Origin of the sequence: Paenibacillus sp. FSL W8-0439 (assembly GCF_038008995.1) — a bacterium.
Classification (GTDB): domain Bacteria; phylum Bacillota; class Bacilli; order Paenibacillales; family Paenibacillaceae; genus Paenibacillus; species Paenibacillus polymyxa.
Genome location: NZ_JBBPAK010000001.1, coordinates 995,343 through 1,110,685 on the forward strand (window position 1 = coordinate 995,343; position 115,343 = coordinate 1,110,685).

Consider the following 115,343-nt stretch of genomic DNA (forward strand, 5'->3'; position numbering starts at 1 on the left):
TTCGAAACTACGGTGTCGAGCTGCGTGGAGCAGGTACTGATGAGAGTCCGTTCGTCTACCGCAAACTGCGTGAGGTGCTGGACGCTCATTCCGAGACCGTGGAAGTTATACATGTGCTGAAGCCGATCGGGGTATGCATGGCTGGGGCCAATGAGTTTGACCCTTATAAGGATTAATGAAATGATTTAACAATAAAAAGGGACTATACCCGACAGGAATGATCATTCGTCGGGCGTAGTCCTTCTGAGTTATGTAGTGCCTCTCAATCTTACAGTTGATCAGCAAAAAGCTGTTCTTTAATATAAGCGACAGGCATTTCTTGTCCTGTCCATAATTCGAAGGCAAGTGCGCCCTGCCACAGCATCATGCCCAGACCGTTAATGGCGGTTGCACCTACAGACTCAGCTTGTTCAATCAGCTTGGATTTGGCTGGGCTGTATACAACATCGGTCACGATCAGGTCGGAACGAAGCATGGACACATCTTCAATGACACTTTTACCTTCCAGCGGTTTCATACCCACACCTGTACCGTTAGCGAAAATATGACTTGTAAGAATCTCTTCACGTAGCTTCTCTTGATTCTCTAATGCATAGATATTCGCTTTGACTTGGGTATGTTTCATCTCTTCATTAATAATACGAACATTCTCTTCCGCCCGGGCAAAGAACTGGTCATTACGAGCGAAAATTGAAATTTCAGCGAGACCAGCCCGAGCGGCTTCAATAGCAATCGGCGTTGCAGCACCGCCTGAACCGACGAGTGTCATTTTCTTACCTTTCAGATCAATGCCGTGCTCCTGTAAGTTGCGAACATAACCAGATCCATCTGTACTGTAGCCTTTCAGCTTACCATCCGTATTCACGACGGTATTGACGGCACCTGTAAATTTAGCGCTGTCGTCCAGCTCGTCAAGGTACTGTAAGATCGCTGTTTTGTTAGGCATGGACACGTTGTAGCCGCGTATGTTTAGAGCGCGCATTCCCCGTACTACTTCTTCGAGTTGTTCATTGCCTACTTCAAAGGCCATATATGCGTTGTTCAGCCCCAGTTTTTCAAACGCAAGATTATGCATAGCCGGGGACAAAGAATGTCCGATCGGTGTAGCAAGCAGTCCAATTAATTGTGTTCTTCCGTCAATACGTCCAGCATTTTTCATAATAAGCCTCCAAGTGATCTGTGTAGTTTAATGAAACACTTTTTTATATCGATAAGCAACAAACACGGCCAGCAAAATACTGACTACGGCAATCGCAATATCCAGAATGAATACCGAGGTAATTCCCAGACTTTTGGACATGCTCCCGGTAGCCAAAGGCATCAGGATGAACGATAGGCTGGCTGCTATGTTCACGAGAGAAGTCGTAGTTCCTTTGTTCTTGCGGAAAAATTCCGTCATAACCGTGAGGGCAATTTGGAATATGCCTGCGGTGGACAAGCCGATTAAGAATGAACTGATCAAAGTAGCGACAGGATTGTGCCATACAATTAAAGCCAGCAAAGAAAGCAGGGCAATAAGCGGGTACACAATCATGACGGTAATGGGCTTAATGAATCTACCAAGTACCACAGCCAACAAAATAACGGAAACTAGTGAACCTATACTATAGTAGCTAAGCAGCTTAATGGCGCTGGCTTTGTCCATGCCCAGAGCCTCTTGTCCAAAGGTAGGAAGCCATAGCTGCACGATCATGAACAATACAGTGGAAGTAAAACCGATAATAATCAGAGACAAACCTTCTTGCCAAAACTTGGGCTCGCTGTGGAACGAATCCGTTGATTGACCAGTCTCGGTTGGAGCCTTTTGTTCCTCTGCTTTGTGGTTGGGGAAACCGGTCATCGACAAGAAGATCCCGTTCAGCAGATAAATTCCTGCAGGAATAAAGAAGGAATATCCATAGAACATATCGTGGTTAATAAAAAATGCAATCATGAACGGAATAACAATGGCACCGATCGAGATGGATGCTTTGACCAGGACGGTTGCAGACCCGGCTTTTTTTCCGAACCCTTCAATGAGTGCTGGATAAGTCCCCGCATCCATCATAGAGTTGCAGAGCCCTGCGATAATGGCAAACACGAATGCCAACGTGTAGTTAGGTGCAAGCGGAATGCCGATCAGGAAGATTAAATAAGCAAATGATGCAATAACAATGAGTGGTTTCCTTCCGTATTTATCTGACATTTTTCCGGCTACTCCGAGAGCAAGCAGTTTACCGATTCCAATCGCTGACACCAGATAGCCGATGGCTGCTTTATCCGTGTTCAATTGCACGGTCAGAAAGCTCATATTCGACGAGAGAATAACATTAATCATACCCAGAAGAAAATAGTTGATATAAAGCCCTGTTGCCATTCTGATATAAGGATTTTTCATAAGTGTAACTCCCAACTTAAATTTTAGATCAATGGCCTAGATAGGCATCGTCCAGGTCTATTAAAGTGCGCCCACAAACAAGTGAAAATATTCACATAATGTCTATGTCTTAATTATATAAGGGGTGTTATTATAAATCCAATGCATATTTTTATCGTTTTTCATAGTTTGAATCTATAATTTAAAATATGAATTAAAGAGGGAGCGTACATCCTTATGAATCTGAAGCACTTACAATATTTTCGTGTACTTGCAGAGATGGAGCATTTTACCCAGGCAGCTGCGCGGCTATGTATCACTCAACCCAGTTTAAGTCATGCGATTTCAGAATTAGAAAAGGATTTGGGCGTTCATCTGTTTGAAAAGCAGGGGAGGAATATTCGGCTAAACAAATACGGGCGATTTTTTCTGAAGTATGTGGAGCACGCGATGGATGAATTGGAAAAGGGGGAGTATAACTTACGGGAATTAGTGAGTCCAAGCCATGGGAATATAGATTTGGCGTTCATTTACACGTTAGGTTCACACTTCATTCCAGCGATAATCCAAGCCTTTTCAGCTCTGGATGCCCGTAAAGACATTTCCTTTTCGTTTCACCAAGGGAATACGAACGATATTATTCAAGGCCTGAAGCAGGAACACTATGACGTGGCGTTCTGCTCTCACGTGGAAAATGAACCAGATGTAGAGTTTATTCCGCTGGCTCAGCAGGAATTGGTGGTCATTGTTTCTCCTGATCATCCGCTGGCTTCTCTGGACCAAATTGACCTCAAAGATACAGCGGATTACCCGGTGATCTTCTTCAACAAAAAGAGTGGGGTTCGGCCCATTATTGAAAATTTGTTCGCCAAGGCAGGCGTTACGCCACAGATTATTTGCGAGATTGAAGAAGATACGGCAATGGCTGGGCTGGTGTCTATTAATTACGGGATCGGAGTTATGCCCCGCATTTCATCGTTAGATTATTTTAATGTCAAAACATTGCCTATTGTAAATCCAGAATACGAACGTTTTATCTACCTAGCCAGCATTAAAAATAGATATTTATCCCCGGCAGTAGTAGAGTTTCGGAACTTTGCCCTAAGTTATGGCAAGGAGTTTTATCTGAAAACGCATCAGCGTGTCTAAGCTGGAGTCTCGCAATATTTAAACTTGATAAATTTTAAATTGTGTTCTATACTTCATCATCGACACAAGCAATGTGAAATGATTCACGTTTTGATACTACAAGACTTACTTACAAAAGCAGGTGATTTCATGATGAAACGTTCTTCTACTCCCGTGGCGACAGGTCTGTATGTGAACTATCTTTTGTTCGGCATGTTTAATATTATGCTGGCGTCGCACATGTCCTTTTTAACAGAGCATTTGCATACAGATCAGGCGGGCATTAGCCTTTTGGTTTCCGCGATGGGATTTGGCAGACTGTTTACGCTGTACATATCCGGCGTGCTCTCCGACCGCTATGGTCGCAAACCGTTCATTGTGGCCGCAGGGCTGCTGATGGCCGTATTTTTGGTCGGTATACCACTGAGTCCCACCTTTGAGATGGCGATGGTACTGGCTGTGCTGGCAGGTGTAGCGAATTCTTTTCTTGATTCAGGTACTTATCCGGCTCTGATCGAGGCTTTCCCCCAATCCTCTGGTTCGGCTACAGTGTTGGTGAGAGGTTTTATATCCATTGGGGCGGCATTTTTACCGCTAATGATTATCTTTTTTATGAATCACGATATTTTTTACGGGTTCTCTTTCTTTATACCAGCATTGATATTTGCATTAAATGCGGTCTACTTGTTCAGAATGAAGTTTCCAGACATGCGGGTACAGCCCACCAAGGAGCAAAGTGGCGGTACTACTGTATCTAGTGCCGAGCAGACAGGAAATTTAAAGGCAGATGATGCGAGTAAACCGCGGTTTTGGCAGGAAGGTGTATGTCTTATTCTGCTTGGATTTACGGGGCCTACTTTGCTGTATATTGTGCAGTTATGGCTGCCTACGTTTGGACAACAGTTTATCGGCATGACGGAATCAGAGTCTCTCAGACTATTAGTTTATTACAATATGGGTTCGCTGGTTTCCGTGTTTGTATTGGTCATTGTGTTGAGAAAATGGGTTAAACCTGTTCATATCATCCTTATTTATCCTTGTATTTCCTTGTTGGCTTTTGGAGCGCTTCTTCTTTTCAAATCAGGGGCTGCCGCCATTATCTGTGCGAGTGTCATCGGGTTTTCCATATCGGGTGTACTTCAGCTGACGTTAACCGTAATGAGTGAATTTTTTAGTCAACGAAAAGGACAGATTACCGGGTTTATTTATACCGCAACTTCGCTATCCTATACGCTCATCCCCGTGTTTACAGGCTTTCTTTTGAAGCATTCTCAGATTTCCAGTGTGTTTATGCTGGCTATTATCGTGAATGTGCTCGGGATCGGACTGGCGGTGTTTGTTAACTTTCGTTACAGTGTCGTTTTTCCTGCAAAACGAGAATTGTCTCCTCAAATTGTACTGGATACGAAATAACTAGCGACTGAACCTAATCATCTGCATGCTTATTCAGAATGCGTTATACTATGAATTATTGTGAATGTTCGACTTGAAACTGTAATTGGGGAGTGAGATAGATATGGCAAAAATCGTAAAGGTAAAAGATGTACGGATCGGTGAAGGAGCGCCTAAAATATGTGTCCCCATGGTGGGAGAAACGTTGGAGCAGTTGAAGGAAGAGGCTGCCCATTTACGTACACTCGACCTGGATATCGTAGAGTGGAGAGTCGATTTTTTCGAGCATGTGGAGGAGCTGGAAAAGGTAAAGGCTGCCTTACATGAGATTCGGTCTATTTTAGCCAATATTCCACTCGTATTTACGTTCCGTAGCGCCCGAGAAGGTGGAGAAAAGGAAATCAGTGCGGCAAGCTATGTAGAATTGAATCGTACAATAGCCGAAACGGGACAAGTAGATATGATTGATGTAGAGCTTTTTAATGAGGAAGCTGATGTGAAGATGCTGATAGAAGCGGCACATAAGCATAATGTGTATGTGATTATTTCTAACCACGATTTTCAAAAGACGCCGTCGAAGGAGGAAATTGTGTCCCGGTTGCGTAAGGCACAGGAATTGGGCGGCGATCTGCCTAAAATAGCGGTGATGCCAACCAATACGGCCGATGTCCTAACCTTGTTGGACGCCACACGCACCATGGCAGAAGAGTATGCGGATCGGCCGATTATCACGATGTCGATGGCGGGAAAAGGTGTCGTGAGCCGTCTGACCGGAGAGCTATTTGGTTCAGCGTTGACTTTTGGTGCTGCCAAGAAGGCTTCTGCACCGGGACAGATTCCTGTCACTGAACTGAGAGAAATATTGCAGGTGCTGCATAGCCACTCTTAAAAGATGCAATTACTACCCACTAGCGAGCAAGGAATTCATAGTGAACACAAAAGGAGGACCCCATGCGATAAGCATGCTGGGGTCCTCCTTTTTGTAATGCTTAATTCAATCCCCGAGTAGGTTCATACAATTCCCAACCCAGATTCAGTGTTTGAATAATATAGTCTGCGACTTCTTCCGCATCCAACTGATCGGTATCGATCTTGGAGTGATTCACCGCGTAAATGTCCTGTCTGGAACGGAAAAGATCTTCAATTTCCTCTAACGTCTTGTTTTGCAGATTAGGGCGGGTGTCAATCAGCATCTTGAGCCGATCTTTCCAGGAATCCCAATTTAAATCCAAGAAGAACACAATGGAGGAAGCCAAACAAGCCTGCTTCACCTCTTCCTGTAGAAACGCGCCACCGCCAACAGAAATGATTTTAAGACGCGTATTGCTGCACAACTTCAAAATATGCTCTTTTTCAATCTCACGGAAACGCTTCTCTCCGTAAGTTTTGAAAATTTCTGTTGTAGGCATGTTGTACTCTTGTTCAATCTCCTGATCAATATCCACGAAATCGCGATACAGCTTGCGCGCTAGATGGGAACCGATCGTTGTTTTGCCCACGCCCATAAAGCCGATGAGCACAATATTTTGTTCTTTTAATGGAATCTCACTATTGTTTTGCACATAACCACTCTTTTCTCACCAGTAATGTTGAGATGTAACGCTTCAAAGCACTAAATACATTATACGTTCATCAACCGTGTCATTCAATAGTATAGAGCACATCAGCAATGAGGTATACGATAAAAGAGACTCTGATTACCAATGGAGTGATAAACAGCATGTAAACGAGATGAGGTATTCAAATGTTATTTAATGCGTAAATGGAAGAAAAACAAACTTGTACAAGTATAAAAGAGGCAATATTGTGTACTTAATTGAAAAAAAGGACATATTTTGCCGAAAAACGTATTGAAATTATTGGAAGTAGGAATATAATAGAGTTATGCAAATTGTAAATGTAATCGCTCTATTTACAATTTGTGATTGATTTAATTTATAAAAAAGAAGCTACTTTGAACCAAAAACCAAGTATACATATGCAAATAGTTAAATATCACTTTACGGACATGTATCGGTCAATGGGTTCATTGTACGAAGGTGGTGATACGGTCTACGCGCTTGCGCTCTAGTCAACGAAGAATTGGAGATAAGAATAAAAAACGATCTAGGAGAGGGATGAATTGAAATGAAAACAAACACAGCTAAAGTATTGAAAAAGGGCATGAGTATCGCTTTATCCGGTATGTTAATCGCGTTATTTGTCGGCAATTACTCTGCCCATGCAGCTCCAGAGGTCGTTCACAAGACCATACTTGTTAAAGCTGGAGAAGTATACGATGGTAAAGGCAAGACCGTAGTGGCTGACCCCGATACCTTGGGAGATGGAAGCCAGAAAGAGGCTCAAAAGCCTATCTTTAAGCTAGAAAATAATGCAACGCTGAAAAATGTGATCATCGCTGCGCCTGCTGCGGATGGTGTGCATGTATATGGCAATGGCACCATTTCCAACGTAACGTGGGAGGATGTCGGTGAAGATGCATTGACGCTTAAAGAACCAGGCACGGTGAACATTACAGGTGGTGGAGCGTTCCATGCATATGATAAAGTATTCCAAATCAATGCCGAAGGCACGATTAACATTAAAAACTTTAGAGCCGATGATATCGGTAAGCTGGTTCGCCAACTTGGGGGCTCTACGTTTAGAGTGAATATGACTTTGGATAACTCGGATATTTCCAACGTCAAGGATTCGATCCTGAGATCGGACGGTCCTAACAGCAAAGCTAAAATTACGAATACTCGTTATCATAATGTAAAACAATTGTTCAAAGGTTTTAAATCTGGCAATACGAGCGAGTCCGGCAATACTAAATACTAATCGTTAGCGTAGGATAGGAGTACGGATAGGAAAGGGGCTGTCCAACAGGTCGTATGATCTGATAGGACATGCCCCTTTTTTGGTATGTTAAGTTAACCCTAAGATGATCTGGGCTTCGTTCAGAACGAGGACTATGTTATGATCGTGCTATTACATTTTATACAAAAAAGTTGGGTGGCTATGAATCTATTTCATCAATATGTGAATCATGACGGTACTTTAAATGATACGCTGGTGCACAGTCGTGAAATTTTATATACAGGTACGAATGGCCGACATGTGGAACGTTTTTACGTGTCCTCCTCTGAAAGTTATATATTTAAACCCCTGACCAATGATGATCAGAAGGGACGGGAGAGATGGGTGTATGAGCATGTGCTTCCAGCATTATCACCCATCTATCCCCAATTGCTAGCTTGTTCCGATACAGACGCAGATGGCGGAGGAGAATGGATGGTGTTTGAGGATCTTGGTCCGTTACATCATCTACATGCAGACGAAACCCTATTGCAAGCTGTTGGATTTGTCGCAAGGTGGCATGCTTTGCCGCCGGGTCGTTTTGCCGGGATGCCATTGCGTGGACCGAAGCCGCTCATCCAGGAGATGGTTTCCGAGCTGCACACACGCAAGCCAGATATGTTAGAGCTTTGCAGCTCACTCGGTTTTTCGAAGCAGCAGATGCAGCGTATTTATGCACAGCTGGAGCATCTATCTTTTTCACACCAGCTTGTACTGTCTCATGGTGATCTTCATCCGGGGAACTATGCGTTGAGTGGAGAGAGGCTAAGGGTGCTGGATTGGGAGCATGCTCATCTAAACACACCGCTGTGGGATGTATATCACCTAATCGACATGTCGCATCCGTTGTTCCCTCGACGAATGACGTCTGAATTGCGTATTCGTATGCTGGACACCTATCTGGAACAGCTGGAGCTGTTGGGGATAAAGGGTGATCGAACGGCATTTATACAGGAGTATGGTATGTTTGCTGTGGTATTTTCGCTCTGGATGTTATTGCTAATCACAAGTGATCTGCAAAGGATTGGAACGGAACTGCATAGAAATAGTGACAAATGGTCAAAAGAGCAATTAGAGTCCCAATTGGATGCAACGTTAGCTTGTTTAAACCAATGTACAGCGATGATGGATGGGGTACAAGTCCAACCATGCAAGTAGTGGCTTAAGGCACAGATTCTATATAGTCAGCCAAAGAAGGTAGGGAAATAAATCCATGAAAAAAGTCGGTTTGGTCATGAGAAAAATACAATTTGCTGAAGCGCAAGGGCCTCGTATTTTTGCAGAACGTCTGAAGCAGATCGGATTGGAACTGGGGGTAGATATCGTATTTGTATCGCCGGAGCGCCACGTAAGTAGCCATGACTGGCTTCCAGGCTATGAGCATGAAAAGAGTGACCTGGTCAATTATGACATCGTACTGGATCAACTGCATGAGCAGCAGATTGAGCACGTTATTTATACGGTATCTGGCTTTACTTATTTGAACATGTTTTTTAAAAACAGCGTACTCTTTCCACATAGTTTTCCAGATCCGGCACTGACAGGCTATGAGATGATGAAGCCTTTTTATCAGATTGTGGACAAGGCTATCGTACAGACTGCCTTTCTCAAGCAGGAGATGGCCTCGAAGTTTGGCGTAACCGATGTGACAGTCATCCCGATCGGATTTAATGAGCGGCTGGTGGAAAAGCATTTTGATCCCTCACAAGTGGTGGAGAACCGGGTGATGTGGATTGGTAGAGATGAAGAAAATCGGCGTCCGGATCTGGTGCTGGAGTATGCGCGGCATAATCCTGACAAGGATGTCTATATGGTGTTTGGTGGTGAACGCTACAAGGAGAGCATGAAGAAGTACGACATCCCGGACAATGTAAAACTTCAATTTGCATTGACGCAAGACGAGGTGTTTGCACTGATGAACACGGCGAAGGTGTATTGGAGCTGCTCCAAATTCGATACGTTCGCAATGCCGCTGACCGAAGCGCTCGCGATGGGGAAGATCGTGGTGAAACCCGAGCACCCTTGCTATGGGCACATCAGCTCTACGCATTCTTTTTCAGGAAATGAGAAAAACTGGTTCGAGCTGGTCAATATGGCTGCGGCTTCACCTCGCCGGGTTTCTGCGGAGAATCAGACATACGCCATGGAACAGTTTTCGAGTCAGGTGATGAAGCAGGGATACCGAGACTTTTTTGATGGTTGGTTAAGCTGAACGACGAGGCAGGATGCGTGGATGTAGACCATAAAAAAAGGACTTTCGCTCTAATGAACGAAAGTCCTTTTTCTTATGACTGTATCTCTGCTATCGCTTCAGTATGAGCCGTCTTGCGATCCATCATGTAGCTGACCAGCATCAGCAGCAGACCGCCGACAGTAATGAGTGATGCAACCCATGGAATGGCGGGTAGCCCCATTTGGTTAATCACGACTCCTCCGATAAAAGCACCGCCTGCGTTGCCCAGATTCAATGCGGAATGGCTGGAGGTAGAGGCTAGCAAAGGAGCCTCATAGGCCAGATTCATGATACGAACCTGAATCCCCGGCATGATGCCGAATGCGGCAATCCCCCAGATAAAGACAGTGATCACGGCCAGTACCTTGTTTTGAAGCGTAAACGTCAGAATGGCCAGAATAATGGCCAGTACAGCATAGTTTGCAACCAAGGACGGAAGCAGCTTCCAATCTGCGAGCTTCCCGCCAACGATGTTGCCAATCGTGACGCCTAGGCCGAACAGGACGAGAATCCAGGTAATGCTGTGCTCGGCAAAGCCGCTAATATCCGTAAGCATGGGCGTAATGTACGTAAAGACAGTGAACAAGCTACCACAGCCAACTGCACCTGTCAGCAGCATCAGCAGCACTTTTGAATTAAATAAGCTTTTGACTTCTTGTTTGAGACTGGAAGGCTTGTCCTGCTGAATCACCGGAATGTAACGAATAATACCGAAGAGAGAAATCAAGCCGATCACAACAATGGCTCCAAAGGAAGCGCGCCAGCCGAGCTGCTGTCCGATAAAGGTGCCGAAGGGCACGCCAATAATGTTCGCTACCGTCAATCCGGTTAGCACCATCGAGATGGCCCCTGCCCGCTTATCAGGACGGACCAGCCGGGCAGCGATCAGGGAACCGGCACCCAGGAAGGTTCCGTGCGATAACGCAGTAGCCATACGGGCCGCAATCAGAAGCTCGTAGTTAGGAGCAATGACGGAAAAAAGATTCCCTAGAATGAATATGGACATCAGCAGACACAGTAGCTTCTTTTGTGGAACCTTATGGGTTAATACAGTAAGCACAGGTGCACCAATGGCTACACCAAGCGCGTAACTGGTGATTAATTGCCCGGCTTGCGGAATCGTAACATGAAGATCATGGGCTACATTGGGCAGAAGTCCCATAATGACGAATTCGGTCATGCCGATGGCGAAGGCACCAAGGGTTAACCATAGCAAGGAGGGGGGAAAGCGATTAGCTGTCATATTTTCATGAGTACTCATAAGTTTCTTGTATCCTCCTGAAAAAATAGTAATGCGAGTATATCATTCCAGGCGACATCTGGCGACCCATTTTGCAAGAATTTTACATACTAAGTTGATAAGGTTTGTGTAATTTACAAAAGCGACAGGTTGGAAGGAGCCAATTATGTTATTTTGGTAGTATGATATGAAGATAGGGAATGACGTTGTAAGGAATAATCCGGGGAGGATATAACGATGACACTTAAAGTGGTACATAGTATTACGGACTTAATCGGGGATACGCCTTGTGTGCGGCTGCAACGGCTCACAGGACCGCAGGATGCGGAAGTATATGTGAAGCTGGAGTATTTTAATCCAAGTGGTAGTGTTAAAGATCGGGCCGCGGGCAACCTGATTGCCGAGGCGGAAAAGGCGGGGCATCTAAAGCCCGGAGGCACCATTATTGAACCGACCAGTGGCAACACGGGAATTGGTCTTGCGATGAATGCGGCAGCCCGAGGTTACCGCGCAATTTTGGTGATGCCTTCGAATATGACGAAGGAACGGATCAATATTTTAAAAGCCTACGGGGCTGAGGTCGTACTGACACCAGCGGAAGAACGGATGCCAGGAGCGATTCGCAAAGCTCTTGAACTGGGGACAGAAATTGAAGGAAGTTTTATCCCACATCAGTTTGAAAATGAGGCCAACCCCGATATCCACCGTACAACCACAGCACTTGAAATTTTAGAGCAGACGGAAGGAAAGTTGGATGTGTTCGTCGCTTCTTCGGGAACGGGTGGGACCATTACGGGAACAGGTGAAGTGCTGCGCCAGCATTTGCCGGATCTGCGGATTGTTGTGGTCGAGCCTAAGGGTTCGCCCGTACTGTCCGGGGGAAAGCCCGGTCCACATAAGCTGGTGGGAACGAGTCCGGGCTTTGTTCCTACCGTGCTGAATACGGAGGTGTATGACGAAATCATCCAGGTTTCCGATGAGGATGCGATTGCTGTGACACGAGCAATTGCTGCTCAGGAAGGGATTCTCGTCGGGCCCTCCAGCGGAGCTACAATATGGACGGCCATTCAGGAAGCTCGGCGTTTGGGAGCAGGCAAACGGGTACTCTGTATTGCCCCGGATACCGGAGAGCGTTATCTGAGCATGGGGATATTCGGATAAATAGACGCGAATCGGGGCCAAAGTGATACATGACCGTAAGTAAGTGGTAAAATAATTGTGTGATAGCGGTTTCAAGAGCTGTTTGAATATTGATAGCACGAAATATTTGAGGATTGAAGGAGGAGCAGCATGAAGATTATGCCTATACAGAAACGAGGGATCTCCAATAGTCGGCTGGTGCTCGGTTGCATGCCTTTTGGTGGAGAATGGAGCCATGCACCGTTTACACAGGAGCATGTTGTTGAAGCAGAGAGAGCTGTAGATGCTGCACAATCCATCGGAATTACGATGTTTGATCATGCGGATATCTATCGTATGGGAAAAGCGGAAGAAATTTTTGGTCGGATTTTAAAGGGACAGCCAGGCTTGCGTGAACAAATCGTCATTCAATCCAAATGCGGAATTTTTCTGCCGGATGGTACGCTCCCGGGTCGTTTTGATTTCTCATATGATCATATTATGGAGTCCGTGGACGGTATCCTGAAGCGTCTGAGTACTGAATATTTGGATATCCTGCTGCTGCACCGCCCCGATCCGCTGGTAGAGCCGGAAGAAGTAGCAAAGGCGTTCAGCGAGCTTAAGACATCCGGCAAAGTACGGCATTTTGGCGTTTCCAATATGAATGTAAGCCAAATTCGTTTTCTGGAGCGCAGCCTAACGGAGCCGCTGATTGCTAATCAGCTGGAGATGAGCCTGGCACATCTGCATTTTATAGATCAGACCGTACACGTGAACCAGCAGGCGGGGACGAATGTACATTTTGGCGAAGGTTTGCTGGAATATTGCCAAACTGAGGATATTCAGCTCCAGGCTTGGGGACCGCTGGCGCAGGGGCGTTTTAGCGGAGGTTCTCTGGAAGGAAAACCTGAGCATATCCGTAAGACGGCAGAACTGGTGCAGAAGCTGGCCTCTGAAAAGGGGACGACACGCGAAGCGATCGTCCTGGGCTGGCTTATGAAGCATCCGGCACGGATTCAGCCTGTCATTGGCAGCGCCAATCCTGAACGAATCCAAGCATGTCAGGATGCAGAACGCCAGAGCGAACTGATGACCCGTGAAGAGTGGTATCAATTGTATGTAAGTGCGCGCGGGCAAGCCTTGCCGTAACTGGTACTGCGGACTAGCTTGTTACAGCAGACGTGTGCGGATGTAAGTGTATGACCTCGTTTCGTTTATACGTACTGTAGTTTAATAGGCCCTCCTTTCGTCTCATTAACAGACGGAGGGAGGGCCTTTACATGGATAGATCCTAATTTCTGCAGCAGCTATTCCTCTTCGTACCGTGCGAGGGCTTTGGCTGTTGTTTCTTTCATTCGTGAGATTAGCCGTGAGCCTTGGACGACCTTGACACGTTTGCCAAGGAAACGGATTTTGGATAGCACATATTCACATTCGTCTGCCTGGAAGGTGAGCGTAATACGATAGGTATCAGCTTCCTGTACATATTCGACCTCTTTTTCAAAACAGGAAAAAGCATATAAAATACGAGACATTTCACCGTTGTATACAGGAATAATTTCAATGATGCCCTGTTCTTTGCGCGACTCCAGTATACCGAGTATTCGTTGGGTAAACTTCTCGGCTTCTTCAGGAAGAATCTCATCCTCCGTAACGGTTACGATGTTGGATAGTTTAGTAGACATGAATGCGCGATGTCGGCGATTATACCATAGCAGACTCCATTCTTTTTTGACCATGGAAAACTCCAGCTTATAGGGAAATCCGGACATTCGCTCATGCAGGCGACCGTTGCGCAGTTTGTAAGTCATACAGATGCCTGAACGGGATCGCAGAATGGAACGCAATTTACGCAGGAGCGGATGATAAACCGAAGCAGCAGGAACTCCTGCCTTTTCGCGTAGGCTGCCATCGGCCTCCAATGGCTCGTCGTCTGCAAGTAATTGCCGAAGCTTATCAAGTGTAGACGGGGTAAAAGCCTCTGTCGCTGCCGAGTCTGCAAGCATGGACTTAAGCCAGACTCTTTCCTGCGAGGTGGTAGCAAAAGCGCCCGATTCATCCAACCGTGAGACAATCTGATAGTTAAATATTTTCTCGAACAGGCTCATAATAGGCTTGCAGCTCCTTCCATTCCTGTCTGAATTCCTTACGCAGCCGCTGGGGCTCCAATACCTCACAGCTTGATCCGAAGCTGCGAATCCACGGTTTAATCTCAGTGATTCCATTCACTGTGATTTCATAGATAAAGGATTCACTTTCTTCCTCCGTAATCGTACCCCACTGTCCCTGTGACAGCACACGTTCCCGAATAAAGTTGCGTTTTGCCCCTTCGGGATTAAAAAAACGTACCCTTACCTTCACGGGACGACCCGTATCAACAAGCCAGCTGTATCGCATTTTTTCCTCCAACACGGCTAACAGATCGGCATAAAGCTGTTCTGGGACAGGCTTGCCCTCCACCAATTGGGTCATGCCCTCCATACGAAACTTCATGATTCCTTTGCCGCCCACATGACCAAGTACGTACCAACGTCCATATTGATGATCATAAATGACTTGCAAGGGCAGAATGGTATGTTCACGGCCTTCAGTCTCTTTTTCAAATCGTGGGTTGGTGTTCTGTGACCCGTACATGCTTCGTTTGGATGCCGAAAAATATAAAAAGGTTACGCAGCGGCGTTGCCGAATGGCATGCAGAAGCGGATGAATATGGGCTTCGTCCAGAATGCGTGAATAATAATGGTATTTATATAAAAAAGGCTCTGCCATCTCCCGATCTCCGAGCTGACGGCGCATGGCCTTTTTAAGATGATCTCGCAACAGATATCCCTGCACAGAGGGGAGCTGAGTGTTGGCCATAACGTCCACAAAATCATATAAGTCCAGTAATTCCTCGTCCGTCAGTTCTGTCACCAGATCGTTACGGACAGCATAGCGATAGGGTCTGCCGCCAGGCTCCTTACGAACTACGCCGACTTCGACCAGATATTTCAGATCAGAACGGATTGTTTTTTCATCTGGCAGTGCACTGTCGGAAGGCAGCCCATTGCAGCAAGCGTCCAACAGTTCCATGGTGGTCATAGACTGTGATTGCAGCGCTGTCAGCAGAAGGGATAAGCGGATGCTTTCCGATTCCTTGAGCGATTTGGCCCGAAACAGGAATAACAATAACGGATCAGCGGATTCGTAATAATTAAAGCGCAGCATCTCATTAAAATCATGTCCCTGTTCCGCAGGAAGCTGCTGTTGTACGGATTGGACGATTTCCTTGAGGCGCCGGATCGTCTTATCAAAGGTGTGCACCGAAATGCCAAGTCTGTCTGCAAATTGCTGCCGATTATAAGCGCCACTGGTTAGTGTGAGCATGCGCAGGAATTGAATTTCTTTATCAAAACTCTCTCTCGCCATGATGCATTCCCCGTTTCTGTAGCCGTTCTCCGAAAACAAGTATCCCTTTATTCTAACAGGGAAGGGATGCAGGAAAAAGGTAATTTATTCATCTTTGTAATACTTTCACCATGTTCATGACTTCCAAAATAAAGGATTATAGGGATATAAGGTAGCACGATAAGTAAGAAGCAATACATAACAGAAGGGTGATGCAACATGTTTGGACGATTCAAAAATGAAGTGTTATATCCATGGGTAGGTAAGCTTTCGATTTATGAAACAATTAAGCAGGGACTGGACCCTCAGGGCAGGCTTACGGATGATCATTTGCCGGATGATGAGGAATACTGGGCAGGTCATACGATGCGTTGGGTGGCAGGAGGGCTAGATGGAGCGTTTGGGCATCATGGCGCTGGCGGAGATGGAGAGACTGACAAAATTAAGGAGCTAGCACACTTGTTGTCCAGACAATGCCGCAAGCCAGGGATGAAAACAAGACGTGAGACGTATGTACGCTTGATGGAGGAAAATGCGCTCAGCCTGATTGATCCGCTGCTAGATGCGGTGCGCGAGCATCCAGCAATTCAGCCGGATCGATTGTATGAGGAAGCGCGTTGGCTGGCCGAACACGGAGCACATCGCAATGTGGTGAAGGTCGGTATTGCGCTGCTCGGATTGCTGGAGACAGAGCAGCACCACGAGCTTATTTTAACGCTAGCCAAGCATGATGAATTCACGCTATATGCGGCTGTAGCTATCCGTAATATTTCGGATCAGGCCAATGAGCAGTTGTATAATTTAGCCTTACAGGTACATGGTTGGGGACGTATTCATGTCGTGGAACGACTAGAGCCGGCGCGGCAGGAAATACGTGATTGGTTATTACGGGAAGGATTCCGCAATAATGTCATGTATGAGTATCTTGCTTATGAATGCGCTCATAAAGGCGAGCTGCATACAGCCATCGCTGTACCGCATATTGATCGGGAGTTGTTTGACGGAGCAGGCGATATACTGTCGGCTTTGCTGGCAGCAGGCGGACCTGCGGAAAGTATAGACGATTATGAGCATGCCGCTATGGTCATAGGCAACTACCTTCGTCATGCTAAGACTATGTGTACGACTGTGAAGCATCTTACGATCATCATGGATATTGCGGACTTCCTCGATGAAGAAGACGATTCATGGGAGGCACGTTATGAGCATGAATGGACGCCGGAATTACGTAAACGTTACGCGTCGGTATGCCAGCAGATGATGGACGATCAGCAGTGGGTGAAGCTGGTAGAGCAGGAACTACATCATGCAGATTCACCGCATCTTCACTGTGCCATTCGCGCAGCTCGAATGCTAGCACTAGATGTATGGCCCGTGCTATTTGATCAATTAAGCAAACACCCAGTCAAGCCTAATCTGTACTTTGAACTTAGCAAGACAGAGGATGAACAGCGGGCATGTAAGCTGGTGGCTTTTGCAGAAAAGCACTTGCCTCTGGGAGAGATAGCTTCCGGTCCTGCTGATGTGCCGGGCTTTGGACCGGAGTATGAAGCGCATCAATGTCTGGGGATGCTGCTGCAACTATTGTCTTCTTACGAAGGAATGGGACAAGAGCTAGTTGCTACCGGACTTTGGAGTCCGGTGACCTCCAATCGCCGTGCAGCGCTTCATGTACTCAAGGAATGGTCTTCTGAGATGTGGGGAGAGGCAACGATAGAGCGCCTTCGCTGCTTATTGGAAGCTGAAACGGAGGAGTCGATCAGAGAACAGATTCGGGAAATACTTTAAGGATAAGGGAGGGAACAACATGACAGATATGAAGCATGGGCAGGGTTTCATTCAACCGGAAATGCGCGAAACGATTTTGCGTGAGCTGCGCGCGTTGGAGCAGGAAGAGCAGGTGCGCATTGTGTACGCCTGTGAATCAGGCAGTCGGGCATGGGGGTTTCCTTCACAGGACAGTGACTATGATGTACGATTTATTTATGTAAGACCCATAGAATGGTATTTATCTATTTTTGATAAGCGGAATGTGATTGAGCGGCCAATCAGCAATATGCTGGATATAAACGGTTGGGATTTGAAAAAGGCGTTCCATTTATTTCGAAAATCCAATCCGCCTTTGCTGGAATGGCTGCAATCTCCGATTCCCTATCTGGAGCAATATTCAGTGGCCGATCAGATCCGTGCAATCTCGCCGTTAACCTTCTCTCCGAAGTCCTGTATGTATCACTATCTGAATATGGCACGGGGAAACTATCGGGACTATTTGCAAGGTGAACAGGTGAAAATTAAAAAATATTTTTACGTGCTGCGTCCGCTGCTGGCCTGTGGCTGGATTGAACGTTACAACAGTATGCCTCCTATCAAATTCGTAGACTTGCTAGCGGAATTCATTCCGGCAGATACCGAACTTTATCAGGTGATCGAACATTTGCTGGAGCGTAAAAAAGCGGGCGAGGAGCTGGATATGGAGCCGCAGCTTTCAGTGGTGAATGATTTTATTGAGCAGCAAATTGCTTATTTTGAGCAGAAGGCGCCTTTGCTTCAGCATATGGAGGGCGGACGGGATCAGCAATTGGACGAGATGTTCCGCGCTGCGGTGAATGAAGTTTGGAAAACATAAGCTGGGAAGGAGAAGTGGAGTATGCACATCACGCTAAAAGCAACCGGAAACAATGCCGGGATGATTTCGCATTTGCTCGCCAAGAACCCTTACAATACGTATGATCGCACGGAAAAGGGTGCTCGTGTACGCATGGTGTACACCGTTTTTACGGAGGAAGAGGCAGAAATCGTCATTCAGGCCTCGCCAGATTCGATAGATTTGGTCAAAAATAGTCCGGATAGCTATGACATTACACAATATATTAATGATCGGGAGTTTGTAACCAGCAGCTTGTTTTGCACCTATATTCGCGGCGCGCTTGGCACGGCCTTGAACGGCAAACCCAAGGAAGACTATGCAGCATGGGTGACGCATCCTTTTGCGCTGGAGTTATCGTTTGGGCCTGTTGCGTCAGATTTGCCGGATGCTGTGGTGGAGGGACTATTTGCGCCGCTGGGCTATCAAGTGACCATCGAACGAGGGAAAGCGGATTATTCTTTTCAGCTGAAAAATCGAAGCACCGTCAGATATGTCACGCTAAGTGGCCATCAGACGGTGCAATATGCGCTGCGTCAGTTATTGCTGTTAATTCCAGTGTTGGATAATTATAAGCACTACTATATTAGCGAAGAAGAGTTTGAGAAGCTGAAACGTTACGGTGAAGGCTGGCTGCAAGAGCATCCGATGCGCGAGCTCATCATTCGACGCACGCTTCATTTTACCAATCTGATTGAGCAATTTGAGCAATCTGATTCTGCTGCTACACAGACTGAAAAACATGCGGTCCAAGAACAAAACCATAATCACGAACAGGATCAGCAGCAAGATCAGTCACTGGAGGAAGGAAAGCAACAGCCTGTAATGCGGCTAAATGAGCTGCGGTATCAAGCCATTATGGATGTGATTCGCAAGCTGCCCCGAAGACAGAAAATCGTAGATTTTGGATCAGGGGAAGGGAAGCTTTCGGCTCGAATGGCTCGAATCAAGGGCATTGAAGAGATTTGGGCTGTGGAGCCGTCTGCATATGCACAGGTGAGGGCTGTGGAGCGTTTTGCCAAGCTGGAAAGGCATGCCGATGCAATCCGCCCTACACCTATGATGGGCTCTCTCTTTTATTATGATGAACAACTGCGGGGAAAAGATGTGATGATCCTGTGTGAAGTCATTGAGCATGTGGATAAGCATCGTCTGAATCGGGTGATGGATACGATTGTGACAGAATATCAGCCGGGTGTGCTGATCGTGACGACTCCCAATCGCGAATATAATGAGGTGTATCGTATGGATCAGCAAGAGCTGCGGCATGGCGATCATCGTTTTGAATGGAGCAGAAGCGAGTTTCGTGAACGATGCGAGCATTGGATTGAGGAAGCTCCTTATTCATTAGCGCTGGAAGGGATCGGAGAAGAGGTCGAAGGCTTTGGACAACCGACCCAAATGGCTGTATTTACGCGCAGAAAGGAGCCGAAGAATTCATGAGCATTTCATCCGAACGAACGATTAATCTACCGCATGCTGGACTGGTTGTGTTGGTAGGGGCCTCGAATAGTGGCAAAACCACTTTACTGGACAGGTTAGTGAGCGAAGGGATTCTATTGAAAACGGAAGTGGTATCCTCAGATCATTTTCGCCAGCTGGTCGGAGATACGGAATTTATAGACTGGAGCGGACTTCCAAGGCTGGAATCGGACGTGCTGTTTTATGAGTACCAGCAGATGTCAGCCAAGGCGTTTGAAGCGATGGATACCATTCTGGCTATGCGCTGTCGTCTGAATAAGCTGACGGTTGTGGATGCCACCCATCTGTATGCTGAGGATCGCCAGAAATATGTACAGCTGGCAGCCAAGGCGCATGTACCTGTGATGGCTCTGGTGCTGGATGTACCCGAATCTGTGCTGCTGGAACGTGATGCAGGCAGGGCGCATCCGCGTGGTCGCCAACGGGTCAAGCAGCAGGCACAGCTGTTAAAGCGGAACCTGCGTGGTATCCGGGAAGAAGGTTTTAACGCTTGTTATGTCCTCAAGGATGTAGAAAAGCTTAACTTCGCCCGCCGTGCTCAGCCGCTGTTTCATGATATAGGTGCAGGCATTGATATCATTGGTGACATCCACGGGTGCTACCGGGAGATGCTGGAAGTGCTAGAGCGGCTCGGATATATGGAAGATACGGAAGGACTATATCATCATCCAGAAGGCAGAAGACTGGTATCCGTCGGAGATGTGATGAGCCGTGGTCCAGAATCGTTATTAGCGGTGCAGTTCTGGAAAAAGCACGTGGATGCTGGACTCGCCTACATGATTGACAGCAATCATGGCTGGAAAATCGGTCGTTACCTTGATGGAAGAAAAGTAACTCTCAATCATGGAGATGAACGATTTGCAGAGGAACTGGTTCAATATGAACAACAAGCGGGTAAGGCAGCAGCGGAACAGCTTAGAGGCGAGCTGAGGGATTTTCTGCTACATGCGCCCTCTCATCTTATTTTCGGCAGAAATGGGTTGCGACACCTGGTTGTGACTCATGCGGGGATTAAGGATCATTTTATTGGCAAACAGTCGGCACGTATTTCTGATTACTGTCGTTATGGAGATACGGATGGTCAGGATGCAGACGGAAAACCAATCCGCAAAGATTGGTTCGTAGACCATGAATCGGGAGAAATAGTAGTATGGGGACATGACCCGAGACCGCAGCCTACGATTGTGAACCAGACGGTGAATATTGATCAGGGTGTGGTATTTGGCGGCATGCTGACCGCTTATCGTTATCCGGAAAAGGAATTTGTCAGCGTTCCGGCTCATGAGAATTATGCGAATGACCCCGATAGCCCACTTGTCCGGTGGCAGAAAAAACGGTTTTCCCCGCCGAATTTACGTAAGCTCATCGCTGGTTACAGTGTACTGACGGAATCGTATGGCGAAGTGCGCGTACAAGGAGAATGGGTCAAATCCGCTATAGATACCGTGTCACATGTGACAGTACCGATGGAGGAACTGGTGTACATTCCACCAACTATGAGTCCTGCTCCCACGGTTTCCGCAGAAGAAGGATATCTGGAGCATCCGCGTGAGGCGCTGGCTTATTATCGTGGTCAAGGCGTACAAACGATGGTAGCGGAGAAAAAGCATATGGGTAGCCGGGCGATTTTGCTATTATTCAAAAACGAACAGGCTGCTGTCGAATATGTAGGATACCCGACATTAGGCACGATCTACAGCCGCAGCGGCCGCCCTTTCTTTGGACCAGGCCTTGCGAAGCAGGTCTTGGAAAAGCTGAATGCCGATCTACAGACTGCCGGGTATTTTGAGCGGAATCAGACGGATTTCGTGTTGCTGGATGCAGAAATAGTACCGTGGAATCTCAAGGCTCGGGAACTGATTGCCGCACAGTATGCGCATGTGGGTGAAGCAGCTCTGCTGGATCGCAGTAAGCTGGTAGACAAGCTGAAGCAAGCGAAGGCTGCAGGCCGGGAGGTTGGAGACTGGCTGGAGGAAATGGAACGGAAATATGGCAATGCCGTAACGTTCCAAGAAGCTTTTCAAAAATATTGCTGGGATGTAGACGGGCTGGATGAAATTCGTATTGCACCGTTTCATACACTGGCCCACAGCGGCCGGACGTTTTTTGACCAATCTCATCTTTGGCATATGGAGCACAACCGGGAGCTAGCAGGACTGTCCTCGCTGTTTATGGAGACAGAGTATCGGGTCATCACGGACGAATCAAGCGAGGAAGAGGTTATCCGCTGGTGGAACGAGATGACAGAGGATGGTCATGAGGGCATTGTGATCAAGCCGGAACGCTTTTTGATGAAAAATCGGGACAAGATGATTCAGCCTGCAATCAAGGTGAGAGGCCGGAAGTATTTGCATATCATTTACGGTATGGATTATCTTGCCCCTGAGAATTTAAAGCGTCTGAAGCAGCGCCGAACGAACAAAAAGGAGCGTCATGCCCTGATGGAAGGAGCGCTTGGTATGGAGGGCGTAGAACGTTTTGTCCGCAAGGATACGGTGGATCGTATTCATGAATGCGTCCTTGCCGCGCTATCTCTGGAATCGGAGCCGATTGATCCGAGATTGTAGTTTGCGAAGGAGGGATTGAGATGGATAGGAGTACACCGTTAATTGATATTGGTGTGAACTTGATGCACCGTTCGTTTCATGCAGATCGGGAACAGGTGGTAGAGAGAGCAGCGGCTGCAGGAATTACACCGTTAATTATTACCGGAACCAGTGTCCGGAGCAGTCGGGAGGCTGCTCAGTATGCGGCTCGTTATCCGGGTAAACTGTACACGACGGCTGGCGTGCATCCCCATGATGCCAAAGGTTGCAGCACAGATACGATTCAGCAGCTCCGCCAACTTGCGGCTCAGCCGCAGGTCGTATCCATAGGGGAATGCGGGTTGGATTATAACCGTGATTTTTCTCCGCGTGATGTACAGCGCCGATGGTTCGGAGAGCAGATTCAACTGGCGGGGGAGCTGCATATGCCTTTATTCCTGCATGAACGAGATGCGCATGAGGACTTTGTCGCTATGTTGCGAGAGCATCAGGGGCTTGTTGATAAAGCGGTGGTGCATTGTTTTACCGGTACTGCACAGGAATTGCATACGTATGTGGAGATGGGACTGTATATCGGTATTACGGGCTGGATCTGTGATGAACGGCGCGGCAAGCATCTAAGGGAACTGGTCAGGGATATTCCATTGGACCGGTTGATGATTGAAACGGACGCTCCATTTTTGACCCCGCGTAATTTGCCCGTGAAGCCCAAAGAAGGGCGTAATGAGCCGGTGTATCTCGCTCACATCGCCGCTACGATTGCCGAGTGCACAGGCCGCAGCATGATGGAGATCGAAATTGCGACGACGGAAACGGCCAAACGTTTCTTCGGATTATAGGATTGTCAAAGCCATGGATGTGGTATATATTATAGTGAATTAAAAAGCATTGTCGGGAGCTTGAGATAGTCAGGCTGAGAGGGTGGCCCTTGCCGCCGACCGTGAAATCTGATCTGGGTAATGCCAGCGTAGAGAAACCTAGAACACCTTACAAGAAACAGGAATACCGCCGATTAGCGGCGGCTAGTCGATGGATACGTTTCATATCCTATATCAAGTTAATGAGCTACAGTCTGTAAAAAGTTGCAGACGGACAAGCGTGTCTTGTTCTGTACCTGACTTTGGCTTGGTTTCAGTGCAGTAGACTGCTGTGCTATATGAGATATATCGACAACTGATAATGTATGGTGATCATTTTATGACTGCGCATAAAGCTTGCCTGGAGATTCAGCTCCGGACAGGCTTTTTTTTATGGCCAAATGGCCTATTTTAAAGAAAAAGGGGAGCGTATCAACAATGAATACGAATGTAAGAGCGTCCAAAGGGCTGAAGCTGACTGATATTTTGGTCACGATTGTAATCTCCGTGGTATTCGGGCTGGTCTACAAAATATGGGGACCTGCCTATGATTTGATGAAACCATTCGGTCTGCACGCCGAGCAACTGATGTATGGCATGTGGTTTATGGCTGGCACGTTCGCTTATCTTATCATTCGCAAACCGGGTGTTGCGATTTTGGCAGAGGTGGCCGCGGCAACCGTCAGTGCCTTTTTGGGAAGTGAATGGGGCATGTCCACCTTGTACTACGGTTTGCTGCAAGGCTTGGGAGCGGAGCTGTTCTTTGCGATTTTTCTGTATCGGAACGCCAACCTGTGGGTTGCTTCACTAGCTGCGGCAGGAGCGGCTGTCACTTCTCTGATTTTAGACTTCAGCTATGGGTATATTGATCAGCTATCGACCTGGAACTATGTTTTGTATATTGGATTTCGGATGATTGGCAGTATTGTGATTGCTGGAATATTCGCTTTCTATCTGGCTAAGGCATTGGAAGTAACCGGCGTTACGCGAAGTTTGAGACCGGCAACGGAACAAGATTATAAGGGGCTGGATTGATGAGCCCGGCCAACGAAGATGTGGTGGCTTCGATCACCCGTCTTCGGTTGAAATTCCCCGGTGAGCAAGAGCTGCTTTTTCACAATATGTCCTTATCTGTTCGCAAAGGGGAAAAGCTGCTGCTACTGGGGCCGAGCGGATGCGGCAAATCAACGCTGCTTCAGGTGCTGAGCGGTCTGATTCCACGCACGATAGAAGTGCCTATGAAATACGATGCTGCCGTGATCCCGAGTCTCTCTGGTATTGTATTTCAAGATCCCGACACACAGTTTTGTATGTCATATGCAGACGAGGAACTGGCTTTTGTATTGGAAAATAAGCAGGTTCCAAGGGAGCAGATGCCATCCCGTATTCGCGAGCTGCTAATGCAGGTTGGTCTTCCAACGGATGATATACATCTGCCCATTGCCAGCATGTCACAAGGAATGAAACAGCGGCTGGCGATTGCATCGGTGCTGGCTATGGAGCCGGAAGTGCTTTTTCTGGATGAGCCGACAGCCTTGCTGGACGAGGAAGGTACTACACAGGTGTGGGATACCATTCGCAACATTTCGGCAGACCAGACGCTGGTGATTGTAGAGCATAAAATTAATGAAATTGTCCAGGATGTGGATCGGATTGTGGTGCTTTCTGCTCAAGGGGAGATTATTGCGGACGGAAGGGCGGAAGAAGTATTTCATATACACCGACAAGCATTATCCGAGTATGGCGTGTGGTATCCGGGAGTATGGGATGAATCGTCTTCACCACGTTGGAATGATTCTATGACGCAGCAGAATGATGCGTTGCTTGCGGATAGTCCGTCCACTTCAGCATGTACAACAAATTTGCTGGAGTTGGAACATTTTAGCGGACTTCGGGGAGGGAGCTCAGTCATTTATGTGGAGCAAGCGCAGGTGAAGCCTGGCGACTGGATTGGTGTGGTCGGTGAAAACGGGGCTGGCAAAAGCTCGCTTCTGCTCTCTATGATGCGCTTACTTCACACGCAGGGGCGTTATCGCGTGTGCGGAGCTGAGGCAGGCAATACGGAGCAACTGGCTGAGCGCATTGGGTTCGCGTTTCAAAATCCAGAGCTGCAATTTGTAGCGAACACCGTGCGAAGTGAACTGGAGTATTCGTTACCCGAGAGCTTGTTTACCGCTGAACAGTGCAGGGAACGAGTGGATCGAATGCTTATGCAGTTCGGATTGGAGCGACTGGATGAACGCCATCCGTATCAGCTCTCGCTGGGCCAAAAAAGGCGGTTGAGTATTGCTACGGCTATGATCCGTGAGCCGAAAGTGCTGCTGCTGGACGAACCGACTTTTGGGCAGGATGCGCGTAATACCTTTGTCATGCTGGATATGTTGGAACAGCTGAGAGCGGCAGGCACGGCCATTGTGATGGTTACGCATGACCCGGAAATTGTCCGTCGATATTGTACCGATATATGGCGGATTCAGAAAGGAGAGCTACGGTATGAGCCTGTCCTTTCCTCATCATGAAACATGGCTGCATCGTGTGAATCCGGGCCTAAAGCTAGTGATGTTTTCCCTGCTGTTTGTGATCGTTATAGTCATCCATGATCCGAACGTTATGTTTAATGTTACATGTACTATGCTGCTGTTGCTTGTCTGGTCAGGCCATCCATGGAAGCGGCTGCTGCTGTACGGATCTCCCTTTATATTGGTGTTTATTTCAACCTCAACAGGCATGATGATGTTTGGCAAGGGAGTGACGACCTGGTGGACATGGGGCCTGATCCATATTACGCAGGAAAGCTTTTTCCGAGGGATGCATCTGGGTTTTCGTGCACTGAGTATGGCCGCAGCAGGGTTGCTGTTTGGTTTAACGACTCGTCCGGTGAGCCTTTTTTATTCACTGATGCAGCAATGGAAGCTCCCTCCCAAGTATGCGTACAGCTTTTTGGCAGCTATGCGGTTGATGCCGATGATGCTGGAGGAATTTCAGGCTTTGAGACATGCCCACCGTATTCGAGGTTTGCACCAGCATGTGTCCAAATGGAATATGTATGCCACGCTGCGCAGGTACGCAATTCCGCTGCTCGCTCAAAGTATCCGGCGTGCGCAGCGCATTGCTATAGCCATGGAAGCCAAGGGCTTTGCTAATGAAACCAAGCGTACGTATTATTATGCGATCGGCTATTCGGCTGTAGATATTATATTTATTTTGTATTTTGTGGTGCTGCTGATGCTAGCTTGGGGACTTGGTACCTGCTTTCCTTATGTGGGGGTATGGGATGTACGTTAATTGTTGTCAAAAGGCTTTGCCCGATTTCTGCTCTGTGGTATATTAATGCAATGGGAATTGACGGCTCGTACAGACCCGCCTGGGCTGGCGGGCTTATTACATTTTCCCGCAGTAATGGATCATCAGGAGGCCAAGTTTCATGATTACGCTGCATCAGGTAAACAAGCATTATACCACCTCAAGCGGCCCATTTCATGCGGTTCAATCCGTGTCTCTTCAAGTGGAGGAAGGGGAAATTCACGGTATCATAGGTGCCAGCGGTGCCGGCAAGTCTACGTTGCTCCGGTTGATGAATGTATTGGAAAGGCCGGATGAGGGAAACGTGGTTGTGAACGGGGAAGATCTGACTCGCATGCCGGAAAAACGTCTCCGTGAAGCGCGGCGATCCATAGGGATGATTTTTCAGCATTATCATCTTGTTCATAATCGGACGGTAAGTGGAAATGTAGCAATGCCGTTGGAGCTGGCAGGTGTCGCGAAAAAAGAGAGAGCGGAACGCGTGCGCGAATGCCTGCAATTCGTTGGTTTAGCGGATAAGGCAGAACAGTATCCGGCACAACTGAGCGGAGGCCAAAAGCAACGTGTGGCGATTGCCAGAGCACTGGCGAATCGTCCTGCGGTGCTGCTTTGTGATGAGCCGACCTCAGCCCTTGACCCGCAGACGACCGCTGATATTCTGGGCGTGTTAAGGGAGATCAACCGTGAACTGGGAGTTACCATTGTAATCGTCACACACGATATGGACGTGGTACGCAATATTTGTACCCGTGTATCCGAAATGCGGGACGGGCATTTACTTTCAACGAAACATGTAGCTGACCCTATGGTAGATTCAACCTTGGAAGCAGGTGAAGCTGATGAATGACATGTTGAACATCATTGCACAGTATCAGTCAGAGATATGGAAAGCCATCGGGGAGACGTTTATCATGGTGGGGATTTCTATCGCAGCAGCTGTACTGTTAGGGCTTCCGGCAGGAACGATTTTATATTTGTGTGGTAAAGGGCAAAAATATGAAAATCGACTGCTCTTCACCATACTGAACAGTCTGGTCAATGTCATCCGCTCGTTTCCGTTTTTGCTGCTCGTGGTGTTTATGATTCCATTTACACGTTTGGTGGTAGGCACGGCGCTGGGCACGATGGCAGCTACGGTTCCCTTGTCAGTGGTAGCCATCGCCTATTATTCGAGACTGGTGGAACAATCGTTGCTTGAGGTGCCCAAGGGTGTGATTGAAGCCGCTACGTCTATGGGAGCATCCACGCTCCAGCTTATTTTTAAATTTCTATACGTGGAAGCCCGTTCTGGACTTGTACTGGGTTTGACCACGTCCACCATTAGCTTCATCTCCTACTCCACGGTGATGGGCATTGTGGGCGGCGGCGGGGTAGGCGATTTTGCCATTCGCTATGGTTACCAGCGGTTTGAAACAGGCTTGATGGCGTTCACCATCGTCGTTATGATTATTTTCGTACAAACGATCCAGTTCACCGGAAGCACCATATCCCGCCGGATCGACAAGCGGTAAGAGGTTTATGAATCTCTTTATTAACACTTGCACAACTCACTATGGGAAATAAAAATGACTTTACAGTGCCTCAAAAGCGGAGCGGGCAGAATTGTTCTGGAGAAGCGTTAGCGTTCGCCTTTGAAATGGGATTCTAACCTATCATCACTTTAAATGAGAGAATCCCATTTCAACAGCGATCGGAAGAACAATCTGCACGCGAAGCGGCTGAATCTCCCACTGTAACTCATATTTTATCTTCCCAATCACAACTAATTTGGAGGTTCATCATCGAATGAGTCGGAAAAACAACATGAAAACGAACTTGAAATTACTTACACTATTTGCAGTGTTTATGTTGCTGGTTGCCGGATGCGGTGGTCAGAAGCAGGCTACACAAGAAACAACAACTAAAGAAGCAACATCCCAAAAAGAAGTGACCTTGAAAGTAGCCACGCTGATCCCACCGATGACAGATGTGCTGGATATCGTGAAGCCACTGCTTAAACAGGACGGAGTCAATCTGGAAATTGTTGTGCTGTCAGACAATATCCAACCGAACAACGCATTGGCAAGCCGTGAAGTGGATGCTAACTTCTTTCAGCATGCTCCGTTTATGCAACAATATAATGAAAGCAACAAATCTGATTTGGTAGCGGTAAAACCGATTTACAACGCCATTTATGGCGCGTACTCCAAAAAATACAAGAACATTAAAGACCTGCCCGAAGGTGCGACGATTGCCATTGCCAATGATCCGGCCAATACCGGACGTTCTTTGGTAATGATGGAGCAAAACGGTCTAATCAAGCTTAAAGAAGGTGTAGGCTATAATGCTACACAGGCTGATATTATTGAGAATAAGAAAAAGTTTGTGTTTAAAGAAGTGGATTTGTTGATGCTGGCGCGGTCGCTGGATGATGTGGACATGGCTGCCATGTATCCCGCATATGCCAAGCCGCTCGGTCTGACACCGAAGAAGGACGCGCTGATTACCGAAAAAGATGATACGCACTTTGCCATTAATTTGGTAGCGCGTAAGGATAATGCAGATTCCGATGCCATTCAAAAGCTGGCAAAACGAATGACCGGACCGGAAGTACGCAAATTTTTTGAGGACAATTACAAGGATAGCGTTATTCCAGCATTTTAAATAAATAAGTATTGAAACATTATTTTTGATGATATTTGACCTGTATAATGGAGTGCAGTCTGTGAAGAGCAGATGGTCTCCCTTGTGCAGGTCTTTTTCTTTTTCATCCTTAATATGGGTAAAATTCATCGAAATCAGGGTACAAAGTCTTATTTTTTAAGATTTTAGTGTATTACAGCACTGTGAATTTTGGTCATAAAGGGTGATAGAGTAATGATAAGGAACCTATTAAAATAAATATACGAACAAACATTCGTTTTATGTTTTGTTAACGATGTTTGTAGGAGGGTCGAGAAATTCAGCTGACAACGGTTCAAAAGCGTCAATAAAAAGGAAGGGAAACAATATGAAGCTGTTTGTAACTGTAAAAAGTTTGGGAAAGCGTAAACCCGCACTCGCACAACAGGAAATAGAGCTGAGCCCTACTCCAGAAACATTGCGAGATTTGATTACAGCAACCGTTGCCCTGAATGTTCAAAAGCTACGGGAAAAGCAGGAGAGTGTCGCGCTGATTCCGTTCCTCACGGGAGAGGAAATTCAGGCACAAGGCGAGACAGGCAAAGTTGGATTCGGTTCCATATATAATGATGGTGTTCCTAATATTGAGGCTGCCGTGAACACGGCGATGCAGGCCTTTGAGGATGGTTTATACAGGGTTTTTGTATGTGATGAGGAAGCGATTGAACTGGACGCTCCTTTGTCACTTCATGCAGGGGATGAGATTGTATTTATACGCTTCACAATGTTGGCTGGAGGCCTATGGTAGAGGAGGAGACGAAATATGCATCAGGAGAACAATGAGCAAGAATATTTCGCCACACTGAAAGAGCGCACGACGCAACTGGGTGGACAACAACAGGAGTTGGCTCAGTATGTTGTGGAACTGGGTAAGCTTCATTACATACAAGAGGTTGAGGAGCCATTTATCAAATGTCAGCAAATACTGAAAGAACGGGCGGCAGAAAGCGGAGAACCGCTGTTCAAGCCACTGGCAGAAGTGTTGCGTTCTCTAATTGGACAAACAGCTGGCGATGTGTTTGCACATCTAACCGAGCATGTGACCGAATATCCTTACAGCACTGGGTATGAGCGCAGACCGTTTCGCACTTCGGATATTACCGCTCATACTTCCCGGGTTTATAAAAAAATGGTGCAGTTGATCCGAATGGACTGTATCGGATTCTCTATAATGGATTATTTAACGAAAAAGGATTACGAACCAGGCAGGGATTACCGGATTCAGGAAACGATTGGGGATTGGATTGCTTACGAGCTAGACAACGGCAATTCACAGGTGCTAGAGGCGCTAAAAGCTATTATTTATGGGGATAATCAGGCGGCGCTACTTACGCGCAATATGATTAAAGGCATGCTGCTAAGCCATCAAGATGAGAATTATCACATGATTGGCGAGCTGCTGGCAGCGGCCAGGCTTCAAGAGGGATTACGCCAAAGCATTGTGGAGCAAATGGATGAAGGAACTCCTCAGGCTCTCATTTATCTGTTAAAGGTGATCATCGACCAAGGCTTCATTCGATACAGTTCGGTAGTGCGGGCGCTTGCAGTGTGGACGGGCATGGGCCTGGAATCTGCCAATCAGCGAGTCGTTCGCCAACTGATCGAGCAGGCATATGAAGCATTGACTCGCAGTGAACAGCGCCAGGAATGGCTGACCAGCTCAAATGCTAACGAACTATATATGAGTTTGTGGGCTACGGCAGTACATGAGGAACGTGATTTATATGGACAGGTTCGCCAACTTATGGAGCAGGGAGCAGCATACCAGAAGATTGTAGCACAGTATGTACTGTCTAATACTAAAAACAAGGATCTGCGCCTCGGAATTGCGAGAGAATATCTGGATGAGACGGACCCGGAGCTTCGCTATTGGATACTGACGAACTATACAACTGATTATTTTTATGAATGGGTAGAAGGCGGGACGGTCGCGGATCGAATCGTTAAAGTGGCGCGCACTCCTTTGCTGGAGAGCAAAGAGGAGCGTCGTAAGGATTTTGAACGACTTCATAATCTGTTTGTACATATGAAAAAGGGTGAGTCTACCGAGCCTTCCAAGGTGCTGGATTATGTAAACCTGTATCACCGCTCGGATGCACCTATTCAAAAAATGCTGTATCTCGCTGGTTATGATATGGATGCTTCCTGGATTGGGGAAATTATAGCCTTAAAGGATCAGATTAGCCCTAATCTGCGCGGCGAGATATTGAATCATTTTGTGCAGAACCCTGAGGATACGGTACAGCGTGATTTTATCTTTTCCAGCTTCTCAGACAAAAGCATGAGTATCCGTGAGTTCGCTGTGGCCAAGGCACGTAAGCTGACGCTGTCGGAACCAGAAATGCAGCAAATGGAAGCTTTATTAAAGCTCAAGACAGGCTCGTTGCGACAAAGTGTCATCGGTGTGTTGCTTTCACAAGCGGAAGAGCCGCTTGCAGGCTCATTGGAACGCTTGCTTCGTGCGAAGGCGGAACTGCAACGATTGGGTGGACTGGAAATATTGACGAAGATATATGCAGACCCGGATCGTGCCGAGCAGTATGAAAGCCTGCGGGCTTTAGCGGATATCATTCAGCAACCCACCGCCAAAGAGGAGCAACTGCTGTCCAAGCTGGGACAGGAGGATGCTTATACAGGGACAAACGGCTTTGGCTTGTACGATCCGAATGTCAAGGAAGCTTGGTTGGAAGAGAAGGTTGATCTGGGTGATTTCCGAATGGCTGATGTTTTTGCTAGTCCATTGGAGAAGCTCAAGCAGTTTTTGAGTGGACTGGATGAGCTTATTCATCATCATCGTGATGTGGAATATACTGCGGAGTATTATTCAGGCTACAAAGATACATTGCTTATTGGGACGAATCTTCGCCCTCTACGACTGGTTCAGGTCGATGAAGAAGTAGATTCCAGGCTGTCTTTATATCCTCTTTATGAGGAATGGGAACGTTATTTGCAGGAAAGCGGCATAGAAGCACGTGATCTGCTGGAGCTTGTTTTTTATGATCGATTGGAGCCAATGGACCAAACGTTGGATCGCTACTATCGATATTTCTCATTTAACTTTGGCTATTCAGAACAAAGCAAGCAAAAGCTGCTAGAAGGATGGCGTAAAGACTTCGCCGAACAAATGTATCCTTTAGAGCGGATTAACGAGGTTCAAAAGTGGATGGCAGAGCTGACCTATTCCGATCAGGTAAGCACATTAATTAATGCTTATTTTATGGACACAGCCGGTTCCGAAACATTTGACGTAATCGACCTTGCCTTCAATTCACTAATGCAAAGTATGCCTAAGGATAGACCTGTAGAGGATATGGGAATGTTTCATTTATTGTCCGGCCCGTGGTTGGCATTGGAGAAAGGGCGAGTCCATGATAATGAGTCCTTTAAGCGCTTTTTCCATACCTTTGTGAACTACGCAGAATGGCCAGGCATGGAAAATCGTTTTTATTCTCCGCTGGATCTGGAGGATCACTTCAAAGCCTATGAAAAAGGACTGATCAGTGTAGGTGAAGTGTATCGGGAGCTGCTGGCCGGTAGTGAAAGCAGAAGGCATATGAGCACCTTAACCAATGCTCGTAATACATGGATTTCCAGCAAGCCAGAATTTTTGGAGATACGTCGTACGGTTATTGATCGACTGCTAGAGGTTGAATTGGTTCGAGGCGATTTGCCTACCGAAGCCACGTCAAAGGTGATGGGTCTGAGCCGGATTGAAGGCATGGATTATTTTATCCGTATTCTGGAGGGGCTCGACAAGGAAACGTTCGTGCGTGGTTATGTGTATGGCTACGGTGATCGTATTACCAAAAAAGAATCGTTCAGCCACTTGCTCAAGGCATGTTATCCAAGTGATGGCGAGGATGCTGCATTACTCAAGGAGAAGCTGAAGAAAACTAAAATTACAGATAAACGTTTGTTGGAGGCGGCAATGTATGCCCCACAATGGATTGAGATTGTAGCAGGCTATCTCGGGTGGGAAGGACTTCGCAGTGCAGCATGGTACTTCCATGCGCATATCAATGAAGGCTTTTCGGCTGAGAAGGAAACGATTGTAGCTCATTATTCACCGATAGCTCCGCAGGATTTTAATGATGGTGCCTTTGATATTCACTGGTTTCATGAGGCCTATGAGACGCTGGGCGAGGAACGATTTGATCTGCTGTACGACTGTGCCAAGTATATTTCGGCTGGAGCCAATCATCGTCGATCCCAATTGTTTGCGGATGCGACGTTGGGTAAGCTGAAACGGAGTGAAATGGAAAAATCAGTGGAAGACAAGCGAAACAAAGACCATTTGTTGACCTACAGTTTGATTCCACTTGCCGAGCCGCCTGAACCAGATGTCCGCGAACGTTATGATTTTATCCAGAAGTTTCTGGAACAAAGCAAGAAATTCGGGGCACAGCGTAAGGCTAGTGAGGCACTGGTTTCACGGATTGCGCTCGGGAATTTGGCACGTAATGCAGGTTATGATGACGTAACCCGTCTCGTCTGGGACATGGAAGCTCGCAAGCTGGATGATCTCCGCTCTTATTTTGAGCCCCATGCCTTAGATGAGGCTACAACGATACAACTGGTCATTGATGATGAAGGAACGGCAGATATTGAAATTGTCAGCAAAGGGAAGACGCTGAAATCCATTCCGGCTCATTTCAAGAAGGATGAGTATGTTACGGCGTTGAAAGAGCTTAAAGGAGATCTGGTAGACCAATATCGCAGAGCTCGCAAAGAATTGGAACGCTCTATGGAGTCTGGTACGACCTTTATGGTGAAGGAATTAAGAGGATTGTTAGGCAATCCTGTGCTTGCTCCGCTGGTGAGGACACTGGTTTTCAAAGCTGGTGATCACCTCGGTTATTTTAATGGGGATACGTTGGTGTTGACTGCTCCTTCTGCTGAACAGCATACTATTGGAGAAGAGGATAAGTTGGTTATTGCACATCCACTTCATTTGTACGAAAGTGGTCGTTGGAGCGAATTCCAGAAGGACTTATTCGACCGCCAGATACGCCAGCCATTTAAGCAGGTGTTCCGTGAGCTGTATCTGCTGAATACTGATGAACGTGCCAACGCGACAGTTTCCCGTCGGTATGCGGGACATCAGGTACAGCCGAATAAAACGGTATCCTTACTAAAAAGTCGCCAATGGACAGTCAGCTATGAAGACGGACTCCAGAAGGTGTACTATGCCGAGAATCTGATTGCGAACCTGTATGCCATGGCCGATTGGTTCTCACCAGCGGATACTGAGGCTCCTACACTGGAGACCGTGCAGTTCTTTGATCGGACAACATATAAGAGCGTGCCTTTGGAGGAGGTTCCACCTGTTCTGTTCTCTGAAGTTATGCGGGACGTGGATCTGGTCGTCAGTGTTGCTCATGTAGGCGGCGTTGATCCAGAGGCTAGTCTGACAACCGTTGAAATGCGTAAGGTCATTGTACAGGAATCCCTTCGTCTGCTGAAAATTAGCAATGTACGCTTAGATGGGAATTACGCACGTATAGATGGGAATCTTGGCGAGTATGCGGTGCACCTCGGAAGCGGTGGGGTCTACAAGCAAGCCAAGGGAGCACTGCACATTATTCCGGTGCATTCGCAGCATCGTGGTCGCATCTTCCTGCCGTTTCTGGATGAGGATCCAAGAACAGCCGAGATTCTATCCAAAATAGCGTTGCTGGCTGATGATCAGAAAATCAAGGACCCACAAATTCTTGAACAGCTTCAAGCGTAGAATAGAAATTGTAATATAAAGAAAATCATAATTAACTCAACGTTCGCATCTAGACAAGGCTTCAAAATCATCGACTGTGCAAGTGGAAGCTAAGTTTAGCTGCGGAGGTTGAGTTATTTAATCTCAGGTATGAATCGAGCTCGAATAAGGAGATATGCGTAAAAAGTTGTTCCTGGTTTTGAAGGGAAGCTTACGACATCACAATTGACGATAATAGGAGAATACAGCGATGATAAATAGTATCCTTTTACAAGAGTACACAACTGAGTATCAATCGCAAGTAGTCGATTTAATTCTACATATTCAACAGAACGAATATAATATCGCCATCACTAAAGAAGATCAGCCTGATCTGCTTGATATTGAAAACTTTTATCAGCATGGTAACGGCAACTTCTGGGTGGCTCTTCACGAAGGAATCGTAGTAGGGACGGTTGCCTTACTAGATATCGGAAACCATAAGACGGCGCTCAGAAAGATGTTTGTAAAACAAAACTATAGAGGCAAAGCCTTTAATGTTTCAAATCAATTACTTCAGCATGCCATAGGATGGGCCAAGGAACGGTCTGTTGAGGGAATCTATCTTGGAACAACACCGCAATTCGTAGCCGCTCATCATTTTTATGAGAAGAATGGATTTGTTAGTATAGCTCTTGATGAATTGCCAATGGGCTTTCCAGTTATGAAAGTAGATAAAAAGTTTTACAAATACACCATTCAATAAATGGCCTGAACCAAGACGATCCTAAAGGAAATTCCTGCTCAAAACTGACTTCGTGCTCGCCTCGCTGCCTTCCTGCCGAGCTGCAATACAAACTGCCGCCGAGCAGGAATTCCTTTTGTTTAGGACAGGTGTTTGCTAGAATGAAGAAGACCGTGTAAGCCAATGTTAACTATACAACTGGGAGGGATACAAGTATGAGCAAAAAGATTAAATGGGGAATTGTCGGTACGGGATGGATCTCAGATCAGTTTGTTGCCGATCTGCAACATGTTACGAATGGAGAAGGATACGCCGTTGGATCACGCAATATTGAAAGCGCTACCGAATTTGCAGCCAAGCATCAAATGGCACAGGCTTATGGTAGCTATGAGGAATTAGTGCAAGATTCCGAGGTCGATGCTATTTACATAGGGACTCCTCATCCTTTTCATAAAGAAAATGTTCTAGCAGCTCTACGAGCGGGCAAAGCCGTCTTGTGTGAGAAACCCTTCACCGTCAACAGCAAAGAGTTGGAGGAACTAATCCGTTACGCCCGTGACCATAAGCTATTCCTGATGGAAGCAATGTGGACGCGTTTTTTGCCTCCGATACGCCAAGTGCAGGAGTGGCTACATGCGGGACGTATTGGTGAAGTGAAGTTGGTGAAGGCGGAATTCGGTTTTCGCATAGATTGGAACCCAGAGGGAAGATTATTGAATCCCGAGCTGGGCGGAGGGGCATTATTAGATGCGGGAATTTACCCCGTTTCTTTTGCTTCGATGGTGTTTGGCCCTGAACCAGAGCATGTATGGAGTACTGCTTATATCGGGGAAACGGGCGTTGATGAGACATTTTCAATCATGTTGGATTATGGAAAAGGACGTACAGCTATGCTTAATGGGGCAGTTCGTCTCGGACTGACGAATGAAGCTTATATCCATGGAACCAAGGGCTATATTCACATTCCGTCGTTCCTGAATGGTACATCGGCTACTTTAGTTGTGGACGGTGAAGAGGCGCAAAACTTTCAGGATGATCGTTCCTCTACAGGCTATGCTTTTGAGGCAGAAGAAGTTGGGCGCTGCTTGAACGAAGGTTTGCTCGAAAGCTCTACTATTTCTTTGGATGAATCATTAGGAATTATGAAATTGATGGATCAGATTCGTTCACAGTGGGGACTTCGGTATCCGTTTGAATAATCACATTGAATCCACAGTGCTTCCAGGGACCGTTCAGGTTCCTGGATTTTTTTTGTTACCCAAACTTTTTTATACATAAGTATTTCCAATTTCCTAAATAGAGACTTTGGTCGCACGCTAAAAAAGACCATAGAAGCATGTCAAAGTGTGGGACATATGAATCATTTTTTATGATTATAAATAGTTAAAAATACGTCATTAAAAAGTTACAAAAGTGTAATCTTATGATCGGTTAACTGAATTGTTAGCGCTCTCTTTTTATGAGAAAGAATGAAGGTCCTAGTGTTCTTCTTCCAAAAACTTTCAATGAAATTTCCGAAAATGTGCGGTAGGGTGGTAAACGTGTCACTTGAGCCATTGCGGCTTTTGCTGATTTGCTTGCTTACCCCGTGGCTCTGGATTTTTGTTGGAGCTCGCAGGGTCGAGAGCCTTTGCAAGCCTGTGAGCGTTGAATAGGCATTCACCTCATGACCAAACATCAAGGAGGAATTACAAACGTGAAAGTAAAATCAACATGGGTGTTCCGTATGGTGATGATGACAGTCATTGCGGCTGTTGTGATCGGACCTATGCATATTGCAGGAGCGGCAGGAAGCCGGACAGATCGGCCTTGGATGAACACGTCCCTGTCGGCTGAGAAACGGACAGCATTGCTGTTACAAGAAATGACGCTGGAAGAAAAAATAGATCTGGTGACTGGTAAGGTCAACAATTATTATGGATTTTATAATAATTCGATGGAACGGTTGGGTATTCCAGCGTTAAAGATGGCAGATGGACCTGCGGGTGTGCGGATCGCCAATCCGGATGTGCAGGACAAGCAATCGACGGCGCTGCCTGCCCCTATTGCACTGGCCGCAACCTGGGATACCCAAGCTGCCAAACAGTATGGAGATTTGCTTGGAGACGAGGCTTTTAATACAACTCATAATGTGGTGCTGGGACCGGGGATGGATATTGCCCGCATTCCATGGGGATCGAGGAACTTTGAATCTATGGGCGAGGACCCGCTACTGCAATCGCAAATGGCGACCGCTTATGTCAAAGGTGTACAAAGCCACCCTGTCTTGGCGACTGCGAAACATTACCTTATGAATAATCAGGAGACGGAGCGTTTCACGACAAATGTCAAAGTCAGTGACCGTGCGCTGCATGAAATTTACATACGCCCGTTTGAGGAGGCTATTGCCAAGGCAGATTTGGGCGGAGCTATGTGCTCCTTTAACAAGGTCAACGGCGAATCGGCATGTGAGAACAAGACCATCCTGACAGACCTTTTGAAAAAGGAAATGCAATTCAAGGGTTTCGTGATGAGTGATTATGGCGCGAATCTGAGTACAGTCGAATCGGCAAATAGCGGCTTGGACCTGGAAACACCGGGAACCCCTTATGGTAAATGGGGAGATCAGCTGCTGGATGCGGTCAAGACTGGTAAAGTAAGTGAACAAACGATTGATGATAAGGCTAAGCGTATTCTGGTGCAGATGTTCAGTAAAGGTTTGTTTGATCACCCGGCTCAAAATAATCAAATTGATGCCCGTGACCATGGTAAAACAGCCCGTCAATTGGCTGAGGAAAGTATGGTGCTGCTTCAAAATAAAAACAACGTATTACCGTTGTCTCAAGATAAACTCAAATCCATTGCTGTGATTGGTCCAGATGCAGATAACGGCACCGTGGCAGGCGGAGGCAGTTCGTTGGTGAACCCGACGTACACGGTGAGTCCGCTGGAGGGCATTCGTAATCGTGTAGGCAAAGGAGTTACCGTCCAGTATGCACCGGGCACGGATCCTATTTCTGCGGGGGACATTATGCCAGGTCCATCAGCTGTTCCGTCTTCGTTGCTGACCACATCCGATCAGAAAGAGAATATCAGTGTTGGATATGCGACTTATGGAGATGCTGAGCAGGGACTGCGAGGCGAATACTGGAAGAATAACAAGATGGAAGGCAATCCGATTCTTGTGCGCAATGATGATCAAGTCAATATGAACCTTGGTTTTTATAATTATCAGGGCTTCAATGCGAAGTCCCCTAAAGTTCCTAATACACCAACGACCCTGAACGGTTTGATATCTGCACGCTGGACAGGGGCTATTGCAGCTCCCAAGGATGGTGACTACGCATTGTCATTAACCAGTTTGGGATCAAGCAAGCTGTATCTTGATGATAAGCTATTTGTAGACAACCAAGGTACGAAGCTGGGAACAACGAAGAAAAACATCTCGTTCAAAGCGGGGGAAAAACATAAGATTCGTATTGAATATCGTGCCGATTATCCAACAAATGGTCGCGATTCTGGCGGTATGGTTCGTCTGGGCTGGGAGCCTCCAGCAGATACGACAGACAGGCTGATTGACAATGCTGTAAAGCTGGCCAAAAAATCGGATGTTGCGATTGTGGTCACGCGTACGTATGAGAGCGAAGGCTATGTGGAGCGTTCCGATATGGAGCTGCCAAACAATCAGGATCGGCTGATCCGTGCGGTTGCCGCTGCCAATCCGAAAACCATTGTGGTACAAATGAGCGGCAGAGCTGTGCAAATGGACACCTGGCAGGACAAAGTTCCTGCGATCGTACAGGCATGGTTTGCTGGTCAAGAGCAAGGGAATGCCATAGCGCGCGTCTTGTTTGGGGATGTAAATCCTTCTGGCAAGCTACCGGTAACCTTCCCGGTTAACGAGCAGTCTACACCTGTATCCTCACCGGAGAAATTTCCGGGAATCAATGGAGTGGGTGACTATTCAGATGGTATTTTTGTAGGCTACCGTGGATATGAAAAATCGGGTATCCAACCTGCGTTCTCCTTTGGACACGGTTTATCCTACACGACTTTCGGATATAGTGATTTGAAGGTAAAACAGCATGCGAGTGGAAAGAAATCCGATCGTACAAGTTCAGTCGAGGTTTCGCTTAAATTGAAAAACACTGGGAAAAAAGCTGGAGCTGAGGTTGTACAGGTATACAGCGGTAAGCTCCCGACCAATGTAGAGACCCCATCCCGTCAACTGGCAGGTTGGGCCAAGGTGGAATTAAAGCCGGGCCAAGAGAAGAAAGTCCGCATTGAGCTTGACCCGAAAGCTCTCTCTTATTGGGATGAAAAATCCAAAGCATGGGTTATGCCATCTGGTGAAGTTCCGATTTATGTAGGCAGCTCCTCTCAGGATACAAGACTGACAGGAAGTGTTACGATTCCGGCAACCTCTACAGAAAAGGCAAAAAAGTAATCCCGTTATATTCCTTTTAAAGTGGTTAAATTTCAAGAGAGCACGGGCACTAGCACCGGCTCTCTTTTTGCTATAAGTAGGTAACCATTCTAATAGGATCTAATAGGTATGCAAAGGGAAAACCTAGTGAAAGCTGTAATAGTAGGAATGATGGAGACAGGATGATTATAGAGAAAGGAGGATATAGATGAAGAAACTCCACAAACAACGACGTTCTGACTTCTTGCTGCTTATAGTTACAGCTATTATCTTGATTGGTGCTATTCTGGTCAGTCTGGCTATGCAGAATGGTGTGAACACGGCAGGCGAAAAGAATGTCAGTATGTGGCTAACCACACCGGACCCCGCGAATCGTCTAACACAGCAAGCCCCAATTCCATGGAGAATAGACGACAGTAACGAAGCTGCAGCGAGTGCGGATACACTGACGGTTGAGATTAGACCGAATATTCGTTACCAGACGATGGAAGGGTTTGGTGCAGCCGTATCCGGTTCGTCCGCATATCTGATGAATCATGGCATGTCTGCCAATCAACGTGACCAGTTGCTCAATGATTTGTTTACAGCCGGCGGCATTCAATTAAGCTATATTCGCCATACCATTGGAGCATCGGATTATTCAGTGGATGAACAGGGACAACCTAGCAGCTATACTTACGATGATGTGGCAACGGGCAAGGACTATGAGCTAAATCATTTTTCCATTGCCAAGGATCGGGATGTGATCGATGTGCTGAAGCAAATTCTGAGAAGAAACCAGGATTTACGGATTATGGGGACTCCATGGACGGCCCCGCCCTGGATGAAATATGGTGAGCAGATATATAACGGCTGGTATTTGGACTATACCGATCCGCGTGTCTATCAGGCGTATGCTGACTATTTCGTTCGTTATATACAAGCCTATGCGAACGAGGGAGTCCCAATTCAGGCGATTTCCATTCAAAATGAACCGGAATTCACCACGTCCAAGTATCCCAGCATGAGTATGGGAGCAGTGGAGCAGGCGAAATTTATCAAGCAATACTTAGGCCCTGCTTTAAGTCGAAACGATTTGTCTACCCACATTATTGCCTTTGACCATAACTGGGATACAGGGAGTGAATATGCCAAGACCGTACTGGGAGACGAACAGGCTCGAAGCTATACGCACGGAACAGCCTTTCATTGCTACCAAGGAGAGCCGACAGCGATGACAGACGTGCACGATGCTTTTCCGGATAAGCCTGTTTATATGACAGAATGCAGCGGAGGAGCATGGAGCCCGGGCTTTGGAGATGATTTAAGCTGGGATATGTCCAAGCTGATTATTGGCGCACCTCGAAACTGGTCGCAAAACGTCCTCTTTTGGAATATTGCACTTGATCCATCCGGCGGTCCGACCAATGGTGGATGTACCAACTGCAGAGGTGTAGTGACCATCGACCCGTTAAGCGGTGCCGTTACAAAAAATGTAGAATACTATGCGATTGGACATGCCAGCAAATTTATTCGTCCAGGTGCGGTACGTATTGATTCTACCCACTATAGTGGAAGTATCGAAACAGTCGCTTATCGTAACCCCGACGGTACGCTGGTCCTGATTGCCGCCAATACGGGAGAGAACACCAAGACCTTTAAGGTTCGGCAGGGAAATCACGTTTTCAAATCAACCCTTCCATCCAAGTCAGCAGCTACCTTTCAATGGGAGCCTACAACTTCCTGATACGGTCTCTACATCAATGTTTATAAAAATTTTAGAGTGCTTAGCCCTAACTGGCTAAGTGCTCTTTTTTTTCTACCAAGTTCCAATTGTGAATAAATAAAATTTTAATATTGTTCAGAATCGGTTCAGAAGCGGATGATAAGATCTTTTCACTAACAAAAGAATGAACCGTGAACGAGGAAAAACTGGTGATCAAGAACCAATAAAGAATGGCAGAAGGCGCTAATTGTGACGTTGCTGGCAGGTATGGCATGAAGACCACAGCTTTGTTCATGTGGAAAAGAAAGGGGACACGTCAGTAATTGTGAGTAAAGCGAATACAGTATCATTTACCGATCAATCCAATATGTCATCCCAAGCGTTGCAGGTGGTACAGGAGGCTGTGAAGCAAGGGCTGATCACCGGTTATCCAGATGGCTCATTTCAGCCAGATCAACCACTGACGGGTAAGGAAATGGCCGCTTTGCTGGCTAATGTACTTAAGCTTGCCGTAACGGCGAAAGCAGTAACTTTTAATGACACACAGGGGAGTTGGGCCCTTCCTTATATAGAGGCGGTGCGTGCGGCAGGTCTAATGACTGAGGACCCAACGGGAGCTTTCCACCCGGGTGCTCCGGTGAGTCATGAGGAATGTGGCAGTTCTATAACGAATCCAACACCCACACCTAACCATGTACCTGTTACAGCCACAGTTCCTCCCGATCAATATGGCATTGTAGGTTCTGAAGATACACTAGTAGATTTAAAAAATGTATTTTTTGGTGCTGATCAGGATGAGCTATCGTATCGTGCGATCACTTCAGATGTAAACGTAGTAAAAGCAGAAGTAGCAAGTCAACAGCTTACGTTAAAGCCCAAATCAGCAGGAAGCACACAGGTGTTAGTGACAGCAGAGGATGGGAAAGGTGGTAGAGCGAGCGTGTTTTTCACCTATACAGTCACTGGCTCTACTTATAGCTCAACTTTGATCTAATTAGATGTTACAAAGCTGGACGTTCACGTTGTATTTAGTGGTACCGCCTGGCAGAGCGACTATATTTCAGGTTCATTAGGAACCACAGGAGGCATTTTTTTTGTTCTTTTCACAATATGTCGATGGTGGAGACGGTCGCATCGTGCTGCAATTGTTTTACAACCGAGAATGTGACTTCTCTCATAAAATAGAAGGATATGAGCTGGAGGTTCACCAATTCATGAAAAATACGAACCGCATGAACGTGTCCAGCATAGCGCTATATCCGGTTAACCCATTAATACCGTATCTGATCATAAACAGCATCTTTTACGATTTTATGGATGTTACAAATGTTTCCTATTTTAATCAAGAGGGTCATTTTTATAACCCAAGCGAATTTAATACGGTCGCATATGTACTAAAATATCATGGAACTGTGGTAGATGTGCTTGGAGAGCCTCATTCGCAGGATCAATTGTTTCCTCAAGGTGGGACATTTGTTCGTAAACAAGGTATAACATGCGGATCGCCCGTTTTTAATCAGCACAATGAGTGGATTGCATACCCGAAAGGTACTTATCAATATGTGGGAAGGCATACACCTTAATTGTGTATATTGGGGGGAGGCAAAAAAACTTCGAACAGAAAAGCTAAAGGTTTTCATCGTATGTATCTTACAACATTTGGTGAACTTAGTTTTACGAAATTAGTTTATAAGGATTGCTTGGTAAAAATTAGAGATTTCCATACAGATTTGGTTGGATGCTTCTAATGAAGAAAGATGTGTAGTTATGCATGAGTTATGCTTGGCAGTAGCTTGCTTTTCATCGTTTCCCATCAATCTACCGGGTCATATTCTCCGGCTAACACAAGAATGGAAGAATTGTAACAAAAGATTAAGACTTCAATGAGCGAGAATTATAGTATCCTTGAATGAAAGTTCAACACTCCAAGGAGTAGTTTTCCTTCGCGGTCTCTACTCCTTTTGGCATTAAGCTAAAGGGAAACGTTTGTTTAATCAAACAGCGGTAGTCTAGGACTTTATTTCTCGTCCAAGGCTGCTGCTGTCTTTTTTTTGGGGACAATCGGATACTTATTTTATCGAGGTTGCCGATTTTGAAAATTGAAAAGACGCTTGGAACTGTATATCTAGTCTAATATTTTACTTACTTATGCTTATGCCAGGTATTTTTTTATGATGTAGTTTTCCTATATTTGTGACCAAATCGTTTTTGCCTCTGTTAACTTCCCTCGTGTCCTCAATGCAATTGAAGTAGCGATCCGTTATCAATTTTGATTGATTTGTCTTCTGTTATTAGTACAAGCATTTTTCATCCTCTTAGCATGTAATAGAGCATGAGGGGAGGTGAATCCAATTGGCTAATACACGTCGTCCAGTAAAAAAGAAAATAACACAATATAACTCTCCAGAACACAGATGTCACAGAAGATGTCGCAGAGCTTGCTGGTATGGTGACCACTGGGATCTTTGCGAGGAATGCAGAGTAGACCATAACGGAAACAACAACAGCTCGCGCAAAAATAGTGGTAAAAGCAGCGTTGTGAAGAAAGTGAAAAAAATCAAGAAAACTTGCAAATGTGGAAAACGATAAGTAATCAAAAACATCTGTTTGCGCTTAAAAGCCTTCTCTGTTAATACAAGAGGGGGCTTTTAAGGTTATAAAACCACAATAAAAAACATATCGGGGGATATATCATGGGATGGTTAGCAGAGGGCGTAAAGAAGAAAACATTGACCATTCGAGAGTCTACGACATTATGGAGGCATACAATACATATGAAAAATGTATCTATATCACTAAAGCGATGACAATAGTAAACACCTGGATTAAAAACTGTGGTACTAAGATTAAAAATTCCATTTTTATTTCCTCCTTATTAAGACCCTAAACGATGTATAACTTTTTTCTAAATTTCTAAAGATAAAGAAAAAAATGGGAAGAGGGAATTTTGAATGAAGAAAAAATGGTTTACGCTACTTGCTACACTTACAATGGTGGCTGCATTAGGTACTTCTGTATCCGCTGCACCTGTTGTTCCGTCGGCTGATACTTCAGTTTCGGTTTCTGCTTCTGAAGCTTTAACAAAAGATCAAGCTACATCCGAAACTGCTGTCGATCAATCCGAGCAAGAGACTCAAAAAGTTGTCACAAAATACTTAACTGCTATGCACGAAAAGAATTTTTCGGATGCAGTAATAGAACTGATTTTGACAAAATTGAAGTTGTTGGTACCCAAAAAGAGTCCAGTGTAGCAGTTACAATCAAAGAGGATGGGGAAAAACAAAATATGAAAGTAATCAAAGATGGTGATAGCAATCCTGCAACCGTTAAAGCACTGAATCCATCTGAAATTTCTACAAATGCGGCTGTAGACTATTATAGACTTAGTGGGGTTCAATATGGAACTGTACTAATTGGGGGCGACGCATTTTCTGTTGGTTCATCCCATTCGGCGACAATCAAAGGATGGCAAGACACAGGTATTAGTGACGTAAAAGCTGTTAATAGATATGAGATTGTGCAAGATGTATGGAATGGATGGAAAGAATGGAGTGTTCCACAGAAGGTATCTGGAAACAGTTCTGAAAAAGATTCTATTACCTGGTACAGTAGATCTTTTGATGGTGTCCCGGCAGGTAGTGGATATCATATCAGAATTTTGAATTGTTTTCATTCAAAAAAACGAACGCTACATTTGAAGCTGCAATGCTGATTGATTGAGAAGTAGGGGGGTTCTGGAGAAATCCAGGAGAGCCCTTTTTAATACATGGTTGAAACTAAAGGCTGGTTTTAACCAGCCGGGGTATCTGTAGCAAGTAGACTGACTGATCGACAAGTAAGAGAGCGACTCCCTCTGTTTCATATTTAATAAATAAAAATTTGACATCAATCAAATCATATTTCCCTCGGTTGTCCTCCAAAAAGTCTTGAAGATATCCCATCTCCCACTAACCATTAATAATCCTACTTTTGAGAGCTTCTTTTTCACTAGGAACCATACCTAACAGGAGAGAGGCAATACCTGCTGCCAAGCTAGGTGCAGTGTATCCTTTTGTAAATGCGATCATTAATGATCTCCTTGTACTTAAAGTTTTTAGATGATTATAATGAAAATATAGTTTATATTTAGACTTTTTGAAGTTGTAGAGTCCTAATATATCCAAACACTTCAATTACAAAGGAGAGAATTCATTTCATGAGTATACATTTAGAGTTGGATTCCTTGTCGGTTGAAAGGCTAGCAATGGTCCTTTCAGGACGGCCAGGCATGTTTAAGTTGTTTTATGATACTGAAGATTGTGGATGCAACGGCGTACTTGTCATCTTGGTGATCGATGCACCAAACGCAACCGATACAGCAGTTCAGTCCAATTCTTATTCTTTTTGGGTAGATCGGCAGCAGGAGCAGCAGTTCGACAGCCAAATGCGGCTTGAGGCAGATCCAAGTTATCCGTCGTTCAAGCTAAGTAGCGATGCTGGTATATTGAGCAGCAATGTTAGAATCCAAGATCGGCGTGTAAACTCGTCCAAGGCGTGATATGCGGACGTAATAAAAATATTAAGCACCAAAAAGCAATGCTGAATTAACACCAGCTTCCCAAAAACGAACCTTGTTAAGCCCATAGGGCAGAGGTTCGTTTTTACAATAATCTTTATGATAATTTCAGAAGGACGATGAGATGATGAAAAACTTGCTCGTTTCTGGCTATCGTGCCCATGAGCTGAATATTTTTAGTCAAAAGCACGAAGGTATTCCATACATTAAAAAGGCGATTGCAGGCAGACTGATTCCCCTGATCGAAGAAGGGCTGGAATGGGTAATTACCCCTGGCCAATACGGGGTGGACTTGTGGGCTTGCGAGGTCGTCATTGCATTAAAGGAGCAATATCCTCACTTAAAATGCTCTATTATGATGGCTTATCAAAATATGGAGGAAAAATGGAAAGAGGATAAAAAGGAATATTTTCAGCAGATTTGTGCCGAAGTTGACTATGTGGGAGTGGTTAGCCGCCAGCCGTATCAGGGAATATGGCAACTCAAGGCACGGGATGAACTCCTTTTCCGCAAAACAGACGGTTTATTGCTTGTGTACGATGAGGATGCCGGAGAGGGCAGCCCACGTTTTATGAAGGAACTGGCATTGAAAAAACAACAGGCAGAAGGCTATCAATATATCAGTATTAGCTCAGAGGATATCCAAAGCATAGCTGACGAAGAACGATTATTCATGGACCTATGATTTTTAAAGCATTAGCCCGGATTTTTGAACAAAAAGGACGGAATCGTCCCTTTACATTTATGTAAGCGCTATCATAAGATTTAAACAACCATAACTTATCAGTCATATAAAATAAATTTATTGAAAATACAAACCATGAAAGGAGCTAATGATCAGATGAACAAAAAATTTCGGCATACTGTGTTGCTCTGTCTCGGTGTCATGTTGTGTGGAGTGGTCACTCCAATGGATAGCCCAATCTCAGCCGCGTCTACGAGGCAAATGGAGAAGCTGAACAGGGGAACTGTCGCAGTGAAGGTACCAGAGGGTATACTGGTGAGCTGGCGTTTATTGGGTACGGAAGCGGATTCGGTTGGCTTCAATCTGTACAGAGGGTTAAGCAAGGTGAATGATGCGCCGATTACATCGAGAACCAACTTTCTGGATAAGGCAGGTACGACATCATCTTCGTATACCGTTCGTGCTGTGGTCAATGGAGCAGAGCAGGCTGCTTCACTAGCGGTAAAGGTATGGAACAACAACTATCTGGACGTTCCCATCCAGCAGCCTGCAGGAGGCACAACCCCGGATCATGTGAACTACACGTACAATGCCAATGATGCCAGTGTGGGGGATCTCGATGGGGATGGCGAGTATGAGATTGTGTTGAAATGGGACCCTTCCAATTCTAAGGATAATTCGCAATCAGGTTATACGGGAAATGTATTTTTGGACGGATATGAGCTGGATGGAACACGCAAATGGCGAATTGATCTGGGACGGAATATTCGGGCTGGTGCACACTATACGCAATTTCTCGTCTATGATTTTGATGGAGATGGTAAAGCAGAGGTTGTATGCAAGACAGCAGACGGCACGGTAGATGGTACAGGAGTAAAGATTGGCGACGCATCGGCTGATCATCGCAACACGAGTGGATATATTTTGAAAGGTCCCGAGTTTCTAACTGTGTTCTCAGGTGATACAGGCAAGGCTCTTAGCACGATTGACTATGTACCTCCGCGCGGAACGGTGTCCAGCTGGGGAGATAACTATGGTAACCGTGTGGATCGTTTTCTCGCCGGGGTTGCTTATCTGGATGGCGTAAGACCCAGCATAGTGATGGCACGTGGTTACTACACGCGCACCGTTCTAGTCGCATATGATTGGCGGAACGGCAATCTAAGCCGCCGCTGGACCTTTGACAGCAATAGCTCCACCAATGCCGGGACGGCTGGACAGGGGAATCACAGTTTGAGCGTGGCAGATGTGGATGGAGATGATAAGGATGAGATCGTGTATGGCTCGCTGGTTGTAGACGATAACGGAGCGAAGCTGGCTAACACGGGGATGGGACACGGCGATGCACTTCATGTAGGCGATTTGGACCCGGACCGTTCAGGTTATGAAGTGTTCAAGGTGAACGAGGACAAAAATGCCACTTACGGAGCCGCCATGTATGATCCGCGTAATGGCAACATTTTATGGGGCGTAAAAACAGGCAAGGATACCGGACGAGGCATGTCGGCAGACATTGATCCGCGTACCAAAGGAAACGAACAGTGGGCACCGGGCATCGGGTTACGTTCAGCCAAGGGAGAGCTCATTACCAACACGATGCCGTCCTCCATTAACTTCGGAATTTGGTGGGATGGGGATCTCCTCCGTGAACTGCTGGATCATACCTCCTCAAGCGCTGGTAAAATCGACAAGTGGAACTATACGAACTCGACGACTTCCAACTTGCTTACGGCCACAGGGACGAGTTCCAATAACGGAACCAAAGGAACGCCGTCGCTGCAGGCTGATCTGTTCGGTGACTGGCGGGAGGAAGTCATTTGGCGCAAAAGTGATAATTCGGCGCTTCGTATCTATACAACACCTTATGAGTCAGAACACCGATTTTACACGCTTATGCATGATCCGGTGTATCGCTTGGGTGTGGCCTGGCAGAACGTAGCCTATAATCAGCCACCGCACACCGGATTTTATTTGGGAGAAGGGATGTCCAAGCCCCAGCAGCCGAACATATACACTCCTTGATGTGCAGCAGCTCGATAGTGGGGTGAGTGCAGGTTAAATGAATAGTATCAGATAGGGCTCCAGGCTAATCGGGGCTCTTTTTGTTATGGGCATAGAAGAGTACGTATGATTTCCATAATAATGGGAACATTAGTTCTTATAGAGGTAATTTATGTATGGAAAAGGAGGCGGAATCTGTGAGTTCTTTAACGACAGAAAGCATGATCGAGCTCGTAACTAATGCCGGATTCCCTGCAGCATTAAGCCTGATTCTGTTAAAATACATTCTCGTCACCCTTAACCGTAGATTGGAGCAGCTGGACCAATCTATGAAGCAAATGTCACGATCCCTGGAAGAGATCGAGGAAAAGCAGGAGAAGCGGTCAGAACCTACGCTCCCGGTAAATACGGACAAACTTCGCGCAGAATGAACAAAAAAAGGCAAATAGAAACAATTTAGCAACCCAATCGAGAAACAAAATTCTTATAATAGAGACGTGTGCAGTTTATGCAGACATATGATTATGGAGGTGTATAGAAGTATGAAAATAAATACGAAACTATCCGCACTATGTGTTGCGGCCACACTTTTGAGCGCGGCACAGGTTGCCGCTGCTGCGCCCGCTGTGTCCGCTCCAGCGAACGCAGCGCAACCAAGCGTCGCCGTTCCGTCAGCTACCGTACCGGCCCAGGTGCCAGCACCAGCAGCATCTGCGTCTGTTACGACGCCGGCTCCTGCGCAAGCGCCGTCAGTTCCAGCAACAACAGCCCCAGCCGCAGGTTCCGTCCAAACGGCTACACCAGCAGCTCCGTCTGCACCAGCACCGCGCCCATCTACGTCGGTAGCGCCAGCGGCTGTCCCGTCCGTACCATCGACTGCCAAGCCGTCCAAGCCGCAGCAGCCGTCCACTTCGGCGCCAGCTGCAGCTACGGCTACCAGCGTGAATCCAATCCAGCTGGACAAGCTGAACCATGAGAGTGCGATTCCGCTTGTGCTGGAGGCACAGTCTCGTTATCAGTATGCCACCAGCGGTGGCAAATCGTTGGGCCAAGCGTTCCAGTTGAATGGTAAAAGCTACCGCTATTTGTCCGAGGACATCGGCACGAAGACCAAATTGATCAACTATCTGACGCAGGCCTATACCAAACAGGCCAGTGAGCAATTTGTCAGTAAATTTTTTGTTGAGGTCAATGGCAGACTAGCTCAGTTGAATGCAGATGGCGGCAATTTGCTAGAGTTTAGCCGGGCTACGGCGAAAATGGTAACCATGACTCCGGTGAAGCGCAGCTACCTGCTGACCGTGCCTTATCCGGCAGAAGCCAAACAGCCAAACGAGAAAATCACCGTGAATTTTGAAAAGGTCGGCAGCTACTGGAAGGTTAGCTCCGCGCCGCATGTTATTTTCTAAATTAAGATTTTGCAACGTTCTTTATAAATAGGGTAAAGTGATGTTAAGGCTTGTTTCGTAAGCCCTAATTCAACGCAGGGGAGTGCTGTGCAATGATGACACCGATCAAGGTAAAAAACGTTAAGGATATTGAGAAGATCAATCAAATCGTATCCAATTATACGTATGACATCTGGATTCATGGCAAAAGCGGCATGGCAGATGCCAAATCCATTTTAGGCATGTATGTGCTCAAGCTGGATGAGCCGCTAACTCTGGTTGTACCTGACAACATCAATCCCAAAAAGCTGTTCAAGGAGTTGGAGGAATTTATTCATTTTCCTGCTCAAGCAGAATAAACAGCAAAGAAGCACCTGCAGACACTGCATACGCTATTTTTCAAAATGAATGCAAAGAAGCCATGGAACTCAGGTTCCACGGCTTCTTTTTTAATGTTCCTCCTCGTCCAAAAACGGGAGATTCACCGAATAGTACATAACCCCCATAAGCAGCACGCCACCCACCAGATTCCCAAGCGTAACCGGAACGAGATTATGGATGACGCCAGCGACAGAGACCGTACCCGGATGGTCCAGCACGAGCGCAATGGCGAAAGTACACATGTTAGCTACACTATGCTCATATCCCGAAATGAAAAAGCAGAATACAAACAGCATCATAGCGAACATCTTTGCGCCATTTTCCTTCATAAACATCGGCACAAAAAAGGCGAGGCAGACCAGCCAATTACACAAAATAGCGCGGAAGAATAGCTGCATTGCAGGCGCTTCCATTTTATGCTCAACTACGTTCAGCAGAAAGCTGTTCACGCTGGAGGAGTCAAACAGCCCTGTCAGGTATATAAGGAGTGCGAATACCCCCGCACCTAACAAGTTACCTCCATAGCTGGCAGTCCACAATCGAAGCACCTGACCCCAGCGCAGCTTTTTACGGAGCGCAGCATAGGTGTAATAGAAGGTGTTGCCAGTAAACAAATCACCGCCGCCGTACGCGATCAGAATGATGGCTGCCCCAAAGGTGAGCGCCGCCATGGGATAAGTGAATGGAGAATGCTCCATGTAAAAAAAGTTACCCGTCTTGAAGGCGACAATAACGCCGAATCCGATAAACATACTCGCCAGCATGGAACGCGCCAAATACCGGAGCAGGCTTTGCTTGTAAATTTTGTACTTCTTCAGGGCTAGCTGTTCGACATTGCGTAAGCCTTCCGTTTCCATACCAACGACAACCTCCTATTTTCTCATATCTAAGTCATTAAACCGACTTGATTTTTCCCGAAACATGCTCAGCGTGTCAAACAATTCTGTTAGCTTAACAAACCAAGCTTTTGCAGTCCGTATAAAATACCGTCTTCATCTGCGCGTTTTGTGACCATTTTAGCAGCGGCTTTGGCTTCATCACAACCGTTCCCCATCGCGACACTGTTATGTATAGTTGTCAGCATCTCCACATCGTTTAATCCATCGCCAAAAGCGTATTGATTCTCATCGGCAATGCCCAGTCTGGATGTAATTTCGCGGATTCCCTTTGCTTTAGAGCCAGCGTGAGGAACAACGTCCACTGAACTTGGATGCCAGCGTACAAAGTCAAATGCTTTGAATACCGCTTCATAGTAAGGCTCTTCTTCGGCTGTACACATTAACAGCGTCTGATAAATATCTCTCCCTTGGAAATAGAGCGGATCGTACCCAACCGAAATCTTGGCCTTAAGCGTTTGGACCGATTTCTCCACAAGCTCATCGTTAGGAATATTAGCCTTCATGTCCATATGATCCATATATACGAGAGCATGATTATGTGTGAGTGCCAGATCAGTCATCGCTTGCAAGGCTTCTCGATTCAGCGGATTGGTAGCGACGACTTCCCCACGAAGCACGACATATTGCCCGTTAAAGCTAACGTAGGAATCAATTTCTAACTGCTCGCGGATATCCTTGAACATAAAAGGCGCACGTCCTGTTGCGATGGCTACCTCATGTCCTTGCTCTTTCAAAGCAAAGACAGCTTTTTCAGCCGTTAACGGCATCTTCTTTTCATCGTCCAGTAATGTACCGTCGATATCAAAAAAAATAATTTTTTTGTCTGACATGTCCTTACACCTGACTTTCAATAATATATTGTCGAAATAAACTCATATGGATTCATTATATCAAAGGAACTGCTTCTGGATACACAAATACGTATAAATCCTCATGAATGTCCGACCTCTATAGCTTACAATATGAAATAAGGATTACTGTAAACTTTAATGTCTATCTCCTATTTTCGAAGATGGGATGTGATCACCATGACAAAAATCCAAGTCACACCGGAGCAGCTGGATAACGTGGCCTCCCAATTTGCCAATGCCCACGGCATACTGTATAACCAGCTGAACGGTCTGGATAGCACAATGAACCGCCTTCACAGCCAGTGGGATGGTATGGAGAGAAATCGTTTTTATAATGACTATCGTACAGCTAAATATACGCTTTCTTCTATATTAAATAAGGTTCAATCCATTGAAATTGAGCTGAAAAGCATTGCTTTGAAGTTTAGAAATGCGGATGCTGGGAGCACACGTGGCTTCTGGTCAGCCTTGGCAGCAGCGATGAACGCTAGTGCAGCGCTGGCGGGCAGCGGAGAGGCTGGAAATCATGCTGAAGATATCGTGAATTCACCCAAAAATATAGACGAGTGGGAGCAGGCAGACGCGGATAAATATCATCAATATGAGGAACTATTGAAAAACGCGGAGACCATCGGCGACAAGCAAGTCATGCAGAAAATCCACGACCAGATGAATGTCCTGAGGCTGCAATACGAGGACTCGGTTACTCGCACAGATTTCAATACAGGAGAGACTTCCAAGATCACATCCGATTCCCTTGTTGCCGTCACTGAACTGACAGGTAAAGACGGAAGCAAAACAGATATATCTATAGATAAAAAAGGAAATATTATAAGTTATGAGCAAAATACGGACAAATACGATTACTGGGTCCAAAAGCATACTCAATCAGCCGGAGAACACGCTCTAGGTAAAACGGCCCAGACTGTTACCGGATATGGAATGGGTCTTATTTTGTCGCGCGGGACTGGCGTCAGTGGAGCAGGTTCGGGCGCAGCCTCCGGCTGGGGGGAACACGTTGTCGGCATTGGTGGCGGTATGATCAGTGACAAGGTGCTGTTCTCTGTTCCTGATGAGGGAGAAACCCGTACCATGATCTACCGGACAAATAAAGAAACTGGGCATGTCGAGAACATGATCATCGTCACCAAAGGTGAGAATGAAATGAAGTATCGCTATTGGGAGGATTATAACTAGGTCGAGCAGTGAGAGATCATAACGTGAATACGAGTATCTATAAAATCTACAGACTTTTTCAAGACTAAGCGAGCGGCAGTGGAAGACTGCGAAGCTCATCAGTTGGTAAAATCTGTAGATTTTTTCGTGCGCATATTTCTAAAATTCTATTAGAGTTATTTAGTTGTTACATAGTATTTATGATTTAAGCAGCAATTTCATGGGGCAAAGGACATCTGACTCATGTAGTGTCTTTAATTTATGTTTTCAAACTTAGAGCAATCTGAGCTTAAGAGCAAGGTTCAAAAAAAGAGTTTAATATCATAATTTGGATAAATACAATAATATAATAAGCGTGTATATTTGTTTATCTTTTAAAAATATTTAACAATTGCATAATTTAATTTTATTTATTTTTATGTAGTGAAAATAATGAAAAAAGCTATTCTTTCAAGAAAACGACTTTATCTAATGATAATCAACAAATTTCTACATTTTGCGACCTTTTACTTACAAAAATGTAACATTCGAAGGTTGACTTATTCATTGACTTTGTTGAAATAAATCGTTATTTTAATTCGTAAAAGGAGTAAAACATGGGTTGGAATAACGATTGATAAATTATTAATACAAGCTTATTAAATGCTAGTGCACGGTAATTACATATGATTTAATTTGTTTTTAAATGATTCTTTTTTTCATTAATTATGTCGATCATAAATTTCTGCTTTAATACTATAAAGGTTATAACTTGCAACAGAAGTTAAATTTGAAAAGTACACATATTCAGGAAGCTCACTGGAAAAGAGGTTTTCAGATGAATAAAGTATCTTTTATTTTTCCTGGGCAGGGTTCGCAATATGTAGGAATGAGTAAAGAACTATGGGATAATTTTACTGTGGTAAAGCGTTTATTCGATGAAGCGGATGATATCTTAGGTGTAAAACTCTCAAAACTTTGCTTTGAAGGAGATTCCCAAGAGCTTCTTCAGACCATGAATGCCCAACCAGCCTTACTTACTGCCAGTCTTGCTGCATACTATGCTAGCAGAGAAATACTGGAACTGGAACCTCAACTGTTGGCCGGTCATAGTTTAGGAGAATACTCAGCATTGGTGTGCAGCGGTTTTTTCTCCCTTCAAGATGGACTTCAAATCGTGAGAAAACGAGGAATGTTCATGCAGCAGGCTACAGCCAACGGGGTAGGGACTATGGTTGCTGTTGCGAATGTTTCTGCTTCTATTCTGGAGAGCTTATGTCAAGAGATATCTACGGATCGTGATGTTATATCTATTGCCTGTCACAATTCAAACAATCAGTACGTGCTATCGGGACATACAGAACCCATGGCTCGAATAGTGGAGCAAATCAAACGTCTAGAACATAGTAAGGTTAACTATTTAACAGTAAGCGGGCCTTTTCACAGTATTCTGATGAAGCCTGCAGCAGATAAGCTTGCCGCAGAACTAAAAAAAATCCCGCTACGCAAGGGAAGGTGGCCGGTTGTTTCCAATGTAACAGCCTTACCACATGATGAATTCTCAATTTATGACTTGCTGTACAAGCAAATGATAAGCCCTGTACGTTGGACAGATACGATGGATTATTTATACCAGAACGGTATTACTGTTGCGCTAGAATTAGGTCCGAGAAAAGTACTTGGACAGCTAATGAAAGAAAGATATCCTAGTATCTCCACTTTTTCTATTAATACCAGTTCTTCTTTAAAAGAAGCGGACAAGTGGCTAAGTAAGCAGCAAACTACACGCAAATTTACACTTGAGCGTCTGGAGGAAGGCTTTGCAGCAGCGCTTATTGCACGAAATCGAAACGGAGATTACAAACAACATATGGAGGGAGTTGTTTACCCTAGTCAGCAGATCCGAAATAGGATCAATCAACTTCAAAATCATAAAAATGACACCGCTTATAATGCGGTTAATACAGAGGTGTTAGAGCTCATTCGTACTATTCTCACTACCAAGCAAGTGCCCGAGCAAGAACAACAGACGATTCTTAATATGATCTAAATAAGATTCATCAATGATGTTGGAAATTGTAAATTTATTAACTGGAAGCTAATAAATCTTACGATATACGGGGGGAATAGCATGTATACAAAAAGGTTCAAAACCCTGGTTGATGTTATTACAGAACGGGGAAAGAGTGACCATAAATTTATAACCTTTATTGAGTCGGATCAAAACGAAACAACACTTACTTATAAAGATTTATATTGGGAAGCTCTAGCGTTTCTGGAGAATCTTCAGAATGCAGGAGTGAAGCAGGGACAGGAAATCGTATTTCAAATAGAAAATAATCGTCATTTTGTGAAAGCGTTTTGGGCTTGCATTCTTGGTGGTATGATCCCGGTACCTATCAGCATCGGTAACAATGATGAGCATAGAATGAAGCTTTTTAAAATCTGGGATGTTCTTAACGATCCTTTTTTACTCATCGAGCCCAAAATATTAAAAGACCTTGAGAAATATACCTTGAAAACCAATCAGAATAACCTATTCGAAAATATCCGCCATCGTCATCAATTACTTCTTCAAGACCATGAACAACCTAAGCAATCCTTTGCAAAGATACACACCCCTCAATTGGAGGATATAGCATTTATTCAGTTTTCCTCCGGTTCCACAGGTGATCCTAAGGGAGTCATCCTTACACATCATAATCTCATTCATAACACAAGTGGAATTATAAATAGGACGGTCGTCACAGAGCAAGATTCGTTCTTGCAGTGGATGCCTCTAACCCATGATATGGGTTTAATTTACAATCATATTACCCCATTAGTTGCTGGAGTGAATCAGTATATTATGCCGACTTCGCTGTTCATTCGTCAGCCAGTACTTTGGATAAAAAAAGCTAGTGAACATCAAGTAAGCATTATATCCTCGCCAAACTTCGGATATAAGTATTTCATGCAATTTTTCAAACCCGAAAAAGCAATGAACTGGAATCTGTCCAAGATCCGTACCATCATCAATGGTGCTGAACCTATCTCTACTGAATTATGTGACGCATTTCTTGAGACATTAGCTCCTTTTGGATTAAAAAGAACGAGTATGCGAGCATCATATGGTTTAGCAGAAGCATCGGTTGGAGTTGCTATCCCGTCAATTGATGCTGACTATATAACCGTTTATGTTGATCGTAAGCACTTAAACATTGGAGAGTCTGTCTTGGAGGTAGACAAGGCTTTTCATAATGCTCTGCCATTTGTTGTAGTCGGTCAGTCGTTAGATTATTGTGAAATCAGAATATGCAATGACGAGGATGAGGAAGTCGCAGATCGCGTTATTGGGCATATACAAATCAAAGGTGAAAATGTTACAAAGGGATACTATAACAACGGGAATTCGACATCCAAACTTTTGACGCTAGACGGATGGGTGAGAACTGGCGATCTGGGGTTCTTACGTGAAGGTCAATTAGTCGTCACAGGGAGAGCAAAGGATATCATATTTGTAAATGGACAGAACGTTTACCCTCATGACATCGAGCGTATCGCTGAGGAAGTAGAAGGAGTCGAACTTAATCGTGTGGCGGCGTGTGGAGTTCGTGTTAATGGGATGGAATCAGAGGAAATTGTGGTATTTGTCGTATCCAAAAAGACGATAGAAAAATTTTCTCCAATTGCAACTCAATTAAAAAAACATTTGTATCGTCATGGAGGATGGGCGGTTCACGATATTATACCTATTAAGCAAATGCCCAAAACGACCAGTGGAAAGTTGCAGAGGTATAAGCTTGCGGCTCAGTATGAAGCGGGACATTATCAGGAGACTTCATTAGTTTTAAAAGGGATTATGGAGCAAGAAAACAAAAATCAAAAATTGCCTACACTTTCGTTTGAGATCGAAAAAGTACTTCACGATATTTGCTGCGAGGTATTACTTAGGGAAGAGGTTGATACGAGAGACAGCTATTTTGATTTAGGAGCCAATTCCCTACAACTGGTTCAGATTACAGACAAAATTGAAAATCAGCTGGGGATTAAGCTTGCAGTTACCGATTTGTTTGATCATCCCTCAATAGCTCACTTGGCAGAATTTTTAGCGAGCCCTACTGATTCTGAACAACAGCATATTCCTACGGATGATACGGATCACAATCATAGCAAGGACGTGGCTATTGTTGGGCTCTCTTTGGACTTACCTGGTTCTTCATCTGTGTCACAGTATTGGGATCATATTGTCCAAGGCGATGACTGTATCGGGAACTTAAGCTCTCAACGTAAGCAAGACGCCATCGATTATTTATCAGTTGTGGATCAAAGGAAGGGAGCAGAAGAGTTTATAGAAGGCGGCTTCCTAGAAGAAATTGATAAATTTGATTATGCGTTCTTCAAGCTGAGTCCTGTGGAAGCTAGCTATATGGACCCTAATCAGAGATTGTTCCTTCAGAGCGCATGGCATGCACTTGAAGATGGGGGTTATGCAGGAGATCGGATTCATGGACAAAAGGTAGGAGTTTACGTCGGCTTCTCAAAAGTGGGCTACGATTATGAGCGGATGCTCTCTAAAGGAGAACCGGACAAATTTCATCAGTATATTGTTGGAAATTTACCGTCAGTGCTAGCAAGTCGAATTTCTTACTTTCTTAATTTAAAAGGTCCAGCAGTAACAGTGGATACGGCGTGCTCCTCTTCACTTGTCGCGATTCATATGGCTTGTAAGGCGTTAGCGACGGGGGATTGCAAGATGGCGATTGCCGGAGGAATCCGAACGATGCTATTACCAGTGAAGCTGGGACTAGATATGGAATCGCCAAATTACAGAGCTCGTACCTTTGATGCAGAAGCGGATGGAACAGGTGTAGGAGAAGGGGTTGCAGCGGTTCTGTTGAAGCCTCTCGATCAAGCTTTGCAAGACGGAGACCGTATTTATGCAGTAATAAAAGGAAGTGCGGTGAATCAGGATGGTACAACGGTAGGAATTACTGCGCCTAGTCCTTCCGCACAGGCAGAAGTGGTGGAGGCGGCTTGGAATGATGCGGCTATTCACCCGGAAACTCTGTCATTTATCGAAGCCCATGGAACGGGAACTAAACTGGGGGACCCTATTGAGATTGCGGGATTGACACAAGCTTTTGAAAAATATACGGACAAAAAACAATTTTGTGCAATCGGTTCCGTCAAACCCAATATTGGTCACTTATTTGAAGCAGCAGGAATATCCAGTCTTATTAAAGCAGTTCTGATGCTGCAAACGAGGAAGAATCCTCCGTTGGTTCATTTTAAGAAACCTAGTTCCCGTATTAATTTTGAATTGTCGCCGTTTTATTTGACAACAGAAGTAGCCGATTTAAGTTCAAATGATGCCCCACTTCGCTGCGGAGTAAGTTCTTTTGGTTTCAGTGGAACCAATGCTCATGTTGTTATGGAGGAGTTTATAGAAACGCGAACACATGAGGAATCTGTAAACACGCCGGATGGTGTTCATCTTTTTACGGTTTCTGCAAAAAATGAGCGAAGCCTGCATCATTTGGTTGAGGAATATGTGGACTATTTACGCCTAAATCCAGCGGTTTCCTTGGAGCAGATGTGCTATACCACACATATCGGCAGAGCTCATATGGAACATAAATTAGCAGTTATCACTTCCAGCTTAGAGGATTTATTACACAAGTTGGAGCGATGGACTTCCGGGAACCAACAAGAGAATGTACCTGATATGTATATAGGTTCTCATAAACAGAGCGTTGATCATAAACGGGAAAAAGATGATACGGTAGGTCGATTGATTACAGCTATCAGAGCAAGTGCACATACAGATATTCACGCTCTACGTCAATTGGGTGAACTGTATGTCAAAGGTATGGCTATTCCGTGGCAAGCGCTTTATACGGATGAGATCAAAATAATCCAGTCGCTGCCTTTGTACCCTTTTGAACGAAATCGTTGCTGGTTTACTCCAAAAGTAGTGCAGATAAGTAACGTAGGCAGGGAGGAGAGACGTATGGAGTCCGCGTATCCAAAAGAGCTGCAAGCTACAGATCAGATCGACTACACAGCGAAGATTTCCAAAGTATTAAAAGATGTAATCAGTAAAGTTTCTGGTTTTACGGTGGAACAACTGGATGAGCAGATGCATTTTCTAGAAATGGGCTTGGATTCAATTATGCTAGTTCAAGTTCAAAAAGAAATTAGAGAACAATTTAATGTGGATGTTCCCATGAACCACTTTTTTGAAAGTGTCACAAACCTGGATCGTCTAACAACGTTTATTTCAGATTTGACATATACCACCCAATCAGTTGCGGCTGCGGATGCTCTAAATACGGTCGATGATCGGACAGAAGTCAATCAGGAAAATACGGTTGCTGCAAAGCCTTCGTCCGAGTTGGGTGGCCTGGAAAAGTTACTCTCTCAACAAATTGAATTACTGAACAACCAACAGCTGGGACTTACTCAAGTGTTGACCAAACAACTGGAGATGCTTAGTGGCGGTCAAGGAGGAACTATTCAGGTAGCACCGTTAACCACAAACAAAGACACAGTCAGTGTTCAGCCTACATCTCTGCATGTTGTGGCAACTGACGTGCCTATCACTTCTACAATTAAAGTGAATCCAACTACTGAATCCAAACCCTTTGTACCCTATCAACCTCTACTGATCGGTGAGGAAAGTGGATACAGTGCGCGGCAAAATGATTTCTTACAGCGTTTTATTAAACGATATACTCAACGAACCCTTGGGTCCAAGAAATACACACAGGAAAGTCGACTGGTTCATGCTAATAATCGTCATGTGTCTGGGTTTCGATCCTATTGGAAAGAAATTGTATATCCTATCATTTCAGAGAGCGCTTCGGGTTCAAGGATATGGGATGTGGATGGGAACGAGTACATTGATCTAACTATGGGTTTCGGGGTTCATTTATTGGGTCATAATCCAGCTTGGCTAACCGATACTTTACGGAGCAATGTGCACGACCGTACGCCTTCGATCGGCCCTATGTCGAATACAGCAGGTGAGGTTGCTGCCTTGATTAGCGAGCTGACAGGTGTGGAGCGGGTTGCCTTTTACAATTCGGGGTCAGAAGCTGTTATGGTCGCTTTACGTTTGGCTAGAGCAGCTACAGGACGCTCCAAAATAGTACTATTTGCTGGTTCTTATCATGGAACATTCGATGGTGTACTTGCCGTGTCTGATCCGAACTCAAGTGGGGGAGAGGCTTTGCCCATGGCACCGGGAATCCCTTCGAGCATGATGGAGGATGTAATTGTACTCCCTTATAATCACCCGGATTCTATAAAAGCTATCAAACATTATGCACATGAACTTGCCGCCGTATTGGTGGAGCCTGTACAGAGTCGAAGACCGGATTTGCAACCAAAGGAGTTTTTGGAGCAAATTCGCGAAATAACAGCACATTCGGGAACGGCACTTATTTTTGATGAAGTAATCACAGGATTTAGAATTCATCCAGGAGGTGCTCAGGCCTGGTTTGGAATTAAAGCTGATTTAGTTACTTACGGAAAAGTGGCGGGCGGAGGTATGCCTGTTGGCATAGTCGCCGGAAGCTCAGAATTTATGGACACCGTAGATGGAGGTGTGTGGTCGTTCGGAGATAACTCCTATCCAGAAAACACGAATATTAAAACGTTCGTAGGTGGTACTTTCTGTACACATCCGCTGACCATGCATACGGCTCTAGCCACTTTGAAATATTTGAAGTCTGAAGGGCCGAATCTTCAGGAACAACTGAACCGAAGAACCAACGAATGGGTAGCAGAGCTGAATACTTATTTTAAGCAAAATAGTGTGCCTATCCACATGGTGAACTATGGCTCATTATTCCGGTTTGTTTCGTTTGGCGACATTGAGCTCTTTTTCCATCTGCTGATTGACAAAGGAATTTACATATGGGAAGGTCGCAATTGCTTTTTATCGACTTCTCATACAGATGGAGACCTTCAACAAATTACACAGGCTGTAAAGGAAAGTGTGGAGGAATTGAGAAAAGGGGGATTCCTACCTGACCATACGCCATCACCAGATGGAAATGGAAGCCGAAAAAATGATGTGGTTCCCCTCGAATCCTCATCGTTCCCTTTAACAAAGGAGCAGCAGCAAATTTGGTTTGCTACGCAATCCAGAAGTGATTCATCTACTGCATTCAACGAAATAGCAGCATTGCGAATGCAGGGTCAACTGCAGCTTGATACTGTAAAACGTTCAGTACAGACAATTGTGAATCGGCATGAGTCGCTACGGACGGTTGTTGACCCCGATGGTGAAGAACAGCATGTTCTTGAGAATGTGAATGTGGTCATCTCACTGAATGATTTCTCAGAATTTCCTCCATCAGAGCATGAAGAAAAGGTCAAGCAATGGTTTGAGGAAGAGGGGCAAAGAACGTTTGATCTGACGTCCAAAGAACCATTGTTCCGAACTCACATTTTACGTTTAAAACCGGATGAACATATTGTAGTATTCACGTTTCATCATATTATTGCGGATGGTTGGTCAATGGCAGTGTTTATCCGTGAATGGGAGCAAGTCTACACTTCTTTCTGCAAAGGAGAAAATATAGTCAAGCTGCCTGTACCGCCAAAATTCAGGGAATTTCAAGCTTGGCAACAGTTGGAACTAGAGCGTGCAGGAGTGAGTGAGGCAGTTTCTTACTGGGCACAGACATTGGATTCCGTCTCTGTCGCCATGGACATTTCATCAGAGGACGGTGGTATGAAGAAACCAGCGTATAGTGGAAGAAGAATAAATATTCGGGCAGACAGTACGCTGACGAGAAAATTGAAAAAACTTAGTATTAAAGCGGGTAACAGTCTGTTTGTCACACTTTTGACAGCATATAAAGTATTTCTGCACCGCTTAACGGGAAACACCACGATAGTAGTAGGCATTCCTACCTCTGGTCAGTCTAGAATGGAACAAGTTAATTTGATCGGAAACTGTGTTAATATGCTGCCGATTGTGAGCCATATTACCAGCAAAGAATCATTATTTAAGTATATGACACAAGTTAAGCGAGTCATGCAGGAAGTCGAACCGCTTCAAAACTACTCTTTTGCTGATCTGATTGAGCGTATTGAAAACATACTGATACCTGAAATGAATGTCATCTTTAACATGGATCGACCGATGCAGAATTTTCATTTTCATGGACTGGATGTTGAATTGATACCGACACCGATCCTGTACTCCAAATATGACATGTTTCTCAATGTGATGGAGGTTGAAGGAGAGCTTTGGTTTGATTTTGATATTAAAGCTAGCTTGGCCGCATCAGAAACAATGCAGATTTGGGCAAAGTACTTTTTGCACATCCTGAACACGATTGCTGATGGGCAGGAACGGGATTTTGTAGATATCTCACTCTTAAATCAGGATGAACTGAAATATGGGGCTAAAAACTACAGGGACTATGTGGAACTCGAATCCAGCGACATTACGGACAATGATTCACCAAGAGCCATCTATTTACTGGATCATTATCTGCAACCTGCGCCTGTGGGGACGATCGGGGAATTGCATGTAGTACAGGAAAACGAATCGCCTTCCGAAAATTTAGTATATTTACCGACAGGAATCCTGGCTTTGCGAACCGCAAACGGTGAATTGCGATTGTTGGGACCTGTTCAGAAGCGAGCCTATATAAAAGGACATGCCATATATACTGAACAGCTTGAACGATTTATTACCTCTCTTCCACAAATTAGCGAATGCCAAGTGATAGCCCAGAGCATAGAGGGCAGAGCAGACACACATTTGGTTGCCTATGTTACGAGTCCTGATGATGGAATAGAGGAAATCCTTCGCAAGCAATTGCGAAATCATTTGCAAGACCGATGGGTACCTCAACAGATCGTTCAGCTTGAAAACATGCCCTTAAATTCGCAGGGATATGTAGACTTGTCGCAGCTTTCTACTATGAAACAAGCTGTTAGCAAAGAACCTGTTGAGGCAGTTAGTAGCACGGAGAGAAAAGTAGGAGAAATTTGGGAAACGGTGCTGGGATTGAATCGTGTTAGATCTGATGACAATTTCTTTGATCTAGGAGGAGATTCGTTGAAGGCGACTCTCTTGCTTGCCAGAGTTCATCAAGAGTTTGGCAAACGAATCCCTTTGAATGTACTTTTCCATTCACCGACAGTTTCGACCTTGACCAAGGTGATCGAAAGAGCCAAACAAGGAACAGCCGTTTCTATTAAAAAGCTCGAAGAATGTGCGCATTATGCAGTATCAGATGCCCAAAGGCGTATGTTTGTCTTACAGGATATGGGGATAGGTACAGCCTACAATATTACGGGTCAGGTGCGTATTGATGGGGATCTAGATATCCCCCGTCTTCAGAAGGCTTGCCTGGATTTGATCCGGCGTCATGAATCATTTCGTACTTCTTTTAATATCGTGGATGACGAAATTGTACAAGTTATTCATGATGAGCCGACTTTTGAAATCAAAGTCACAGAAATATTGGAGAAAGATGCAGACGAGATGAGTCGCTTGTTTGTCCGTCCGTTTGATCTGCGCCAATGGCCACTTTTCAGAGCAGAATTGTTTCGCTTTGAGGCTAATAAACATATGTTGGTCATGGATATGCATCACAGTATTGCAGATGGGCTTTCGTTATCCATTTTCCTTAATGAACTCGTACAACTGTACCGGAGTGAAATTTTAGCTCCGATCCAAATTCAATATAAAGATTTTGTTGCATGGCAAAAGGAACAGTATACCAGTAATCGTTTGTTTGAACAGGAACATTATTGGAAAAATGTTTTGAACGGAGAATTACCTATACTGGCAATGCCTACGGACTTCCCTAGACCATTACATCAAAGCTACGAAGGGGCTGTATTGTCGTATAACATCACTTCAGCGATGACAGAAGAATTAAAGAAGCTTGCCAAAAATACGGGGACTACAGCTTTTATGATCCTGCTTGCGGCTTATAATATACTGCTCGCAAAGTATACGGGTCAGGAAGATATTATTGTAGGAACAGCGGTGGCAGGGCGTCAGCATCCGAACACGGAAACGATGATGGGGATGTTTGTCAACACGTTAGCTTTGCGGAACCGTCCGTCTCCTCAGCGTAGTTTTCATTCATTTTTGCAAGAGGTCAAAGAAACGACTCTACGAGCTATGGATTATCAAGACTATCCTTTTGAAGCATTGATTGAGAGACTGGATATCCGTCGTGACCAAGGACGCAATCCTTTGTTTGATACGATGTTTGTCATGCAGAATTTTGAGATGAGTTCTCTTGAAGCCAATGGAGTAAAATTTCATCCAAGTGAATTCAATCCAGGGATTTCCCAATTCGACTTGGTACTAAGTGCTGACGAATGGCAGGAGGGTCTGGCCTTACGCTTCAATTATTGTACCCAATTGTTCCGATCAGAAACGATTGATCGCCTTGCTAGCCTCTATATACAAATACTACGCTCCATTTTGGAACAACCTTGGAGCGAGATTGGGAAGTTGGAATGGTTGCCTGAGGAAGAGAAGTTACAGCTAATACACGGCTTTAACACTTTTGATCCGCCATCTTCATCGATAGTGAAGAAACAAGAAACGCTGCACTTGCAATTCGAAGAGCAAGCCCTCAAAAGTCCGGATCAAGTAGCTGTAGTTCATCAGGGACATGTGATTACTTATAAAGAGCTGAACGAGAAATCAAATCAGCTGGCGAGGGCATTAATGAAGCGGGGAGTAGGGGCAGAAACTGTAGTCGGATTAATGGCGGGCCGTTCATTAGATTTGGCCGTGGGTATGTTGGCTATTTTAAAAGCCGGTGGTGCCTATCTTCCAATCGACAGTTCTTATCCAGAAGAACGAATTCACTTTATGCTTGAGGATAGCGGGGCTCCGCTCCTGTTGTTGAATGACTCATCTAATTACAATGCTACTACTTATGAAGGCTTAGTCCTAAATATGGACGATGATGAGTGGTATAAAACAGAAAGCAAGTTGTCTTCCAAGTGGGAATCGGATTCAAGTCATTTGGCATATGTGATCTATACATCGGGCTCAACCGGTACTCCTAAAGGAGTTTGTATTGAGCATCGAGCGATATTAAATACGTTATCTTGGAGAATAAATGAATACGCTCTAGAAGCAACAGACCGTATCCTGCCATTGCTGTCTAGCTCATTTGATGCTTTTGTGGGTGCCTTTTTTACTCCGCTGCTGTCTGGAAGTACGGTGGTGCTGCCTACGAATGAGGAATTGAGTGAATTATCGGCTCTGAAGACCTTAATTTTATCAAGTCATATTACACATCTCGTGTGTACTCCTTCCATGTACATGTCTGTTATAGAGGGTCTGGCCCCAGATGAAGCCATGTCTCTCAAGGTTGTAACGTTAGGCGGTGAGAAAGCAACGAAACGGTTGGTAGAAGCCAGCCAAGCCAAACATCCCGGCATTCAATTGTTCAATGAATATGGCCCAACAGAAAATAGCGTAGTTACAACGATGTTACGAGATATGGGGCCTGAAGAAGTAGGGTGTATTGGAAAGCCGATTCCAAATACGGGTGTTCTCATTCTGGATCAATACTTGCAGTTGCGACCAATAGGACTTCCAGGAGAATTGTGTATTTGGGGTAAAGGAATTGCGCGAGAATATCGTAATCGTCCTGAGCTTACGGCGCAGAAATTTATCCCGCATCCTTATTTGGACAATATGAAGCTCTACAGAACAGGAGATTTGGCGAGATGGTTACCTGACGGAACGCTAGAGTATCTTGGCCGAGCAGATCAACAAGTTAAAATCAGAGGCTACCGGATTGAGCCAGGTGAAATTGAAAGCACATTGTTGGCTCACAGAGCGGTAAAAGAGGCAGCAGTAGTGATTAAAGGAACAGATGACAATCCGTATTTATGCGCTTATGCCGTTTTGCGGGAATCAGTTACAGTAGATATTTTGAAAGACTATTTGTCGTCAAGCCTGCCTCATTATATGGTACCAGCCCATGTAATTTTGTTGGATGCGATGCCGCTGACAGCAAATGGTAAAGTTAGTAAAAATGCATTACCTGAACCAGGTGGTCATCTCAACAAAGAATTACAGCACGTTGGGCCCAATAATGAAACGGAGCAGCTATTGATCGAAATGTGGCAGGATCTGCTGGAGATTTCGCCGATTGGTATACACGATCATTTTTTTGAAATAGGTGGGCACTCGATGAAAGCTACCCTGTTGACTGCGAAAATCAACGAGGTCTTTCATATCGAAATTTCGACTCAAGATATATTTGGGGCACCAACAATTGAAGCACTCTCCAAGAAAATACTTGCTGCCAAGCCAACAGATTATCGACGAATTGAGGCAGTGACTGAGGAAGCTTATTATGAGGTTTCTCCAGCACAATCCAGATTGTTGGCCGTGCTGCCGCTGGATGAGACGGGTGTGGCTTACAACATGTCGGCAGCATTGATGATCGAAGGTCATGTAGATCGAAGAAGAGTGGAGCGTACCTTTGAGCAATTAGTAGCCCGGCACGAAGCATTTCGGACCTCGTTCGGATATGTGGATGATAGAGCGGTGCAATTTGTACAACCAGAGGTAAGCTTTGAACTTGGCTTTGCCCGGGCTGCTGGTGATATTACGACAAAGGGTATAGATACATTGATTCGTAATTTCATACGGCCTTTTGATGTTGGTAAAGCCCCGCTATTGCGGGCGGAGCTTCTTCAAATGGATCGGGATAAATGTATGCTTCTTATTGATATGCACCATTTGATAGCCGACGGTACTTCTATCGACACCATTATTAACGAATGGAACAAGCTGTACAAGGGAGAAGAACTGCCCGTTTTACCGCTTCAATACAAAGATTACTCTGCTTGGCTCAGATCGAATACAGAAATTCATGCAAAGCAGGAACAATATTGGCTTGAGCAATATAAGGGAGAACTGCCCGTTCTAGATCTACCTACAGACTATCAGCGCCCACAATTGCAGAGTTTTGTTGGAGATATGGTGAAAGTCGAGCTGTCCGAAAAGCTTGTAGAACAGTTGAACCTCACTTGTCTTCAAACAGATAGCACTCTCTTTATGCTCTTATTTGCTGCCTATAATGTGCTGTTGGGGAAATATGCGGGACAAGAAGATGTCGTAATTGGTATTCCAACGTCTGGACGAACGCATGCAGATACCAACGGGATCGTAGGGTTATTCGTTAATACACTAGCTATTCGGAACCATCCGGCTAGTCATAAGAGCTTCAAAACCTTTTTGAACGAAGTAAAAGAAAACACGCTACAAGCTCTGCAAAATCAATCGTATTCATTTGCCGAACTGGTTGATAAGCTGTCCATCAAGAGAGACTTGAGTCGAAATCCGTTATTTGACACGATGTTCTCCTTTATGAACACGGATGCACAGCAGTGGCAAGCTGATAACCTTTACTTTGAGTTATATCCGTTCAAAACGGGGATTTCCAAATTCGATCTTGTACTGAATGCCGAACAAAAGGCTGGGAGAGTTCATCTAGAATTTGAGTACAGTACAAAACTGTATAAAAAAGAAACCATTGAGCTTCTCGTCGAGCATTACCTAAATGTATTAGAGGAAATAGTCCAAAACGCTGATATGGCATTGACTGATATTAATCTCCTAAGCGCAACAGAAGCGGCTGCTATAGAGGAGCGTTATAACAGCACTGATATAGCTTATCCACAGCCGAGACCTATACATCATTATATTGAGGAGCAGGCTGGCAAAAAACCTGATGCTAGAGCCGTTATCTATCAAGATCAGGTGCTGACCTATAAGGAATTAAATGATCAGGCGAATGCGATAGCAGGCGATTTGTTGGCTAAAGGAATTGGACTTGGAAGTTATGTACCTATACTCATGGAACGGAGCCTGGAACTGGTAGTATCCATCCTGGCTGTTATGAAAACAGGGGCTGCTTTTTCGCCTCTTGATACAGAGTGGCCAATTGATCGCTTACAGAGCGCCTTGCAGGATTTGGGAAGTTCTATCCTATTGGTCAATTCAAGTACTCCTATCAGTTCAGAAATAAATGCTGGAGAGTATCTAGCTATAGACTGCTCTGTAGTCGAAAAGAGGAGTAACGCTATCAGTAACCCGGTAGTAGATGTAGATATGGAATCACCAATCTATGTCATCTTCACTTCGGGTTCAACCGGCAAACCAAAAGGAGTTATTGCTGCCCATAAAGGAATCACCAATCGTTTTCTATGGATGAATAACTATTTTGGAACATCGGCTGCACAAAGTGTTCTCCAGACGACTCATCATGTATACGACAGCGCGGTCTGGCAATTGTTCTGGCCATTAATGAACGGTGGCACAACTGTTTTGCCGGAAACAGGCATGACAGTGGATGCTACGTACATGACAAATATTATTGAACAGGAGCGTATTTCTTTTACAGACTTCGTTCCATCCGTATTTAATGCTATTGTCAACCAGTTAGATCAAAATTCAACTCGAACTAAGCAATTGGATTCTCTTCAACAAGTTATTCTTGGTGGTGAGGAAATTACGCCATCGACAGTTCATACGTTTTTAACCATTTTTCCTCATGTTCAAATCACGAACCTGTATGGTCCAACGGAGGCAAGTATTGGCTGTGTTGCTTATCGAGTGACAGGAGATGAAGACAGAATTCCGATCGGAAAGCCAATTGCCAATACCAAGATTTATATATTGGACTCTGGACTAAAGAGGGTTCCCGTAGGAATCACAGGAGAAATGTATATTGCAGGTACACCACTTGGGATTGGATATTTGAATGATCCGATCAAAACGAAGGCCAGCTTTATAGATAATCCTTATTCAATGCCTGGCTATGAAAAGCTCTATAAAACGGGGGATCTAGCTAAATACTTGCCTGACGGTAATATTGCATTCCTGGGTAGATCCGATTTTCAGGTCAAAATTCGTGGGCACAGGATTGAACTTAGTGAAATTGAATATCATCTTTTAGGCATAGCTGATATTCAGGAAACTGTCGTGATGGTCAAAGAAAATAAGGGAAGTTCTTATTTATGCGCTTATGTGGTATCAGCTAATCCAGTAGATACGGATCGTATCAAAATACAGTTGGCTAAGGAGCTTCCTGATTACATGATACCTTCGGTGTATGTTCCGCTTGACATGATTCCCATAACACCAGGCGGAAAGATTAACCGTAAAGCATTGCCTGAACCTGACTGGAGCGGTGCCTTAGAAGTAGAGTATGTGGAACCAACAGGTGAGACTGAAGTATTGCTGGCCCACATATGGGAGGAAGTGCTTGCCGTAACAGGCGTAAGTGCGACTCACAACTTCTTTGATTTGGGAGGAGACTCTATTAAGGGTCTGCAAATCGTCTCACGTTTGAACACGTATGGCTACAAGCTAAGCATTAAAGAATTATTTTTGTACCCTCAGATTAGACAATTGAGCCCATTCGTTAAGGTGATCCGTCGGAAGATTAGTCAGGAAGCCATTGAGGGAGAGCTACCTTTAACGCCCATACAGCAGCGATTCTTCCATCTACAGAAGATAAGTCCTCAGCATTTTAATCAGTCCGTCATGCTATTTTCTGAAGACGGTTTTGATGAGCAAGGGATTATGGCTGCATTTGACTGCATCGTTAAACAGCATGATGCCTTAAGAATGACATTCTGTCAGAGAGAAGATCGCATCGTTCAATACAATGAAGGACTAAACAATCAACCACTATCCTTGACGATAAAATCACTGCCTGAAGGTCTACCAGCAGAAGCATGGATTGAGCAAGAAGCGACGGCTATTCAAAGTAGTTTCGATCTCACCACCGGTCCTTTAATGAAGCTTGGATTATTCCGGACTGCTGAAGGGGAGCACCTGCTCATTGCGGTTCATCACCTGGTAGTTGATGGGGTTTCGTGGAGAATTATTTTACAAGATTTTACGTCCCTTTATCAGCAATATCAGCAGGGGACAGCACTACACTTGCCAGACAAAACGGATTCTTACCGCTCATGGGCACAAGAAATAAGCCAATATGCAACAAGCGAGGAGCTGGCGCAGGAACTGGAATACTGGGCACAACTGGAGCAAACTCAGTCTGGAGCGTTGCCTAAAGACAGCTCCTATGAAACCAACATGTTGCGTGATAGTGAAAATGTAAGTGTATCACTTGATAATGAGAACACTAGCAAATTGTTAAGACAGGTGCACCAGGCCTACAATACTGAAATTAATGACATTTTGCTCACTGCTCTTGGATTAAGTATCAAAGAATGGACTCAGCAGTCTCGTGTGTTGATCTATCTTGAAGGGCATGGGCGAGAAGAAGTGTTTCAGGAAATGAACATTTCCAGAACTGTTGGCTGGTTCACAACAATGTATCCATTTTTACTGGAAGTGGACAATGCGCATGATCTCTCATATCAGATTAAGAACATCAAAGACAGCCTTAGAAGGATACCGAACAAGGGCTTTGGGTATGGGGTATTAAACTATGCTCAAGTGAATGAGTCTGGTGTGACTGCATTTCAGGCCGCTCCTGAAATTGCCTTTAATTATATGGGGCGTTTTGATACGGAACTAGATACAGATGTATTTACACTTTCTAAATTTTCCTCTGGAGAAGAGGCTAGTCCCTTCACGGAAAGATCTGTAGCGTTAGATATCAACTGCATTATTAATGAGAGCGAACAATTAATTATTACATGCAACTATAACAAGCAAGAATACCAGCAACAAACCATTGAACAACTATTATTTTTATTCCAAAAACATTTGACGAATCTAATCGACCATTGCTGCAGCAAACAAGTAACGGAACAAAGTCCAACTGATTTTCTCTATGACAAGTTGTCAATCGATGAGTTTCAGAACCTGTCCCAACTTTTAAGTAACAAACTAAACTTGTAGCAAAGTGGTGAGCCGTATGAGAAACGCACTCATTCAAAACATTTATCCATTGACACCCATGCAGGAGGGGCTTCTATATCACTCCATTTTAGACGAGCACTCAGAAGCATATTTTGATCAAACGGTCATTACCTTAAATGAACGGTTGAATGCAGAGACGCTGAAGGAAAGCTTCCAAACCCTGATTGACCGTTATGATGTGTTACGGACTGTGTTTGTTTATAAAGAAACAGACCAACCGTTACAAGTCGTGCTGGCTAATAAAGAAGCAACGATTGATTATAGAGACATTACTGAATTAAATGAAGCAGAACAACGTTTATATGTTGATCATTTTACGATTAATGATCGGAAAATGCGTTTTGATCTTGAAAAGGATCTCCTGATTCGGATAAGTGTTCTTGCATTAAGTGACACAAGCTGCAAAATGGTTCTGAGCTTTCATCACATCATTATGGATGGCTGGTGTATTGGTACCATTGCGAAGGATCTGTTCCAAATTTACAGAGCATATTCCATTAAGCAGAAGCCAGAATTGGACGCTGTATTTCCGTATAGCCGATATATCAGTTGGTTAGGGCAGCAAAATAAGAAGACAGCTCTTGCTTATTGGGAACAACAATTATCAGGTGTGGAAGAGCAAAGTGGCTTACCTCTTAGCAGCAAGTCAACTGAGGATGGAAGCTACAAGCTGAACAACCATATTTTTACCTTGGATGAGCAGTTAACCCGTGGTTTGGAAATGATAGCACAGCAAAATCAGGTAACCTTAAGTTCTGTATTTCACGGGATATGGGGTCTGTTGCTGCAAAGATACAATGACACCAAGGATGTGGTATTTGGTTCCGTTGTTTCCGGCCGTCCAGCTGAGCTGGAAGGGTCGGAGAAAATGGTTGGATTATTTATTAATACGATTCCTGTACGTATTTGTCATAAAGAAGCACAAACATTTTCTCAAATAATCAAACAATTTCAGCAGAACATGATGGAATCGGGGAAGTACCATTTTCTATCCTTGGCTGATATCCAGATGCTAACCCCACTGGGTAAGAGCTTGATCCACCATATCATAGCGTTCGAGAACTACCCAATTACTGAAGAGCTTGCGGGTGGAGAAGGAGAACAGCTTGTTTCAATTGTGGAAACCGAAGGTTTTGAGCAAACGAATTATGATTTTAATATTGGAGTCATTCCTGGTAAAGAATTGAAAGTTAAGTTCGGCTATAACAGTATTGCTTATCAAGCTTCAGATATTCAAAGAATTGAACTGCATCTAAAACAAATAGCTGAACAGGTAGTCTCTAATCCGCACATGGATGTGGACGATATTGATTTGCTTTCTGGCGAGGAAAAACACAGAATCCTGCGAGATTTTAATGATACAAATGCCTTGTATCCTCAAAGTCAAACGATTCAACAGCTTTTCGAAGAGCAGGCGGCGCTGACGCCGAATCGTTTGGCAGCAGCATTCGCTGATGGGCGGTTAACTTATCTGGAATTGAACGAACGGGCTAATCGATTGGCTCGCGTCTTGAGGATGAAAGGGGTGCAAACTGGCCAGATTGTTGGGATTGCAGCCTATCGCTCACCGGAGATGCTAGTCGGGATCATGGCTATTCTTAAGGCAGGGGGGGCTTACTTGCCAATCAATCCAGAGGATCCTCTGGAACGAATTCAATATATAGCGGGTAACAGCGGAGCTTCCATCCTGCTGGTGCAGCAGGAAATCCAATCTACACTGAAGGATCTTTCACAGAATATCAGCGTGCTTGCGATCGGAGCAGACTGGGCAACTGAAAAAACTAATCTTGAACCTTACAGTGGGCCGGAGGATGTAGCTTACGTAATTTATACTTCCGGTTCTACAGGTAAGCCTAAAGGAGTTATGATTCGTCACACCTCTATAGTGAATCGACTTCATTGGATGCAAAAAAAGTATCCGATTGGTGTGGGCGATATCATTTTACAGAAAACACCTTACACCTTTGATGTTTCTGTATGGGAACTATTTTGGTGGGCTATAGCCGGAGCTTCAGTCTACTTTCTTCCACCTGATGGGGAGAAGGATCCCAAGCTACTGGTGAACACGGTGGCAGAGCAGAAAATTACAACCCTTCATTTTGTACCTTCCATGTTGTCTGTTTTTTTGGAGTATGTTGAGCAGCACCAAGCAGAGGGAAAACTCAGCAGTATTAAACGAGTTTTCGCTAGCGGGGAGGCACTAACAGTAAAGCAAGCCAGACGGTTTAATACTCTGCTTCGAAAGCCGAATGGCACAACTCTGCATAATTTATACGGACCAACAGAGGCAACAGTGGATGCAACATGGTTTGATTGCCCGGATGGAGATGATTTGCAGAGTATTCCAATCGGTAAGCCGATTGACAATAACCGGTTGTACATTTTGGATCAGGAGGGGAGACTGCTTCCTGTCGGTATTCCGGGGGAACTTTATATTGCTGGTACAGGAGTAGCCCTAGGCTACATTAATCAACCTGATCTAACGGACGAAAGATTCACAGATAGTCCCTTCGTTATCGGAGAGCGCATGTATAAAACAGGGGACTTGGCAAAGTGGCTTCCTGACGGCAATGTGGAGTATCTCGGAAGAACAGACCATCAGGTGAAAATTCGTGGATATCGTATTGAGACTGGAGAAATCGAAAAGGTCCTGCTCTCTCATCATGACATCAGAGAGGCCGTGGTTCTATCTAGAAAAGACCAAGAGGACGAAACGTATTTATGCGCTTATATTGTGTCTGACCGTGAACTCTTAACACAGGAAATACGATCCTATTTGAAAGCGTCTCTACCCTTGTATATGGTACCTGCTCATCTAATACAGATTGCTGCGATACCTCTTACGACTAATGGAAAGGTGAACCGAGGAGCGCTTCCTGAGCCCCATCATGTGATTCGGGAGCAGGGGTTTGTAGCTCCTCGTACAGATACAGAAACTCGTCTAGTACGTTTGTGGGAGGATATTCTGCATGTGAGCCCAATAGGTGTACACAGCCATTTTTTTGAACTGGGTGGACATTCGCTGAAGGCTACAATACTGATCGGGAAAATTATTCGAGAATTCCAGGTCGAGTTGCCTATGCGTGAAATATTTGAGTATCCAACTGTGGAAAGTATGAGCAAACTCATTGAACGTACCATCGGGAGAGGGGCAGGTACATTTACCGAAATTGCTCTACTTTCTGGTCAAACCTATTATCCGGTTTCCTCCTCGCAAAGACGTCAGATGATACTGCATCAACTTGAAGGAGCGGAACTGGTTTACAATATGCCTTCTGTCATGCTCGTTCAAGGCCATCTGGATCAGGAGCGGTTGAAAATGGCATTCACCACTCTGATTCACAGGCATGAAGCATTGCGCACTTCATTTTCATGGATCAATGGAGAGCCGGTTCAAAGCGTACATGACGAAGTAGAATTTGAGTTGAAGATTCATAGTCTGACCAGCAAAGAGGATTTAGAGGAACAGCAAATAGAAACGGTGCTAAGTGAATTCGTCCAACCGTTTGACCTGAGCCGTGCCCCTTTATTAAGAGGCGAGCTGATTCCGTTGACAGAGAACCAAAATATGCTGCTGGTTGATTTGCACCATATTATTTCGGATGGCGTTTCTATGTCTATTATTATGGATGAATTTGTAAAAGCGTATGATGGACAAGCACTTCCGCCTCTATCCGTTCAGTACAAAGATTATGCTAGCTGGCATAATGAGCAAGTAAATCATGGATTTATTAAAGATCAGGAATCCTACTGGCTGGACATTTTTAAAAATGAGCCACCTGTACTGGAGCTACCAACGGATTTTCCAAGACCGTCTATTCAAAGCTATGAAGGTAACACGGTATCTCGAATCCTGGGCGATGATATAACAGAGCCACTTCATAAACTCGCAGCTGAAACTCAAAGTACATTATTCATGATTTTACTGGCTGTATATAACGTTGTTTTGTCCAAGCATGCACGACAAGATGACATTGTCATCGGTACGCCGGTTGCTGGGAGGAGACATCCAGATACGGAAAAGATCGTCGGCATGTTTGTCAATACGTTGGCACTGCGTACTAGCCCTTCATCGGAGAAGAGTCTTTCTGCTTTTTTGGATGAAGTTAAGGAAGCGGTTTTATCTGCTTTTGAGCATCAGGAATATCCCTTTGAGCAATTGGTCGAAAAGCTTGCGCTGCGGAGAGATGTGAGCCGAAGCCCGATCTTCGACACCATGTTTGTTATGCAAAATACAAAAGGACAACCCCTACAATCTAGTGGGTTGGAATTCAAACCGTTTCCGTTCAATCCAGGTGTTTCCCGATTTGATTTAACCTTGAGCGCGGAAGAAACAGGCAGCTATCTTCATTTAAATTTGGAGTACAACAGTGCTTTGTTTCAAAAGGATACTGTCGAACGCTTCTTGGATCATATGGTGGTGGTGCTAAGGTCTTTTGTAGCTCATAGCACACAAACGATAGGTGATACAGATTTATTAACAACGGTAGAAAAAGAAGTGATTTTGAAGAAATTCAACGGGACGGCTGCGCCTTATCCAAGGGAGAAGACGATTCATCAATTGTTTGAGGAGCAGGTGGAGCGAACACCGGAACATCCGGCAGCCCTATACCAAGATCGGCAATTGACGTACCGGGAGCTGAATGCCCAAGCGAATCGGGTGGCTCACGTCCTGCGGAAGAAAGGCATCGGGCCCGACCAGATGGTGGGCATCGCAGTTCATCGATCGCTGGAGATGATCGTCGGCCTGCTGGGGATTTTGAAGGCAGGCGGGGCGTATCTGCCGTTACATCCAGAGGACCCAGAAGAACGGCTGGGATTCATGCTGGAGGATAGCGGGGCATCTATCCTGCTGACCCAGCGGGATCAGTTGGACCGCCTTCGTCCGCACGGAGCCGACCGCGAGCTGATCGCTATCGAAGATTTGCTGATGGAGGGGATGGAGCTTACAGGAGAAGAATGCGAGAAGAACCCAGAACCTGTTAACCGCTCGAGCGATTTGGTGTACGTGATCTATACGTCAGGCTCCACCGGCAAGCCGAAGGGGGTCATGATTGAGCACGCTTCACTGATCAACCGGCTGCACTGGATGGAACAACGAATTCCGTTTGGAGCGGAGGATGTGATCCTGCAAAAAACGCCCTACACCTTTGACGTATCGTTGTGGGAGCTGTTCTCGTGGGCGATTCAGGGAGCGACAGTATGCTTTTTGGAGCCAGGAGGCGAGAAAGACCCGGCAACGATAGCCGAAACGGTGGAGGCCAACGGAGTAACAGCGATCCATTTTGTGCCATCCATGCTGGGAGCATTCCTGGAGTATATCGAGCACAGCGGAGCCGCCGGGAAAATGAGGAGTGTACGGCGAGTATTTGCCAGCGGGGAAGCGCTGATGACAGAGCATGTCCGCCGGTTTAACCGTTTGCTGGGAGCCGAAGGAGCCACGCTGCACAACCTGTATGGACCGACGGAAGCGACGGTAGAGGTGGCGTATTACGACTGTCCTGCGGAACAGGAACCGGAGAGTATTCCGATTGGGAAGCCGATTGATAACGTGAAATTGTATATTTTGGACCATAAAGACCGATTGCAGCCAATAGGCGTACCGGGCGAGCTGCACATTGGAGGGGACTGCGTAGCCCGAGGATATGTGAATCGGAAAGAACTGACGGAGGAGAAGTTCGTAGAAGATCCATATACGTCAGAGGGACGGATGTACCGGACGGGAGATTTGGCGAGATGGCTGCCGGATGGAAACATTGAATATATGGGTCGGATTGACCATCAGGTGAAAATTCGGGGCTACCGGATCGAACTGGGTGAGATTGAAGCGGCAATACTGGCCTACGAAGGGGTCCAAACGGCAGTAGTGCTTGCTCGTGATGACCGTTCTGGGGGAAGTTATTTATGCGCCTATGTTGAACATGCCCAGGAGTTCAATATACAAGCATTAAAGGCTCGTATTAAAGAAGTTCTACCCGAGTACATGGTGCCTGCTTATATCGTATCTATGGAAGCTATGCCTTATCTATCGAGCGGTAAGATCGACAGAAAAGCATTGCCTGAGCCTGATCACAGTCTGTCGATTGAGGTAGATTATATTTCTCCTTCCAATGAGGTTGAAGCGTTGATGGCCGAAATCTGGCAAGAGGTTCTTGGCTATGCTCCTATCGGAACGAATCATAACTTTTTTGAATTGGGCGGAGATTCAATTAAAGCTATTCAAATTTCCACACGTCTAAGTAAGCGCGGATATCGTATGGAAATTAAGGACCTTTTCCGTCATCAAACGATAGGTAGCCTGACTCCGGATCTAAGAGCAGTCAGTGTTCAAGCCGAACAAGGGATTATTGAAGGAGAGGCTGAGTTATCGCCTATCCAACGATGGTTTTTTGAGCAAAAGTTCACGGAATCGAACTATTGGAACCAGGCTGTTATGTTGTATAGCCAAAAGGGATGGAAGGAAGAACTGGTCGATCAGGTGTTGTGTAAGCTGACAGAGCATCATGATGCCTTACGAATGACATATACAGCGAGTCCGGACAGAATCACTCCCGTCATTCATGGTACGAATCGAAAGGCATATGCTCTTACTGTTCTGGATGTAAGCCATGAGGCATCCATTGAAGAAGCAATCCAAACCCTTAGCGAAGCGATTCAGCGGCGTATGAATTTGGAAGAGGGTCCACTTGTGCAAGCAGGGTTGTTTCACACGGCTCAAGGGGATCACTTATTGCTCGCGATTCATCATTTGGTGGTAGATGGAGTTTCTTGGAGAATTCTATTGGAAGATTTGGAGCAAGGGTATATGCAGGCGCTTAATAATGAAGAAATTCTCTTCCAGGCGAAGACCCATTCATGGAAGGACTGGACCCATCGCCTGGGTGATGATGCAAAGGGTGCGCGTCCAGCTCGTTACAAGCGTTATTGGGAGAATGTGATCCGTCATGCCAGTAAACCGCTTCATAAAGACTACCCGGTCGCTGACAGAAGAGGGAAAGACCTGAAAATCTGCAGCGTAAGGCTTTCCAAGCAACAAACAGATCGTCTGCAGAAGGATGTACACAAGGTTTATAGTACGAATGTAAACGATCTACTGTTGACAGCCTTTGGACTGGCATTGAGAGACTGGACTGATAATGATGAATTTACCATTTTTCTGGAAGGACACGGACGGGAACAGATCTTTGATGATATAGATATAACCAGAACGGTCGGCTGGTTTACTACGATGTATCCTATTCATCTGGATATGAAGCATAATGCCGATTTAGCTTACCAAATTAAGCTGACCAAGGAAGCGTTGCGACGTGTTCCTAATAAGGGCATTGACTTCGGAATTCTGGAATATATGACCCTACACGATTTGAAAAGTACTAATCAGGGACATTTTGCACCTGAAATCCGGTTTAATTATCACGGCCAGATTGATTCAGGCTCCGTTGCGCCTTTATTTGTCGAATCAAAGTATTCTCCGGGCCGGACAGTAAGTGAGGAGACCGAGACACCATTTGTGCTTGATATTAATGGCAGTATCGAACAGGGGATATTAACCCTCGGGATTGAGTATAGCAGTCGTGAATATGCTGAATCGAGTATTCAAAAATTGGGAAATTTCTTGCAAAGTCGTTTGCTAGAAATTATTGAGCATTGCTCTGAAAAGAAGGAGAAGGAATGGACTCCCGCAGATGTGAGCGATGATGAGAATCTTTCAATTAACGATTTGGATGAGATTATGGCCTACTATAAAAATAATACATCTTCCTAGGCGGTGGATTATGAGTAAAGATCTGCAAATTCAAAGTATATTCCGATTAACCCCAATGCAACAAGGAATCTTGTTCCATAGCCTGCTAGATCAAACTTCGTACGCCTATTTTGAACAGGTGAGTCTTACCTTGAACGGCTTACTCGAGGTAGAGCTTCTGGATCGAAGTCTTTCTGTTCTGTTTGAGCGCCATGAGATATTGCGCAGCAATGTTTTTCACGTCAATATTGAAGAGCCTAAATTGATCGTATTTCGGCAGAAGCATCCAGCAATTCACTTTGAGGACATTTCTTCACTAACGCAATCTGACCAGGTGGCCTATATAGAACAGTTTGTTCAACGTGATAAGGCCAACGGATTTGATATTACCCGGGATGAGTTATTCCGGGTCTCCATATTGCAGTGTGCGTCTGATGTATACAAGCTGATCGTTAGCTTCCACCACATCATTATGGATGGATGGTGCTTAGAAATCGTTTTGAAAGAATGGTTCCAGATCTACACATCATTGCAAAAGAATGAGCCAGTTCAACTGGGAGAAGCTCCTTCTTATGAAAAATACCTCAAGTGGTTGGACAAGCAGGATACAGATATAGCGCTTACGTTTTGGGAGCGATATTTGGATGGTTTTGAACAGCAGAGTATCTTGCCTGCGAGTGGTAAAGGGAGCCACGTTGATTACGATCCACAGCAGCAAATCTTTAGCTTTGATTCGCAATTAACGGGTCAGTTGGAATCACTGGCCAAAGAACTCAAGGTTACTTTGAGTACATTGTTTCACTCTATCTGGGGCTTGCTATTGATGAAATACAACAACACCCGCGACGTGGTATTTGGCTCTGTCGTTTCCGGTCGTCCGTCAGATATTCCGGGAGCAGAAAACATGGTAGGCCTATTTATCAATACTATTCCAGTGCGTATATCGAGTGAAGAGGATCATCTTGCTTTTTCGGATTTCGTCCAGCATGTACAACATTCGGTTATGGAGGCGGGGCAGCATCATTATGTGCCCCTTGCTGATATTCAGGCGGGTAGTTTGTTGAAGAGTAATCTGATACACCATATTTTGGCCTTTGAAAATTTCCCGGGTATGGAGGAAGCTTCCGATCACGAGAACGAAAACAGTTTAGCGGTTTCGGAGATGGCTGGCTTTGAACAGACTAATTATTCGTTCAACCTTAACGTTGTCCCCGGTGAGAAACTGCGGATGAAATTCAGCTATAACGGTCTATTATACGAACCAGAATATATAGATCGATTAGGTCGACATGTTGAGGAAATCGCCCGCACTGTAGTTTCGTCTGCTGATATAGTTTTGCACGAAATAGATATCATTCTGCCAGAAGAAAAAGAAGTGATTTTGAAGAAATTCAACAGGACGGCTGCGCCTTATCCAAGGGAGAAGACGATTCATCAATTGTTTGAGGAGCAGGTGGAGCGAACACCGGAACATCCGGCAGCCCTATACCAAGATCGGCAATTGACGTACCGGGAGCTGAATGCCCAAGCGAATCGGGTGGCTCACGTCCTGCGGAAGAAAGGCATCGGACCCGACCAGATGGTGGGCATCGCAGTTCATCGATCGCTGGAGATGATCGTCGGCCTGCTGGGGATTTTGAAGGCAGGCGGGGCGTATCTGCCGTTACATCCAGAGGACCCGGAAGAACGGCTGGGATTCATGCTGGAGGATAGCGGGGCATCTATCCTGCTGACCCAGCGGGATCAGTTGGACCGCCTTCGTCCGCACGGAGCCGACCGCGAGCTGATCACTATCGAAGATTTGCTGGTGGAGGGGATGGAGCTTACAGGAGAAGAATGCGAGAAGAACCCGGAACCTGTTAATCACTCGAGCGATTTGGTGTACGTGATCTATACGTCAGGCTCCACCGGCAAGCCGAAGGGGGTCATGATTGAGCACGCTTCACTGATCAACCGGCTGTACTGGATGGAACAACGAATTCCGTTTGGAGCGGAGGATGTGATCCTGCAAAAAACGCCTTATACCTTTGACGTATCGTTGTGGGAGCTGTTCTCGTGGGCGATTCAGGGAGCGACAGTATGCTTTTTGGAGCCAGGAGGCGAGAAAGACCCGGCAACGATAGCCGAAACGGTGGAGGCCAACGGGGTAACAGCAATCCATTTTGTGCCATCCATGCTGGGAGCGTTCCTGGAGTATATCGAGCACAGCGGAGCCGCCGGGAAAATGCGGAGTGTACGGCGAGTATTTGCCAGCGGGGAAGCGCTGATGACAGAGCATGTCCGCCGGTTTAACCGTTTGCTGGGAGCCGAAGGAGCCACGCTGCACAACCTGTATGGACCGACGGAAGCGACGGTAGAGGTGGCGTATTACGACTGTCCTGCGGAACAGGAACCGGAGAGTATTCCGATTGGGAAGCCGATTGATAACGTGAAATTGTATATTTTGGACCATAAAGACCGATTGCAGCCAATAGGCGTACCGGGCGAGCTGCACATTGGAGGGGACTGCGTAGCCCGAGGATATGTGAATCGGAAAGAACTGACGGAGGAGAAGTTCGTAGCGGACCCCTATGCGGCGGGGGGACGGATGTACCGAACGGGAGACTTGGCGAGATGGCTGCCGGATGGAAACATTGAATATATGGGTCGGATCGACCATCAGGTGAAAATTCGGGGCTACCGGATCGAACTGGGTGAGATTGAAGCGGCCTTACTCGCGTACGAAGGTATCAAGGCGGCTACAGTACTTGCCCTTGATGATCGAGATGGTGGCAAATATTTATGCGCATATGTTGAAAGCGGAGAGGGTTTGAACACATCTATTTTAAGGGCACATTTGAAGGCACTTATACCGGATTACATGGTGCCAAGTCATTTCGTTCGGCTAGATGTTATGCCGCACCTGTCCAGTGGCAAGGTTAACCGTAAAGCGCTACCCGAACCGGATCATGGGATGCGAGCCACCAGCTACGTTGCACCAAGAAACGAAACGGAAAGAAAACTAGCCGAGATTTGGGAGAAGTTGCTGGACATATCCTCCATCGGTATACATGACAACTTTTTTGAACTGGGTGGACATTCACTAACGGCGACTCGACTTATGTCTCGAATCAATAAGTTGCTGCAAGTTGAAATTCCACTCCGTGATATTTTTGCACATCCGACCATCGAAGAAATGAGTGTTTTGATCTGCGGACCAGAGGTTGCAGCTGGGACGATGATGGATATTGCTCCTGCCGAGCTACGCGATTCTTATCCAGTGACATCCGTTCAAAAGAGACAAATGATTTTACATCAGTTTGAAGGAGCAGAAACAGCATACAATATGCCCTTTGCCTTACTGATGGAGGGAGAACTGGACATCCAGCGGCTGGAGCAAGTGTTCAGGGATCTAATAGATAGGCATGAGGCATTGCGGACATCATTTGAGTGGGGCACAGAGGAGCCAGTACAAAAAATTCATAGTGAGGTTCCATTTCAACTGAGTCTCCAACAGGCTGATGATATCGGAATAGAAGCACAGGACAAACAGATTCAAGCGATATTCAAAACGTTCGTAAGACCGTTTGACTTAGGTCAGGCTCCATTGTTGCGGGCGAAGCTGGTGCGTATTTCGGACAATAGGCATATTTTAATGGTAGATATGCACCATATTGTTGCAGATGGTGTTTCCATGAGCGTTTTGGCTAATGATTTCACGGCATTGTATCACGGGAACTCACTGCCACCATTGCGTATTCAATATAAAGACTACGCCGTTTGGAATAGTGAGTGGATCAAAGAAGGACACTTGATTAAGCAGGAACAATACTGGCTAGACTTGTTTTCGGATGAGCTTCCTGTCCTTAATCTACCAACTGATTTCACGAGACCTCAAGTACAAAGCTTTGAAGGTGACCGGTATTCTTTTCAAGCTGATAAGACGCTTCGTGAAGGTCTACAACAATTTGTTACAGAAAATCGGACCACTTTATTTATGGTACTGCTATCGGCTCACAACGTATTGCTGCATAAGTATTCAAGCCAGGAAGATATCGTGGTAGGGTCTCCAATAGCAGGTCGTAATCATAAGGATTTAGAAAATATTATGGGGATGTTCGTTAATACACTTGTGCTGCGTAACCGCCCAGCTGCTGACAAAACGCTCAAGCAATTTTTACTGGAGGTGCAAAGAAGTAGCCTGGAAGCATTCGAACATCAGGATTATCCAATAGAAGATCTTGTAGATAAGCTCGAACTTCACAGGGATTTAAGCCGAAATCCTCTGTTTGATACGATGTTCTCTCTAGAAAATACCGATTCGGTAAGCCTGCAAGCTGACGGGATATCCATATCGCCCTATTCTGTTGAAGCTGGCATAGCCAAAGTTGATTTAACGTTAACAGCAGAAGCGGACCAAGAGGGACTCTCTTTTCGAATTGATTATTGTAATAAGCTGTTTCACAAAGAAAGTATTGAGAGAATGTCGAAGCATTATTTGCAGATTTTACAGACTATTGTGGACTCTGCGAATGCACGGATTGGCGACGTAAACATGGTAACTGCATCCGAAGAAGAGATTTTGTTAACGAAATTTAATACGGTACCCGCTTCTAACGAGAAAGAGAACCGAAAATTGCTGCATCAGCTCTTTGAAGAGCAGGTAGCGAAGACGCCGGAGCGTGTCGCAGTATCGTTCGAAGAACAACAATGGACTTACAGCGAGTTAAACGATAAAGCGAATCAGCTTGCCAGAGTGCTTAGAGAAAAAGGAGTACAGGCCAATACGCTTGTAGGCATGATGGTAGAGCGATCTTTTGAAATGATAGTCGGAATCCTAGGGATTTTAAAGGCTGGGGGTGCGTATGTTCCTCTGGCACCAGATTATCCTGCGGAGCGAATTAGTCTGATGCTATACGATTGCAAGATAACACTATTATTGGCTTCCCATCATGTCCTGACTGAATCAACTTTCATAAAAGAGGCAGGAGCAGATGGGTTTGCAGGGGAAATCCTTGATTTGGATCAGCTCGATACTATCGTTAAGGATTCGGATTCTAGTAACTTACCTTATGTGAATGAACCGGATGATTTGGCATATGTGCTATATACCTCTGGCTCAACAGGTAAACCAAAAGGGAATCTGACCATGCATTATAACGTGGAGAGATTGATTAAAAACTCCAATTATATCGATCTTACGGAACAGGATATTCTCTTGCAGTTATCCAACTATGCCTTTGATGGGTCAGTCTTCGATATATTCGGCGCTCTGGTCAATGGTTCTAAGCTGATTCTCTTACGTAAAGAGAATATGCTGAATCCAGAAAAACTGTCTTCCTTGATTCGAAATGAAAGTGTCTCGGTATTTTTTATTACTACCGCCTTGTTTAACACGTTGATAGAAACCAATATTGAATGTTTTACTACAATTCGCAAAGTACTTTTTGGTGGAGAGCGGGTTTCGCTACCGCATGTGAGCAAGTTGTTTGAACATATCGGACCCCATAAAATGCTGCACATGTACGGTCCTACCGAAAGCACGGTCTTTGCTACCTGTTATGGTGTAGATCAGATTCATGAACGGAAAGGTACAATTCCGATTGGAGCCCCGATTACAGGTACTACTGTGTATATTCTGGATAAAAATCTTAAATTGCAGCCTATTGGTATACCGGGAGAGCTTTGTATAGCAGGGGATGCACTATCCCAGGGCTACTTGAACCTACCTGATTTTACAAACGAAAAGTTTATAGATAATCCATTTAATCCAGGCGAGAAAATGTACAAAACAGGTGATATTGCAAAATGGCTTTCAGATGGAAATATTGAATTTGTAGGCCGCCAAGATCATCTGGTGAAAATTAGGGGGTTTCGTATAGAGCTTGGAGAAATTGAAAATCAACTACTATCCCATGAACGCATTAAAGAGGCAATAGTTGTAGCTAAACCGGATCCATCCGGTCAAAATCGTATTTCTGCATATATGGTGACAGATGGGGAATTAAATACTTCAGCTATTCGCCGTTACTTGGCGAAGTATCTACCAGATTACATGTTGCCATCCAGCTTAATCCTGCTGGACAGTTTGCCACTGAACGCTAATGGCAAGGTGGATCAGAAGAAACTGCCAGAGCCTCATATTAACTTAGACTTGAGCACGCTGTATGAACCACCAACAAGCCCTACGGAAGAGAAGTTGGTCAAAATTTGGGAAGGCGTGCTGGGACAAGAGGGAATTGGAATTAGTCACAGTTTTTTTGACCTTGGAGGAGACTCTATTAAGGCCATTCAAGTGATCGCAAGGTTGAGCCAAGAGGGATTAAAGCTGGATATGAAGGACATATTTCAGCACCCTACTGTTCAGCAAGTAGCACCATATGTCCAACGTCGTTCCAGAATCATTGACCAGAAGGCGGTAACAGGTGAGGTACAGCTAACTCCAATCCAAAGATGGTTCTTCGAAAATGTACAGGATGATCGGAACCATTTTAATCAAGCAGTTATGTTGTTTACTAGTGGTGTATTTGATGAAGAAGCCCTAAAGACTGCTTTGGAGAATATTATTATTCACCATGATGCCCTACGAATGGCGTATGAGATTGGTCAGAGTTCTGTTTGCCAATACCATACGGAGACGCAGTTAAGGCCTTTTCATTTAAATATTTATAATCTACAAGGAAATAACGATGCTGAAAGCAAGATTGAGGAAGAGGCGAGTCGGCTACAGGCTACCATGGACTTAAGAGCAGGCGAGATGATCAGGGTGGGCTTGTTCCAAACAGATCAAGGCCAGCATTTGCTGATTGCTATTCACCATTTGGTTATTGACGGGGTCTCCTGGCGAATCTTATTGGAAGACTTGGAGAGCGCATATACCCAGGCATTACAGGGTAAGGCTATCGCTTTGCCGGATAAAACGGACTCTTTTCAGTATTGGTCCGACCGGCTTGCAGAGTATTCGAACAGTCGGACTTTACTGAAGGAGAAGGCATATTGGCAGCAAATTGAAGGTGTTCAATGTGAGTCTCCATTTCCTCAGAAGAGCACAGGTACTGATGAGGGTGGAGTGAAAAAAGAAAGAACGAGCATAGCTGTCCGGTTGGACAAGCAAAATACACAGCTACTGCTTGGAACTGCTCATCAGGCCTATAATACCGAAATTAATGACTTATTGTTATCAGCACTTGGTTTGGCTATTAAGCAATGGGCGGGTAGTAAAATCTTCGCTATTAATCTTGAAGGACATGGCAGGGAAGAGATTATGGAGGAGATTGATGTTACTCGAACCATAGGTTGGTTTACTTCGATGTTTCCTATTGTTCTGGATATGAGGGATAGTGAAGATATTTCATCTGTTATTCGGCGAACTAAGGAAATGATTCGGCATATCCCTAATCGAGGGATTGGCTACGGAGTTCTGAAGTATTTGACCGATGTGGAACATACTCAAGATTTAGATTTTAACATACAGCCACAAATCAGTTTTAACTATCTGGGACAATTTATGGATGGTACGCAAGAGGGGAGCTTTGAATCGTCACCGCTATCTCCGGGACGTTCTGTTGGTGAAGGGGCAGAAAGTCATTTTACACTGGACATTAATAGTATTGTTTCCCAAGACCAACTGTTACTTGAATTTGGATATATTCGTGGCGAGCATGCAGACCATGCTATTGAACAATTATCCCTTATGTATATTGAGCATTTAAAAATGTTAATTAATCACTGTACAAGCATTTCACAGAAGGTTCTCACCCCATCTGATTACCAAGACCATACTCTCTCTATTCCTGAGTTAGATCAGATTCTCAAGCAGTTTGGTGGGACTGAACAAGTAGAGCATATTTACCCGTTAACACCTATGCAGCAGGGAATGCTGTTCCATTACATGATGGAGCCAGAAACTACAGCTTATGTGGAACAAGTCGCGATTGAAATGGAAGGTGAACTGCAGCAGGAACTTCTGGAACAGAGTTTTCAAGAATTGTTGGCAAAATATGAAGTATTGCGTACGAATTTTGTGTTTACCAGTATACGTGAACCTCGGCAAGTAGTGCGTAAACATCAACAAGCAGAGTTTCAGTTTTATGACCTTACCGGGATGGATGAGCAAGAAATTACCGCTTATCTTGAGGATCACAAAAAACAAGATCTTCTGCGTGGATTTGATTTATCCAATAAAGCACTAATACGTATAAATGTATTAAAAACAACTCCTGATAAGTTTCTTATGATGTGGACCTTCCATCATATGATTATGGATGGATGGTGCGTAGGGATTGTCTACCACGATTTTATGAGCATGTATCTAGATTTGAAAAATGGTAGACCGCTTAAGTCTGAGACAGCCCCTGCTTATTCAACTTATATCCGTTGGCTGGAAAAGCAGGACAAAGGGGAGTCCATGCAATATTGGAAACAGGCTTTGGATGGATATGCGCAATGTGCAGTTATACCGAAGACGTTCAAATTGCAGGCTAAAGAAGGTGGTTACCGGACGAGTCAGCTGGAATTTTCGTTAGACCAAACAATGACACGACGATTAACAGAGATTGCATCTCATAATCGGATTACAGTCAACACGTTGTTCCAATCCATATGGGGGGCATTGCTTCAAAGATATAACAATACCAACGATGTAGTATTTGGAGCCGTAGTTTCAGGGCGACCGCCAGTAATCCCAGACATTGAGAGCATGGTAGGTATTTTCATTAATACTATTCCCGTGCGAATTTATGGCGAGGAGAATGAAAGCTTCATTGAAATGGCCAAGAGAGCTCAACAAAGCTCCATCGAATCTGTTAAGTATGAGTACACATCATTAGCTGACATTCAGTCCATAACCACACTGAAGCAAAGCCTGTTAGATCATATTATTGTGTTTGAAAATTACCCGGAGTATGGCGAAGAAGAGGCGCTACAGAAGCACAATCTGAAAATTCATGTGCGAGACATGGCCTTTTATGAACAGACAAACTATGACTTTAATCTTATTGTTTCCCTGAAAGACGAACTGAACATTAAATTTCTGTACAACGCTGATACCTTAAGTAGAGAATTTGTGGAACGTATAAAAAATCATCTAAATGGCGTAGTCCGACAAATCGTGGATAATCCAGAGATAAGTATATCCTCGATTGAAGTAACTTCTTTACCGGAGAAAGAAGTGATTTTGAATGAATTTAACAATACGACAGCGATCTATCCGCGAGCGAAGACAATCCATCAATTGTTTGAGGAGCAGGTGGAGCGAACACCGGAACATCCGGCAGCCCTTTACAAAGGACGGCAGTTAACGTATCGGGAGCTGAATGCCCAAGCGAATCGGTTGGCTCATGTGCTGCGGGAAAAAGGAGTAGGGCCTGATCGTGTGGTGGGGATCGCGGTTCACCGATCGTTGGAGATGATTATCGGACTACTAGGAATCTTGAAAGCAGGTGGAGCCTATCTGCCGCTGAATCCAGAGGACCCTGAAGAACGACTGGCGTTCATGCTGGAGGACAGTGGAGCATCCATTTTATTGACCCAGCAGGAGTTAGTGGAACAGCTTCGCTGTCATGGAACAACCAGGGAACTGATCGCTATCGAAGATTTGCTGGTACAGGAAAAGGAGCAAACAGAAAGAGAAAAGAATCCGGAATCGATCAATCGCTCGACGGATTTGGTGTATGTTATTTACACCTCGGGATCTACGGGTAAGCCTAAAGGAGTCATGATTGAGCACGCCTCGCTGATCAATCGTCTGCACTGGATGCAAAAGCGGATTCCATTTGGAGCGGAGGATGTAATCCTGCAAAAGACACCATATACCTTTGATGTATCGTTGTGGGAATTGTTCTCGTGGGCCATCCAAGGGGCAACGGTATGCTTTTTGGAGCCAGGAGGAGAGAAGGACCCGGCCACAATAGCTGAAACGGTTGAGTCTAACCGGGTAACGGCATTGCACTTTGTGCCGTCGATGCTAGGAGCGTTTCTGGAATACATGGAACACAGCGGAGCTACGGGGAAAATGCGCAGTGTACGACGGGTATTTGCCAGCGGGGAAGCGCTGATGACAGAGCATGTGCGTCGGTTTAACTGTCTGATAGGAGGCGGCGGTGCCACGCTGCACAATCTGTATGGGCCAACGGAAGCGACCGTGGAGGTGGCGTATTATGACTGTCCTGTCGAGCATGAACCGGAGAGCATTCCGATCGGGAAGCCGATTGATAACGTAAAATTGTACATTTTGGATAAGAAGGACCGTTTGCAACCGATAGGGATACCTGGCGAACTGCATATTGGAGGCGACTGTGTAGCGCGAGGATATGTGAATCGGGAGGAATTGACGGAAGAGAAGTTCGTAGAAGATCCATACGAGCCGGGAGGACGGATGTACCGAACAGGGGATCTGGCCAGATGGTTGCCGGATGGAAATATCGAATATATGGGCAGAATCGATCATCAGGTGAAAATCCGCGGATATCGGATCGAACTGGGTGAGATTGAGGCGGCTTTGCTTGCGCATGATGGAGTTCGGGCAGCGGCAGTACTTGCCCGTGCTGATGACCGAACGGGGATGCCTAGTTTGGGGGCGTATGTTGTTGCCGAACCTCATGTGACAACGGCAATGTTGCGACAAAATTTATCTGTCTCAGTTCCAGAGTATATGATTCCAGCCTATTTTGTATTCTTGGATCAGATGCCGCTCACGTCGAGTGGTAAGATTAATCGTCGTATGCTATTAGAGATTGAGCTGGAATTTGGTACCGGAACGGAATATGTGGAGCCAAGCAGTGAGCTGGAAAAGGAATTAGTTGAGATCTGGATGAGTGTACTTGGTATTGAACATGTGGGTATCGACGATAATTTCTTTGAACTGGGAGGACATTCTTTAACGGCTATTCAGCTTGCATCCAGGTTACAGGGGATTTGGAGTAGTGAATTACGGTTGAGCAGTATCTATCAATACCCTACGGTCAGAGAGTTGGCACTACATGTGGAAGGGATGGAAGAAAACCATTCTGCACTTGCCCAACAATTTGATCAAATTATAGCGTTGCTGCATCAAAAGCTGAACGTTAAGGGATGGTTACAACAAGAGCAATTCAATGGAAAACCTTATATTGTTCTGCATCTAGAAGATGGAGCCATTTCTTTTGAAAAAGAGATTATGGAACTGTTGGACATGAAATGCGATGAATCAATTCAGCCTCATTACATCACTTGGCATGGAGAAGAAAACCTGAGACTGGAAAAGGCCAATCTTGAAGACATTAAGAGCATATGGACAGAAAGAATTGACAATGATTTGGACGTTTTCTCCAAAGCTATTTTAAGCCTAGGAGTGATAGAGAGACTGCCTGTTTCTCCAACACAACGTTACCATCTCCAACATAGTGATATTTCTGGCACGGTTATTCCGCTAGAAAAACATATGAACATGGAATATGTGGAAGAAGCGATTCGGCAGATTATTCGAGAGCAAGATTTGATGAGAAGTACGCTGTGTGAAGAAAACGGAGAATTGCAGTGGCAAGTAAGGGAAGCACCAGATCATCTTCCTGTACCATTGGTTGATATCTCTATGTACGATGAAGATACACAGCAAGTGATTCTGAATAATATCGTCTGGCCTTATTTTTACAGGCAGCATGAACTGAGCAATTCACTCTTATATCGGATATTGATTGTGAAAAAGAATCTGAAAGACTACATGCTTATATTACCTTTTTCGCACTCGATCTTTGACTTTATGAGCAGTGAGATTATTAAGCACCAGTTCAACACTTATTATGAATGTGTACGAGCTGGAAAGGAAACGCCTAAAGGGAGCAGAAATCGTTACTCTGATTTTACAGCTCATATTATGGAAGGACCTCAGGGTGTTGATGATTTGGAATTAGTTACTACCTATAATCTAGATAAGTTTGATCGTGCAATTGGTCGTATAACCGATTTTGTAAGTCAAAAAGCAGTACTTGAAGGGCATACAACTGTCATTTGGGATTTGAAATCTTCCGAGAGAGCAGTTCACTTGGACAACACAAGTCATTGGGAGGTTGCATTCTTTACGTTCACTGCTTTTTGTAAAATGTATTTCGAGCTTAGTCAGGTACCCATTTGGGTAACGCAGTATGGCCGAAGCTTTGGAGAGAAGCGTTACTATGATGTTATTGGTGAATTTGTGGATCATATCCCGATACTAACAAATTTAGACCAAAATCTGGTATCTCTAGAACAGCAGGTTCGCCAAAGTGTTCAATGGGCAGCTGAACATAATATCAGCTTTGCTAACTTAATGTATAACCCGGATGTACAGAACGATTATCCTTTATCTGGAGGATACTTGCAGCAGGCTTTGGATAGAATGCCAATTGTATTTAATTTCCTTGGTGAGCTGAGAAGTGAGCATCAACTCCTACAAACGGTGGATCTGGGTAATGTCAATGTTGAAGGAAGAACACGAATCTTATGCGAAGTTTGGCATGATAGCGAGTCTAATCTGTTTGTGGCACTAACTCTACCTTTTTCAGAAGACGAAAGTATAGTACGGAATCATCTACAAAGTGCCTTGGAGCAATTGGAAAGACGCTGGGCAACCGTTCTGTAACTCTTGCCCTAACCGAATAGGGGGATCTCATGAATCAGCCAAAGGAATTTTCGTTTTATGCTCGCCGGAACCTATTTATTTTTTCTGTGACTAGGCTTATATCGGAGCTAGGAAGTTCGATTTTTAAGTTTGCTTTAAGTCTATATATTTTGGATATCACTGGGTCGGCCACTGTATTTTCAATGGTGTTAGGCTTGTCCATTCTGCCCGGAGTATTTGTTAATATTTTTGCAGGTGTAGTTATAGACCGGAGTAATAAGAAAAAAGTGCTTGTCATTACCGAGATATTAAGCGGAATAGCGCTACTAATCTTTTTACCCATTTTCTTGTTGGATTCAACCAATGTTATGTTGCTTGCCGTGTTTTCCGTTATATTAAGCCTTATTCAATCATTTACGTTCTTAACGCTGAACGCCTCAATTCCTAACTTAGTGGAAAGAGACAACGTTCATAGCGTAAACTCTTCCTATCAAAGTATAGGAGCAATCATAAATGTACTGGGTCCGATCCTGGGTGCCATAACTTATCGAGCTTGGGGCTTGGAAACGATTGTGATGATTAACGGAATAACATTTATTTCGGCCGGATTGATGCAACTATGGTTACAATTTAGGAAAACTGATGAACAAACGGTATCCTCAAGTTATTTAGACAGTGTCAAAGATGTGTTTGCGTATATAAACAAGCAAAAAGCCATAATGTATTTACTTGTTATCTTTGTTGGTATCAATTTTATGCTCGCTCCATTAGTCCAGGTTGTGCTGCCGTATGTGACTTATCAGGAACTTCAACTTTCAGCTCAGCAACTATCTGTTATTCAAGGAGCCTGGTTCGTAGGAGTCATCGCGGGAGCCATTGTGGTTTCACGTCGGAAAGTACATCAATTTGTTATTACCAAAATATTTATCCTGTTTCAGCTTCAAGCCATCTTATTCCTAACATGGTGTTTCCCATTATTGTTTCCCTCAACATCAGGAAGCCTGATACAGATGACGTTCATCTTCATTATGATTTTGGCAGTAACCGGATTTTTTAATTCAATGAGCAATGTTCCCATGATATCTTATGTGCAGCTGTATACTCCAGAACATATCAGAGCCGGGGTGTTTGGTGTAATCAGCTCGATCACTATGCTAGCAACTCCGCTCGGAATCGGGTTGTACGGAATACTATTGGATAGAATCCATTGGGTATACCTTCCTCTGGCATCGGGAATAGTTGCTCTGGTGATGGGGATCATGGCTCATAAGAACAAAGCATTACGTAACTTTTTCAGTCAAAATGCCGAACCAGTCCTTAATAGCGTAGGTGAAAAAGAACGAGTATCAGCATTATAAACTGAATTTCTGCTCATGATGATGTGATTGAAGGACCTGATGTTAATGGAAAGGCCAACTTATGTTGGCCTTTTGGTCTTTCAGTTATTTTTTGCTTTGAGTCACTTTCCCCTTCACATCACCGATGCTTACTTTTCCATTGCCGCTCTGAATAATGACAACATCTTTTGCAACTTGATCAATATCCAGAGAGCCGTCACCTAACTCAATATATGCAGTACCCCCTATTTTATCTGCTTGAATATGTCCGTTTACATTTTCAATATTGACATCAGATGAGCTATTTTGAATAGTAATCCCACCATCTCTGTTGGTTAAATCAATGGCTCCACCGATTTCTTTAAGCGTGATATTACCATTCACATTTTCAATGCTTACATCCGAGGCTAAATTCGTTACTTGAATATCTCCATCTCTATGCGGATGTTTAATTTCTAGTTTTAATTGTTCCGGAATGGTTAGCTTGACATCAACTGTTTGGGGACCTGTTGACATGAATTGTCCCTCGAAAAAAGTATTAAGAGTAGCTACACCATCTTTTCCCTCCAGACTTAATTTTAGCTTATCCATGTTGCTGCCATTAGCAACGACACTGACTTGTATTTTATCTGTATTCTTGTTTCCGACAACTTCAATTTGACCGTTGCTATTATCTAGAACTAAGCTGGAAATACCGGCAGATGATAATTCAAGTTCCTTGTTTAAAGATGTTGCAGGTTTGGATGAACAGGCTGTAATTAACAGTAACATTGAGATCATCACTAAAGTAGTGAGCCATTTCATTACAATCACTCCGTTTCAGAATAGTTAGTATAGATTTAGATTACATCCCGTTTTGTAAAAATAGGATATGAAACGAGATGCATAGCGACCAGATGAAGTAGAAGGAGGAACAGTGAGAAGCCCAAGGTCATTCCTTCCACTGGCGTCGTTCCAAAAAAATAAGGATTGAGATCTGTACTGGAAAACACAAAGTATTTTGTCCAAGGCCATCCATTCATGGTGATACTCAGGACGAATCCTGCTATAGCTGCCAGCATAGAGAACACAATAGAAAATGTAACACTGCGAAATGCTGCAGAAATCATAAATGCAAATGTCAACACGATAACCATAAAAGGTATATTAAATAAAAACCCTCCTAACAAGGCTTGAATCATATCTGCCTGCTGAATGGTTTGATCCTTGACGAAGAAGTAGGGATCGCCGATCCCCTTAAAGCCAAACATTAATCCACCGAAAAATATGGCAGCCAGAAAAGTAAGCAAAACCAAAAATATTCCAAACAAGAGAGTTGCAATATATTTAGAAAAATAAATTTTTGAGCGTGTAGCTGAACGTGTCAGTAAAAATTTGATTGTACCGGCAGAAAACTCAGAGGCTACAATATCGCCAGCCACGATAAGAGCTAAAAGAGAGATACCTACAATTAAATTTCTGGATTGGCTCACTGTAAAACTCCAAGCATTGGATTGAGGAGCGATGTTATGGTCCAAATAATACTGATTCATCAAAATTTTTTCTGCTGCCATTTTTTTCTCAATGGGTAGAGCGTCTGACTTTGCTGCATCTCTCGTTAGCTTTGAATTTTCATGCTGTAAGAGTGTTTTCCAGCCTTCATTGTACTCAGTCATACCAGAACTTTTTAAATTAGCCATCTGGATTAATACATACAAAATAAGCAGTATGATGATAAGCCAGGTACGTTTACGCTTATAAATCTTCATGTTTTCATTGCGAATTAACTGAATCACTTTTCAATTCCCCCTGTGATTTCAATGAATTTATCCTCTAGTGTCTGTTTCGTAATCTGAACGCTGTATATGTTCACCCCCGTATCCATAAGTTTCTTTGTAATACCCGGAATTTGATCCTTTGTAATGTCAACTTGTAGAGTTTGTTGATCTGCAATAATTTCTTTCCCCGCCAGCATGGACTGGAATACAGGAAGAGCCAATTCGGGTCTGTCTACTTCAAACCGAACAGGAGCAAGCCGATTATCCATCATCTCAGCTACATTATGGATACCAATCAGTTTTCCCTTATTTAAAATCGCTACCTGATCACACATCAGTTCCATTTCAGCCATAAGATGGCTAGAAATAAGAACACCAACGCCTTCTTTTTGAGACAGATTGATTAAATGTTCCCGAAGCTCTCTTATTCCTGCTGGGTCTAAACCATTGGTAGGCTCATCAAGTACAAGTAAGGAAGGTTTATGGGCCAGTACAACGGCTAATCCCAGTCGCTGCTTCATTCCTAGAGAGTAAGTTCCCACTTTCTTATCAATGCTGTCCTCAAGTCCGACGAGCGAGATTACTTCCTGAATACGTTCCGAAGAAACCCCTGGAGACATTCTTGAGAAATGAATCAGATTGTCATAGCCGGATAAATATTTGTACAGATCTGGATTTTCGACGATAACTCCAACATGTCTCATTGCCTTTTCAAAGGAGCGATCAATATCTTGGCCGTGGATAAATACTTGGCCTCCCGATTTTGAACTTAACCCCACGATCATCCGAATAGTGGTCGTCTTGCCCGCTCCATTTGGGCCAACAAGACCCATGATTTCCCCCGCCTTTACATCCAAGGACAGTCCTTCAACAATGGTTTTCTTTCCAATCTTTTTACTTAAATTACGAATCTGTAATAGTGACAACAACAATTCCCTCCCCGCCAACAGTTTGATTGTCTATAAAGTATCAGGAGTGCAGTCATACTCCCTAGTGACAAAATGTCATGACCTTGTTATGATGTGAAAAGATTGAAAAAATTACCTTAATTTAAGAAGAATGGGGTACTTACATGCTTGGATGCAATATGCGCTGGTCTTGGCAGGAATGGATTGTTGCTGTATTCCGAATCTTGTGGTTGATTTGCTTTGTTTTGCTATCGTATCAAGACCGCCCATCTTTCCCTTTCACTGTTGTATTTATCTCTGTTCTCGTTTGCTATTCAATACCTTTGTTCATTGATCGAATTCATTACCGCTGGTATTTGTTGGCGGAAGTATTTCTAGTGGGTGGAATTTCTTTGCTATTTGCTCATCAATATGAGCTTGTCCGACTGTTTCTGCCAGCTGTTTTTACGATTTCGTTTTATAGCCGTGGCCGTTCACATGCGGTAACTTTACCTCTTGCGTTGGTGATGTTTTGCCTGGGAGGAAGAGGGGCGTTTCATTGGACGATAGAAGACGTATTCCAGAACCTAGTGGATGCTTCGTTTGTATACGGTATTGGTTTCGGATTACAAATGGCATTTCGTTCTATAGATCGGATCAAACAAAAACTCGAATTAATAAAAAAGCAGTATCAAACCCTGGAGCAGTATTCGACTCAGGTTGAACAAATGACACTATTGGAAGAAAGATACCGCATGGCTCGCGAGCTGCATGACTCGATTGGCCATACATTCACTTCCATTATCTTAGGTATGGAAACATTACGTCCTTATATCTCTTCTGAAGAGGGGACTGAAAGATTGCAGTCTGTTCTTCAACTTGGTCGCACAGGGCTCGAAGATATCCGAAAGCAAGTTCATCAGATGGACCCTATGGAGGAGGATCCATCTTTGGATCTATCCTTGCTAAATATCATTAATGAATTTAAAAAGAATACTGCCATTCGAGTTGTGTTCAGAACGATGGGGGAGCCGCTTCCTGTCATAAAACAGTCAAAACTGACCTTGTACCGCTGTTTACAAGAATTATTGACTAATGCCAGCCGACATGGGCATGCCAATTCTATTCAGGTGCTTCTTCACTACGACCGTAACCAGATCATTTTGCAGGTGCAGGACAATGGGAAGGGAAGTGACGAAATTAAGTTCGGGTTTGGTCTTTCAGGAATGAAAGAGCGGCTTTCGTCTCTTCAAGGCAAGCTATACCTTCATTCCAAAGAAGGCGAAGGAACGATTGTGACCTGTTCTATACCATTGCTTCAGGATACAGATGTTAGTAATCCAGAGATCAAGGTATTGTTGGTGGATGATCAATTACTCATTCGGGACAGTTTAGGCCTGTTGCTCAAAAACGAACCTGATTTTCGAATTCAAACGGCGGAAGACGGAAACGTTGCTGTAGATCAATGTGCCAGCGACCCGCCAGACGTTGTATTAATGGATGTACATATGCCCCAGATGGACGGTATTACTGCGACGAAGCTAATTAAAGAAAGCTGGCCTAACATACGTGTAATTATGATCACCACCTTTGATGACATTTCGTATGCTACGAAATCACTTGCTTTGGGTGCTGAAGGTTATGTACTAAAATCAATTGATCCAAGAGAGCTGGCTAATACGATACGGCTAGTGCATCACGGAGGAACGATGATAACCCAAGAAGTAGCAAGTACATTGTTTCAGCAAATGACAGGGACGATGAAGAATCCTTATGGACTGACAGAGCGGGAGTTGGAAATTCTGCATTGTTTAACTGAAGGACACCGTTATAAAGCAATTGCAAGCAAGGTTCACTTGTCTGAAGGAACGGTTCGAAACTATATTTCGACCATATACTCAAAAATGCAAGTGCAAAGCCGTGACGAAGCGATTGAAAAAGCTAAAACAGAGTTGCTTACAGACTCTTAATAAAATGCAAGATGTGTAGACAGTGCGCATCACTTGTTTAAACAACGTGAAAGAGATATCCTACATTAGACAGAGTTTTTCAGCTTCGGAATTAAAAGAGTAGCTATATACGACCGAACCTAATAGATTGAAGCGAAAATAGCGTCGTCCTAAATTTGGTCGACGCTATTTTTGTATGCTGTGATCCGCAAGTATGTGCAACGTTTACCTTAGCAAAACCGTATATGTAGAATAGCAACTGTATTTTGTTGCATATCCATAGAAGTCTACCATACTACAAACTTGCATTTGCGCTATCAAATGGGTGATAATGGAAGAGATACTTTCGACAGAAAATAGGGCTAAAGATAGAGAGGATACCTACAAAAGGTAGATCGGATTTACCGCATTTTTGTATATTATTGTAGAATAAGATCGTAATTCAGGTTATAGTAAAGGAAGAAATTAACTAGGATAGATTATACCCAAATACGTAATTGTGGAGGGAAATATGAGTACATTTAAAAATTGGTTGAATACAACTAAAAAAGGACTGGGCGACCAGGTTAAGAAATTTAAGAACAAAGATTTTATGGAAGCTGTTGTTGCAGGTTGTGCATTAGTGGCATTTGCCGACGGTACTATTAGTCCGGAAGAAAAAACAAAAATGGCCGGATACATAAATATCAGTGAGGAATTGAAAGTGTTTGATATGGGTGAGGTCATCAACCGTTTCAATCACTATGTAGCAAACTTTGAATTTTCACCTGAAATCGGCAAACAGGAAGCGTTAAAAGCGATTGGTAAATTAAAAGGCAAGCCTGAAGTAGGTCGACTTGTCGTCGGCGTATGCAGTGCCATTGGTGCAGCTGACGGTGACTTTGATGCCAATGAGCAACGGATTGTTGCTGAGATTTGTGGTGCGCTTGGTTTGAATCCGTCTGAATTTAGTCTGTAAATTTTATGGAAGGGAGGTGTGTTAATCAGTGGCTGTAATTAATCTGGTCAAGGGCCAGAAAATTGATTTGACCAAGGGAAACACAGGACTAACCAAGGTTATAGCCGGATTGGGATGGGACCCCGTGCAGTCCAAAGGATTTTTTGGTTTCAAGAAGCAACCCAATATTGATTGTGATGCTTCTGCCATTTTGCTGGATGCCAACGGGAAACTAACTCAATCTGACAATGTAGTATGCTTCCATAATAAAAAAAGCCCGTGCGGCTCAGTCGTGCATTCCGGTGATAATCTGACCGGAGAAGGTGACGGCGATGATGAACAAATTATGATTGACCTGGCACGGATTCCGGCCAATGTCGATAAAGTGCTTGTTGTTGTGAATATATATGATTGCGTAAACCGGAAACAGGATTTCGGCATGATCGAGAAAGCGTATATCCGCATTCTGGACGGTGCTAATTCTAAGGAACTGGTGACGTTTAATTTATCTGATAATTTTGAGGGAATGACTGCACTGATCTGCGGAGAACTCTATCGCCATAACGACGAATGGAAGTTTGCTGCAATCGGTGCAGGCACCCATGCCGTACATATTGATGTGCTGGCTCAGCGTTATATGTAATTTTAGATTGCTCATACAAAACTAATGAGAAACGGGGTACTTACTCATGGCAATTAACTTATCTAAAGGTCAAAAAATCGATTTGACGAAAACAAACCCAGGCTTGTCCAAAATCACGGTTGGTCTCGGCTGGGACACCAATAAGTACGATGGCGGTAAAGATTTTGACTTGGACGTATCCGTATTTTTGGCGAATGCGGACGGCAAAGTGGAAACGGAAAAGAACTTCGTCTTCTTTAATAATCCACAAAACGAGAACGGTTCTGTCGTTCATACCGGAGATAACCGCACAGGTGAAGGTGACGGAGATGACGAGCAAATTAAAGTTGATCTGAGCAATGTACCTGCTAACGTAGAAAAAATCGCTTTTACGATTACGATCTATGATGCACAAGAACGCAGCCAAAACTTTGGACAAGTGTCCCGTGCCTACGCACGTATCGTAAATGAGGCAAACAATGAAGAATTGGTTCGCTTTGATCTGGGAGAAGATTTTTCGATCGAAACAGGCGTCGTGGTAGGCGAGTTGTATCGCCATAGCGGTGAGTGGAAGTTCAATGCCATTGGCAGCGGTTACCAGGATGGTCTTGCAGGCTTGACACGTGATTACGGCTTAGCTTAAAAAATCTACACAAAGAAGGCAGGTATGCAGTATGACGATTAGTCTTTCCAAAGGACAACGTATTGATCTGACCAAAACGAATCCAGGCTTGACTCGTGTTGTCGTAGGTCTTGGCTGGGATACCAATAAATATAGTGGCGGCGCAGAATTTGACTTGGATGCTTCGGCTTTCCTGCTATATGAGGACGGTAAAGCGAAGGCAGCTGACGATTTTGTATTCTACAATAACCCAACAGGTGGAGCGGGTGCTGTTACTCATACAGGCGATAACCGCACAGGTGAGGGCGACGGGGATGACGAGCAAATTATTATTGATTTTGCAAAGATTCCTGCAAATATCCATCGTATCGGAATTACAGTTACGATTTATGACTATGAGGCACGTGCGCAAAACTTTGGACAAGTGTCCAATGCCTTTGTACGTGTGGTAGATGCGGCAACGGATCGTGAAGTGTTGCGCTACGATTTGGGAGAGGATTTCTCCACCGAAACAGCTGTGGTATTCTGTGAATTTTACCGTCACAATGCAGACTGGAAATTCCAGGCTATCGGTAGTGGTTTTGCTGGTGGATTGGGTGCGCTTGCTAAAAACTATGGCTTGGACGCTCAATAATATCCACATGGGGGTGGTGTCCAAAGGGCGCTACCTCTTTCTTTTTAAGCCATTGAAGGGCGTACGCTGAACACGACAAACGGACAGAAAGGTGACACAATCATGGCTGTTATCGTAGTAAAGGGGCAGAAGGTGGATTTGACCAAAACGAATCCGGGCCTGAGCCATGTCAACATAGGGATCGGTTGGGAGTCCTCAGCGGCTCTGGAACTTGATACTTCTGCATTTTTGCTGGGCCCTGGAGGGAAAGTATCAGGCGATGAGGATCTGATCTTTTACAATAATCCGACTACACCTTTTATCACCTATTCAGATGGACAACAGTTTGGTGACAAGAAACAATTTTCCCTGGACCTAACCAGAATACCTTCACATATCGAGAAGATTGCGTTTACGCTGACCATTTATGATGCGGATCAGAAACGGCAAAATTTTGGACAGGTTCAAGGCGGATTTATACGTTTTGCTCATCCGATAAGTGGAGAGGTTTTACGATTTAATTTGGATAGTGGCTTTACAGTCGAGACGGCCATTGTAATAGGCGAGCTGTACCGCCATAACGGTGAATGGAAATTTAATGCGATAGGCGCAGGTTTTTCTGGTGGATTGGATGCGTTGTGTGAAAATTTCGGCATTGAAGTGGAAAATAATCCGGCCCCTCCGGTGCCGGTGCCTACACCACCTCCAGCACCTCGACCAGCACCCACACCGCCGCCTGCACCTCCTGTTCCAAAGCCAGAGCCGTCTGCAGCTCCGGTAAATCTGAATCTGCGGAAAATTGAGCTGAAGAAAAAGGGCGATACCATTAACCTGAAAAAAGGCTCAGGAGGATTGGGTGAAATCCTAATCAATTTGAACTGGAATCAGGTACAGCAGAGCAAGGGCTTTTTCAGTCGTGGCTCCAAGGGTGTCGATCTGGACCTGGGCTGCTTGTATGAGATGAAGAACGGGGATAAAGGTGTCGTTCAGGCGCTTGGGGAAGTTTTCGGTTCTCTAAATCGCTTCCCGTACATTGCTCTGGATGGTGACGACCGTACGGGCTCTGTGAAAACAGGGGAAAATCTCCGTATTAATGGGGCTAAAATTTCTGAAATTAAGCGAATTTTGGTGTTTACCTTCATTTATGAAGGAGTCACGAACTGGTCACAAGCAGACGGGGTAGTCACGCTGTACCAGAAGGACGGGCCAGACATTATCGTTCATATGAATGAACATGACAATCGCAAAGGGATGTGTGCGATTGCAATGATCCAAAATGTGAACGATGAAACGTTTAGTATTGAGAGACTCGTACAGTTTTATGGCGGTCATCGTGAAATGGATCAGGCATATAACTGGGGCATGCGCTGGACGCAGGGTAGTAAATAAATTGAATTATCGGAGGCACTCTTTTCATGTTGAATGATTTATTTAAAAATATCAGCGAGAACTACGGGCATTTCTTTTCATGGAGTGATGTGGTAGGTACGCTTACTGACCCGGTGAGTTGGGGGATTATTGGAACTCTCATTTTGCTGGAAGGTCTTTTGTCGGCGGATAACGCCTTGGTTCTCGCAGTTATGGTTAAGCATTTACCAAAAGAGCAGCAGAAGAGAGCCTTATTTTACGGGATTTTAGGTGCGTATATATTCAGGTTTCTGGCCATCGGCTTGGGTACCTTCCTGATTAAGTTCACGCTGATTAAGGTGCTGGGTGCGGCTTATCTGCTCTACATCGCTTACAAGGGCTTATTCAAGTCCGAGGGTGATGGGGAAGTGAAAAACAAACCTACTTCTTTCTGGAAAACCGTATTAATGGTCGAACTGATGGATATTGCCTTCAGTATTGACAGTGTCATTGCCGCTTTTGGTGTGAGCGAGAAAGTATGGGTTCTGTTCCTGGGTGGTATACTCGGCGTTCTGATGATGCGTGGTGTTGCACAAGTGTTCCTCAAGCTCATTGATAAATTTCCGGAACTGGAACAGACAGCCTTTATTATGATCGCCATTATTGGGGGTAAAATGTTGGCTGCTGCTTTTGGCTTTCATATGTCGCAAGTATTATTCTTCGGCATTTTGATTGCCGTCTTTGTAGGCACAATGATTCTTAGCTCGGCGAAAAGAAAGAAAAAGGCCGACAAAGAGGCTTAATGTACAAAGTATAGCGAAATCCCTCCTGAAACTAAGGGGGGATTTCTTTTATACCCAAGGCACAGGGCTTCAGTCAGGCGAGATAGAGCAAGAGGAGGGGAAGGGCCCTGAAATATTTTAATGATTTAACCTCTGAGGAAGTAGAAGCGATCTTCTGTACTCCACCGATGGAGTTTCATAACCGTTCACCCAAAAATATATTGGCTTATGCCATAGGAGCGGCTTTGTACATGCCGGCAACCCGCTCGGAAGTAGCGCAAGAGATCAAAAATGGAAAGCATGAAGGACTAACCACAGTCATTCTGGACTTGGAGGATGCTATAGGGGATCAGCAGGTCGGACAGGCCGAAGAATCGCTGGCACAGCAACTGCTTCAACTCTTGTCCTATGTACGGACAGGGGTGATGAGTGAACAGCAATTACCTTTGCTGTTTGTACGTGTGCGCTCTGTGGAGCAGCTGGAACGACTGCTGAACAGTTTGGGAGAAACCCTGGCGCTGCTCACGGGCTTTGTCCTCCCCAAGTTCTCTTCTGATAATGGACGGGCGTATTTTGCACTCATTGCTGAATATAACCGGACTATGCATACAGGGGCAGGGGACGCAAGCCGTACGCCTGTGTTGTATGGATTGCCGATTCTTGAAAGCTCTAAAATTATTTATCGGGAAACTCGTTGGAAAGAACTGCTGGCGATTAAAGAAATTTTGGACGAGGTTCAGGAATATGTGCTGAATGTACGAATTGGGGCCACCGATTTCTCCAGTCTGTATGGGCTGAGACGCAGCCCGGATATTACGATTTATGAAATTGCCGTCATTCGGGATTGTATCGCAGATATTATTAACTTGTTCGGACGCGTGGACTCGGATTATGTTGTTTCCGGTCCTGTATGGGAGTATTTCTCTCACCGAGAACGTATCTTTAAACCTCAATTAAGAGTATCGCCCTTCGAAGACGCATTTGGGAAGCCGGGACGCTACTTGCGAATGGACTTCATCTCAGATGCAGTGGACGGACTGATTCGCGAAGTCATGATGGATAAGGAGAATGGGATTATCGGCAAAACGATCATTCATCCGTCCCACATTAAGCCGGTACAGGCCATGTATGCGGTGACCCATGAAGAGTATATGGATGCACTTGAAATTGTTGAACGTAACGACGGTAGCCTAGGTGTATTCAAGAGCACCTATGCCAACAAAATGAATGAAATTAAGCCTCATTTGAATTGGGCTTATCGTATTATAAATAGATCTAAAGTATACGGGGTGTTACATGAACAACAACATTTTGTCAGTCTCTTACCCAACCACGAAAACACATCTGTTGCCAATTCTGGAGCAGTTCAGCGTTAAAATTACGGAGACTCATAATCCATTCCGTCTTCCTGTGGACAAGCTGTTTGCAATGGCGGCACGGGTCAATAAAAAGCGTTCGTTTTTGTTTGTCAGCAAGGTGCTGGGCAAGCATATTCCGGTAAATCCATACACCTCTCTGTTAAGTGGGGCGGCACTGGCGATCCTGCTATATAAAGAGCTTGTCCCGCAGTCAGGACAACAGATGGATAAACTGATTGGAGAGGCCGTGAGAGGACTCCTTGACCCGAATTATGCAAAAGAGGCCTATCAAAAGCTGATGGATGAGCGTTTGGCTTTTTCTTTTCCAGAACCGATTAAATTTGTTGGTTTTGCCGAGACCGCTACAGCACTGGGACACAGCATGTATCGGTTGTTTGATGGCGGTGCCACGTATATTCATACGACACGCGAGGATATTCCGGGCCTTCGGCCTATTATTCGGTTTGAAGAAGAGCATTCACATGCTGTTGATCATCGTTGTTATGCACTGAATGAGGATGCTTTTGCCGGAGATGGACCCATTGTGCTGGTAGATGATGAGATTACGACGGGAAAAACGACGCTTAATATTATACGGGATATTCAGGAGCATTTTCCGCGCAAACAGTATGTGATAGCTTCGTTATTGGACTGGCGGACAGACAGCGACGAGCGAGCTTTTGCCGATCTGGAAGCAGAGCTAGATATTAGGATTAAGCCTCTAAGTTTGCTCAAAGGAAAGATAGAAATACAGGGAACACCGATACTGGATCACGCAGAATATGCCGGACAGACCGGGAATGTAGAGCATGCAGCCACTAGCACCGCAGAGGTTAATAAAGATTTTTCTGGAACAATTGACCGCTGTTTTGAAGAGGATGCTTCCGCTTTTGAGCGGATATCACATACCTCCATATCTACCGACGGGTACGCCAATACAGCTCCTTATCTTAAATATACTGGCCGTTTTGGTCTACAATCCGCCGACAATCCAGCGCTGGATGCAGAAATCGCGTACACAGCTGAACGACTGAACCAACTTCGTTCAGGACAACGAACACTGGTAATGGGTACGGGGGAATTCATGTACATTCCAATGCGGATTGCAGCGGAGTTAGGCCCGAACGTATATTATCAGTCCACCACACGCAGCCCGGTGTATCCCCATAGAGAAGAAGGGTATGGCGTCGCAAGTGGTGTGACCTATCCCTCACCTGAGGACAGTACGGTACGCAATTTTATTTATAATGTAGAGCCAGGTCAGTATGACGAAATATTCGTTTTGCTGGAAAGAGAGTCGGACCCAGAGCGAATGAAGCCCATGTTGGAGGCATTGAGCGGTCTGGGCTGTGATAAAGTGCATGTCGTTTATTTTAATGGTTTAACTAGGCAGGAGAGTAAAGGAGCGCGGATATGAAGCAAGCACTTATGGAGCAAATACAGCAGAAGAACATTCATCCGCCCGTACCGCTAGGCAGTTATCCTGCCTCGGATGTCACTTTTTTATTAAAGGATTTGAGCCGGGTTGCGTTGGAAAAAGGGACGGAGGATCGGGAAGAAGCGATACAGTCAGGCGTCCATTATTCAGAAATGCTGCCAGTGGAATACCAGCCCACAGCAGAGTATATTGGATTGTTTCACGAAACGCTTGCCCAATCTGCCGAAAAGGTTGCATTAGCGGCAGCTTCTGTGGCTGAGATGATTGTGAGAAAAAGAGGATTGAACACGGCGATTGTTTCTCTTGCCAGAGCAGGGACGCCTATTGGTATCCTGATCAAGCGTTATATTGACTGGAAGTATGGCGTATCCTTGCCGCATTACAGTATTTCTATTATTCGTGGCAAAGGCATTGACCGGAATGCTATTTTGTACATTCTACAGCAGCATGGGCTGGGGATTGAACTTCAGTTTGTCGATGGCTGGACGGGGAAAGGCGCCATTCGTCAGGTGTTGATCGAGGCCTGCCGTGAGATGAATGCAGATTACGGACTGCGCCTAAATGATGATCTGGCGGTGCTGGCCGATCCGGGTAGCTGCTCGGAGACCTTTGGTACACGAGAAGATTATTTGATCCCGAGCGCTTGTCTGAATTCAACCGTATCAGGTCTGATGAGCCGGACGGTATTACGCGATGATCTGATAGGTCCGGACGACTTTCATGGGGCTAAATTTTATGAATCCTGGCGGTCGGTGGATCAATCCAATACGTTTGTGGATACGGTGTCCGGTTATTTTCAAGCCGTGGCTAAAACGGCGGCTGCCTATGCGGAACAGATGACATTGAATCCGCCTGTCGTGACGTGGCAGGGCTTACGGGATATTGAGGCGATTCAGCAGGCATTTGGGATTCGGGATATTAATCTGGTCAAGCCGGGAGTGGGGGAGACGACTCGCGTACTGCTCCGCAGGGTGCCATGGAAAATTCTGATTGACCGTGAAAATAATCCGAATCTTCAGCATATTATGCTGCTGGCCAAGGATCGTGGAGTGCCTGTTGAGGTATTTGAAGGATTGACCTATTCCTGTTGCGGAATCATCAAGCCGCTCAAGGGGGGACAAGAATGATCTACGCCAGTGACCTGGATCAGACGCTGATTTACTCCAAACGCTCGCTTGGCGTGCCGCTGGAGTCCCCTGGTCTGTTGCCTGCGGAACAGATCGATGGGGCGACGTCGGCCTTTATTTCTGTACAAGCTTTGCAATGGCTCAAGACACTACCGGCAGATGTCATGTTTATGCCTGTGACGACTCGGACCATGGAACAGTATAGACGAATCACCGTGTTTCAGACGGAGCTGGTTCCCGCATATGCCGTGACGAGTAATGGCGGAAACATCATTGTCGGAGGCGAGGTGGACCGAGAGTGGAATCGACGTATTCACGAACAAGTACGCCGCGATGGTGCTCATGCGGAAGAGGCACGTCAGGTGTTCGGACAGGTTCTTCATGAAGACTGGGTCATAAACGAGCGTTTTTGCGATGAACTATTTTATGCTTTTGTAATTGAACGGGATCGGATGCCGCTGGAACAGGTGCTGGAGAAGGCGCGGATGATGCATGAAATGGGCTGGGAGGTATCCATTCAAGGGCGCAAAGTATATCTGGTGCCTGCGGCCGTGAATAAACAGGCAGCCGTGGCGCATATCCGTAACCTCACCAATGGGGGAGCTGTAGTTGCATCCGGTGACTCTTTACTGGACCGTTGTCTGCTGGATTATGCCGACTATGCGATTGCCCCGCGTCATGGTGAATTGTATCGGGAACAGCAGCGGGATAAGCTAGAGGTCAATTACCGATTTACGGAAGTGTCGGGGGTTTATGCAGCAAATGAAATTATGGAATATGTCTATGAAGTGCACGGGAGCGTGTCAGCGGCTCGTACTTCATGATTAAACTAATAGGGGACGTGGCGCTGTGAAGAAGGTCAAAGTGTATTTTAACCGCTGGTTTTCGGTGGTGTATCATTATATGAATGCTATTCGTAACAATGAGGACGGTATTCCGTTCGAGATCTATGCCACACACTCTGATCCGCAGCACATGGCACTGCAGGCCAGTGATGTAGCTGAAGTAGAGCCGCGCACGAGCGGTGTGGAGTATGCACAGTTTTGTGCTGATTTTTGCAGACGCCATGAAATTGATATCTTTATTCCGCGGTGGAATATGCTCGATATTAGCAAGCATCTTTATTTGTTCGACGATATTGGTACAGAAGTAATGGTGTGCCGGGATACCGAACTGCTGGAGCAATTGATGGAGAAGGATCTTTTTTATGAATCTATTCGTCAAAAGGATATTGTCGCCATTCCCGATTATGCCATTGCCAGTAATGCCGAGCAGTTTAGACAGGCTTACGAGTCATTAATGGCACTTGGGCATAAGGTGTGCTTCAAGCCATGTAATGCGGAAGGGGGGATGGGCTTTCGTATCATTGATAATGAACGTGATCCGCTGGAGGAACTGTTCGGCCATGCACTGAATCATATTTCGTTCGAGGAGGCCTATCGCGTATTGTCTTCCACAGAGACGTTTCCCAATTTGATGGTGATGGAACTGCTGGAGGGATACGAATACAGTATCGACTGCTTGGCTGACCGAAACGGAAAATTGTTAGCAGCTGTTCCGCGTAGGAAGGCAGGAGGACGATTACGGCTGCTGGAGCAGCATCCTGAGCTGTTGAAGGTGGCAGAGAAGGTCGCTGAGGCGTATCACATTCCGTACAATTATAACATTCAAGTGAAATATAACGGCGAGCAGGCCAAGTTGCTAGAGATCAATCCGCGGATGTCTGGAGGACTTCATGTATCGTGCTTGTCTGGTATCAATTTTCCTTACCTGGCGGTGAAATCGGCTTTGGGTTATGAAATCGGTTCACTACACCCGCAATACGACATTCTAGCCAGTCACATCGAGCAGCCAATCACGATACGCAAATCCTTACATTGACATAGGCAAATATTGTTTTCTACAATATGGTAAGGGTTTACGTCAGGAGGTATAAGCTATGACTTCTAAAATGTGGGGTGCCACGATTGCTGTGGTCAGCTACCTGATTGCGCTTTTACTAAGTTATTGGTTGCCGTTGTTTGTGTGTCTGGCAATCCCGATCATTTGTATCGGAGGATACAGTGCTGTCATGGCTGTTCGCCATCCTCGTCCTAATCTGACCGGTTCCGTGATTCCGGTGATGCAGGAGCAGGCTGATCAGGCACAGCAACATAAAAAGGAAATCGCCGCACCGCGAGAGTCTATAACAGGACAAGCACGTTTGCCGGATCAGGTGAGCAGTGAATTTGCTCAGGTCATGGAGTATTTGGAAGTACTGGAGGATATGGTGATCTCCGAGGGGCAGAAAGATGCGCTTGATAACGAGATTGTCGAGAAGGCGCTGGCTCTATTTGCACGTTTGCAGCGGGTCATCCCGCTTTTGCATGAATTGAACAATAGTGAAGTGAATCACACGGTTCGGCGATTGATTTTGAAGGACTTGAATGGACTGATTAACCCGTTTCTTCGTCTCAGTGGCGACGCGAAACGGACCAACCGGAGGACGCTACTAAACGGATTGCGAGATGTAGATAGCAAAATATCTGTAATTGTATCCACGGTGGAGCATAAGGACCTGATGGAATTACAGAGCAAAGCAGAGCTTATTCACCAGCGGTACAGCAGCTCCGAATTGTAGGTTATTTTAATAGAATAAAAAATCAGCAGCATAGCTGCTCTGAAAAACACTATTAGCCTTGGGCAACAGTTGTTTTCAGAATAGGAGGTTAGCATCATGGCGACCCCATGGGCTGAATTGAAAAAAGAAGATGAACAAAAGGTGACTGAGGAGGCTTCACAGCTGATTCAAAAGGTATCGCAAAGCGATGTTATGAGTCTGGATACCTTAATGGATGACATTGGCAAGCTGGGGGTTAAAACGCAGGAACGGGCGGGACAAACCCTTAAAATGTTGGATCGTCCGGTAAACGACCTCATGTCCGGTGATCGGGCTGAGGTTTCAAATATGATCTTAAAACTCCGGGATGAATGCGAAACGCTCCAGCAGAGTAAAGATGTAGGTTTTTTTGGCAAGCTCCTGCGTAAAAGCCCGTTGAAAAACTATATCTACAAGTATCAGTCGGTGAAGACGAACATCGAGAAAATCATTACTGCCTTGAGAGATGGTAAGGATAATCTGGAAGAGAATATCGTCAGCATGAGACAGTTGAAGAAGGCTTCCATTGAAGAAATCTACAATTTACAGACGAAAATTGCCTTTGGTAATCGCTTGAAAGAGCTGTTCGAAACCGAGATTGCCAAGCCGGAAAATGAAAATCGTAAGCCTCATCTGGAGCGGGGATTGCGCAAAGTGGTTACTCGCACACAGTCGATGACTGAAATGATTTTGTTATACAATCAGGCGATTGCAGCAACGGATATTATTAATGATAACAATGATAAACTGATTGATTCTGTTAATAATGCGATTGATAAAACATCGAATCTGATCACCGTATCGGCTATGATCGCGATGGCACTGGCGGACCAAGATAAAATTATTTCAGCCGTTGATGCGACTAACCGTACGATTGAGGATCAATTCAAGGAAAATGCGAAGCTTCTCAAAACGACGACCGAGAGAACAACGGATCTGCTTAGCAAGCCTTCTATGTCATTGGAGGCTGTGAATCAGGCGATTGGTGATTTGGTATCTGCTTTGGATCTGTCTGAAAAATCGAACCGTCGAATTATTGAAAGTTGCCACGATTATACAAGTAAAATGACAGCAATCAATGCCAATCTTAGCCAGCGTTTGGGCATCGAAGGGAAAGAACAATCCAAACCACTGAAGGACAACCATTCTTCTGAGGGGCTAAGTTCGTTTTTGAACTGATAACTAATATTCAATAACACAATAATCTATGAAAAAAGACGCCAGGGTGATTCCCAAAGGCGTCTTTCTTTGGTTTGGCAGCGGAGCATAAAGGACATGATGAACATATATAGCATTCTCGTGCATAAACTCTTAAAAAGTGAAATGACAAAGGAGAGAATGAGCGTATGATGTCCTTTATTTTGGGGTGTGTGATTGTCTTTTTACTCGTGGCTGCCAGTAGTGAAAAAGCAGACTCTATTGTGGAGTTAAATGAAACTGTGAAATAAAATTTTTTATTGAAAATCATGCATTTTCTGATAGGATAGAGTTAAATATTGGAATCCCAAAGGAGAATGCATGCTGGAATTTTCATTTGAAATCATCGATGAATCGAAAATCAACATTGTATATCAGTATGGGAGCAGCAGCTTCAATTTTAATTTATTTTTTAACTACGGTGTGTGGACGCTACATCCCTTTGATGGGATTCTGCTGCAAAACAAGGAAATGTGCCGTCTGATCGTTACGGATCTGTTTAAAAACAAAGATTTTCATGTCATGCTGGCACGTGAAAATATTTTATTGTCAACCCTGCGTACCTCTATTGATCTCAATCCCGAAACTCGGGGAGAGCGATATCAGGAACAGGATTTTGATGAGCTGTCTGAATTTGCTGAGACACACAGCTTTGAAGATGTGCTGCAAATCGAACAGGATTCCATTCGCGAGCGTATGGATTTTTTCCAAAACATTATCCAAAGGATGTATATGGAAGGATTCGGTCCGGAAGACAATGATTTTAACAAGGTGCAAGCGATTCTCCGCATTTATAAGGCTGCACATGACCAACTCGGAGAATTGAGCGACTTTCCTCTAAGTGGCGACGAGCGACGACGCAGATGGTAGATTAGACGAGTTCCCGTCATGGCTGCAAGAAGCAAAGGAAAAGCGCATTTATTAAAATAAAAAAGAGAGAGTCCCATGAATAAAATCCACGGAACTCTCTCTTTTTTTGTAGATCAGTTACAAAGCGGCAGGACAAGTGATTTACTCTTGGTCTAATTCACTCCTACACCTACTCTAAAACATGTAGAAGCTCTATTGGCGGTTGCCAGCGGAGCGGGCAGAATTGTTCTGGTGAAGCGAAGCGTTTGGAAGAACAATCTGCACGCGCAGCGCCCACCAACTGCAAGAAAGCTCCTCATCCCCCTAACTCATCCCCATTAATACTATCGAGCAAAATATAAGTCCCGTTCCGCACCCCGAAGTATATACCTTGAGGTGGCGGAACATGGATGTTTTCCAGGCTGACAGAGATTCATCGGAACGCAAACGTTCATTTTCCTCCTGCAATGCCTTGGATTGACGAATGAACAACTGCCCGATGTCGGCAAATCCCCGCAGGAAGAGGGTGAGAAAACCACTTTGCAGGACATGGAAGATCGCACCGATTACCAAGCCTAGCAATCCTAACAGAAATAGCAGATTTGCGGTAGCCAGGTTTTCACGACCGTTCACGAGGTGGGGTGCGGCGTATAGAAATCCTAAGATACCAACAATCAGGGCAGTGATCCCAAAACGTAAAATCATTATTTTACGACCCGTTTTGCAAAACGGAGATCTGGATTCGAACGAGCATCGAATACGATGCCTTGAATTTTAGGACTGATTAAGGCGGTGTCCGCAGAGAACTGGATCGGAATAATCGGCAGATCTTCCATCAATACGTCTTCCGCCTGGTGAAGCTGTTCAAAACGTTTTGCCGGATCAAGCTCAAAGGTTGAGGATTCGATCAGCTTGTCATACTCCGGGTTGCTCCAGTTGGTAAAGTTGTTCGAATTTTTGGAAGTATAGTGTCCCAATACGCCAAGTGGATCAAGGAAGTTTCCTTCCCAGCCCATACGGGCGATCTGGAAGTTCTTTTGTTTAAAGGTATCAATGTATGTTTTCCATTCCTGATTCTCCAGCGTCACTTCAACGCCCAGGTTCGTTTTCAGCATTTCCTGAATAGCTTCAGCTACTTTTTTATGCTTGTCCGACGTGTTGTATTTGAAAGTGATCGGAGGCAGCTTGGTCAAACCTTCTTCTTTCAGACCTTCGGCCAGCAATTGTTTTGCTTTTGTTGCATCAAACTCATAGTATTTTTTCGGCGCTTCATCACGGAAGTCCTTACCAGATGGTGTTGTTGTTCCGTATGGAACATAGCCGTATGCCGGAGTCTCGCCACCTTTGGTTACGTTGGTAGCCAGTGCTTCACGGTCAATGGCGTAGGCAATGGCCTGTCTGATTTTTTTATTGTCAAACGGCTTTTGTTTTACGTTGAAAGAATACGTGTACACACTGAAAGATGGGTGCGACAGGAATTCCTTGCTGCTCTTTTCCTGATCCAGTGTATCTACAGGAAGGCTCAAAATCAGATCCAGATCACCTGTTTTGTACATTTGATAATAGGTTGTGGAGTCTTGAACCATTTTAAAATTAATCGTTGCCATTGTAATGGCATCTTTGTTCCAGTATTGATCGTTTTTCGTCAGCGTAATTTGCTCGTTATGTTTCCATTCCTTGGCTACATACGCGCCGTTGCCGACAATTGTGTTAGCTTCTGCTGCCCATTTGTCGCTTTTCTCCACAACAGCTTGGTTCACAGGTAAATAGGCGTGACCCACAGCAATCGTAGGGAAGAAGCTCAGCGGTGATTTTAGCTCAACGACAAGCGTTTTATCATCTTTAGCCGTAACTCCTACGTCTTCAATTTTACCTTTGCCTGTGTTGTACGCTTCGGCACCTTTGATGTAGTAGAGGGCAGAAGGATCATAAGCAGCCGTTTTCGGATTCAGTACCCGTTTCCAGGAGTATTCAAAATCCTTAGCTGTCAGCGGGTCACCATTCGACCATTTTGCACTGTCACGAATGGTAAAGGTGTATGTTTTGCCGTCAGGAGACACATCTACTTTGCTGGCAGCACCTTCTACGATTTTACCGGCTTTGTCGTATGTATACAGCCCTTCGTACAAGTTATCAATGACAAAATAGGACGTTGTATCTGATGCGAAAGCAGGGTCCAGTGTATAAGGCTCGCCACCTGCCAGATTGGCTGTAATTTCTTGCGGAACATCTGCTGGAGACGCAGTGGACGAGTCATTGCTTGCTGTCTTATCCCCAGTGCCAGAGCATCCTGCTAAAGCCGTTACGGCTAAAAGTAAGATGATCGTCATCCAATGCATTTTTTTCATCGTGGTTTTCCTCCATTATTATGGTTAGTTATTTGAACGTTGTGTATAAATCTCAAAACGATTTCAAATCAGCAATATTATAGAGAGCGAAACGATCAGCCGGGATTTATTCATCCTCCTTTCCGGCAGGTATGCCGCGTGTGCGCACTTCCATAAAGGAGCTGCCGTTTTTTCTGCGGTTAGGCGAGAAGCTGCGGATTATGATGACACCCCTCCTTGTCCAATTTGGATATCTGCGTTGTTAATGCTGTGAACGCGGGTCAAGTGCATCCTGAAGCCCGTCTCCAAGTGTGTTGAACGCCAGCATGGTGAGCGATATCATCAGGCCGGGGAAGAATAGGCGCCACCATTGACCGCTTAAAATAACGCCGAGCGAATCGTTAGCCATCGTTCCCCAGCTGGCCGAAGGAGACTGAATTCCCAGACCGAGAAAGCTCAGGAACGATTCGGCAAAAATAGCCGACGGAATAGTAAACGTCAAATTTACGATAATGATGGCTGCTGCATTCGGCAGTAGATGCCTGAAAATGATGCGTGAATGAGATGTCCCCAAGCTGCGGGCTGCCAGTACATATTCCTGCTGCTTAAGCTGTAGGATTTGCCCACGTACTACCCGGGCCATGCCGACCCATCCAGTAATAGATAAAGCAATAATCATCGTGAGCAGGCCGGGCTTCATAATGACGAGCAGCAGAATGATGACCAGCAGATAAGGAATGCTGTACAAAATCTCAATAATTCGCATCAGGACATTGTCGATTCGGTCGCCCATTTTACCATGGCCTGCACAATAACCAGCTACACAGCCGACGAGAATGCCAAGCACCAAATCAATGGCAGCAGCAGCAAAACCAATCATAAGTGAAATTCTAGCTCCGGCCCATGTCCGTGCCCATACGTCCCTGCCCAGATCATCCGTGCCAAACCAATGCTCTTTCGAAGGAGAGAGATTCGTCTTCAAAAGGGACTGGTCACTGGGAGCATAAGGAACCATGGAAGGTCCGACAATCGCCAGCACAATAATAATGATAAGTAGGGAAAGCCCCAACAGAGCAAGCTTGTTGTTAAAAAGTCTGCGAAGCCGATCCCGCCATGGTGACTCTTGGGGTCTAGTCAACGCGGGGGTGGGCATCTGGCTGCGGTCTACAAGACTAAAAAGGCTGTCCTTTTCGACAGTAGGTGCTGCTTTCATGTTAATCTCCTTTGCTGACTAATTGGATTCGTGGATCGACAAGGCGATAGGAAATATCAATTAAAAATAAGGTTACGACCAGAATGGCACTGTAGAAAATGGTCGTACCCATAATGACTGGATAATCCCGGTTAAAGATACTGTCTACAAAATATTTACCGATGCCGGGAATGGCGAATATTTTTTCGACGACAAAGGTACCTGTAATCACGGAAGCGAATAGCGGTCCGATAAAGGACAGCACCGGAATCAATGCATTGCGTAGTCCGTGACGAATGACTACTGCCCAAGAGGACAATCCTTTCGCTTTGGCGGTGCGTATGTATTCCTCATGCATGACTTCCAGCATACTTGTCCGCATAAAACGGGCGATAACAGCAAGAGGTGAAACAGCGAGAGCTAGCGATGGAAGCACCGTATGCTGCCAGGTTCCCCATGAGGCGACCGGAAGCAGATGCCATTTGACGGCAACATACTTGATTAACAGTGGTGCCAATAT

General features: G+C 45.0%; 72 protein-coding genes (2 of these 72 cut by a window edge). 57 read left to right on the forward strand and 15 right to left on the reverse strand.

Annotated elements, in window-relative coordinates:
• Nucleotides 1-176: the end of an RtcB family protein gene (locus MKX36_RS04480; RefSeq protein ID WP_340864280.1), read on the forward strand. The gene continues 1,051 nt to the left of window position 1, outside the view; the window shows 176 of its 1,227 coding nt (coding positions 1,052-1,227); the start codon falls outside the window, past its left edge; its stop codon occupies nt 174-176.
• A gap of 92 nt (nt 177-268) precedes the next feature.
• Here MKX36_RS04480 and MKX36_RS04485 read toward each other — a convergent pair whose 3' ends face one another.
• Entirely contained in the window at nt 269-1,159 is an 891-nt protein-coding gene (locus MKX36_RS04485; RefSeq protein ID WP_044787142.1) for a shikimate dehydrogenase, read from the reverse strand.
• 27 nt (nt 1,160-1,186) lie between these two features.
• Nucleotides 1,187-2,377, reverse strand: a complete 1,191-nt coding sequence (locus tag MKX36_RS04490; RefSeq protein ID WP_016819863.1) for an MFS transporter — start codon at nt 2,375-2,377, stop codon at nt 1,187-1,189.
• Nucleotides 2,378-2,593: 216 nt separating this feature from the next.
• On the opposite strand from MKX36_RS04490, the gene MKX36_RS04495 reads away from it, so the two are divergent.
• The 3 genes from MKX36_RS04495 (at nt 2,594) to aroD (ending at nt 5,765) form a co-directional block, all read left to right on the forward strand.
• Nucleotides 2,594-3,505 carry a LysR family transcriptional regulator gene (locus tag MKX36_RS04495; RefSeq protein WP_016819864.1) on the forward strand — a complete coding sequence of 304 codons (912 nt, stop codon included), beginning with the start codon at nt 2,594-2,596 and terminating at the stop codon, nt 3,503-3,505.
• 129 nt (nt 3,506-3,634) lie between these two features.
• Nucleotides 3,635-4,897 carry an MFS transporter gene (locus tag MKX36_RS04500; protein WP_117288402.1) on the forward strand — a complete coding sequence of 421 codons (1,263 nt, stop codon included), beginning with the start codon at nt 3,635-3,637 and terminating at the stop codon, nt 4,895-4,897.
• A gap of 103 nt (nt 4,898-5,000) precedes the next feature.
• Nucleotides 5,001-5,765 carry a type I 3-dehydroquinate dehydratase gene (gene aroD, locus MKX36_RS04505; protein WP_017426256.1) on the forward strand — a complete coding sequence of 255 codons (765 nt, stop codon included), beginning with the start codon at nt 5,001-5,003 and terminating at the stop codon, nt 5,763-5,765.
• Nucleotides 5,766-5,865: 100 nt separating this feature from the next.
• Here aroD and MKX36_RS04510 read toward each other — a convergent pair whose 3' ends face one another.
• Nucleotides 5,866-6,438, reverse strand: a complete 573-nt coding sequence (locus MKX36_RS04510; RefSeq protein WP_016819867.1) for a shikimate kinase — start codon at nt 6,436-6,438, stop codon at nt 5,866-5,868.
• Between the two features lie 565 nt (nt 6,439-7,003).
• On the opposite strand from MKX36_RS04510, the gene MKX36_RS04515 reads away from it, so the two are divergent.
• The 3 genes from MKX36_RS04515 to MKX36_RS04525 all read left to right on the forward strand — a co-directional run bounded on the left by MKX36_RS04515 (nt 7,004) and on the right by MKX36_RS04525 (nt 9,926).
• Nucleotides 7,004-7,696 carry a pectate lyase gene (locus tag MKX36_RS04515; protein WP_016819868.1) on the forward strand — a complete coding sequence of 231 codons (693 nt, stop codon included), beginning with the start codon at nt 7,004-7,006 and terminating at the stop codon, nt 7,694-7,696.
• Between the two features lie 138 nt (nt 7,697-7,834).
• Entirely contained in the window at nt 7,835-8,872 is a 1,038-nt protein-coding gene (locus tag MKX36_RS04520; RefSeq protein WP_025364103.1) for a phosphotransferase family protein, read from the forward strand.
• 55 nt (nt 8,873-8,927) lie between these two features.
• Entirely contained in the window at nt 8,928-9,926 is a 999-nt protein-coding gene (locus tag MKX36_RS04525) for a glycosyltransferase (protein ID WP_016819869.1), read from the forward strand.
• Nucleotides 9,927-9,999: 73 nt separating this feature from the next.
• On the opposite strand, the gene MKX36_RS04530 is transcribed toward MKX36_RS04525, so the two are convergent.
• The gene (locus tag MKX36_RS04530) at nt 10,000-11,208 is read right to left on the reverse strand and encodes an MFS transporter (protein WP_340864281.1); all 1,209 of its coding nucleotides are present in this window, start codon (nt 11,206-11,208) and stop codon (nt 10,000-10,002) included.
• Between the two features lie 216 nt (nt 11,209-11,424).
• Between MKX36_RS04530 and cysK the strand changes: the two genes are divergently transcribed.
• The gene (cysK, locus tag MKX36_RS04535) at nt 11,425-12,348 is read left to right on the forward strand and encodes a cysteine synthase A (protein ID WP_025364105.1); all 924 of its coding nucleotides are present in this window, start codon (nt 11,425-11,427) and stop codon (nt 12,346-12,348) included.
• Nucleotides 12,349-12,477: 129 nt separating this feature from the next.
• Nucleotides 12,478-13,455: an aldo/keto reductase gene (locus MKX36_RS04540; RefSeq protein WP_016819885.1), complete on the forward strand. Its 978-nt coding sequence runs from the start codon at nt 12,478-12,480 to the stop codon at nt 13,453-13,455.
• A 158-nt stretch (nt 13,456-13,613) separates the two neighbouring features.
• Here MKX36_RS04540 and MKX36_RS04545 read toward each other — a convergent pair whose 3' ends face one another.
• Together MKX36_RS04545 and MKX36_RS04550 are read right to left on the reverse strand one after the other, a co-directional pair.
• Entirely contained in the window at nt 13,614-14,414 is an 801-nt protein-coding gene (locus MKX36_RS04545; RefSeq protein WP_045244174.1) for a WYL domain-containing protein, read from the reverse strand.
• Nucleotides 14,389-15,714 carry a helix-turn-helix transcriptional regulator gene (locus MKX36_RS04550; protein WP_340864282.1) on the reverse strand — a complete coding sequence of 442 codons (1,326 nt, stop codon included), beginning with the start codon at nt 15,712-15,714 and terminating at the stop codon, nt 14,389-14,391. Before MKX36_RS04550 ends, MKX36_RS04545 begins: the two co-directional genes overlap by 26 nt.
• Nucleotides 15,715-15,912: 198 nt before the next feature.
• On the opposite strand from MKX36_RS04550, the gene MKX36_RS04555 reads away from it, so the two are divergent.
• The 27 genes from MKX36_RS04555 (at nt 15,913) to MKX36_RS04685 (ending at nt 50,718) form a co-directional block, all read left to right on the forward strand.
• Nucleotides 15,913-17,481 carry a limonene hydroxylase gene (locus MKX36_RS04555; protein ID WP_340864283.1) on the forward strand — a complete coding sequence of 523 codons (1,569 nt, stop codon included), beginning with the start codon at nt 15,913-15,915 and terminating at the stop codon, nt 17,479-17,481.
• Nucleotides 17,482-17,500: 19 nt separating this feature from the next.
• A complete protein-coding gene (locus MKX36_RS04560; protein WP_340864284.1) occupies nt 17,501-18,319 on the forward strand; it encodes a nucleotidyltransferase domain-containing protein in 819 nt (272 codons plus the stop codon).
• 21 nt (nt 18,320-18,340) lie between these two features.
• A complete protein-coding gene (locus tag MKX36_RS04565) occupies nt 18,341-19,780 on the forward strand; it encodes a 3' terminal RNA ribose 2'-O-methyltransferase Hen1 (RefSeq protein ID WP_340864285.1) in 1,440 nt (479 codons plus the stop codon).
• On the forward strand, nt 19,777-22,386 hold the full coding sequence (locus MKX36_RS04570) for a polynucleotide kinase-phosphatase (protein WP_340864286.1): 2,610 nt from the start codon (nt 19,777-19,779) through the stop codon (nt 22,384-22,386). Before MKX36_RS04565 ends, MKX36_RS04570 begins: the two co-directional genes overlap by 4 nt.
• A gap of 20 nt (nt 22,387-22,406) precedes the next feature.
• The gene (locus MKX36_RS04575; RefSeq protein WP_340864287.1) at nt 22,407-23,204 is read left to right on the forward strand and encodes a TatD family hydrolase; all 798 of its coding nucleotides are present in this window, start codon (nt 22,407-22,409) and stop codon (nt 23,202-23,204) included.
• Nucleotides 23,205-23,660: 456 nt separating this feature from the next.
• A complete protein-coding gene (locus MKX36_RS04580; protein ID WP_016819893.1) occupies nt 23,661-24,257 on the forward strand; it encodes an ECF transporter S component in 597 nt (198 codons plus the stop codon).
• Nucleotides 24,257-25,741 (forward strand): ABC transporter ATP-binding protein, encoded by a 1,485-nt coding sequence (locus MKX36_RS04585; protein WP_340864288.1) that lies wholly within the window; start codon nt 24,257-24,259, stop codon nt 25,739-25,741. Before MKX36_RS04580 ends, MKX36_RS04585 begins: the two co-directional genes overlap by 1 nt.
• On the forward strand, nt 25,716-26,507 hold the full coding sequence (locus MKX36_RS04590; protein WP_240753557.1) for an energy-coupling factor transporter transmembrane component T family protein: 792 nt from the start codon (nt 25,716-25,718) through the stop codon (nt 26,505-26,507). Before MKX36_RS04585 ends, MKX36_RS04590 begins: the two co-directional genes overlap by 26 nt.
• 139 nt (nt 26,508-26,646) lie before the next feature.
• The gene (locus MKX36_RS04595; protein WP_123796835.1) at nt 26,647-27,372 is read left to right on the forward strand and encodes a methionine ABC transporter ATP-binding protein; all 726 of its coding nucleotides are present in this window, start codon (nt 26,647-26,649) and stop codon (nt 27,370-27,372) included.
• A complete protein-coding gene (locus tag MKX36_RS04600; protein ID WP_016819897.1) occupies nt 27,365-28,036 on the forward strand; it encodes a methionine ABC transporter permease in 672 nt (223 codons plus the stop codon). The genes MKX36_RS04595 and MKX36_RS04600 overlap by 8 nt, the downstream gene beginning before the upstream one ends.
• A 274-nt stretch (nt 28,037-28,310) precedes the next feature.
• Nucleotides 28,311-29,168 (forward strand): MetQ/NlpA family ABC transporter substrate-binding protein, encoded by an 858-nt coding sequence (locus MKX36_RS04605; RefSeq protein ID WP_340864289.1) that lies wholly within the window; start codon nt 28,311-28,313, stop codon nt 29,166-29,168.
• Between the two features lie 346 nt (nt 29,169-29,514).
• Nucleotides 29,515-29,934, forward strand: a complete 420-nt coding sequence (locus MKX36_RS04610) for a hypothetical protein (protein ID WP_016819899.1) — start codon at nt 29,515-29,517, stop codon at nt 29,932-29,934.
• A gap of 15 nt (nt 29,935-29,949) precedes the next feature.
• Nucleotides 29,950-34,917 carry a DUF4132 domain-containing protein gene (locus MKX36_RS04615; protein WP_340864290.1) on the forward strand — a complete coding sequence of 1,656 codons (4,968 nt, stop codon included), beginning with the start codon at nt 29,950-29,952 and terminating at the stop codon, nt 34,915-34,917.
• 229 nt (nt 34,918-35,146) lie between these two features.
• Nucleotides 35,147-35,641 (forward strand): GNAT family N-acetyltransferase, encoded by a 495-nt coding sequence (locus MKX36_RS04620; RefSeq protein ID WP_025364116.1) that lies wholly within the window; start codon nt 35,147-35,149, stop codon nt 35,639-35,641.
• A 194-nt stretch (nt 35,642-35,835) separates the two neighbouring features.
• On the forward strand, nt 35,836-36,819 hold the full coding sequence (locus MKX36_RS04625; protein WP_016819902.1) for a Gfo/Idh/MocA family protein: 984 nt from the start codon (nt 35,836-35,838) through the stop codon (nt 36,817-36,819).
• A gap of 497 nt (nt 36,820-37,316) precedes the next feature.
• Nucleotides 37,317-40,046, forward strand: coding sequence for a glycoside hydrolase family 3 C-terminal domain-containing protein (locus tag MKX36_RS04630; RefSeq protein ID WP_340864291.1), 2,730 nt, complete (start codon nt 37,317-37,319; stop codon nt 40,044-40,046).
• 187 nt (nt 40,047-40,233) lie between these two features.
• Nucleotides 40,234-41,751: a glycoside hydrolase family 30 protein gene (locus MKX36_RS04635; protein WP_340864292.1), complete on the forward strand. Its 1,518-nt coding sequence runs from the start codon at nt 40,234-40,236 to the stop codon at nt 41,749-41,751.
• Between the two features lie 304 nt (nt 41,752-42,055).
• A complete protein-coding gene (locus tag MKX36_RS04640; RefSeq protein ID WP_340864293.1) occupies nt 42,056-42,724 on the forward strand; it encodes an S-layer homology domain-containing protein in 669 nt (222 codons plus the stop codon).
• 100 nt (nt 42,725-42,824) lie between these two features.
• Nucleotides 42,825-43,313, forward strand: a complete 489-nt coding sequence (locus tag MKX36_RS04645; RefSeq protein WP_016819906.1) for a hypothetical protein — start codon at nt 42,825-42,827, stop codon at nt 43,311-43,313.
• Nucleotides 43,314-44,681: 1,368 nt separating this feature from the next.
• On the forward strand, nt 44,682-44,981 hold the full coding sequence (locus MKX36_RS04650; protein ID WP_340864294.1) for a hypothetical protein: 300 nt from the start codon (nt 44,682-44,684) through the stop codon (nt 44,979-44,981).
• A gap of 35 nt (nt 44,982-45,016) precedes the next feature.
• Nucleotides 45,017-45,442 (forward strand): hypothetical protein, encoded by a 426-nt coding sequence (locus tag MKX36_RS04655; protein ID WP_340864295.1) that lies wholly within the window; start codon nt 45,017-45,019, stop codon nt 45,440-45,442.
• A 483-nt stretch (nt 45,443-45,925) separates the two neighbouring features.
• Nucleotides 45,926-46,267 (forward strand): iron-sulfur cluster biosynthesis family protein, encoded by a 342-nt coding sequence (locus MKX36_RS04660; RefSeq protein WP_117288429.1) that lies wholly within the window; start codon nt 45,926-45,928, stop codon nt 46,265-46,267.
• 145 nt (nt 46,268-46,412) lie between these two features.
• Nucleotides 46,413-46,970, forward strand: a complete 558-nt coding sequence (locus MKX36_RS04665) for an SLOG family protein (RefSeq protein ID WP_025364125.1) — start codon at nt 46,413-46,415, stop codon at nt 46,968-46,970.
• 156 nt (nt 46,971-47,126) lie between these two features.
• Nucleotides 47,127-48,992 (forward strand): rhamnogalacturonan lyase, encoded by a 1,866-nt coding sequence (locus MKX36_RS04670; RefSeq protein ID WP_445671817.1) that lies wholly within the window; start codon nt 47,127-47,129, stop codon nt 48,990-48,992.
• A 176-nt stretch (nt 48,993-49,168) separates the two neighbouring features.
• Nucleotides 49,169-49,402 carry a hypothetical protein gene (locus tag MKX36_RS04675; RefSeq protein ID WP_340864296.1) on the forward strand — a complete coding sequence of 78 codons (234 nt, stop codon included), beginning with the start codon at nt 49,169-49,171 and terminating at the stop codon, nt 49,400-49,402.
• A gap of 111 nt (nt 49,403-49,513) precedes the next feature.
• Nucleotides 49,514-50,380: a DL-endopeptidase inhibitor IseA family protein gene (locus tag MKX36_RS04680; RefSeq protein ID WP_340864297.1), complete on the forward strand. Its 867-nt coding sequence runs from the start codon at nt 49,514-49,516 to the stop codon at nt 50,378-50,380.
• Nucleotides 50,381-50,472: 92 nt separating this feature from the next.
• Nucleotides 50,473-50,718, forward strand: coding sequence for an HPr family phosphocarrier protein (locus MKX36_RS04685; protein WP_019686263.1), 246 nt, complete (start codon nt 50,473-50,475; stop codon nt 50,716-50,718).
• Between the two features lie 90 nt (nt 50,719-50,808).
• On the opposite strand, the gene MKX36_RS04690 is transcribed toward MKX36_RS04685, so the two are convergent.
• Nucleotides 50,809-51,597 (reverse strand): formate/nitrite transporter family protein, encoded by a 789-nt coding sequence (locus MKX36_RS04690; RefSeq protein WP_016819917.1) that lies wholly within the window; start codon nt 51,595-51,597, stop codon nt 50,809-50,811.
• Nucleotides 51,598-51,686: 89 nt separating this feature from the next.
• Nucleotides 51,687-52,469 carry a Cof-type HAD-IIB family hydrolase gene (locus MKX36_RS04695; protein ID WP_039276815.1) on the reverse strand — a complete coding sequence of 261 codons (783 nt, stop codon included), beginning with the start codon at nt 52,467-52,469 and terminating at the stop codon, nt 51,687-51,689.
• A gap of 198 nt (nt 52,470-52,667) precedes the next feature.
• Here MKX36_RS04695 and MKX36_RS04700 point away from each other — a divergent pair, with 198 nt between their 5' ends.
• From MKX36_RS04700 to MKX36_RS04725, 6 genes are all read left to right on the forward strand, one after another.
• Complete coding sequence (locus MKX36_RS04700; protein WP_340864298.1) at nt 52,668-53,687, forward strand: WXG100 family type VII secretion target; 1,020 nt, start codon at nt 52,668-52,670, stop codon at nt 53,685-53,687.
• A gap of 796 nt (nt 53,688-54,483) precedes the next feature.
• Nucleotides 54,484-55,695, forward strand: coding sequence for an ACP S-malonyltransferase (gene fabD / locus MKX36_RS04705; RefSeq protein ID WP_019686265.1), 1,212 nt, complete (start codon nt 54,484-54,486; stop codon nt 55,693-55,695).
• A gap of 81 nt (nt 55,696-55,776) precedes the next feature.
• Nucleotides 55,777-71,526, forward strand: coding sequence for an amino acid adenylation domain-containing protein (locus MKX36_RS04710; RefSeq protein WP_340864299.1), 15,750 nt, complete (start codon nt 55,777-55,779; stop codon nt 71,524-71,526).
• A gap of 16 nt (nt 71,527-71,542) precedes the next feature.
• On the forward strand, nt 71,543-79,312 hold the full coding sequence (locus tag MKX36_RS04715) for an amino acid adenylation domain-containing protein (protein ID WP_340864300.1): 7,770 nt from the start codon (nt 71,543-71,545) through the stop codon (nt 79,310-79,312).
• Between the two features lie 10 nt (nt 79,313-79,322).
• The gene (locus MKX36_RS04720) at nt 79,323-91,865 is read left to right on the forward strand and encodes an amino acid adenylation domain-containing protein (RefSeq protein WP_340864301.1); all 12,543 of its coding nucleotides are present in this window, start codon (nt 79,323-79,325) and stop codon (nt 91,863-91,865) included.
• Between the two features lie 29 nt (nt 91,866-91,894).
• Nucleotides 91,895-93,202, forward strand: coding sequence for an MFS transporter (locus MKX36_RS04725; protein ID WP_019686267.1), 1,308 nt, complete (start codon nt 91,895-91,897; stop codon nt 93,200-93,202).
• A gap of 84 nt (nt 93,203-93,286) precedes the next feature.
• On the opposite strand, the gene MKX36_RS04730 is transcribed toward MKX36_RS04725, so the two are convergent.
• The 3 genes from MKX36_RS04730 to MKX36_RS04740 are packed head-to-tail and all read right to left on the reverse strand — an operon-like array spanning nt 93,287 to nt 95,864.
• Nucleotides 93,287-93,985, reverse strand: coding sequence for a hypothetical protein (locus tag MKX36_RS04730; RefSeq protein ID WP_340864302.1), 699 nt, complete (start codon nt 93,983-93,985; stop codon nt 93,287-93,289).
• Nucleotides 93,986-94,020: 35 nt separating this feature from the next.
• Nucleotides 94,021-94,956, reverse strand: a complete 936-nt coding sequence (locus MKX36_RS04735) for an ABC transporter permease (RefSeq protein ID WP_017426299.1) — start codon at nt 94,954-94,956, stop codon at nt 94,021-94,023.
• Complete coding sequence (locus tag MKX36_RS04740) at nt 94,953-95,864, reverse strand: ABC transporter ATP-binding protein (protein WP_017426300.1); 912 nt, start codon at nt 95,862-95,864, stop codon at nt 94,953-94,955. The genes MKX36_RS04735 and MKX36_RS04740 overlap by 4 nt, the downstream gene beginning before the upstream one ends.
• A gap of 146 nt (nt 95,865-96,010) precedes the next feature.
• Between MKX36_RS04740 and MKX36_RS04745 the strand changes: the two genes are divergently transcribed.
• The 15 genes from MKX36_RS04745 (at nt 96,011) to MKX36_RS04815 (ending at nt 111,325) form a co-directional block, all read left to right on the forward strand.
• Nucleotides 96,011-97,795, forward strand: a complete 1,785-nt coding sequence (locus MKX36_RS04745) for a hybrid sensor histidine kinase/response regulator transcription factor (RefSeq protein ID WP_340864303.1) — start codon at nt 96,011-96,013, stop codon at nt 97,793-97,795.
• A gap of 490 nt (nt 97,796-98,285) precedes the next feature.
• The gene (locus MKX36_RS04750) at nt 98,286-98,732 is read left to right on the forward strand and encodes a tellurite resistance TerB family protein (RefSeq protein WP_013369616.1); all 447 of its coding nucleotides are present in this window, start codon (nt 98,286-98,288) and stop codon (nt 98,730-98,732) included.
• A gap of 28 nt (nt 98,733-98,760) precedes the next feature.
• The gene (locus tag MKX36_RS04755) at nt 98,761-99,354 is read left to right on the forward strand and encodes a TerD family protein (RefSeq protein ID WP_017426303.1); all 594 of its coding nucleotides are present in this window, start codon (nt 98,761-98,763) and stop codon (nt 99,352-99,354) included.
• A gap of 46 nt (nt 99,355-99,400) precedes the next feature.
• Nucleotides 99,401-99,976 carry a TerD family protein gene (locus MKX36_RS04760; protein ID WP_016821472.1) on the forward strand — a complete coding sequence of 192 codons (576 nt, stop codon included), beginning with the start codon at nt 99,401-99,403 and terminating at the stop codon, nt 99,974-99,976.
• A 31-nt stretch (nt 99,977-100,007) separates the two neighbouring features.
• A complete protein-coding gene (locus tag MKX36_RS04765; RefSeq protein WP_013369619.1) occupies nt 100,008-100,589 on the forward strand; it encodes a TerD family protein in 582 nt (193 codons plus the stop codon).
• Nucleotides 100,590-100,691: 102 nt separating this feature from the next.
• Nucleotides 100,692-101,957, forward strand: a complete 1,266-nt coding sequence (locus MKX36_RS04770) for a TerD family protein (RefSeq protein ID WP_330721316.1) — start codon at nt 100,692-100,694, stop codon at nt 101,955-101,957.
• 26 nt (nt 101,958-101,983) lie between these two features.
• A complete protein-coding gene (locus MKX36_RS04775) occupies nt 101,984-102,718 on the forward strand; it encodes a TerC family protein (protein ID WP_013369621.1) in 735 nt (244 codons plus the stop codon).
• Between the two features lie 167 nt (nt 102,719-102,885).
• Nucleotides 102,886-104,073 carry an HpcH/HpaI aldolase/citrate lyase family protein gene (locus MKX36_RS04780; protein ID WP_330721317.1) on the forward strand — a complete coding sequence of 396 codons (1,188 nt, stop codon included), beginning with the start codon at nt 102,886-102,888 and terminating at the stop codon, nt 104,071-104,073.
• Nucleotides 104,074-104,125: 52 nt separating this feature from the next.
• On the forward strand, nt 104,126-105,472 hold the full coding sequence (locus MKX36_RS04785) for a phosphoribosyltransferase family protein (RefSeq protein WP_340866073.1): 1,347 nt from the start codon (nt 104,126-104,128) through the stop codon (nt 105,470-105,472).
• Nucleotides 105,469-106,620 (forward strand): cysteine protease StiP family protein, encoded by a 1,152-nt coding sequence (locus MKX36_RS04790; protein ID WP_340864304.1) that lies wholly within the window; start codon nt 105,469-105,471, stop codon nt 106,618-106,620. Before MKX36_RS04785 ends, MKX36_RS04790 begins: the two co-directional genes overlap by 4 nt.
• Nucleotides 106,617-107,444 (forward strand): HAD family hydrolase, encoded by an 828-nt coding sequence (locus MKX36_RS04795; protein ID WP_340864305.1) that lies wholly within the window; start codon nt 106,617-106,619, stop codon nt 107,442-107,444. The genes MKX36_RS04790 and MKX36_RS04795 overlap by 4 nt, the downstream gene beginning before the upstream one ends.
• A gap of 25 nt (nt 107,445-107,469) precedes the next feature.
• Nucleotides 107,470-108,501, forward strand: coding sequence for an ATP-grasp domain-containing protein (locus tag MKX36_RS04800; protein WP_340864306.1), 1,032 nt, complete (start codon nt 107,470-107,472; stop codon nt 108,499-108,501).
• Between the two features lie 58 nt (nt 108,502-108,559).
• Complete coding sequence (locus MKX36_RS04805; protein ID WP_017426310.1) at nt 108,560-109,240, forward strand: hypothetical protein; 681 nt, start codon at nt 108,560-108,562, stop codon at nt 109,238-109,240.
• Nucleotides 109,241-109,336: 96 nt separating this feature from the next.
• Nucleotides 109,337-110,437, forward strand: coding sequence for a toxic anion resistance protein (locus MKX36_RS04810; protein ID WP_016821463.1), 1,101 nt, complete (start codon nt 109,337-109,339; stop codon nt 110,435-110,437).
• 339 nt (nt 110,438-110,776) lie between these two features.
• Complete coding sequence (locus MKX36_RS04815) at nt 110,777-111,325, forward strand: hypothetical protein (protein WP_016821461.1); 549 nt, start codon at nt 110,777-110,779, stop codon at nt 111,323-111,325.
• Between the two features lie 303 nt (nt 111,326-111,628).
• Here the strand turns inward: MKX36_RS04815 and MKX36_RS04820 are convergent, their stop codons facing one another.
• From MKX36_RS04820 to MKX36_RS04835, 4 genes are all read right to left on the reverse strand, one after another.
• A complete protein-coding gene (locus MKX36_RS04820) occupies nt 111,629-112,009 on the reverse strand; it encodes a DUF3899 domain-containing protein (RefSeq protein ID WP_340864307.1) in 381 nt (126 codons plus the stop codon).
• The gene (locus MKX36_RS04825; RefSeq protein WP_340864308.1) at nt 112,009-113,652 is read right to left on the reverse strand and encodes a peptide ABC transporter substrate-binding protein; all 1,644 of its coding nucleotides are present in this window, start codon (nt 113,650-113,652) and stop codon (nt 112,009-112,011) included. Before MKX36_RS04825 ends, MKX36_RS04820 begins: the two co-directional genes overlap by 1 nt.
• Before the next feature lie 241 nt (nt 113,653-113,893).
• Nucleotides 113,894-114,844 (reverse strand): ABC transporter permease, encoded by a 951-nt coding sequence (locus MKX36_RS04830; RefSeq protein WP_016821457.1) that lies wholly within the window; start codon nt 114,842-114,844, stop codon nt 113,894-113,896.
• Between the two features lies 1 nt (nt 114,845).
• Nucleotides 114,846-115,343: the 3' portion of an ABC transporter permease gene (locus MKX36_RS04835; protein WP_019686283.1), read on the reverse strand. It continues 429 nt past the right edge of the window; the window shows 498 of its 927 coding nt (coding positions 430-927); the start codon falls outside the window, past its right edge; the stop codon is at nt 114,846-114,848.

Coding starts and splice junctions, on each gene's coding strand:
- MKX36_RS04595 (WP_123796835.1), top strand. CDS start 26,647: ATGATTACGCTGCATCAGGTAAACAAGCATTATACCACCTCAAGCGGC.
- MKX36_RS04665 (WP_025364125.1), top strand. CDS start 46,413: ATGAAAAACTTGCTCGTTTCTGGCTATCGTGCCCATGAGCTGAATATT.
- MKX36_RS04680 (WP_340864297.1), top strand. CDS start 49,514: ATGAAAATAAATACGAAACTATCCGCACTATGTGTTGCGGCCACACTT.
- MKX36_RS04810 (WP_016821463.1), top strand. CDS start 109,337: ATGGCGACCCCATGGGCTGAATTGAAAAAAGAAGATGAACAAAAGGTG.
- MKX36_RS04540 (WP_016819885.1), top strand. CDS start 12,478: ATGAAGATTATGCCTATACAGAAACGAGGGATCTCCAATAGTCGGCTG.
- MKX36_RS04780 (WP_330721317.1), top strand. CDS start 102,886: ATGGAGTTTCATAACCGTTCACCCAAAAATATATTGGCTTATGCCATA.
- cysK (WP_025364105.1), top strand. CDS start 11,425: ATGACACTTAAAGTGGTACATAGTATTACGGACTTAATCGGGGATACG.
- MKX36_RS04600 (WP_016819897.1), top strand. CDS start 27,365: ATGAATGACATGTTGAACATCATTGCACAGTATCAGTCAGAGATATGG.
- MKX36_RS04635 (WP_340864292.1), top strand. CDS start 40,234: ATGAAGAAACTCCACAAACAACGACGTTCTGACTTCTTGCTGCTTATA.
- MKX36_RS04695 (WP_039276815.1), bottom strand. CDS start 52,469: ATGTCAGACAAAAAAATTATTTTTTTTGATATCGACGGTACATTACTG.
- MKX36_RS04565 (WP_340864285.1), top strand. CDS start 18,341: ATGCACATCACGCTAAAAGCAACCGGAAACAATGCCGGGATGATTTCG.
- fabD (WP_019686265.1), top strand. CDS start 54,484: ATGAATAAAGTATCTTTTATTTTTCCTGGGCAGGGTTCGCAATATGTA.
- MKX36_RS04485 (WP_044787142.1), bottom strand. CDS start 1,159: ATGAAAAATGCTGGACGTATTGACGGAAGAACACAATTAATTGGACTG.
- MKX36_RS04575 (WP_340864287.1), top strand. CDS start 22,407: ATGGATAGGAGTACACCGTTAATTGATATTGGTGTGAACTTGATGCAC.
- MKX36_RS04610 (WP_016819899.1), top strand. CDS start 29,515: ATGAAGCTGTTTGTAACTGTAAAAAGTTTGGGAAAGCGTAAACCCGCA.
- MKX36_RS04685 (WP_019686263.1), top strand. CDS start 50,473: ATGATGACACCGATCAAGGTAAAAAACGTTAAGGATATTGAGAAGATC.
- MKX36_RS04820 (WP_340864307.1), bottom strand. CDS start 112,009: ATGATTTTACGTTTTGGGATCACTGCCCTGATTGTTGGTATCTTAGGA.
- MKX36_RS04730 (WP_340864302.1), bottom strand. CDS start 93,985: ATGAAATGGCTCACTACTTTAGTGATGATCTCAATGTTACTGTTAATT.
- MKX36_RS04670 (WP_445671817.1), top strand. CDS start 47,127: ATGAACAAAAAATTTCGGCATACTGTGTTGCTCTGTCTCGGTGTCATG.
- MKX36_RS04775 (WP_013369621.1), top strand. CDS start 101,984: ATGTTGAATGATTTATTTAAAAATATCAGCGAGAACTACGGGCATTTC.
- MKX36_RS04570 (WP_340864286.1), top strand. CDS start 19,777: ATGAGCATTTCATCCGAACGAACGATTAATCTACCGCATGCTGGACTG.
- MKX36_RS04490 (WP_016819863.1), bottom strand. CDS start 2,377: ATGAAAAATCCTTATATCAGAATGGCAACAGGGCTTTATATCAACTAT.
- MKX36_RS04495 (WP_016819864.1), top strand. CDS start 2,594: ATGAATCTGAAGCACTTACAATATTTTCGTGTACTTGCAGAGATGGAG.
- MKX36_RS04815 (WP_016821461.1), top strand. CDS start 110,777: ATGCTGGAATTTTCATTTGAAATCATCGATGAATCGAAAATCAACATT.
- MKX36_RS04795 (WP_340864305.1), top strand. CDS start 106,617: ATGATCTACGCCAGTGACCTGGATCAGACGCTGATTTACTCCAAACGC.
- MKX36_RS04620 (WP_025364116.1), top strand. CDS start 35,147: ATGATAAATAGTATCCTTTTACAAGAGTACACAACTGAGTATCAATCG.
- MKX36_RS04660 (WP_117288429.1), top strand. CDS start 45,926: ATGAGTATACATTTAGAGTTGGATTCCTTGTCGGTTGAAAGGCTAGCA.
- MKX36_RS04525 (WP_016819869.1), top strand. CDS start 8,928: ATGAAAAAAGTCGGTTTGGTCATGAGAAAAATACAATTTGCTGAAGCG.
- MKX36_RS04515 (WP_016819868.1), top strand. CDS start 7,004: ATGAAAACAAACACAGCTAAAGTATTGAAAAAGGGCATGAGTATCGCT.
- MKX36_RS04760 (WP_016821472.1), top strand. CDS start 99,401: ATGGCAATTAACTTATCTAAAGGTCAAAAAATCGATTTGACGAAAACA.
- MKX36_RS04785 (WP_340866073.1), top strand. CDS start 104,126: ATGGCGGCACGGGTCAATAAAAAGCGTTCGTTTTTGTTTGTCAGCAAG.
- MKX36_RS04825 (WP_340864308.1), bottom strand. CDS start 113,652: ATGAAAAAAATGCATTGGATGACGATCATCTTACTTTTAGCCGTAACG.
- MKX36_RS04530 (WP_340864281.1), bottom strand. CDS start 11,208: ATGAGTACTCATGAAAATATGACAGCTAATCGCTTTCCCCCCTCCTTG.
- MKX36_RS04655 (WP_340864295.1), top strand. CDS start 45,017: ATGAAAGTAATCAAAGATGGTGATAGCAATCCTGCAACCGTTAAAGCA.
- MKX36_RS04500 (WP_117288402.1), top strand. CDS start 3,635: ATGATGAAACGTTCTTCTACTCCCGTGGCGACAGGTCTGTATGTGAAC.
- MKX36_RS04805 (WP_017426310.1), top strand. CDS start 108,560: ATGACTTCTAAAATGTGGGGTGCCACGATTGCTGTGGTCAGCTACCTG.
- MKX36_RS04830 (WP_016821457.1), bottom strand. CDS start 114,844: ATGAAAGCAGCACCTACTGTCGAAAAGGACAGCCTTTTTAGTCTTGTA.
- MKX36_RS04555 (WP_340864283.1), top strand. CDS start 15,913: ATGTTTGGACGATTCAAAAATGAAGTGTTATATCCATGGGTAGGTAAG.
- MKX36_RS04650 (WP_340864294.1), top strand. CDS start 44,682: ATGAAGAAAAAATGGTTTACGCTACTTGCTACACTTACAATGGTGGCT.
- MKX36_RS04550 (WP_340864282.1), bottom strand. CDS start 15,714: ATGGCGAGAGAGAGTTTTGATAAAGAAATTCAATTCCTGCGCATGCTC.
- MKX36_RS04625 (WP_016819902.1), top strand. CDS start 35,836: ATGAGCAAAAAGATTAAATGGGGAATTGTCGGTACGGGATGGATCTCA.
- MKX36_RS04725 (WP_019686267.1), top strand. CDS start 91,895: ATGAATCAGCCAAAGGAATTTTCGTTTTATGCTCGCCGGAACCTATTT.
- MKX36_RS04720 (WP_340864301.1), top strand. CDS start 79,323: ATGAGTAAAGATCTGCAAATTCAAAGTATATTCCGATTAACCCCAATG.
- MKX36_RS04765 (WP_013369619.1), top strand. CDS start 100,008: ATGACGATTAGTCTTTCCAAAGGACAACGTATTGATCTGACCAAAACG.
- MKX36_RS04605 (WP_340864289.1), top strand. CDS start 28,311: ATGAGTCGGAAAAACAACATGAAAACGAACTTGAAATTACTTACACTA.
- MKX36_RS04580 (WP_016819893.1), top strand. CDS start 23,661: ATGAATACGAATGTAAGAGCGTCCAAAGGGCTGAAGCTGACTGATATT.
- MKX36_RS04690 (WP_016819917.1), bottom strand. CDS start 51,597: ATGGAAACGGAAGGCTTACGCAATGTCGAACAGCTAGCCCTGAAGAAG.
- MKX36_RS04745 (WP_340864303.1), top strand. CDS start 96,011: ATGCTTGGATGCAATATGCGCTGGTCTTGGCAGGAATGGATTGTTGCT.
- MKX36_RS04520 (WP_025364103.1), top strand. CDS start 7,835: ATGATCGTGCTATTACATTTTATACAAAAAAGTTGGGTGGCTATGAAT.
- MKX36_RS04560 (WP_340864284.1), top strand. CDS start 17,501: ATGACAGATATGAAGCATGGGCAGGGTTTCATTCAACCGGAAATGCGC.
- MKX36_RS04750 (WP_013369616.1), top strand. CDS start 98,286: ATGAGTACATTTAAAAATTGGTTGAATACAACTAAAAAAGGACTGGGC.
- MKX36_RS04590 (WP_240753557.1), top strand. CDS start 25,716: ATGAGCCTGTCCTTTCCTCATCATGAAACATGGCTGCATCGTGTGAAT.
- MKX36_RS04715 (WP_340864300.1), top strand. CDS start 71,543: ATGAGAAACGCACTCATTCAAAACATTTATCCATTGACACCCATGCAG.
- MKX36_RS04710 (WP_340864299.1), top strand. CDS start 55,777: ATGTATACAAAAAGGTTCAAAACCCTGGTTGATGTTATTACAGAACGG.
- MKX36_RS04615 (WP_340864290.1), top strand. CDS start 29,950: ATGCATCAGGAGAACAATGAGCAAGAATATTTCGCCACACTGAAAGAG.
- MKX36_RS04545 (WP_045244174.1), bottom strand. CDS start 14,414: ATGAGCCTGTTCGAGAAAATATTTAACTATCAGATTGTCTCACGGTTG.
- aroD (WP_017426256.1), top strand. CDS start 5,001: ATGGCAAAAATCGTAAAGGTAAAAGATGTACGGATCGGTGAAGGAGCG.
- MKX36_RS04770 (WP_330721316.1), top strand. CDS start 100,692: ATGGCTGTTATCGTAGTAAAGGGGCAGAAGGTGGATTTGACCAAAACG.
- MKX36_RS04790 (WP_340864304.1), top strand. CDS start 105,469: ATGAAGCAAGCACTTATGGAGCAAATACAGCAGAAGAACATTCATCCG.
- MKX36_RS04700 (WP_340864298.1), top strand. CDS start 52,668: ATGACAAAAATCCAAGTCACACCGGAGCAGCTGGATAACGTGGCCTCC.
- MKX36_RS04585 (WP_340864288.1), top strand. CDS start 24,257: ATGAGCCCGGCCAACGAAGATGTGGTGGCTTCGATCACCCGTCTTCGG.